Source organism: Bradyrhizobium manausense (assembly GCF_018130615.1).
GTDB lineage: Bacteria > Pseudomonadota > Alphaproteobacteria > Rhizobiales > Xanthobacteraceae > Bradyrhizobium > Bradyrhizobium manausense_A.
Window position 1 is genome coordinate 110,867 of the sequence record NZ_JAFCKB010000015.1, and the last position, 80,887, is coordinate 191,753.

Sequence of the window (80,887 nt, forward strand, 5' to 3'; positions counted from 1 at the left end):
CCCGATGCGAAGGCGCAAGCGGAGGTCATGCGCGCGATCCGCCTGGTGAAAGCAGGATGCACCGACGAGGCTGCCGTGATCCTAGGAAGAGAAGCAGAAGCGCTCGCGGCCAGGGGCTGTTCGCACATCGCCATGGCCTGCACGGAAATTCCCCTCGCACTCGCCGCGCTGGACCGCGACGTGAGCGCGGCATTGCTGGACCCCACCGACATCCTGGCCCAGGCCTGCGTCAGGTCATGCCTGGCCGTGCCGCAGGATTTGGTTCGGCAGGTGGCCTAGCAGGGCCGGTACCTGCCGCCATGCCTTCCCTCACGCCGCCGCCGGCGTCCGGATCTCGCGCGGCAGGATGATCGCGGCCGCGATCGCGAGCAGGCAGAGGCCGGCGAAGGCGTGCAGCATGGTGACGAAGCCGCCCTGCTCGTAGAGCCAAGCCACTAGGCCGACCGATGCGCCGGCTGCGGTGAAGCCGATGAAATAGCGCACGGCATAGGCGCGCGAGCGCCATTCCTCGCTGGTGTATTTGCCGACCATGGCATCGTTCACCGTGACCTGCCCGAACGCGCCCATGACGATGCCGATGGACACCAATATCAGCGGCAGATTGTTCAAGCTCGCGGCCAGATACAGAAACGGCGCCAGCATGAAGGACAGCGGCAGCGCCACCGTCTTCAGCGAATAGCGGTCGAGCAGCCGGCCGATCGTGTACTGCGTCATCGCGCCGAACACGTAGACGCAGGCCGCGATGACGCCGAGCAGCGCCGGGCTTTTCGTCAGGTCTGCGAGACGCTCCGCGAACAGCTTCGGCAGCGCGACGGTGACGGCGTTGAACGTGGTGGAGATGGCAATCACTACGATCAGCAGCGACAGCACGACGCGCCACATGTCCTGCTTCGCCACGCGCGCTTGCGCAGCCGCCTGCCTGGAGCCCTTGCGGTCCTCGTGCACGACCAGCATCGCGAAGGCGATGCCGGTCAGGATGGTGACGAGGCCGGGAATGATGAAGGCAAAGCGCCAGCCGAGATATTGCCCGATCACGCCGGTGACCAGCGCGGACGAGGCGACGCCGAGATTGCCCCAGACGCCGTTGATGCCCATCTCGCGGCCGAGCCGGGCGGCATAGGACACGATCATCGCGGTCCCAACAGGGTGATAGATCGAGGCGAACACGCCGATCGCGAGCAGCGCGGCACCGAGCTGGACCTGTGTCTGCACGAAGCCGACCGAGATCATGGAGGCGCCGATGCCGATGAAGAAGATCAGCATCATGTGGCGGCGGCTCCAGCGGTCCCCTAACCATCCGGTAAGCAGCGAGCCGGCGCCGAAGGCGATGAAACCGGGGGTCGCGTAAGGAAGCAGCTCCGAATAGGCCATCCCGAGCGCCGGTCCCATGATGATCACGGCGGCGGCGAAGATCAGCATCGCATAATGGTCGATGAAATGGCCGGCATTGACGAAACTGATGACCCGGCTGGGGCTGTTCATTCGGAATCCTCTCCTGCTCCGAAATGAGTTATATGTCGAGCGAATGACGGGATGTTGCCAATGACTGTCGTCGAAACGCCAATCCTGCGGGAAGTCCGGGGCAACCACCGCTCCACCGCGGGCGTGCACCTGGTGGCGCGCGACTATCCGAAGGGTCTGCGGATCGATCCGCACATGCACCGCGAGGCGCAGCTGATCTATGCCGCGAAAGGCACAATGCAGGTGACGACGCCGGAGGGGCGCTGGCTGGTGCCGCCGGATCGCGCGGTCTGGGTGCCGGCCGGGCTCGAACATGCCATCGACCTGCTCGCCGACATCGAGATGCGCACGCTGTATTTCGACCTCGCCTGGCTCAAGCGCGAGCAGCGACTAAAAGCGTTGACCAGGGAATTCGTCGTGCGGGTGTCGCCGCTGCTCAACCAGGCGATTCTCGCTCTGTTCGAGGCGCGCAACACCGAGGAGCGCACCGAGCTGTTGGTGCGCCTGGTAATGCTGGAACTGCATCAGGCCGAGGATTCCGCGACCTTCGTGCCGCTGCCGCACGAACCGCGCTGCCGCCGCGCCGCGATGATCGTGCTCGACGATCCCACCGGGCTCCACGACATCGACATATTGGCACGCGAGGTCGGAACCTCCGCACGCACGCTGTCGCGGCTGTTCTCCACCGAGACGCAGCTGAGCTTCAAGAGCTGGTGCCAGCGCGCCAGGATTGCAGCGGCGATCCAGCGGTTGTCGACGGATGCGAGCGTGTCGGTGAAGCAGCTCGCCACGCAACTCGGCTATGCCAGCGTGCCGGCGTTCTCGGCCGCGTTCCGCCAGGTGACGGGGCGGACGCCGACGGAGTTTGCAGGGAAGACATGAGGCGGCCGCAGCTGCCGCCTACCCCGCCCCATCCACGGGATCGTTGCCGTCGTCTCACATTCGGTGTCATCGCCCGCGGGGCGATCCAGTACTCCGAGACAGCAGTGATGGACCGAGACGCTGCGGAGCACTGGATGCCCCGCCTTCGCGGGCGCATGACAGCTTGCTTGGGGTGAGCACACCCCCGCTCCATCAACGCCCACGCGGCGCATGACAGCGTGCCGCGGGATGCATAGTACCCCTAAAGATACAAAATTCCCCTGCTTGATTGTGATCGGCATCCGCCTAAATCCCGTGTAAGCTTCCGCACCGCACAAACCCGAATTCGAAAAGCCCAGATGGCCAATGCCTTCTTCTCCGACCTGCTCGCCACAATTTCCGAGCGCGGCCGCACGCTGCTGCGCCGGGGGGACGGCCCCGACACCAAGCAGGATGCCGACGGACTGATCGAGCTGTGCGGCGCGCTGCTGTCGGGCCGAGGCGAGGCCTCCGGCACCGCGATGGCGCGCGAGGTGCTCGACATCTACCAGGAACTGGATGCGGCGGGACGCCGCGCCTTCTTCGAAGGACTGGTGCGCGATTTCGGCCCCGACCATGAGCGTCTGACCAGGGCGATCGAGAAATGGCGCGCCAATCCGAGTGATGAGGACGGAAGCTCGCTGCATTTCGCCTCGGAACCTCGGCGGCAGGAACTGATCCGCCGCCTCAACCGCGCGCCGGGCGGCACCGGCGATCTCGTCGCCATGCGGGCCGACCTGCTCGACATGATGAACGGACACACCGATCTCGCCGCGCTCGATCGCGACGTCTCGCATCTTCTCTCGTCGTGGTTCAACAGGGGGTTTCTCGTGCTGCGCCGGATTGACTGGTCGACCCCGGCCAACATCCTCGAAAAGATCATCCGCTATGAAGCCGTGCACGAGATCAGCGACTGGGACGATCTGCGTCGCCGCATCGATCCGGTCGACCGCCGCTGCTACGCCTTCTTCCACCCGGCGATGGTGGACGAGCCCTTGATCTTCGTCGAGGTGGCGTTGACCGAGACGATTCCAGGCGCGATCGCGCCGCTGCTGGCGGTCGATCGCCAGCACTTGTCGATCGAAAGGGCGCGCACCGCCGTGTTCTACTCGATCTCCAACACCCAGCGCGGTCTCGGCGGCATCTCCTTCGGCAGCTTCCTGATCAAGCAGGTGGTCGAAGAGCTGCGCCGCGAGACGCCGAAGCTCGACACCTTCGTGACGCTGTCGCCGGTGCCGGGCTTCATGCCATGGGTAAAGCAGGACAAGGATCTGTCGCTGTCGGACGAGGACCGTGAGATCCTGAAACGTCTCGACGATCCCAAATGGTTCGAGAACCCTGAAACGACGGCGCAGCTGCGCGGCGTGATCGAGCCGCTCGCCGCGCATTACTTCCTGAAGGCACGCACGTCGAAGGGCCGCCTGATCGATTCCGTCGCCCGCTTCCATCTCGGCAACGGCGCCCGCCTCGAGCGCATCAACTGGCTCGGCGACCTCTCGCCCAAGGGCGTGCGCGAGTCCGCCGGCGTGATGGTGAACTATCTCTACCGCCTCGACGACATCGAGAAGAACCACGAGGCCTACGCCAATGACGGCGAGGTCGTGGCGTCCAGCGCGGTGAAGAAGCTGCTCAAAGGCGAAGGACGCCGGTTGCTGGATATGCGGTTGTCGTAGGAGCGAGAATAGCCAGGGCGCTATTGGGACTCATATCGCAATGACTTCCGATCGCGCCGCGCCTCCCCATCCGACAAATCCCTCGGAGCGGATCGATGCCATCGACGTGCTGCGGGGGATCGCCCTGTTCGGCGTCATGGCCATCAACCTCGCGATGGAGTTTCGCGTCTCGATCTTCGACCAGTTTCTTGGTCCCAGAACGCTGGCCTCACCAATCGATCGTGCCATCGAAGCGATCCTGACAACTGCCGTCGAGCTCAAGGCGTTCGCGCTATTCTCGCTGCTGTTCGGCGTAGGCCTTGCCATTCAGTTCGACCGGCTTGCGAGCGCGCGCCGCACTGCCCTGCTCGTCCGCCGGCTTGCCGCGCTGCTGGGGTTCGGCGTCATTCACTTGTGCCTGATCTGGAACGGCGACATCCTCACCGAATACGCGCTTGCCGGGTTCATCGTGCTGCCGTTCCTGTCTGGCCCGCGCTGGTTGCTCGCTCTCGCCGTGCTGGTGTTTCTGGCGCTGTATCTGGCGATGCAGGCTTTTCCGCCGGTCGGGTTGTTTCCGAGCAGGACCGTGATCTGGCGGGACGTCATGGATGCCAATCGCATCTATGCGACGGGCGGCTTTCTCGACGTGCTTGCATTTCGTCTGCGCGAAATTCCGCTCATCGCCTCGCTTCACGCCTTCATCTTCCTGCGCACGATCGGGCTGTTCCTTCTGGGTGCGCTGGCCTGGCGCAGCGGCGTTATGCAAAATGCCCGCGCCCTGTTCATCATCGCGCTTGCCGCGATCGCCCTCGGCGCTGGCCTGCTTTATCGTGGCAGCGAGCCGCTCGGCACCGTCCTGCTGGCGCTGGGCTATGGCGCCGCCGTTCTCGGCATCGCCCATTTCGAGCGCGGCAAGAAGCTGCTCGGCTGGGCCGCGCCGCTGGGACGGATGGCCTTCACCAACTACGTCGCGCAATCCGTCATCTTCGGCTGGATCTTTTACGGTTACGGCCTCGGCCGGTTCGGGCAACTCGGCATCACCCAGGCCCTCGCTATCGGCATCGCTGTCTACGCCGCGCAGGTGCTGCTGAGCGCCTGGTGGCTGCGCCACTACCGATACGGCCCGCTCGAATGGCTGTGGCGGTCGCTGATGTATGGAGCGCGGCAGCCGATCGTGGTGGCACGGGTGGCGGCTGCGATGCGAACTCAACTGTCGTCCCGGACAAGCGAAGCGCAGATCCGGGACCCATAACCACAGGATTTGGTTTGGCGAAGACTCGGAGTGACCGGCGCGTCCCATAACTCCTCCCTGGGGTTATGGGTCCCGCGTTCGCGGGAACGACACCGAGTACGTGGCGCGGCCGTCGTGCATCAACGCGCACCCAGCCTACTCCGCCAGCGCCTTCATTTCCTTGTAGAGGTCGGACTTGCCTTCGAAGCCGATGCCGGCGAGATCGGGCATGGTGATGTGGCCGTTCTCGACGCGCACGCCGTCGGGGAAGCCGCCGTAGGGCTGGAATAGATCCGGGTAGCTTTCGTTGCCGCCGAGACCGAGGCCGGCGGCGATGTTCAGCGACATCTGGTGGCCGCCATGCGGGATGCAACGGCTCGGCGACCAGCCGTGGGTTTTCAGCACGTCGAGCGTGCGCTGATATTCGCACAGGCCGTAGGACAGTGCGCAGTCGAACTGCAGCCAGTCGCGGTCGGGGCGCATGCCGCCGTAGCGGATCAGGTTGCGAGCGTCCTGGTGGCTGAAGAGGTTTTCGCCTGTGGCCATCGGGCCGGGATAGAATTCGGCGAGCGCGGCCTGCAGCGCGTAGTCGAGGGGATCGCCGACCTCCTCGTACCAGAACAGCGGATAGTCGCGCAGCATCTTTGCGTAGGCGATACCGGTCTCCAGGTTGAAGCGGCCGTTGGCATCGACAGCGAGCTGCGCGTCCTTGCCGATCTCCTTCAGCACCGCCTCGATGCGGGTGCGGTCCTCTTCAATCGACGCGCCGCCGATCTTCATCTTCACGACATTGTAGCCGCGATCGAGATAGCCGCGCATCTCGCCGCGCAGCATCGAAAGATCCTTGCCGGGATAGTAGTAGCCGCCGGCGGCGTAGACGAACACACGCGGATTGGCTTTGACGCCGTGACGCTCGGCGAGCAGGCGGAACAGCGGTTTGCCGGCGATCTTCGCCACTGCGTCCCACACCGCCATGTCGATGGTGCCGACCGCAACCGAGCGCTCGCCATGGCCGCCCGGCTTCTCATTGGTCATCATCGCGCCCCAGACCTTGTCGGGGTCGAGATTGTCGCCGGAAGCGTTGAGCAGCGACTTCGGATCGGCCTCCGTGATGCGCGAGGCAAAGCGCTCGCGGATCAGGCCGCCTTGGCCGTAGCGGCCGTTGGAGTTGAAGCCGTAGCCGACGACGCGCTTGCCGTCGCGCACGACATCCGTGACGACGGCGACGAGGCTCGTCGTCATCTTGGTGAAGTCGATATAGGCGTTGCGGATCGGGGACGAGATCGGCTTGGTGATCTCACGGACGTCGACGATGCGGACGGACATGGGCGTGGCTTTCTCTTGTCGTCATTCCGGGGTGCGCGTTAGCGCGAACCCGCAATCTCGAGATTCCGGGTTCGATGCTTCGCATCGCCCCGGAATGACGAAGGCTTATTTCTTATCCCTGAAATACGGCTCGACCGGCCCGTGCACCTTGATGGTCAGCGGATTGCCGTAGCGGTCCTTGGCATTGCCGGCGGTGACGCGGACCCAGCCTTCGCTGATGCAGTACTCCTCGACATTGGTCTTCTCGATGCCCTTGAAGCGGATGCCGACGTCGCGCGCCAGGATGTCCGCGTTGTAATAGGGGCTGTTCGGATCGACCGACAGGCGGTCCGGAAATTCGTCGCTCATGATTGTCTCGCTCATAACAGGGTCTCGATTTGCTGCCGCAATCCTTCCGGCCTTGCGGTCGGCGCGTAGCGCGCGATCACCTTGCCGGCACGGTCCACCAGGAATTTGGTGAAATTCCATTTGATGGAGGCACCCAAGAGTCCGGATTGCTGCCGTTTCAGGTACTCATACAAGGGGTGCGCGTTGGCGCCGTTGACGTCGATCTTCTCGAACAGCGGAAAGGTGACGTCGTAATTGGTCGAGCAGAACGCCTGGATATCAGCCGCCTGCCCCGGCTCCTGCGCGCCGAACTGGTTACAGGGAAAGCCGAGCACGGAAAAGCCGCGCGGCGAGAGATCGCGATGCAGATCCTCGAGCCCGCGATATTGCGGCGTGAACCCGCACTTGCTCGCGGTGTTGACGATCAGCAGCACCTGCCCCTCGAAACGGCGCATCGGCACTTCTTCTCCGAGAAGCGAATTGGCCTTGAAGTCGTAAATCTCAGGCATCGCTAACCCACGGGATCGATCGGCGACGGCGGCACGCCGCCCGCCTCAATCGCCTCGCCTGCGAGCAGGCACAGATCCTCGCGATAGCGGCCCGAGACGATGTGCACGCCGACCGGCGTCTTGCCGACGAGGCCGGTCGAAACCACGAGGCCGGGGAGGCCCATGAAGGGCGTCGCGATCTGCGGCAGTTGCGCCTCCCAGACGCGCTCGAAGGAGGCGTCGTCCTTGCGGTCGAGATGATCGGGGAACGGCAACTCGCCGGAGACCGGCGTCAGCACGACGGCATATTTCTCGAAGAACAGCATCCAGTCACGCGTCAACGTGGCGCGGCGGGTCAGCGCCATCGCGTAATTCGCCTGGTCCATCGGCGTGACCTTGGCGCGGTTGCCGCGCAGGCACGCCAATGCGCCGGGATCGCCCTCGCGCTCGGCCATTGCGAGTTGCGCGTCATAGGCATCGCCGAGCCAGAGTTTACGCTGCCACTCGACGGCCTCGCGCATCGGCGGGGTGTTCTCGATTGTCTCGACGGTCCAGCCGGCGCGCTCAAGCCGCTTGCCGGCGTCGGTCACGGCGGCTTTCACCTCAGGCGTGGTCGCGAGGCCATCGGGGCTGAGGCAGAGCGCGGCGCGCTTCGGCCGCACGGGGCCTTCCAGCGGCACCGGCACATACCAGGGATCGCGCACGTCGCGCGCAGACATCGCGGCGAGCGAAATGCGCAGGTCATTCACGGTGCGGGCCAGCGGTCCCGAGACCGCCATGATCTGCGGCCCGATCGGACGCTCCGGCAGCGCCGGATTGAAGGCGGGGATGCGGCCGAGCGTCGGGCGCAGGCCATGCACGCCGCAGGCATAGGCGGGATAGCGGATCGAGCCCGCGATATCGGTGCCATGGGCGATATGGCCGATACCGGCCGCGACCGCCGAACCGGCGCCGCCGGACGAGCCGCCCGGCGTCAGCGACGCATCGCGCGGATTCTTGGTGTCGCCATGGACGAGGTTGGTGGTGAACCAGCGGTAGGAGAAAGCCGGGCAATTGGTGCGGCCAAGCAGGACGGCGCCGGCCTTGCGGAAATTGGCGACCACCGGATTGTCCTCGCGCGCGATCAGGTCGCGCTGGAGTTTCAGGCCGTTGGTGGTGGCAAAGCCCTCCTGGTCGACATTGGCCTTGATGGTGACGGGCACGCCGGCGAGCAAGCCGGGGTCCTCGCCCCTGGCGATCGCGGCATCGACGGCGTCGGCCTGCTTGAGCACGTCGTCGGGCCGGTGGTCGATCACGGCGTTGAGCTTGGGATTGACGGCGTCCAGGCGGTCCAGGCCGGCCTTGGCCGCCTCCCGGGCGGACACTTTCCTGGATTTGACGAGGGTCGCGAGGTCGGCGGCCGGCAGGCGCCAGAGATCTTGCATGACTTGCTCCGTGTGACCGGCGTCTTTTAGCGCCGGGAACGCGGCAAAGCCATGCGGATTTCGCAGGGATAACGCCCCTTCATTGCGAGCGAAGCGAAGCAATCCAGAATCTTTCCGCGGAAACAGTCTCGATTGCTTTCGTTCGCAAGGGCTCCCCGCCATGACGTGAAGGAGAGCCGAAGCTAATGCCGCGTCGCCGACTGGTCCGGCATGTCCAGCAGGGCCTCGCTGAAGGGAAACTCCAGCACGATCTCGCCGGCGACGTCGGTGACCTCGATGACCGCCTCGAGCAGGGCCGGCTGGGCGCCCTCGGACCTCACCACCTCCAGGATCATCTGGCGGGCGACCTCCCAGGCGCGATCGGGGTTGCGCAGATCCTCGCCGTCAGGATCCACGATCAGTTCGTCGCCGATACGGGTGTTGAAGAAATATCTGGGCATCTCTGATCCAATGGGGTCGCCTGCAGCCGATTGGAAGCGGTTCTCTACTCACAACTGGTTTATCCCGACAGGGATCACGACCTATCGGCGGTGTCGCGTCTTCCTTCGCGCAACTTTACGGCCGCAATACGCTCTCTTTGCAGTGCAGCAATTCCGCCGGCCTACTACCTATGTCCGGGAAAATTTCACTGGCGAACTTTTCCGCCCGCACTAATTTAGCGCGTGGGCGGATACGTCCGAATTCGCAAAAATGGAGAGCCGAAAATGGCATGGAAAGCCCCGAAGATCGTCGAAGTGCCCTGTGGCATGGAAATCAACATGTATGTGAGCGCCACCCGCAAGTAGGCGGTTGACGATCTTGCGTTCTGCGCCGGTGGATTTTTCGGTCACGACGCGTTTCCGAAAGATAGAATCTGTGTCGGCTTTCGCGTCGGCCTGAGATCCACCGCGCGTGTTCCTTCCAGGAGACGGATCATGCTTCGCGTCGTCGTCCTGGGCGCCGCAGCCGGCGGCGGAGTTCCCCAGTGGAATTGTGGCTGCGAGGGCTGCCGGGCGGCCCGCAGCGGCGGGCATGAGTTGCACCGGACGCAGGCCTCGGTTGCTTTCAGCGGCGATGGCGAGCACTGGTTCCTGATCAACGCCTCCCCCGACCTTCGCCAGCAACTGAATGCCACGCCGCAACTCCATCCCAAGGCAGGTGCGCTGCGCCATACGCCTGTTGCGGGCGTGATCCTGACCAACAGCGAAGTCGATGCGGTCGCAGGCCTGCTCACGATGCGCGAGGGCTCGCCCTTCACGGTCTATGCCCATGAGAAAGTGCTGGCGATCCTCGCCAGCAACAGCATCTTCAACGTGCTGAACGAGAAGAACGTCAAGCGCCAGCCGATCGGAATCAGCGAGCCCTTCGAGCCGCGATTACCCGATGGCGCGCGCTCAGGGCTGGAGGTGCTGCCCTTCGCGGTGCCGGGCAAGTCGGCCTGGTATCTGGAAGGCAAGGCGCATCCCGGCGGCGAGAGCGGCGACGGCGATACGCTGGGCCTGAAGATCACCGACAAATCGACCGGCAAATGCTTCTATTTCATCGCCGCCTGCGCCGAGGTGACCGATGCGCTCAAGACCGAGATCGACGGCGCCGCGCTGGTGTTCTTCGACGGCACGGTCTGGCAGGACGACGAGATGATCAGGTGCGGCCTCGGCCACAAAACCGGCAAGAGCATGGGGCATGTCGCGATGTCCGGCGACGACGGCGCGATCGCGCGGCTGGCCGATCTCAATCTCGACAGAAAGATATTTCTGCATATCAACAACTCGAACCCGGCGCTGCTGCCTGCCTCGGCTGAACGCAAGACTGCTGAACAAGCGGGGTGGCAGATTCCCGCCGACGGAACGGAGATCGTGCTGTGAATGCCGCGTCCATGACTGGAATGACTGCGCTCTCGATCGGCAAGGACATCAGGCTCAACTCGGCCGAAGAGCTCGAGGCGACGCTGCGCCACATCGGCGCCACGCGCTATCACAGCCTGCACCCGTTCCATAAGCTCTTGCACGGCGGCAAGCTGAACAAGGGCCAGGTGCAGGCCTGGGCGCTGAATCGCTACTATTACCAGAGCACCATCCCGATCAAGGACGCGGTGGTGATCTCGCGCTTTCGCGACCGCGCCACGCGCCTGGAATGGCGCCACCGCATCGAGGACCATGACGGCGATGTCGGCTCTGAGGGCGGCATCGAGCGCTGGATCAAGCTGACTGAAGGCCTCGGGCTCGACACGGCGTATGTCGAGTCGACCGAGGGCATCTTGCCGGCGACGCGCTTCGCGGTCGAGGCCTACGTCCACTACTGCCGCGAGAAGAGCCCGCTCGAGGCGATCGCCTCCTCGCTCACCGAGCTGTTCGCGCCGAGCATCCATGAAGAGCGCATCGCCGGCATGTTGCAGCATTACGACTTCGTCAATCCCGACATCATGAGCTATTTCAAGCGGCGGCTGACGCAGGCGCCGCGCGATGCCGGCTTCGCGCTCGACTACGTCAAGGCGCATGCGACGACGCCGGAGCAACGCGCGCAAGTGTGCAACGCCCTGATCTTCAAGACCAACGTGCTGTGGGTGCAGCTCGACGCACTCCAGCACGCCTATGTCGAGGGCAACATTCCGCCGGGTGCGTTCGTGCCCAAAGCGAGTTGAGGGATTAGAAGTATGGCCGGGCCGCGTAACATCAGCGTCAGCGAGGCGAGCCGCCCCGTGCTGCCGCGGCACGCCAAGCTCAAATATGACGAGACGCGCAAGGTCTGGGTGATCCTGGCGCCGGAGCGCGTGCTGGCACCGGACGAAATCGCGGTCGAGGTCTTGCAGCTCTGCGACGGCAAGCGCAATGTCGGCGACGTGTCCGATCAGCTCGCCGCGAAATACGCAGCCCCCCGCGAGGCGATCCTCGCCGACGTCATCGTCATGCTGCAGGATCTCGCCGACAAGGGCTTCCTGACCGAGGCCCGGGAGAAGACGTCATGAGCGATGTGCTCCCGACCATCCCGCCTGACGCCAGCGACAGCCTCGCGGTGCTCGAGAAGCAGCGCTCGACAGCGGAGACCTTTGGCATTCCGCTCGCCGTGCTGCTCGAGATCACCCATCGCTGCCCGCTGCAATGCCCCTATTGCTCCAATCCGGTGGAGCTCGACCGCTCCGGCAAGGAGCTGACGACCGAGGAGTGGAAAAAGGTCCTGAGCGAGCTCGCCGAGATCGGCGTGCTCCAGGTGCATTTCTCCGGCGGCGAGCCGACGGCGCGGAAGGACCTCGTCGAGCTGGTCAAGCATGCCAGCGACGTCGGCCTTTACACCAATCTGATCACGTCGGCCGTGCTGCTGACGCGCGAGCGGCTCAGCGATCTAGCCGATGCCGGGCTCTGCCATGTGCAGATCTCGTTCCAGGGCATCCAGGAAGGCCTCGCCGACCGCGTCGCCGGTTACAAGGGCGGCCATCGCAAGAAGCTCGAAGTCGCGAAATGGACGCGCGAGCTTGAGCTGCCGCTGACCGTCAATGCGGTGATGCACCGGCAGAACCTGCACCAGCTCCCCGACATCATCCAGATGTCCATCGATCTCGACGCCGACCGGCTCGAGGTCGCCAATGTGCAATATTACGGCTGGGCGCTGAAGAACCGCGCCGCGCTGATGCCGACGGTGGCGCAGCTCGACGAATGCACCCGCCTCGTCGAGGAAGCCCGCGAGCGGCTCAAGGGCACGCTCGCCATCGACTACGTCGTGCCAGACTATTATGCGCTGCGGCCGAAGAAATGCATGGGCGGCTGGGGCCGGCAGTTCTTCAACATTTCGCCGGCCGGCAAGGTGCTGCCCTGCCACGCCGCCGAGAGCATCACCGGGCTCGATTTCGAGTCGGTGCGCTCCAACCATTCGATCGCCTGGATCTGGCAGAACTCCGAGGCCTTCAACCGCTATCGCGGCACTGGCTGGATGAAGGAGCCGTGCAAAACTTGCGAATTCCGCGAGATCGATTTCGGCGGCTGTCGCTGCCAGGCCTTCGCGCTGACGGGCGATGCCGCCAACACCGATCCGGCCTGTGCGCTGTCGCCGCTGCACGAGACCATCTTCAAGCAGGCCGAGCGCGAGGCCGAGGGCGAGACTAACCGCTTCCTCTACCGCAACTTCGCCGGCGGCACCCTGGAATCCGAGAATGGTGCCTGACGCCGACGCCGCTGCATCCGCCAGACGCGCCGATCCCTTTGCGCCATTGACCTCCGACATGCTCGATGTCGGCGACGGCCACGAGCTCTATGTCGAGAGCGTCGGCCGTGCCGACGGCATCCCTGCGGTCTATCTGCATGGCGGACCGGGCTCCGGCTGCCAGCCCGATCATCGCCGGCTGTTCGATCCCGATCGCTTCTGCGCCGTGCTGTTCGATCAGCGCGGCTGCGGCCGCAGCCGTCCGAAGGGATCGCGCGAGCACAACACCACGGCGCATCTGATCGCGGACATGGAGAAGATCCGCGAAAAATTCGGCTTCGCGCGTTGGATGGTGGTCGGCGGCTCCTGGGGCGCGACGCTAGCGCTGGCGTATGCAGAGGCCCATCCCGAGCGCGTCTCCGGCATTGCGCTGCGCGCGACCTTTCTGGGCACGCAGGCCGAGGTCGAGACGGCCTTCACCTCGCGCCTGGCGCAATTCTATCCGGCGCTACAGGAGGACTTCCTGAGCGTGCTGCCGCCGGAGGAGCATGCGCAACCGGTGGCGGCCTATTATCGCCGCATCCTCGATGCCGATCCGGCCGTGCATGGTCCGGCCTCGCGTGCCTGGCATGACACCGAGCGCGCGCTGTCCGAGCACAAGCCAGCCAAGACGCGGCTGGACCTGGCCTCGCTCAACGTCTGGCGCACGCTGCCGGCGACGCCGTTCATGGAGGCGCATTATTTCGCCAACAATTCCTTCCTGAGCGAAGAGCAGTTGTTGCGAAATGCCGGGAAGCTCGCCGGCATTCCCGGCATTATCGTGCAAGGCCGCTACGACCTGTTGTGTCCTCCCGAGACATCGCAGGCGCTCGCGAAAGTTTGGCCGGGTTCCGAGGTCAGGATCGTGGAAGAAGCCGGCCATTCGCTTTATGATGCCGGTGTCCGGGACGCGGTCATGAAGTCGATCGCCGATCTCGCGTCGAAGGCCGCGCGCTAGAGGCGCGAAACAAGGACAACAAGAGAATGCCGCTTGCCGGGACAGGCATGCTGCTGACGTCGATGAACATCGACGCGGCGGATGAGGCCGATTTCAACCGCTGGTACGATCGCGAGCATCTGGAAGAGCGCGTCGCGATCGAGGGTTTTCTGGAAGCCCGGCGCTATGTCGCGCACGCCGCCACTCCCAAATATCTCTCGCTGTACTCGACCGCGACGTTAGAGGTGCTCGACAGTCCCGCCTACCGGGCGCGGCTCGCCAACCAGACCGAATGGTCGCGGCGGAGCATGGCGCATTTCAAGAACATGCTGCGCGTCGTCGCGCGCATCACCGTCAGTAAGGGCACCGGCCGCGGCGCCGCGCTCGGCCTGGTGCGGCTGCGCCCCACAGCCGACAATGCCGGCTCTTGGCGTGACGCGCTGCAGGAGAATCTTATGCCGGGCGATCGCGACGGCATCATCTCGATGCATTTGCTCGAGAGCGAGCCGGAATTGTCGGGCGCAACAGCGGACATTCCAGCGGTGCGCAACGAAGGCGCGCGCGACTGGTTCGTGCTGATCGACGGCACGCATGTCGGTGCGGTGTCGGCGGCCATCGCCGAGCGCTTCACCGGCCCGGCGGCAGCACCCTTCCCGCTGCCCGTCTCCGTCGGCACTTACAGCCTGATGTGGGACCTCGCGAAAAGCGACATCGCGCGAGGTTGATGCGTTCACATTCCCCGCGGATGCTGCACCGCACGCGCCGCATTAATGCTGTGCGCGCTTAGCTCCCATGAAAGAGGGGACGCGCGAAAATTTGCCGTTGTACTTGGGAACGGTTCTAATAAGCTAACCCAATGACGTCATTCAGAAACCAGATCGCTGCGCGTTAAGCGTTCGCCAAGCTCAAGAAGAGGCCGCCGGGTCTTTGAGCCTGCGCGGACAGGGTAGGAATGAAACCGACCGATATCGCGGCCCCCGACTACTTTCACAAAGTGGTCGATTGCCAGTGGGCCTGTCCTGCGCACACCCCGGTTCCCGAATACATCCGATTGATCGCACAAGGGCGCTACAGCGACGCCTACATGATCAATTGGAAATCGAACGTGTTTCCCGGAATTCTGGGACGCACCTGCGATCGTCCGTGCGAGCCGGCGTGCCGCCGCGGACGCGTCGAGGAGACGCCGGTGGCGATCTGCCGCCTCAAGCGCGTCGCCGCCGACTTCAAGGACGACATCAAGCAGCGCCTGCCGTACCCGACCGCGAAGAACGGCAAGCGCGTCGCGTTCGTCGGCGGCGGTCCGGCCTCGCTGACGGTGGCGCGCGATCTCGCGCCGCTCGGCTATCACTGCACCGTGTTCGACGGCGATCCCGAAGCCGGCGGCATGATGCGGACCCAGATCCCGAAATTCCGCTTGCCCAATTCCGTGATCGACGAGGAGACCGGCTACATCCTGGGTCTCGGCGTCGAGTTCAAAGGCGGGCACCGCATCGAGAGCATGAAGGCTCTGCTTGCGGAAAAATATGATGCGATCTTCGTCGGCTCCGGCGCACCGCGCGGCCGCGAACTCGACATTCCCGGCCGGAAGGAAGCCGCTGCCAATATCCACATCGGCATCGACTGGCTGTCCTCAGTCTCGTTCGGCCACACCGACAAGATCGGCAAGCGCGTGATCGTGCTCGGCGGCGGCAATACCGCGATGGATTGCTGCCGCACCGCGCGCCGCCTCGGCGGCGAGAAAGTCACTGTGGTGGTGCGTTCCGGCTTCGAGGAGATGAAGGCCTCGCCGTGGGAGAAGGAAGACGCGATCCACGAGGATATTCCGATCCTCAACTACATGGTGCCGGTGGAATTCAAGCATGTCGCCGGCAAGCTCATCGGCGTCACCTTCCAGCACGTCAAGGCCGAATACGACGCCAAAGGCCGCCGCAATCTGGTGCCTTCGGGTGATCCCGATCAGACCATTCCCTGCGACGACGTGCTGGTCGCGGTCGGCCAGGAGAACGCCTTCCCCTGGATCGAGCAGGATTGCGGCATCGAGTTCGACAAATGGCACATGCCCAAGGTCGATCCGAAAACCTTCGTCTCGACCAATCCAAAAGTGTTCTTCGGCGGCGACGCCGCGTTCGGCCCCAAGAACATCATCTGGGCGGTGGCGCAGGGTCACGACGCGGCGCTGTCGATCCACAAGATGCTCTCGGGCGAGGACATCACCGAGCGGCCGCTGCCGGAGGTGCACGTCTCCTCGCAGAAGATGGGCATCCACGAATGGAGCTATGACAACGACGTCTCCATCGACAAGCGCTTCAAGGTGCCGCATCGCGACAAGGTGGTCGCGCTGAAGGACATCCGCACCGAGGTCGAGCTCGGCTATGACGTCAAGCTCGCGCTCGGCGAAGCACATCGCTGCCTGAACTGCGACGTCCAGACCGTGTTCTCGACCTCGCTCTGCATCGAGTGCGATGCCTGCGCCGACATCTGCCCGATGGACTGCATCACCTTCACCAACAACGGTGAGGAAGACGATCTGCGCCATCGCCTGAAGGCGCCCTCGCCGCATCCGGACCAGGACCTCTACGTCTCGTCCGACCTCAAGACCGGGCGCGTGATGGTCAAGGACGAGGACGTCTGCCTGCATTGCGGGCTGTGCGCCGAGCGTTGTCCCACCGGGGCCTGGGACATGCAGAAATATTTCATCGAGATGACTCACGCAGGTTCGACATGTCCGACAAAAAGCCGCTCAGCAGCGTAAACGACTTCGTCGTCCGCTTCGCCAACGTCAACGGCTCGGGTTCGGCCAGCGCCAACGAGATGTTCGCGCGCGCGATCCTGCGCCACGGCGTTCCGGTGTCTCCGCGCAACATCTTCCCATCCAACATCCAGGGCCTGCCGACCTGGTATGAGGTGCGCGTCACCGAAGACGGCCATCTCGGCGCCCGCGGCGGCGTCGACATGATGGTGGCGATGAATCCGCAGACCTGGGACAAGGACGTCGCCGGTATCGAGCCGGGCGGCTATCTGTTCTACGATTCCACCAAGCCGATGCCGTCGACCAAATTCCGCGACGACATCACCGTGATCGGCGTGCCGCTCACCGCGATCACCAACTCGACCTACACCGATCCGCGCCAGCGCCAGCTGTTCAAGAACATCATCTATCTGGGTAGCCTCTCGGCGCTGCTCGAGATGGACCCGAAGGTGATCGAGCAACTGATCGGCGAGCAGTACAAGGGCAAGGAGAAGCTGCTCTCCTCCAACGTCCATGCGCTGCATCTGGGCCGCGACTGGGCGCTGCAGAATCTGAAATGCCCGATCGGGCTGCGGGTGAAGAAATCCGACAAGGTCGGCGACCGCATCTTCATCGAGGGCAACAGCGCTGCGGCGCTCGGTGCCGTCTATGGCGGCGCCACCGTGTGTGCGTGGTATCCGATCACGCCGTCCTCGTCGGTGGCGGAAGCCTTCACCGCGCATTGCAAGAAGTACCGGCACGATCCCGAAACCGGCAAGGCGAAATATGCGATCGTGCAGGGCGAGGACGAGCTCGCTTCGATCGGCATCGTGATCGGCGCATCCTGGAACGGCGCCCGCGCCTTCACCGCGACCTCGGGTCCCGGCATCTCCCTGATGACCGAGTTCATCGGCCTCTCCTACTTCGCCGAGATCCCGGCCGTGATCATGAACATCCAGCGTGCCGGGCCCTCCACGGGCATGCCGACCCGCACCCAGCAATGCGACATCATAGCCTGCGCCTATGCTTCGCATGGCGACACCAAGCATGTGCTATTGTTCCCCGAAGATCCGGCCGAAGCCTTCGAGTTCGCGGCAGCGGCCTTCGACCTCGCCGAGCGGCTGCAGACCACGATCTTCCTGATGCTCGACCTCGACATCGGCATGAACCACCGGCTCTGCCGGCCGCTGAAGTGGGACGATGCCAAGCAGTATGACCGCGGCAAGGTGATGACCGCGGAGATGCTGGAAGAAGGCCGCGACTTCGGCCGCTATCTCGACGTCGACGGCGACGGCATCCCCTACCGCACCTATCCCGGCACGCACCCGACCAAGGGCTCCTACTTCACCCGCGGCACCTCGCGTGATCGCTATGCGCGCTACTCCGAGGAGGGCTCGGTCTATGCCGACAACATGCAACGTCTCGTGCGCAAGTTCGAGACGGCGCAGGACCTCGTGCCGCGGCCGCTGCAGGCCAATGCGGAACGTCCGACCAAATATGGCGTGATCTATTTCGGCTCGACCTCGCCGGCAATGGACGAGGCGATCGGACTTTTAGAAGCGCGCGGCCATCAGCTCGACCGCTTGCGCATCCGCGCCTTCCCGTTCCACTCCAGCGTCGCGAGCTTCCTCGCCGAGCACGACTTCGTCTATGTTGTCGAGCAGAACCGCGACAGCCAGCTCCGCCAGCTCATCGTCAACGAGAACGGCATCGATCCCGTCCGCCTCGTGCCGATCGTGCATTATGACGGCACCCCCATCACCGCCCGCTTCATCGCAAAAGCCATTGGCGACCACCAGGATCACCTCAAGGTGACCCCGCTCCGCAAGGCCGTGTCATGACCTACATTGCAAAGCCGAAATTCCATCATCCGGGGCTCAAGAAGAACGAGCTCGGCTACACGCATCGCGACTATGAGGGCAAGATCTCGACGCTGTGCGCCGGCTGTGGCCATGACTCGATCACGGCCTCGATCATCGAGGCCTGCTACGAGCTCTCGATCGAGCCGCACCGCGTGGCAAAGATCTCCGGCATCGGCTGCTCGTCGAAGACACCGGACTATTTCCTCGGCAATTCGCACGGCTTCAACTCCGTGCATGGCCGCATGCCCAGCGTCTTGACCGGCGCCAATCTCGCCAATCGCGACCTGATCTATCTCGGCGTTTCCGGCGATGGCGATTCCGCCTCGATCGGCTTCGGCCAGTTCGCGCATTCGATCCGGCGCGGCGTCAACATGACCTATATCGTCGAGAACAACGGTGTCTACGGCCTGACCAAGGGCCAGTTCTCGGCGACCGCCGACCGCGGCTCGAAGTCGAAGAAGGGCGTCACCAACACCGACAACGCCATCGACCTCGTCGCGATCGCGCTGCAGCTGGGCGCAACCTTCGTCGCGCGCTCGTTCTCCGGCGACAAGACCCAACTGGTGCCGCTGATCGCGGCCGCAATCGGCCACAAGGGCGCGTCCTTCATCGACGTCATCAGCCCTTGCATTGCATTCAACAATCACGCCGGCTCGACCAAGAGTTTTGATTATGTCCGCGAGCACAATGACGCCGTGAACCGGCTCGACGTGCTGGTCGGCCGCGATCCCATCGCGGTCGATTATGCGCCGGGCACGGTACAGGTGGTCGAGCAGCATGACGGCAGCAAGATCGCGCTGCGCAAGATCGACGCCGATTACGATCCGCATGACCGGTTAGGGGCCCAGACCTTCCTCGCGAAGCACGCCGCCAAGGGCCAGATCGTCACCGGGCTGCTCTACGTCGACCCGGACGCGGAAGATCTGCACGCCCATCTCAACACGGTCGACGCGCCGCTCAATACGCTCGAAGCGGATACGCTGTGTCCGGGCTCATCGGTGCTGGACAAGATCAACGCCAGCCTGCGGTGATCGACCAGCCCAGGACACCGGAGGTGGTCGGCTAAGGCCTAGCGTGCTGCAACGGGCTGCCTGACACGTATCGTAATTTTCTCCGAGACGACAGGCGGGTCGAACGGATAGTGCTTTGCATCGCCCAGCACCAGTTGGAGCGTGTGGGCCCCCGGCGGAAGCTCGAGCTGGGTCTCGGTCTGCCCTGCCCCGAAATGCAGATGCGACTTGTCCTGCAGGATCGGCTCCTTGGGGTCGATGGGATCGTTGACGTCGACCAGCAGATGATGGTGACCGGCATTCTGATAGTCGTCGCCGGCATGGGTAACGCCCATGTTGCGCAGGCCAAACCGGACCAGGAAGGGACCGCGAACCCTCTGCCCGTCATGCGGGGTGATGAAATAGACCTTTGCGTCCTTGGGAGCGGTCTTGCCTTGCGAAAAGGCGGCGCCAGAAAGCGATACGAGCACCGCCGACAGCGCAATGCAGCGAAGAATTTGCATCAAACCTACTCCTCCACATTGAGGACTGCGCTCAAGGAGTGAGCGCGACGCGGAAGCCATGCGTCGGATAACGGACATTGGTATCGTAACCATCGCGATTGGCCGGCCGCACATATCTCGAATCGTTTTTCCAGGAGCCCGAGCGCAGAACGTGCGAGCTGCAATCTCCGCCGTTCCATGCCGAACCGTCAACGGGTGCGCCCTGATGGGTCCTGCGCCAGCAATCCTCGACCCACTGATCGACACCGCCACCCATATCGTAGAGCCCGAACGGATTCGGCTTGAAGCTGCCGACCTTCGCCGGCTGCTCGGCCGCAAGGTCTCCGCAATCCTTGCATCCGGCCATGCCCGGCTGGAGCTTGTCGCCCCACCAATATTTGGTCTGCGTTCCGCCGCGTGCGGCGTATTCCCACTCGGCTTCGCTCGGAAGTCGATAAGGCTTCTTGGTCGCCTGCGCGAGATACGCCACATATTGTTGTGCGTCGGTCCAGCTCACATTGCTGACCGGCGCATCGTCTTTTCCGGTGGCCGTGAATCCGCACGCCTTTGCAGCCGCGCATTCGTTCCACTCCTGCACCGTCACCGGATATTTTCCGATCGAGAACGGCTTGATCGTGACTTGGTGAACGGGCCGTTCGGTCGGATCGTCATTGCTTCCCATCGCAAAGCTGCCGCCGCGAATGGCGATCATCTCGGGTTCGCGGACTGGCGGTACCGATTGGCTTGGTGCTTGGCTCGGCGCTTGGCTTGATTCCTGACTGGGCGCTGGAGCGGGCGACGGAGGCGCGGGTGACGGAGGCGCCGACGCCACTGAGGGAGACGGCTGCGGCGTTTGCGTCGCGGCTTCGCGCGGCAGAGGTTGCGGGCTCGGCGATGCGACCGGAGCAGGAGTCGGCGCAGCGGCCTGCTCGCCCGTGCCACCCCGCGACTGCGTCAGCAGATACCACAGTACGCCGGAGGCAATCACGAGCAGCGTAATGCCCAGGAGAAAGATCAGGGTATTCTCGCGCCGGCCCCGCGTACGGCCGACCGCATCCGCGTCCGGCAGCACGCGATAGACGCGCACGGGATCGGTGATGTTCTTGACCTTGCGGTCTCCGAGCGATTCATAGCCGCACACCACCTTGTGCTTGATCTGCTCGTAGATCGCGCCGGAGATGTAAACCTGACCAGGCTCGGCAATGCCCTCGAGGCGCGTGGCAATATTGACGCCATCGCCATAGATGTCGTCGGGCTCGACGATGACGTCGCCGAGATTGACGCCAATACGGTATTCGATCCGGGAGTGTTTCGGAATCGAGGCATTGCGGCCGATGAGGTTCTGCTGGATGACGATGCTGCATCGAACGGCCTCGACGGGGCTGTCGAAAATGGCGATGAAACCATCGCCCGTGGTCTTCACCAAACTTCCATGATGCTCGACGATGCTGGGTTCGATGAGGTCCCGCTCGATCCGCTTGACGCGGACATGCGTACCTTCCTCGTCGGCCTGCATCAAGCGGCTGTAGGATGCAATGTCACCGACAATGATGGCTGCGAGACGACGAGGCATTCCGCCGTGCGGAGGCGGCTCGTTCTGATTCCCGGATCTGAAATTGCGAATTTCGCCCATTGCGGGGGACTCCACAAACCTACAAGAGGCGGCCCCAGCCTACGACTTCGAGAAACAATCGCGTGTGAACGCTATCACATTGACGAACTGGGACAACGTGGAAGGAATCGCCGACAGCGGGTTCCGGAGCGCAGGGGCCAATGAGTTGCCTGAACCTTCCTGGCCCAACCTGCGACTAAGGCAAGCCTGATCTTTAGCTGACCGGCTCCGCCGCGGGTTCGGGCACCGGCTTGGCGTCCACTTCATGGGCCGGCCGTCCGGCCCCCCAATATTGCCTGCAGGTCTCGAGCAATGTTTCGGTGTCCATGGTCAATCCGCCTGCATTGACGATGACGCTGTCCGTGCCAAGCGCCTTGTTCAACAGCGCCAAGGCCTGCGTCGCAAATCCCCCGGAGAACCGCTGGGCGATAAGGGGATCGACTTTGAGCACCACGAATTTCTGCCCGCGCTGCTCCCATGGAAAGATCTTCCGCACCGCGCTCCAGGCGATGGTTTCGTCGGCGAGCCTGGTGTCGCGAATGCCGACACGGGTGATGAAGACCAGCGGCCGCCTGGCGGTGACCAGCCGCCAGAGCATCCGCCAGGTGGCGAGGCCGAAGAATACCGCGCCGACATAGCAGACGGCGACCTGGAACGTGGTGACACCCCTGCCTTCCTGCCAGCTGAATGCAAGCCCGGCGCAGAGCAGCGTCAGCAGCAGGCTGCCGCCGAACAACATCAGGAGCCGGGCCCGGGAATAGCCGATCGCAAGATTGGGCAAGTTCTGACTTTCGGACATTTTCGATCGCCTTCAGCCATTGCAGCAGCCTGGGGGCTACCCTGCCCTCCAAGGGGGTAAGCCTGGAACCTTGCGCGAGGCTGCCCGCGGAACCGCGAGGCCTTCGCACTTGAACGCGCCGCGTGCGGCTTGCGACTAACCGCCAGTTGCCCTCACCGTCCCCGATGCGGACCGTCAATCGCTGATGTCTCCGGTGTGATCATGAAGCTTGCCCTCATTCTTCCGCTTGCCCTTGCGGCCTTCATCGGCGTCGCCCGGGCCGAAGAGGCCGACGACATCCGCGAGGCGAACAAGACGGAGACCGAGGCCTTCAATGCGCGCATGTATGCGGGGGCGCCCGGCAAGACGGCCTATGCCTGCTTCGTCCGCCGCTACGATGCCGATCACCTGGCGCGGCATCCGAAGCAGAAGGTCGCCGCGATGAAGCTGCTGGTCTCGGCGGAGACCGACCCGGAGGACAAGCAACTTCACAACTCCTTCCGCCTCGGCTTCAGATACCGCCACCGCAGCGACGATTTCGACTCCAGCGGCTCCTGCCACCACGTGGTCTTCACCAAGGATGGCGGCGAGGTGCGGCTCGGCTGCGGCGTCGACTGCGAGGGCGGCGGCATCGGCGTCGCGCTCTCGAAGGACGACAAATCGGCCATCGTGCGGCTCGCGAGCGTCAGGGTCTGGCTGCACAACAAGCCGGATGACGAGGCCGAGCGATCGCTGGTCGCCGGCAGCGATGACGGCATTTTCCGGCTCGACCGAGCCGACAGCAGCGAGTGCGCCGCGCTCGTGACCGACCGCAAGGAACTCGCAGCGCTGCGCCACAAATGATATGTCTCCGGCGAATTCAGGCTTAGCCGAGGAGAAATCGCCATGAACCGCCGGAACATCTTGTGGAGCGCCGCCTCCGCCCTCGGCGCCGCGTTCGGTGCCTCCCGTGCGAAAGCCGCGACCGAGGCTCCGCCGTCGAGCAAGCTGAAGGTCGTCTATCACCTCAGCGACGCCGACAAGGTCAATTTCGTGCTCGGCAACATCCAGAACCATATCGACGGCGTCGGCGGCCCCGACCATGTTACCATCGCGCTGGTGATCCACGGACCGGCGCTGAAGGCATTTCACTGGGCACAGGCCAATCCTGACGTCAGCAAGCGGATCGGCGATTTCTCCAAGGACGGCGTCGAACTCGCCGCCTGCGGCAACACGATGAAGGCGCAAAACATCACGCTGACGGATCTGCTGCCCGGGTTCGTGAGTGCGGAGAACGGCGGCGTGGTTCGTTTGGCCGAGTTGCAGTCGCAGGGGTATCTGTATTTGCGGCCGTAAGGCGCGGCGCGAATTCGTGCGCTCTCTCCCCCGCTTGCGGGAGGTAAGGCGGAGCCACCTCCAAACTCACTCGATCGCACTTGACTTATCCATAACCATGCGGTTATGAATTAATCCATAACCCATTAGTTATGGATTCTGAATGTCCGCCGCCCCTGATCTCCTGTTCCGGACGCTCGCCGACCCGACACGGCGGGCGATCTTCGAGCGGCTGTGCCGCGAGGGCGAGCAGACGGTGGGGGCACTGACGGCGCGGTCGGGCGTTTCCCAGCCGGCGGTCTCAAAACATCTCGGCGCGCTGAAGCAGGCGGGCCTCGTGCGCGACCGCCACGAGGGACGCCAGACCCATTACAGCGCGCAGCCCGCTGCGCTCAATCCGCTGATCGACTGGACCAGCCAGATGGCAGGCTTCTGGCAGAACCGGCTCGATGCGCTCGACGATTTGCTGAAGAGGATGGACCAATGACTGAAGCTGCGACCGAAACACGCTCCGTGGTGATCGAGCGCGAGTTTGCCTATCCACCCGAGCGGCTGTGGCGCGCGCTGACGCAGCCGCATCTGATCGAAGAATGGCTGATGAAGAACGACTTCAAGCCGACGGTCGGCCACCGCTTCAATCTGCGCGGCGAATGGGGTGGCGTACTGGATTGCGAGGTGCTCGCCATCGAGCCGCAGCGCACCCTCGCCTACACCTGGAATTTCACGCATGACGACGCGGCCTACGATCTCAAAAGCGTGGTGACGTTCACGCTCACCCCGCAAGGATCAGGCACGCATCTGCGCGTCGAACAGGCGGGCTTCCGCCCGAGCCAGAAGCAGGCCTATGGCGGCGCGCACGCCGGCTGGAAGCAGTTCTTCACCAAGCTGGACGAGCTGCTGGCGCGGTCGGAATAGCCCGGCCACCGGCGTCCAATCCCGATATTTTACAGGAGACCTGAATGAGCCCGAACATGCGGATTCGACAGATCCATCGCTGGCTGTCGATTGCTTTCACGCTCGCCGTCATCGCCAACATCGTTGCACTGACCATGCAGATTCAAGCGACGTGGATTGGACTGATGGCCTTCGTACCATTGATCCCGTTGCTCGCGACCGGGCTCTACCTGTTCGCGCTGCCTTATGTCGGCCGTCGCAACAACGACGTGAACGAGGTGAACGCATGAAGAAGGCCGTGACTGCCAAGAAGAGCAGAGCGAAGGACGCGGATGGGCCTTCGCCGTCCAACATGATCGACGGCAGGATCAAGGAGCTCGGCGACTGGCGCGGCGAGACGCTGAATCGGATCCGCGCGCTGATCAAGGAGGCCGATCCGCAGGTCGTCGAGGAATGGAAGTGGCGCGGCGTTCCCGTGTGGGAGCACGACGGCATCATCTGCACCGGCGAGACTTACCAGGCCGTGGTGAAGCTGACCTTTGCCAAGGGCGCGGCGCTGGACGATCCGGCCGGCCTGTTCAATTCCAGCCTCGATGGCAACGTGCGGCGTGCCATCGATATCCCCGAGGGCGTGAAGATCAACGAGAAGGCGCTGAAAGCGCTGATCCGCGCGGCCGTGGAGCTGAATGCGTCGAAGGCGAAGAAGAAGCGACCGGCGTAGCGCATCATGGACTCACCTTGATCGCCTTTGGCGGCCGCGGGTTCTGAAACCTCTCCCGCTTGCGGGAGAGGTCGGCGCGCCCCGGGCAATGCGAAGCATCGTCCCGCACGCGCCGGGTGAGGGTTCTTTCCTCTGGGGGAGTCCCACTGCGGAGACACCCTCTCCCCAGCCCTCCCCGCAAGCGAGGGAGGGAGCGCACCTTCATCGGAGCGCTCCTCGAGTCTCATCCATCAGTTATAGCCAGCCGCCCTCAGGCCACCGCTGCCGGGATCGGACGCGGGCTGACGACATATTCGCGCAGCACCTTGTCGTTGGCGTCGACCTCGATCAGCGCGACGTCGTAGGTCCAGAGATCGGCGAGATGCTGCAGCACACGCTTGGCATCGGTCTCGTTGAGCTGCGAGCCCTTGATGACGCGGTGGTGCAGGATCAACCGGCGGTCGCCGGAGAGATCGACGTCGACCACCTCGATATTGGCGTCGATGAAGCCGACATCGTGCTGCCGCGCCAGCTCGCGCCGTACGCGGCGGAAGCCGCGCTCGTCGTGGATGGCATCGACCCGAATGCCGGCGCGCTCCTCGGGATCGTCGTGGAGGTGGAACATGCGGAAGTGCCGCATCAATTTGGGACTCAGGAACTGGCCGATGAAGCTTTCGTCGCGGTAATTGGCCCAGACGTCGCGCAGCACGCCCATGACGTCGCCCTTGCCGGCGATATCAGGGAACCACTCGCGGTCCTCGTCCTCGGGATTGGTGACGATGCGCTCGATGTCCTGCATCACGGCGAAGCCGAGCGCATAGGGATTGAAGCCGGAGAAGCGCGGATCATCGAATTCGGGCTGGAACACCACATTGGTGTGCGATCCCAGGAATTCGAGGAAATTGCCGTCGGTGATGCGGCCCTGCTGATGCAGCTTGGTCATGATGCGATAGTGGACGTAGGTCGCCGTCCCCTCGTTCATCACCTTGGTCTGGCTCTGCGGATAGAAATATTGCGCGATGTGGCGGACGATGCGCAGCAGCTCGCGCTGCCAGGGCGCCAGCCGCGGCGCACTCTTCTCCAGGAAGTAGAGCAGATTTTCCTGCGGCAGGCCGAGCAGCTTGCGGCGCCGCTCAAGAGAGATCGCGGACCGGGTCTTCGATGCGCCCTTGGGCACGGTGCGCCAGAGATCGTTGAAGACTTCCTCTTCGTGCTGGCGGCGGCGCCCTGCCCGCTTCTCCTCCTCGCGCAGATCAAGCTTCTTCTTGCCGGGATAGCGGTCGATGCCGTGCGACATCAGCGCATGCGCGGCGTCGAGCGTGCGCTCGACCTCGGTGCGGCCGTAGCGCTCCTCGCACTGCATGACGTAGTTCTTGGCGAAATCCAGATAGTCCAGGATGCCCTCGGCATCGGTCCACTGCTTGAACAGATAATTGTTCTTGAAGAAGTGGTTGTGGCCGAAGGCGGCGTGCGCGATCACCAGCGTCTGCATCGTCGCCGTGTTCTCCTCCATCAGATAGGAGATGCAGGGCGAGGAGTTGATCACGATCTCATAGGCGAGGCCCATCAGGCCCTTGCGGTACGACGCCTCGTGATATGCGAAATGCTTGCCGAACGACCAGTGCTTGTAGAACAGCGGCATGCCGACGGACGAATAAGCGTCCAGCATCTGCTCGGCGGTAATCACCTCGATCTGGTTCGGGTAGACGTCGAGCCCGAGATTCTTCAACGCCACCTCCTCGCAGGCATCGGTGATGCGCTGCAAGGTGTGGAAATCCCAATCGGCGCCTTCGAACAAGCGTTCCGTCATGGAGCGGCTTTCTCCTGGGCAGTTTCGCGGCGCTGGAACAGATCGTGGAACACCGGAAAGATCTCGCTGCGCTCGCTGACCTTGCGCATCGAGAGCGGTGCGCCGCCGTTGCGGAGGCGCTCGTAGAGGGTCCAGAGCGAAGAATCGGAGAGATCGAAGGCGCTGCCGCCGGATTCACCGACCTCGAGATAGGCGAAGAACTGGCAGACCGGCAGGATCTTCTCGGTCAGCAGCAGGCCGGTGAGCTCGCCGTCGGAATAGGAATTGTCGCCATCGGAAGCTTGTGCGGCGTAGATGTTCCAGTCCGACGGATTGAAGCGCTCGCGCGCGATCTCGTGCATCGCCTGCAGCGCGCTGGAGACCAGCGTGCCGCCGGAGGCGGGGCCGTAGAAGAAGGTCTGCTCGTCGACCTCCTCGGCGCGGTCGGTATGGCGGATGAAGACGATCTCGACGTGCTTGTAGCGCCGCTTCAGGAACACGTAGAGCAGCATGTAGAAGCGCTTCGCCAGATCCTTCATGTGCTCGGACATCGAGCCGGAGACGTCCATCAGGCAGAACATCACCGCTTGCGCCACCGGCCGCGGCACTTTTTCGTAACGGCGGTAACGGATGTCGAGCGGATCGATGAAGGGGATGCGCTTGGTCTTCGCCTTCAGCTTCTCGAGCCGGGCTATGAGCTCCGCGCGCTCGTCCTCGTCGGTGCAGGCGGCAATCTCGGCTTCCAGCTCTTCGACTTCTTCCTTGCGGGGACGCTTGAGCGCGATGCGGCGGGCAAGCGCCAGCTTCACGGTTCGGCTGACGGAGATGTTGGCAGGCGAGCCCGACGTGGTGTAGCCGGCGCGCTGAATACCTTCGCTCTCGGTCTGCGCGATCTTGCGCTTGGCGAGATCCGGCAGTTCGAGATCGTCCAGGAAGAGGTCGACGAATTCGTCGCGGCTGAGCACGAAGCGGAAGGCGTCCTCGCTGTCGCCTTCGCCGGGACCGGAATCCTTGGCGCTGCCCTGGCCGGAGCGCTGCAGATAGTCGCCTTCGATGAACTTTTTGTTGCCGGGCAGCACCATGTCGCGCGTTCCGCCTTCACGGCGGAACCGCGGCTCGTGCATCCCGTCCAGCGGGATCGTGACCTCACCACCCTCCAGGACATCCTTGATGTCGCGTTCCTGCGAGGTCTTCTTGACGGCGCCCTGCACCAGGGATTTGGCCCGACGCAAGAACCGCTGGCGGTTCTCAAGACTCTTGCCGCCTGGATTCAGGCGCCTGTCAATAATGTGAATGGCCACTTTCTCATCCGCCTCAACCGGCTTGCTTCACGCGCATGTACCATTCGACCAGCCGGCGAACCTGACGCTCGGTGTAGCCGCGCTCCACCATGCGTGCCACGAACTCGCCGTGCTTCTTTTCCGTCTCGCCGTCCTTCTTCGAACCGAACGAGATGACCGGAAGCAGGTCCTCGACCTGAGAGAATATCCGCTTTTCGATCACATCGCGAATCTTCTCGTAGGAGGTCCAGGTCGGATTCTTGCCGCCGTTCTGGGCCCGTGAGCGTAACGAGAATTTGACCACCTCGTTGCGGAAATCCTTGGGGTTGGCAATGCCCGCCGGCTTCTCGATTTTCGTCAGCTCCTGGTTCAAAAGTTCGCGATCGAGCAGCTGGCCGGTGTCGGGATCCTTGAAGTCCTGATCCTCGATCCAGGCATCGGCGTAGTCGACGTAACGGTCGAACAGGTTCTGGCCGTAATCCGAGTAGGATTCCAGATAAGCTTTCTGGATCTCGTTGCCGATGAACTCGGCGTAACGCGGCGCAAGGTCGGCCTTGATGAATTCGAGATAGCGCTTCTCGACTTCCTCGGGCAACTGCTCGCGGCGGATCGACTGCTCCAGCGCGTACATCAGATGCACCGCGTCTGCGGCCACCTCCTGCGGATCGTGGTTGAAGGTCGCAGCCAGGATCTTGAAGGCGAAGCGGGTGGAGACGCCGTCCATGCCTTCGTCGACGCCGGCGGCATCACGATATTCCTGGACGCTGCGCGCCTTCGGATCGGATTCCTTCAGGCTCTCGCCGTCATAGACCCGCATCTTGCCGAACAGCGTCGAGTTCTCGTGCTTGCGCAGCCGCGACATCACCGAGAACCGCGCCAGCGTCTCCAAGGTCGAGGGCGCGCAAGGCGCGGCCGCGAGCTCGGAGCCCTGGATCAGCTTCTCGTAGATCTTCTGCTCTTCAGTGACCCGCAGGCAGTACGGCACCTTGATGACGCAGATGCGGTCGATGAAGGCTTCGTTGTTCTTGTTCGATTTGAAGCTCGCCCATTCCGCTTCGTTGGAGTGCGCGAGAATGACGCCGGTGAACGGGATCGCGCCGATATTCTCGGTGCCGATATAGTTGCCTTCCTGCGTTGCGGTCAGCAACGGGTGCAGCATCTTGATCGGCGCCTTGAACATTTCGACGAACTCGAGCACGCCCTGGTTGGCGCGGTTGAGGCCGCCGGAATAGCTGTAGGCGTCGGGATCGTTCTGCGCGTAGGTCTCGAGCTTGCGGATATCGACCTTGCCGACCAGCGAGGAGATGTCCTGGTTGTTCTCGTCACCCGGCTCGGTCTTGGCGATCGCGATCTGGCGCAGCCGCGACGGCTGGATCTTGGCGACGCGGAATTGCGAGATATCGCCGCCGAAAGCTTCCAGCCGCTTGTAACACCAGGGGCTCATCAAGCCGGTGAGACGCCGGCGCGGAATGCCGTATTTCTCTTCCAGCATCGGCCCCAGCTGATCGGGATCAAACAGGCTGAGCGGGCTCTCGAACACCGGCGAAAGTTCGTCGCCGGCCTTGAGCACGTAGATCGGATGCACCTCCATCAGCGACTTCAGCCGCTCGGCGAGCGAGGATTTGCCGCCGCCAACCGGTCCGAGCAGATAGAGGATCTGCTTGCGCTCTTCGAGGCCCTGCGCCGCATGGCGGAAGAAGCCGACGATGCGCTCGATGGTTTCTTCCATGCCGTAGAAGCCGGCAAAGGCCGGATAGGTACGGATCGTGCGGTTCAAAAAAATACGGCCAAGGCGTGGGTCCTTGGCCGTGTCAATCGTCTGGGGTTCGCCGATCGCCGCTAGTAATCGTTCGGCCGCATTCGCGTATTTCATGGGATCGCTTCGACACGATTCCAGATATTCTGCCATCGACATGTCGTGCTGGCTTCTCGCCTCAAACGACCGAGCGAAAGCGTTGAATAGAGAATCGTTGTACATGATCCCTCTCCGCGTGAGTTCCGCTACAAGCTGAAACGAAAGCAGTTACTAGACCGTTCCTCAGGCCGCTTCTCGAATCAGCGTGAGCACTTGACGATCATTGGACACCCGGGTGCCGACACGACGCAACGCACAAGGTAGGCACTCCGTGAATTACGAACAGGCACTTGCCTGTAATTTGTGCGAATCTCTATCTATCTTGGCTCATTTCTAGAAATTGTCACTGGCTCGCCACATCCGGGCAATACCGGGGACGAGTCTCCGGCACTGCAACATGACAATCTGCGAGCGGCAAACTTATGACGCTCGCGAGGCGATTGCTCGCGTGTCACGTTCATCTTCTGCTGCAATGCAGTGCCAACGATTCCTCGAGCCTGCATGCAGCATGGCTGTCGCGGCAAGCGCACAGCGCTGTGTCAAAATCGGTCGCCAAACCCTCCGAAAGGATAACGTCGTTCTGCGCGGCAGCTCGGATGCAGAAGAGCGACCGCAGTTGACTTGAAAGGAAGGCTTGCGCTCGTCGTCGCGAAGCGCGCCGCGGCCTGGAGCCGCATGACGGATTGAGCGATGTCGAGATCATGGGATGCGACGATGCAGACGACCGGCACCAGCGATGGCCGGCGGTCGGCGATGGCAACGCCATCAGGACGTGCGCGCATGCTCTCCCCCAGCATGGTCATTCGCGACCGGGCCAATGACGATCAGACGGGTCCGACTCCGCTGACGACGCTCCGCGACGCGACAGATGACCTCACGCAACAAGACCTCGGCCGAACCGTCCCGGCCAGATTTTTATTACGCAAAACCGCGACTGCCGCCTGGATCGCCATGATCGCGGCGGAGTTACCCTGGGGGGATGACGCCAACACCCTTGATTGGTTCCCTCCCGGGAGCATGTGGGTTAAAGGATAGCGCGTCAGGACCGGCGCGGAAACCCCCTCCGCCCGAAGGCTTGGAGATAAAAAGCATCATGAATCCCGTCAAAGAACTGGAAAAGCACGGACAAGCCGTCTGGCTGGACTTCCTCGCCCGCGGCTTCATCGCCAAGGGCGACCTGAAGCGGCTGATCGACACCGATGGTGTCAAGGGCGTTACCTCCAACCCCTCGATTTTCGAGAAGGCGATCGGGAGCTCGGACGAGTATGACGCTCCGATCGGCAAGGCGCTGAAGCGCGGCGACCGGACCGTGGCCGATTTGTTCGAGGCGGTTGCCGTCGAGGATATCCAGGCCGCCGCCGACGTCCTGCGCCCGGTCTATGACCGCCTCAAGGGCGGCGACGGTTATGTCAGCCTGGAAGTCTCGCCCTATCTGGCGATGGACACATCAGGCACGGTCGCCGAAGCGCGCCGGCTCTGGAAGGACGTTGGCCGCAAGAACCTGATGGTGAAGGTGCCGGCGACGCCGGAGGGCCTGCCCGCGATCGAAACGCTGATCGGCGACGGCATCAGCATCAACATCACGCTGCTGTTCTCGAAAGCGGTCTATCTGCAGGTCGCCGAGGCCTATATCGCCGGTCTCGAAAAATACGTCGCCGGTGGCGGCGATCCCTCGCATGTCGCCAGTGTGGCGAGCTTCTTCGTCAGCCGCATAGACAGCGTGGTCGACAAGCAGCTCGACGAGAAGATCGCCCGGGCCAACGATCCATCCGAGAAGGAGCGGCTCGCCGCGCTGAAGGGCAAGGTCGCGATCGCCAACGCCAAGGTCGCCTATCAGGACTACAAGCGGCTGTTCTCGGGCCCGCGCTGGGAGAAGCTCGCCGCCAAGGGCGCCAAGCCGCAGCGCATGCTGTGGGCCTCGACCGGCACCAAGAACAAGGACTACAGCGACGTCCTTTATGTGGAGGAGCTGATCGGCCCTGACACCATCAACACCGTACCGCCGGCAACGCTGGATGCCTTCCGCGACCACGGCAAGCCGCGCGACAGCCTGGAAGAGAATGTCGATGACGCCCGCCGCGTGCTGGAAGAGCTGGAGCGCTCCGGCGTCTCGCTCGATGCCATCACCGAGGAGCTCGTCAAGGACGGTGTGAAGCTGTTCGCGGACGCCGCCGACAAGCTCTACGGCGCCGTCGCCCACAAGCGGGCCACCGTGCTCGGGACGGCAATCGATCGCCAGCAGCTCTCGCTCGGCGACGGGCTCGGCAAGGCCGTAGCCAAGAGCACCGAGGAATGGCGCGCATCGGCCAAGATCCGCAGGCTCTGGCAGCGCGACAAATCGGTCTGGACCGGGACGGACGAGGACAAATGGCTCGGCTGGCTCGACAGCGCCGCCAAGGCCGACGTTGCCGACTATGAGGACTATGCCAACCGGGTGAAGGGCCAGAAGTTCTCCGACGCCGTCGTGCTCGGCATGGGCGGATCGAGCCTTGGGCCGGAGGTGCTGGCTGAGACCTTTGCCCGGAAGCCCGGCTTCCCGAAGCTGCATGTGCTGGATTCCACCGATCCGGCCGAGGTGCGGGCGATGGAGGCCAAGATCGACATCGCCAACACCGTGTTCATCGTCTCCAGCAAATCCGGCGGCACCACCGAGCCGAACGCGATGAAGGACTATTTTCACAAGCGCGTCGCGCAGGCCCTCGGCCCGAAGGCCAAGACCGGCTTCCGCTTCATCGCGGTGACCGATCCCGGCTCCTCGCTGGAGAAGGCGGCGAAGAAGCTGAACTACGCCCGCATCTTCCATGGCGAGCCGTCGATCGGCGGACGCTATTCCGTGCTGTCGCCGTTCGGCCTGGTGCCGGCGGCAACCGCCGGCATCGACGTCAAGACCTTCATCAAGCATACGCTGTCGATGGCCCGCTCCTGCGGACCGGACGTGCCGCCGGCCGAGAACCCCGGCGTTCAGCTCGGCCTTGCCATGGGGCTTGCCGGCCTTGAGGGCCGCGACAAGGTGACGATCCTGTCGTCGAAGAAGATCGCCGATTTCGGCGCCTGGGCCGAGCAGCTCATCGCGGAATCGACCGGCAAGGAAGGCAAGGGCCTGATCCCGATCGCAGGCGAACCGCTTGGCGAGTCCTCGCTCTATGGCAACGACCGCTTCTTCATCGACATCCGTACCGAAGGCGAGACGGACGCCGCGCACGACTCGGCACTCGCCGGGATCGAGGCGGCCGGCCATCCCGTGGTACGCATCGTCATGAAGTCGATCGACCATCTGGGGCAGGAGTTCTTCCGCTTCGAGATGGCGACGGCCGTGGCGGGCGCGGTCCTCGGCATCAACCCGTTCGACCAGCCCGACGTCGAAGCAGCCAAGATCAAGACCCGCGAGCTCACCGCGTCGTTCGAGAAGACCGGCTCGCTGCCGGCCGAAGAACCCGTGGTCAGCACCGATCAAGCCGATCTCTACACCGACGCGGCCAACGCCACGGCGCTTCGCGCCGCGGGCGCCAACGGCGACCTCACGTCCTGGCTGAAGGCGCATCTGTCGCGCTCGGGCCACGGCGACTATGTCGCGCTGCTCGGCTACATCGCCCGCGACAAGGCGACGATCGACGCGCTTCAAGCGATGCGCCTCGAAGTGCGCGAGAAGCGGCATGTCGCAACCTGCGCCGAGTTCGGACCGCGCTTCCTGCACTCCACGGGCCAGGCCTACAAGGGCGGGCCCGACAGCGGCGTGTTCCTCCAGATCACCGCCGACGACGCCAAGGATCTCGCGGTGCCCGGCCAGAAGGCGAGCTTCGGCGTGATCAAGGCGGCGCAGGCACGCGGCGACTTCGACGTGCTCACCGAGCGCGGCCGACGCGCGCTTCGGGTGCATCTCAAGGGCGGGCTCAAGAAGGGTCTCGCGGCGCTCAATGCCGCCCTCAACGACGCGCTGAATTAAGGGAATCTCTCACATGCAACTCGGCATGATCGGCCTCGGCCGGATGGGCGGCAACATCGTTCGCCGCCTGATGCGCCAGGGACATTCGACCGTGGTCTATGACAAGGACGCCAAGGCCGTCGCCGGTCTCGCTGCAGACGGCGCAGTCGGCTCGGCCACGCTGGAAGAGTTCATCTCGAAACTCGAGCGGCCGCGCACGGCCTGGGTGATGCTGCCTGCCGGCCGCATCACCGAGCAGACCATCGACACGATCGCGGGCGTGATGCAGGAGGGCGACGTCATCATCGACGGCGGCAACACCTTCTGGCAGGACGACGTCCGCCGCGGCAAGGCGCTGAAGGCGCGCGGCATCCACTATGTCGACGTCGGCACGTCCGGCGGCGTCTGGGGCCTCGACCGCGGCTATTGCATGATGATCGGCGGCGAGAAGCCGGTGGTCGATCGGCTCGACCCGATCTTCGCCGCGCTGGCGCCCGGTGCCGGCGACATTCCGCGCACCGAGGGACGCGAAGGACGCGATCCCCGCATCGAGCAGGGCTACATCCATGCCGGCCCCGTCGGCGCCGGCCATTTTGTCAAGATGATCCACAACGGCATCGAGTACGGCCTGATGCAGGCCTATGCCGAAGGGTTCGACATCCTCAAGAATGCCAATATCGATGCCTTGCCGGCTGATCATCGCTACGATTTCGACCTTGCCGACATCGCCGAGGTGTGGCGGCGCGGCAGCGTGATCCCGTCCTGGCTGCTCGACCTCACCTCGACCGCGCTCGCCGACAGCCCGCAGCTTGCGGAATACTCCGGCTTCGTGGAGGATTCCGGTGAGGGTCGCTGGACCGTGAATGCGGCGATCGACGAGGCCGTGCCGGCGGAAGTCTTGACCGCGGCCCTCTACACACGTTTCCGTTCCCGTCGGGAACACACCTTCGCCGAAAAAATTCTCTCCGCGATGCGCGCGGGTTTCGGCGGCCACAAGGAGCCGAAGCAGCCCGGCGCTTCGAAGCCAAAATAAGACCTGCAGCAAGCGAAGGCCAATCTTTCGTGACAAAAGACCCGCAAGCCAAGCGCAAGCCGGAAAATTGCGCCTTCGTGATCTTCGGCGTTACCGGCGACCTCACGCACCGCCTGGTGATGCCGTCGCTCTACAATCTCGCCGCCGAGAATCTGTTGCCGGAAAAATTCTGCGTCGTCGGCGTGGCCCGCAAGGGCCAGTCCGATGACGAGCTGCGCAACGGCCTGATGGACGGCTTGCGCAAGTTCGCGACGCGCCCGGTGGACGACGTCGTCGCCAAGCAGCTCCTGCAGTGCGTCACCTTTGTCGAGGCCGACCCGAAGGATCCGCCCTCCTTCGACCGCCTGCGCACGCATCTCGACGGCCTGGAATGCTCGCAAGGCACCGGCGGCAATCGGCTGTTCTATCTGGCGACCCCTCCGGCCGCGTTCGCGCCGACCGCACGCGAGCTCGGCCGCACCGGCATGATGAAGGAGAACGGCGCCTGGCGGCGGCTGGTGATCGAAAAGCCGTTCGGCACCGACCTCGCATCGGCCAAGGCATTGAATGCCGAGCTGCTAAAGATCATGGACGAGCACCAGATCTACCGGATCGATCATTATCTCGGCAAGGAGACGGTGCAGAACATCCTGGTGCTGCGCTTTGCCAACGGCATGTTCGAGCCGATCTGGAATCGCAACCATATCGACCACATCCAGATCACGGTCGAGGAGAAGCTCGGCGTCGGCCATCGCGGCGGTTTCTACGACGCCACCGGCGCGCTGCGCGACATGGTGCCGAATCATCTATTCCAGCTGATGTCGCTGGTCGCGATGGAGCCGCCGGCGCGTTTCGATGCGCACTCCGTGCGCTCCGAGAAGGCTGATGTGCTGACGTCGATCCAGCAGCCGAGCCGGGAAGAAGCGCTGAAGAACTCCGTTCGCGCGCAATATCTCGCCGGACGCATCGGCGACGACGAGATCACGGACTATCGCAAGACCGAGGACGTCAAGCCCGGGAGCACCACCGAGACCTTCGTCGCGCTGAAGCTGATGATCGACAATTGGCGGTGGGCCGGCGTGCCGTTCTACCTGCGGACCGGCAAGGCGCTGGGCCACAAGCGCACGGAAGTCGCAATCAAGTTCAAGCAGGCGCCGCTATCGATGTTTTCAGGCACCACCGTCGATCGTCTCTCGCAAAACTTCCTCACCATCGGCATTGCGCCGACCGAGACGATCGAGCTTCAGTTCAACGCCAAGATTCCGGGACCGAGCATCACGATCGACGGCGTCGAGATGAAATTCAAGTACGGCGACTATTTCCGGGCCGATCCCTCCACCGGCTACGAGACGCTGATCTACGACTGCATGATCGGTGACAACATCCTGTTCCAGCGCGCCGACGGCATCGAAGCCGGATGGCAGGCGGTGCAGCCGTTCCTCGACGCCTGGAAGACCGCGGGCACCAACGGCATCGAGACCTATGAAGCCGGCAGCGATGGCCCGGCCTGCGCCGACGAGCTGCTGCGGCGCGACGGCCGCAGCTGGCGGAAGTTTTCGTGATGGCCGCGGCCGAAGAGCCGAAGCTGATCGTCGTCGCCGACGCTGAGGCGCTGGCGCAGGCCGCAGCCCAGCGCGTGATGGCGCGGATTGCCGCCAATCCCGGACGCATCGCGATCTGCCTCACCGGCGGCTCCAGCCCGAAGAAGCTCTATGAGCTGCTGGGCAGCGCCCCCTGGCGCGGCAAGCTCCCTTGGGATCGCGTGCACTGGTTCATCGGCGACGAGCGTTTTGTCCCCGACAGCGATCCCCTCAACAACATGACGGTGGCGCGGGCGACCTTTCTCGACCGCGACGCGCCCGCCGGCCACATTCACCCGATTCCGACCGCGGTCGAAAATCCCGAGGCCGGCGCCGAAACCTACGCGCGCGAGCTGCAGGCCTTCTACGGCTCTGAAAGCCTCGATCCGGCCCGGCCTCTGTTCGATCTCGTCCTGATGGGCGCGGGCCCGGACGGCCACACCGCCTCGCTCTTTCCCGGCTACCCCGCCGTGGAGGAGACTGCGCGCTGGGTCGTGGGCGTCCCCAAGGCCAATGTCGCGCCCTTCGTGCCGCGGGTCTCGCTGACGCTCCCTGCGCTGGCCTCCTGCCGCGAAATGCTGTTCGAGATCGCTGGGCATGACAAGCGGCCGATCTTGACGCGCCTCCTCAATGGCGAGAATCTGCCGGCGTTGCGCGCGCGCTCGGAGGGGGAGACCGTCTGGCTGGTCGACAGGGCCGCGCTTCCGGAGGGAATTCGTGGCGGGCGTTAAAGCACCTTGTGCGTTGATCGTGATGGGCGTGTCGGGTTCAGGCAAGAGCACGGTTGCAGGGGCGCTTGGCGAGCGGCTTGGCTGGCGGTTCGAGGACGGCGACAGCTTTCACCCCGCAAGCAATGTCGAGAAGATGCGGGCCGGCCATCCGCTCACCGACGAGGACCGCTGGCCCTGGCTCAACGCCATCGCCGACGAGATTTCGCGGGTCTGCGACAAGGGCGAGCATGTCATCATCGCCTGCTCGGCGCTCAAGCACACCTATCGTGACGTGCTGCTGCGCGGCCGCGACGACGTGCGCTTCGTGTTCCTCAAAGGCACGCAGGAGCTGATCGCCGACCGGCTTGCGCACCGCAAGGGCCATTTCATGCCGCCCGGGCTGCTGACCAGCCAGTTCAACACGCTGGAGCCGCCGGAGGCGAGCGAACATGTCATCACGGCCTCGATCGACGAATCGGTCGAGGCGATCGTCGACGGCATCGTGCGGCAGCTGAAAATCGACGGCGGCAAGAGCAAAGCCGTGTAATCCCAAGATTCTGTCATAGAGATTCTGCCATCGAGGTTCTGCCATGACGAAAATCTCACTCGTGGTCTCCGACGTCGACGGCACGCTGCTGACCAAGGACAAGACGCTGACGGACCGCGCGCGGAGTGCGGTGCAGCGGCTGCACCAGGCCGGGATCGGCTTCACCATCACCTCCAGCCGCCCCGCGATCGGCATGCGATTCCTGATCGCGCCGCTGGCGCTTTGGCTGCCGGTCGGCCCGTTCAACGGTTCCTCGATCGTCGATCCCGAGATGAATCCGGTCGAGCAGCATCTGATCCCGAAAGGCGCCGCCGAGCGGTCAGTTCAGATCCTCCGCGAGTTCGGCGCCGACATTTGGCTATTCACCTACGACAAATGGCTGATCGACAACGCAAGCGGTAAATACGTCGCTCACGAGCAGCACACGATCCGCTCCGATCCCACCATCGTGACGGACTTTACGCCTTACCTCGCGAGCGCCTGCAAGATCGTCGGCGCCAGCGCCGATGCGGCAGGCCTGGAGCGTTGCGAAAAGGCGATGCAGGAGGCGCTCGGCAGCGAGGCCACCGCGGTCCGCTCGCAGACCTACTATCTCGACATCACCCCGCCCGGCTTCAACAAGGGTACCTTCGTGCAGGCCATGGCCAAGCGCCTCGGCATTTCCACCGACGCGGTCGCCACGATCGGCGACATGCAGAACGATCTCGCGATGTTCCGCGTCAGCGGCACCTCGATCGCCATGGGCAATGCTACCGACCACGTCAAGGACCAGGCCACCCACGTCACCGCGACCAACGAGCAGGACGGTTTTGCGGAGGCAATGGAGATGATTTTGAAGCGGAACGGGGTTGGTTGAGGCTTGACGACCTCAACTATCGCCTGCCGCTTGGTTTCCACCTCTCCCCAGCGGGGAGAGGTAAAGAACCTGCCGTGTCGGTCAACCACGCTCACTACTTCGACCGCTGCATTGCCGGCTTCTCGCTGCTCTGCCTTGCCGCCGAGAGGTTGTGGGCGGTGTTGATCAGTGCGATGTGGGTCAGCGCCTGTGGGAAGTTGCCGGTCTGGCGCCGCGCGACGGAATCATATTCCTCGGCCAACAGCCCGACATCGTTCGCGACACCGACCACGCGATCGAACAAGATTTGCGCCTTGTCGAGATCACCGGACAGGACATAGGCATCTGCGAGCCACAGGCTGCACGCCAGGAATGCTCCTTCCAGTGGCGGCTGGTCCGCGGGCAGCTCGCGCGGATCATGCCGCAGCACGAAGCCGTCGCGCATCACGTGCTTTTCGACGGCGGCGATCGTACCGCGGACGCGCGGGTCGTCCGCCGGCAGGAAGCCGACTCCCGGCAATAACAGCACGCTGGCATCGAGCAGCTTCGATCCATAGGACTCGACGAAGGCGCCCTCCTCCGCGTCAAAGCCCCGGTTACAGACGTCGCGGTGAATGGCTTCACGCAGGGCACGCCAGTGCAATAGCGGCGCCTTGAAGCCGAACGTCTCGGCACTCTTGATGGCACGGTCGAAGGCGACCCAGGTCATCACCTTGGAGAAGACGTAGTGCCGGGGCTCGCCGCGGCGCTCCCAGATACCATGATCGGGCTGGTCCCAGACCTCGGCGAGATGCTGGAGCACGGCGCATTCCAGCGCCCAGGTCGCTTCATCGTCGAGCTTGAGCTTGGCCATGCGCGACTGGTGGAAAGCATCGATCAACTCGCCATAGACGTCGAGCTGGAGCTGCGCGTGCGCCGCGTTGCCGACCCGCACGGGCTTGGCGCCTTCGTAGCCGTCGAGCCAGCCCGCTTCCCATTCCAGCAGCCGCCGCTGGCCCCAGATGCCGTACATGATCTGCATGTTGGATGGCGAGCCGGCCGCGGCGCGCAGCAGCCAATTGTGCCAGGCCAGGGCTTCCTCGGTATAGCCCGAGTTCATCAGCGCCAGCAGCGTGAAGGTGGCGTCGCGCAGCCAGCAGAAGCGGTAGTCCCAATTCCGGCTGCCGCCGAGCTTTTCCGGCAGCGAAGTCGTCGGTGCGGCGACGATACCGCCCGTGGGGCCGAAGGTCAGCGCCTTCAGCGTGATCAACGAGCGCACGATGAGATCGTGATAAGGGCCATCGCGGGTGCAGTGGCGGCACCAGCCGCTCCAGAATTTCTCGGTCTCCCGAAGGGCCATCTCGGGGTCGATCGGCTCGGGCGGATCAAGATGCGAGGGACCGTAGGTCAGCACGAACGGTATGGTCTCGCCGGCCTCGACCTCGAACTCGGCGACCGTGGTCAGATCCTCGCCGCGGGTCTCGACCGGCGTGCGCAGCACCGTCATGTCCTGACCGGCGACCGCCAGCAGCGAATGATCGATCCGCCGCACCCAAGGAATGTCGACGCCAAAGCCGAAGCGGATCACGAGCTCCATCCGCAGCTTCACGGCGCCCGTGAGGCCGCGCACCAGCCGCACGATATCGGAGGCCTTGCCGCGTGGCGGCATGAAATCGACCAGCGCAACGGTGCCGCTCCTGGTCTCGAAGCGTGTTTCGAGAATGAGGGTATTGCCGAGATAGCGGCGCGAAATCGTCGTCACTTCGTCGCTTGGCGTGATCAGCCAGCGGCCGTTCTTGTGGGTGCCAAGGATCGCGGCGAAGCAGGCGTCGGAATCAAAGGCCGGCCAGCACAGCCAGTCGATCGAGCCGTTGCGTCCGACCAGCGCCGCGGTCTCGCAGTCGCCGATCAGCGCATAGTCCTCGATCTTCTGTGACAATGTCTTGCGAGCCTTGGAAAACCCGAGCCTTGGAAAACCCTCGGCCCATCAACTCCCGCCGTACAACGAACGTTCCCGAGTCGCGGCCTTCAAAGCCGCGAGATCGACCTTGGACGCGATCTTGTCGAGGGCAACAGGCAGGCGCTGGCGCCAGTTCGGATGCTCGTCGATCGTGCCGGGAATGTTGGGCTGATCGATCACGCCGAGCAGATCTTCCATCGACACCGCGAGCAGCCGCGACGGCGTGCGCGACAGGAAATTGAGCACCGAATAGAGATCGTTGGCGCTGATGCCGTTCTGGCGCAGGATATCGTCGAGCCCGCCGAGCGCATTCCAGCGGGCCTGGTCGTCCTCGCCGGGATCGAGGCCGAGCGAGCGCTTCATCCTGAGATCGCTGAACGAGCGCCAGCCCGCATAGGTGCAGAGATCATGCGTGTTCAAGGTGACCAGCGCGTTCGGCCGGTAATGGTCGATGTTGCGGAAATGGCCGGCATCGTCGCGCTCGAACATCATGACGAGATAGGACCAGATGCCGAAATCCTGCATGGTCTCGCGAAAACCTTCCGGCACGGTGCCGAGGTCTTCGCCGATCACGATGCACTTGTGGGTAACGCTTTCGCGCACGACCGCGGCCAGCAGCGCCTCGAGCGGCATCTGCACATAGGCACCGTTGTCAGGCTTGAAGCCGCGTGGCACCAGATAGAGCCGCTTCAGTCCCAGCACGTGATCGAGCCGGATCGCGCCCGCATGCCGCATCGAGGCGGCCACCATGTCGGCGAACGGCACGAAGGATTGCGCCTCCAGGCCGCCCGCGTTGAAGCCGGCCAGCCCCCAATCCTGACCGACCGTGTTCAGCACATCAGGCGGTGCGCCGACCGCAAGGTGGCGGGAGATCGCAGTCTGCTCGTTCCAGGCATCGAAGCCGTTGGACTGCACGCCGACGGCGACGTCGAGATAGAGCCCGACGCGCATGCCGAGCTCGGCCGAGAGCTGCTTGGCCGCGCGCAATTGCGCGTCAGCGGTCCATTGCACGAATTCGACGAACTCGACCTCGTGCTTGTCGGGACCGTTGCGCAAACCGGCGCATTTGGCATCGTCCGGTTGCTGCCATTGCACCGGCCATTCCCACCAGGGCGCGGTAAAACGATGGCGCAGCACCTCGAAACAGGCAAAACGCGACAGCAGCGCGCCCCGGTCGGCACGGAAAGCATCGAACTGGTTACGACGGACACCGCTCGCAGTTTTCACGAAACTGTCAAAGGCGGCGCGCAGGCCCAGCCATTTTAGCGCCGCCATATCGGCATAGGGGACACGGTCACCTTCGCGCAGCCGCGCGGCCGTCGTAGCCGCGTCGGGGATCAGATCTGCGGAAAATTCCGGGATGGCCTCGACGTCGATGTAGAGCGGATTGAGAAACAGCCGGCTGTTCGGCGAATAGGGACTGCAATCGGCCGGATGATCGTCGAACAGGACATGCAACGGATTGAGGCCGACGCCATCGGCGCCCAATTGCTTGGCGAGCCTGACAAGGCCCGCCAGATCGGTGAAATCACCGATGCCCCAATTGCGGTCGGAGCGGACGCTGTAAAGCTGCACGGCGAGCAGCCAGCCGCGGTCGAAATCGCCGCCGAAGGCACGCTCGGGTGCCACGATCATCGGCACCTCTTCCGTCTCACCAGTGGCATCCGTCAACGTCAGCCGGTGATAACCAAGCGGCAACCCGGCGGGCCAGGCAATCACAGGCTCGCGGGTCTCGCCCTGCGCGATGGCATTGCGGCCGGCCTTGATTTTCCATTGCAGCGGCGCGGCACCAATGGCCGCGAGCTCGGTGCGCGGATTACCCAGCGCGCGCACCACGACCGGCCCGCTGACGAAGCGGTAGACCCGCTTCTCCGGCAGGGCGTCGAGGATGGATTTGAGCGCCTCGGGCGCGGTGACGCGCAGCTTTCCGAGGGCATCTGTGAATTCGGATTGAACGCCCTTGATCCGGGCTTGAGTTAAAAGGTCCATTCGGCACGCAGCTTGCAGGCCGTCAACCGGCCGGGGGGCATCGATTTTAACGTGGTCGCGGAAGAGGTTAGTCGCACTTAACTCACAAACCGCGGCTGCCGTTCCCAAGGGAACCAATGACACACAAGCGGCTTTCTATATAGGTATCAAGCGTAGGTTCCCGACAAGGGAAACGGGCCCCTGCTTTCTTGTCAATGGCATCACCGTGAACAAGACAATTCAAACTGTCGAGAGTGCCGCTGCCGGCAGCGCTTTCCTGATCGAAGACGTCTATCCCTTGATCGATGGCGGCCGCTTCGCCGTGAAGCGGATCGCGGGCGATCGGATCGAGGTGTGGGCCGACATCTATCGCGACGGCGACGCCACCATCCGCGCCGCGCTGGTCTGGCGCGGCGAGCAGGAGCGGGAATGGCGGCGCGAGAGCATGACCCGTCACGGCGACGACCGGTGGTCCGGCGCGTTCGTGCCGACCGAGCCCGGCCAATATGTCTATGCCATCGAAGCTTGGACCGACGAATTCGCAACCTGGCGCCACGGGGTCGAACGCAAGCAGCAGTCCGGCGGCGACGTCACGCTCGATGCCATCGAGGGCGCCGGCCTGCTGACCAAGGCGCATGGCGCGCGGCAGGACGCCGCGGCCGTCATTGTCAGGCAATGCGAGGACTATCTCGGCAGCGGCGACGTCGCGCCGCTGCTTGCGACCGAACTCGGCGAAGCCATGGCCGAGAGCCAGACGCGCCCCGACCTGACTCGCTCGCCGAACTTTCCGCTTGTTATCGACCGCGACAAGGCGCGCTTCGGTGCCTGGTATCAAATGATGCCGCGCAGCCAGGGCGCGGTTGCCGGCCAGCACGGCACGCTCCGCGACTGTATCGCCCGCGTGCCCGATATCGCGGCGATGGGTTTTGACGTCTTGTATTTCACGCCGATCCACCCGATCGGCCGCACCTGCCGCAAGGGCCGCAACAACTCGCCTGTCGCGACAGAAGGCGAGCCGGGCTCGCCTTACGCGATCGGCGCGGCCGAGGGCGGGCACGATGCGCTGCATCCCGAGCTCGGCACCATCGAGGATTTTCGCGCGCTGGTCGCGACCTGCCTGGAATATGGCCTCGAGCTCGCGCTGGACTTCGCCGTGCAATGCTCGCCGGATCATCCCTGGCTGACGCAGCATCCGGAATGGTTCAAATGGCGGCCGGACCGTTCGGTGCGGGCAGCGGATGATCCCTATTCGGACATCGTGATCCCCGATTTCGCCTCCGTCGACCGGATCGGGCTGTGGAACGCCTTCCGCGATGCCATGCTGTTCTGGATCGACCACGGCGTCACCATCTTCGCGATCGACAATCACGACACCGCGCCGCTGCCATTCTGGGAGTGGCTGATCCGCGACATCCGCTCGCGTCGTCCCGAGGTGATCCTGTTCTCCAAGACGTTTGCGCGGCCGAAGCTGATGAAGGGCCTCGCCAAGCTCGGCTTCGCGCAGTGCTTCAGCTATTTCCCCTGGCGCACCCAGAAGTGGGAGCTCGAGCAATATCTCGGCGAGCTCACGCGCTATCCCGAGCGGGACTTCTATCGTCCGAACCTGTTCGTCAACACGCCGGATCTGCTGCCCTATCATCTTCAGAGTGGCGAAGCCTGGTTGTTCAAATCGCGCATCGCGCTGGCCGCGACGCTGTCGGGCAATTACGGCCTTTACAGCGGTTTCGAGCTGCTCGAGCACGAGGCCGTCCCCGGCCACGAGGAATATCTGGATTCCGAGAAATATCAGATCAGGCAGCGCGACTGGGACAAGCCCGGCAACATCAAACCCTGGATCACAGCGCTCAACCGCATCCGCAACGGCAACGCGGCGCTGCAGCAGACCAGCAATTTGCGCTTCCTCAGCATCGAGGACGGCGAGACGATCGCTTTCGTGAAAGAAGCAGCCGAACCGGCCAACATTGTCGTTGTGGCCATCGCCCTCTCGCGCCATGTGCGCGAATTCTGGTTGCCGCTCGGCGACCTCACCATCGACGTCGGCGGCGAACGCCGCCACGTCACGACAATCGAAAATCTCATGACAGGCGAACAGTCCCGCATCGAATGGGGCGGGATCAGGTTGCGTATCGATCCCGACCGCGATCCGGCCCTGCTCTTCCGCTGCCTGGCGTAAGGATCGCGCCATGAATGTTCTGTCTTCCGTCGACACCAAGAAAGCCGAGGCTGCCGAGATCGTGGATGAACTCTGGTACAAGGACGCCATCATCTACCAGCTCCACGTCAAGGCCTTTGCCGACAGCAACAATGACGGCATCGGCGATTTTGCCGGGTTGACCGAGAAGCTGCCCTATCTGCAGGATCTCGGCGTCACCGCACTGTGGCTGCTGCCGTTCTACCCGTCGCCCGGCCGCGACGACGGCTACGACATCGCAGACTACGGCGCGGTCAATCCCGATTTCGGGACGATGAAGGACTTCAAGCGCTTCATCCAGGAAGCGCAAAAGCGAGGCCTGCGCGTCATCACCGAGCTGGTCATCAACCACACCTCGGATCAGCACAACTGGTTCAAGCGCGCGCGCCGCAGCCCGGCTGGCTCGAGCGCCCGCGATTGGTATGTCTGGAGCGACACCGACCAGAAATACCAGGGCACGCGGATCATCTTCACCGACACCGAGAAGTCGAACTGGACCTGGGATCCGGAAGCCGGCGCGTTCTACTGGCATCGCTTCTTCTCGCACCAGCCCGACCTCAATTTCGACAATCCGCGCGTCGTCAGCGCCATCATCCAGGTGATGAAGCGCTGGCTGGATGCCGGCGTCGACGGTTTCCGGCTGGACGCGATTCCCTATCTCTGCGAGCGCGAGGGCACCTCGAACGAGAACCTCCCTGAAACGCATGCCATCATCAAGCGCCTGCGCCAGGAGCTCGACGCCTACTCCAAGGGAAAGCTGCTGCTGGCCGAGGCCAATCAGTGGCCGGAGGACGTGCAGGAATATTTCGGCCGTGGCGACGAGTGCCACATGGCCTACCACTTCCCGCTGATGCCGCGCATCTACATGGCGATCGCGCAGGAAGACCGCTTCCCGATCACCGACATCCTGCGCCAGACGCCGGACATTCCGGCGAGCTGCCAATGGGCGCTGTTCCTGCGCAACCACGACGAGCTGACGCTGGAGATGGTCACCGACGTCGAGCGCGACTATCTCTGGACCACCTACGCCAACGATCCCCGTGCCCGCATCAATGTCGGCATCCGCAGGCGTCTCGCGCCGCTGATGGACAACGACCGCCGCAAGATCGAGCTGATGAACTCGCTGCTGCTGTCATTCCCGGGCACGCCGATCATCTATTACGGCGACGAGATCGGGATGGGCGACAACATCTATCTCGGCGACCGCAACGGCGTGCGTACGCCGATGCAGTGGAGCCCCGACCGCAACGGCGGCTTCTCCCGCGCCGATCCCGCCCGCCTCTACGCCCCTCCGATCATGGATCCGGTCTACGGCTACGATTCGGTCAACGTGGAAGCGCAGTCGCGCAGCCTGTCCTCGCAACTCAATGCGACCAAGCGCCTGATCTCGGTGCGCAAGTCGACGCTCGCCTTCGGCCGCGGCACCATGACCTTCATCCGCCCGGCCAACCGGTCCGTGCTCGCCTATGTCCGGCAATATCGCGACGAGGTGATCCTCTGTGTCGCCAATCTGTCGCGCGCGGCGCAGGCGACCGAGCTCGACCTGACGCCCTGGAAGGATCGCATCCCGCAGGAGATGCTCGGCCGCACCCGCTTCCCGGCGATCGGAGAGCTGCCCTACATGATCACGCTGGGGCCTTACGGCTTCTACTGGTTCCAGCTCCAGGAGCGCGACAAATCCGAGCCGGTGGTGCCGCGCGCGGTCCCGGAATTCGAGACGCTGGTGGTGCCGGTCAATTCGAACTGGGTGTCGCTGGCACGAGAGCGCAGCGTATTCGAGCGCGACGTGCTGCCGGGATTTTTGTCACGGACGCGCTGGTATCCCGAGCATAATTCCAAGCACATCCAGGCTACGCTGACGTCGGCGGTGCCGTTCAGCGACATCGGCGACAACCGGCCCTGGATTGCGTTCTTCGAGACGACGCAGGACGACGTCACGACGCGCTACGTGCTGCCGATGCAGATCGAGTGGGTCCGCTTCGACCGCGAGCGCTTCAACCCGAAGGCACTCGCTGCGGTGCGCCAGGGCGCACGCGAAGGCACGCTGCTCGACGTCGCGACTGACCAGATCTTCATAGGGCTTTTCCTGCGAGGTTTGTCGCAGAACCTGGTGGTGGACGAGAACAATCTGCGGCTCGAGTTCAGGCCGACGAGCCGGTTCGCCGATTACACCGCGAAGGAGCCCGCGCGCATCCGGACGGTCGAGCAGTCGAACAGCACCGCGCTGGTCGACAACCAATATGTCGCCAAGATCTATCGCCGGCTCGAAAGCGGCCCCAACCCGGAGATCGAGATCGGCCACTATCTCACCGAGGTCGCACGCTTCCCCAACACACCGGCGCTGCTCGGCAGCGTCGAGCTGGTCGAGGGCGACAGAGGCAGCGCGCTCGGCGTCCTGCATGCCTATGTCGAAAACCAGGGTGACGGTTGGGCCGTCACCGCGGGCTATCTCGACCGCTATGTCGACGAGCAACGAGTGCTACCGCCAGGCGAAATGCATCGCGAGACCCAGGAGCAGGCGCCCTATCTGCACTTCATGGCGCAAACCGGCCGGCGGCTAGCCGAGCTGCACATGGCGCTCGCCGCCGCAAAACCCACCGATCTTGCCCCTGAGCCGATCGCCCCCGCGCACGTCAAGCAATGGGCGTCCGACCTCAAGGGACGGGCAGAACGGGTCTTCGAGCGGCTTGCCGACAGCCGGGAGGGCCTGCGCGAGGGCGACCGGCCTCTGATCGACCAGCTCATCGCGGCGCGCGCGACCCTGGCGGACCGCGTCAACGCGCTCTTGCCATCCGACATCAGCGGGTTGAACATCCGTCATCATGGCGACTTCCGCCTCGGGCAGACTCTGATCGTGAAGGACGACATCTTCATCATCGACTTCGACGGCGATCCGCATCTCGCCCTGGCCGACAAGCGGCGCAGGCTGCCGGCGGCGCGCGACGTCGCGGGCCTGATCCGCTCGATTGATCTTTCGGTTAACGCGGCGCTTCACCGGGCCCTCTCAGGGGGGAGCGACGAGCTGAGCCGGCTGACGACCGCGCTTGACGAATGGCGTGACCGCGCCACCGCGACCTTCCTGTCCGCCTACCGCGAGGCCATGACCGACCGGCGGCTCTGGCCGAAAAAGGACCATTCGGCGGAAAGCATGTTAAGGTTTTTCCTGCTTGATCAAGCGTTCGACGAGGTAGAGTACGAGCTGTCCCACCGGCCGGAGGGGCTCCATGCGCCGCTGACCGGCCTGCTTCGCATTCTGTCCAGTGCCGAGAGCGAAGCCCATGCCTAAACTGCCAGCCGAAGCCTATGCCATTATCGAGGGCCGCCACTCCGACCCCTTCCATTATCTCGGGCTGCATCCCGAGGGCGGCAGGAGCGTGGTGCGCGCCTTCCTGCCCGACGCGTCCAATGTCGAGGCGGTGGGCGAGCATGGCGAGGTGGCGAAGCTCGACCGGGTCCACGCCTCGGGCCTGTTCATCGGCGCCCTGCCCAACGGCTCGAAGCACTATCAGCTCCGCGCCAAATTCGGCGACAATGTCGTCGAGTTCGAGGATACCTATCGCTTTCCGCCGATCCTGACCGATTTCGATCTCTATCTGCTCGGCGAAGGCACGCATCAGCGCATCTACGACAAGCTCGGCGCGCATCCGATGCGCCTCGAAGGTATCGACGGTATCGGCTTCGTCGTGCTGGCGCCGAATGCACGTCGCGTGTCCGTGGTCGGCGATTTCAATTTCTGGGACGGGCGGCGTCACCCGATGCGAGTACGCGGCGCCGGCTATTGGGAATTGTTCATCCCGAACGCCAGGGCCGGCGACCATTACAAATTCGAGATCATCGGGCCACACGGCCACCTGCTGCCGCTCAAGTCCGATCCCATGGCGTTCGCCAGCGAGCTGCGGCCGAAGACGGCTTCGATCGTGTTCGACGAGGCGCATCTGCCACGGCCGCGGCCCGCGCCCGACGGTATAAATGCGCTGTCGGCGCCGATGTCGATCTACGAGGTCCATCTCGGCTCGTGGCGGCGCAAGGACGGCAATGAGTGGCTGACCTATCGCGAGCTCGCCGAGCAGCTGCCGGCCTATGCCCGCGACATGGGCTTCACCCATCTCGAATTCCTGCCCGTGAGCGAGCATCCGTTCGACGGCTCCTGGGGCTATCAGCCGACCGGCCTCTATGCACCGACCAGCCGCTTCGGCTCACCAGAGGATTTTGCCGCGCTGATCGATGCCTGCCACCGAGAGGGCATCGGCGTGCTGCTCGACTGGGTGCCCGGTCATTTCCCGGACGATCCGCACGGGCTCGGCAGCTTCGACGGCACTTCACTCTACGAGCACGCCAACCCGCTGCAGGGCCGCCACCTCGACTGGGGCACGCTGATCTACAATTACGGCCGCACCGAAGTGACGAACTTCCTGGTGTCGAACGCGCTGTTCTGGCTGGAGCGCTACGCCATCGACGGACTGCGCGTCGATGCGGTCGCGTCCATGCTCTACCTCGACTACAGCCGCCCGCCCGGCGCCTGGATTCCGAACCAGTATGGCGGCCGCGAGAACATCGAGGCGATCAACTTCCTGCGCCGCTTCAACACCGAGCTGTTCGCGCGCTTCCCGCAGGCGACCACGGCGGCCGAAGAATCCACCGCATGGCCGCAGGTATCGCGCCCGGTCGAATTCGGCGGGCTCGGCTTCGGCTACAAGTGGAATATGGGCTGGATGCACGACACGCTGAACTACATCAGCAAGGATCCGATCCACCGCAAATATCACCACGACGAGATCCTGTTCGGCCTGCACTACGCCTTCTCGGAGAATTTCATCCTGCCGCTGTCGCATGACGAGGTCGTGCACGGCAAGCGCTCTATCTTCGGCCGCATGCCCGGCGACGAGTGGCAGCGCTTTGCGAATCTGCGCGCTTACTACAGCTTCATGTTCGGCCATCCCGGCAAGAAGCTGCTGTTCATGGGCGGCGAGATCGCGCAGAGCCGGGAATGGAATCACGACCAGTCGCTCGACTGGCACCTGCTCGAATACAAGTATCATTCCGGCGTCCAGGCGCTGATCCGCGACCTCAACCGGCTCTATCGCGCGGTGCCGGCGCTGCACCAGATGGATTGCGACCAGGCCGGCTTCGAATGGCTCATCACCGATGACGCCAACCGCAACGTGTTCGCCTGGCTGCGCAAGGGATTTGACGAGCACGCGCGGTGCCTGGTGATCGTCAACTTCTCGCCCAACGTCTACCGCAACTATCGCGTCCCCGTGCCCATTGCCGGCAAGTGGAAAGAAGTCTTCAATTCTGACTCCGCCCATTACGGCGGCACCAATGTCGGGAACATCGGCGAGGTCCAGACCGTTGACGGCAAGAGGCCGGAACTCCGTCTCACCATTCCGCCGCTTGCCGCGATCTTCCTCGTTCCGGAAAGCTGACCGATGCGCCTGACTGCTGGATCGCCCGCACGCCTCGGTGCAAGCTGGGACGGACGCGGCACCAATTTCGCGCTGTTTTCCGCTAACGCACAGAAGGTCGAGCTATGCCTGTTCGACACCCAGGGGCGGCGCGAGCTCGAGCGCATCGAGCTGCCGGAGCGGACCGAGGATGTCTGGCACGGCTATCTCAACGACGTCTCGCCGGGCCAGCTTTACGGCTATCGCGTGCACGGCCCCTACGAGCCCGAGCACGGTCACCGCTTCAACGCCAACAAGCTGCTGCTCGACCCCTACGCCAAGCGCCTTGCTGGACGTCTGGTCTGGAGCGACGCACATTTCGCCTACCGCACCGGCTCGGCGCGCGAGGACCTGTCGTTCGACCGGCGCGATAATGCGCGCGGCATGCCCAAGGCCGTCGTGGTCGACGAGACCTTCAACTGGGGCCGGCGCGAGATCCGCCCCAACATTCCCTGGGAAGACACCATCATCTACGAGGCCCACGTCAAGGGCCTGACGCAGAAGCGCGACGACGTGCCGCCGAATTTGCGCGGCACCTATGGCGGGCTGTCGTCGCCGGCGATGATCGAGCACCTGAAGAAACTCGGCGTCACGACCATCGAGCTGCTGCCGATCCACAGCTTCGTCGACGACCGCATCCTGGTCGAGAAGAAGCTCGCCAATTATTGGGGCTACAACACGCTGTCCTTCTTCGCACCCGAGCCGCGCTACGCCCAGGACAATGCGCTCGATTCCTTCCGCACCACGGTCGCACGCCTGCACGACGCCGGCATCGAAGTGATGCTCGACGTCGTCTACAATCACACCGCCGAAGGCAATCATCTCGGACCGACGCTGTGCTATCGCGGCATCGACAACGCCTCCTATTACTGGCTGAACCGCGAGAACCCGCGCTACTATGACGACTTCACCGGCTGCGGCTCGTCGGTGAACCTGACCCATCCGCGCGTGCTGCAGATGGTGATGGATTCGCTGCGCTACTGGGTCGAGGTCTGCCATGTCGACGGCTTCCGCTTCGACCTTGCCACCACGCTCGCGCGCAGCCCGAACGGATTTGACCGCGGCATCTCGTTCCTCACCGCGATCCGCCAGGACCCGGTGCTCGCCACCGTCAAGCTCGTCGCCGAGCCGTGGGACCTCGGGCTTGGCGGCTACCAGGTCGGCGCATTCCCTTCGCAATGGTCGGAGTGGAACGATCGCTATCGCAGCGCCATGCGCCGCTACTGGAGCGGCGAAGGCAGCCTGATCGGCGATATCTCCAGCCGCATGACGGCGTCGTCCGACCTGTTCAACCATGACGGACGGCGGCCGCGCGCCAGCATCAACCACATTACCGTGCACGACGGCTTCACGCTCGCGGACCTCTTCAGCTACAACGAAAAGCACAACGAAGCCAACGGCGAGGACAATCGCGACGGCTCCAACGACAACCACAGCAACAATTGCGGTGTCGAGGGCCCGACTGACGATCCCAACATCCTCGCGCTGCGACGGCAGCTGCGCAAGAATGCGCTGGCCTGTCTGATGCTGGCGCAGGGCATCCCCCTGATCCTCGCCGGCGACGAGATCGGCAACACGCAGTCCGGCAACAACAACGCGTATTGCCAGGACAACGAGGTCGGCTGGGTCGGCTGGGACAATCTTGGCAGGGACGACGACGACATGGTCGATTTCGTCTCAGGTCTCGCCGACATCCGCCGCCGCTTCTCGCAGCTTCGCAGCCATCGCTGGCTCGACGGCAGGCCTAAGGACGGCATCTCCTACGGTGCGCTGTGGCTGACGCCCGCCGGCGACGAGATGACGGAAAGCGACTGGACATTCCCGGATGGGCGGTTTCTCTCTTATGTGATGGGACCGATGGAACCGGGCAGCGCCGCGATCTTTATCGTATTGAACGCAGCCCCGGAAGAGATTGCATTCAAATTGCCCAAAATGCCCGAATACAAGAGCTGGCAGCAGATCCTGAACACGACGGATGCCAAGCTGAACAGCGTTGATTTCCTGGCCGGAAGCGACAGCAAGGCGCCGCCGCGCTCCGTGCTCGCCTTCGCGGGGGCGCTATGAGGCCATCATTCGGGGCGAGGCCGACCAAGGACGGCGTGTCGTTCCGATTGTGGGCGCCCGGTGCACGTCGGGTCGATCTGCTGCTCGACCGGCGGCACGCGATGCAGCGTCGCCAGGATGGCTGGTATGTCGCCGAGATCGGCGGCCTGTCTGTCGGCAGCCCCTACAAATTCAGGATCGACGACGAGATCGACGTGCCCGATCCGGCGTCGGCGTTCCAGCCCGAGGACGTGTTCGGCCCGAGCGAGGTGATCGATCACGACGCGTTTGCGTGGCGTGCAAAGGATTGGCGCGGCCGCCCCTGGGAAGAGACGGTGCTGATCGAGACCCATGTCGGCACCTTCACGCCGGACGGCACCTATCGCGCCATGATCGACAAGCTCGATCATCTCGTCGCGACCGGCATCACCGCGCTGGAGCTGATGCCGCTGGCCGACTTCGCCGGCCGCCGCGGCTGGGGCTATGACGGCGTGCTGTGGTACGCGCCCGACAGCGCCTATGGCCGCCCCGAGCAGCTGAAGGCGCTGATCGACGAAGCACATCTGCGCGGGCTGATGGTGTTTCTTGACGTCGTCTACAATCACTTTGGGCCCGAAGGAAATTACCTCGGCCGCTACGCGCCGAGCTTCTTCACCGATGCGCACACTCCCTGGGGCAGCGCGATCGATTATCGCGTGCCGCAGGTCCGGGCATTCGCGGTCGAGAATGCGTTGTCCTGGCTGACCGACTATCGCTTCGACGGCTTGAGGCTGGATGCCGCCAACCACATCATGGCGATCCCCGGCGAGCAATCGATGTTGCAGGACCTCAGCGTCACCGCGGGCGAGCTCGCCAAGGCCACGGGGCGGCACATTCATCTCGTGCTGGAAAACGGGGACAACCGCGCCGGCCTGCTCAATGCCGCGCAGGAGCCGCCGAGTGGCAAATATCGCGCACAGTGGAATGACGATTATCACCACGCCTGGCATGTCATCCTGACCGGCGAGCACGCCGGCTACTACGCCGACTATCAGACACCGCGCATGGATCTGGCGCGCGCGCTCGCTTCCGGCTTCGTCTATCAGGGCGAGATCTCGGAATTCTGGGGCAAGAAGCCGCGCGGCGAGGCGAGCGGTGAACTGCCGCCGGCGACCTTCGTCAATTTCCTGCAGAACCACGACCAGATCGGCAACCGGCCGCTCGGCGAACGGCTCGAGAGCCTGGCATCGCCTGAGCAGATCGAGGCGGCGCTTGCGGTGACCCTGCTCGCGCCGATGGTGCCGATGCTGTTTCAGGGTGAGGAGTGGGGCTCAAAAGCCCCCTTCCCGTTCTTCTGCGATTTCCAGGGCGGGCTTGCCGACGCCGTGCGCAAGGGGCGCAAACAGGAGTATGCCTGGGCCTACGAAAAGTATGGCGACGAGGTGCCGGACCCGCTCGCTCCCACGACGCCGCAATCGGCCTTGCTCGACTGGAGCGGCCGCACGCCGGAGCAGGACGGACGGCTTGCGCTGGTGCGCGATCTGCTCGCGCTTCGCCGCAAGGAAATCGCACCGCGGCTAAAGGGCGCGCGTTTCGGCGACGCCGAGGCGGCAGACGGTGGCCTGCTCACCGCGCATTGGCGCATGGGCGATGGCACGACGCTGCGGCTCACTGCCAATCTGTCGGACAAGGATATCGTCCATTCCAGCAATCATGCGGGCACGCCGATCTGGGGCAGCGCGGCCGGCGACCGGCTTCCGCCCTGGTCTGTGGCTTGGTATCTCGGAGGTTGATATGCCTTCCGCGATTCCTCTCGCGACTTACAGGCTTCAGCTCACCGCGGATTTCGACTTCGACAAGGCCGCCTCGGTGGTGCCTTATCTGAAGGCGCTCGGGATCACCCATCTCTATGCTTCTCCGGTGATGAAGGCCCGCAAGGGTTCGACTCACGGCTACGACACCGTCGATCACAGCCAGCTCAATCCGGAGCTCGGCGGCGAAGCCGGCTTCGCGCGGCTGAGCGAGACGCTCAAACGGCACGACCTCGGCCTCATCATCGACTTCGTGCCCAATCACGTCGGCGTACACTTCGCCGACAATCCCTGGTGGCTCGACGTGCTGGAATGGGGCCAGGCCTCGCCGCACGCGATCTCCTTCGATATCGACTGGGATCAACTGGCCTTCCGCGCCCGCGGCGGCGTGCTGCTGCCGATCCTCGGCGCGTCCTATGGCGAGGCGCTGGAGCGCGGCGAGATCGAGCTGCGCTACGATCCCGACGAGGGTAGCTTTTCCGCCTGGTATTTCGAGCATCGCCTGCCGATCGCGCCGGAGCGCTATGGCGAGATATTGCGAATGATCGTGAAGGAGTCGGACGCCGCCGATACCGTGGCCGGCAAGCGCCTGCTCTCGCTCGCCGCGCGCTACACGGGCTTGCGCCGGCCGAACCGCAAGGAAGCCCCCGCCTTCAAGGCCGAGCTGAAGGAGATCACAAGCAGCGCCGACATCATTATCCACGGCCTCGCCGCCTACCGCGCGGCCCAAGACCGCCCGGCGCAGACGCTGGCGCTGCATCATCTGCTGGAGCGCCAGCACTACAAGCTCGGGCACTGGCGGCTCGCCTCCAGCGACATCAACTATCGCCGCTTCTTCGACGTCAACGGGCTCGCCGGCCTGCGTGTCGAGGAGGCGAGCACATTCGCCGCGACGCACCGGCTGGTGAAGCAGCTCGTCGCCGACGGCAAGCTGCAAGGCATCCGCCTCGATCACATCGACGGCCTGCGCGATCCCGCGCAATATTGCCAGCGGCTGCGTCGCCTCGTGCGTGACGCGCAAGGCAACAAAAAGCCGTTCTACACCGTGATCGAAAAGATCCTCTGCGAGCACGAGAAGCTGCCGCACTTCGCCGGCGTTCAGGGCACCACCGGCTATGAGTGGATGAACGCCATCATCCAGGTGCTGGTCGAGCCTAACGGGCTGGAGGCGCTGGACGAGACCTGGCGGCAAATCAGCAACCGGCCGCCACGGCTCGCGCCTTACGTCAAGGACGCCAAAAGGCGCGTGCTGGAGACGCTGCTGACCAGCGAATTCACCGTGCTGACGCGCCTGCTCGCGCGCATCGCCAACGGGCACTATTCGACCCGGGACTTCTCCGCCGACAGCCTGCGGCAGGCGCTGGAATTGTATGTGCTGCACTTCCCGGTCTACCGCACCTACCTGACCCACAGTGGCCCAACGGCCCTTGATCGCAAGCTGATCGACGACACCATCGCGCGCGCGCGCGCCGAGTGGTTCGCCGCAGACGAGGGCATCTTCGACTTCCTGCGCGACGCCTTGACCATAGACCTGCTCAAGCCCGGCCGCCCGCCGCACAGCGCCCCGCGCGTGCGCCGCTTCGCGCTGAAGGTGCAGCAGTTCACCGGGCCGATGATGGCCAAGTCGCTGGAGGACACGGCGTTCTATCAATTCCACCGGCTGCTGGCGCTGAACGAGGTCGGCGGCGATCCCGCGAGCAAAGGCCTCACTATTCCCGCCTTCCACGAGGCCATGCGGGCCCGCGCCAGGGAATGGCCGCAAGGGATGACGGCGACCGCCACCCATGACACCAAGCGTGGCGAGGATGCCCGCACGCGGATCGCGGCGCTCAGCGAGATTCCCGGCGAATGGACCAGCGCAGTGGCGCGTTGGAAGGTACTCAACGCGCCGCACCTCTCCCTGCACGGCAATCTGCGCGCGCCGTCGGCCACGTTCGAGTACATGCTCTATCAAACCCTGCTCGGCGCCTGGCCGCTTCAAGGGCCGCTGGATGCCGACTTGGTCGAACGCATCCAGGCCTATGCGCTGAAAGCCGCGCGCGAGGGCAAGGAAGAGACGAGCTGGCTCAACCCGCATGAGGCGTATGAGAGCGGCATAAGGGACTTCATCGCGAAGATCCTCGATCCCACGCTGTCGGGCGAATTCCTGGCGGCGCTTCAGACGCTGGCCCGTCGCATCGCGTTGCTCGGCGCGCTGAACTCACTGAGTCAGCTCACACTGAAGGCAACACTGCCGGGCATACCCGATTTCTACCAAGGCACCGAACATTGGGACCTCTCGCTGGTCGATCCCGACAACCGCCGCTCGGTGGATTTTGCCGCGCGCAGCACGGCCCTGGGTGCCCTGGAGGCGCCGGATTGGACCAGCCTGATCAAGAGCTGGCCGGATGGCCAGCTCAAGCTCGCCTGGACCCGGCATCTGCTCAAGCTGCGCAACGCGCTCGCCGACGTCTTTGCACAGGGCGAATATCAACCGCTGGAGGTAAGCGGCACGCACGCGGACCACATCATCGCCTTTGCCCGCCGCCATGGTCGCGACGCGGCGATCGTCGTGACCGGGCGCCAGTTCGCGCCCTTCACACAAGCGGGCCGGGAATGGCCCACGCCGGAGGGTCTTGACGCGACAGTCGACATCTCCGGCTATACCGCTCCGGGCCTCGCGAGCAACGAGCTTCCAGTCACGCAGGCTTTTCGCGATTTTCCTGCTGCCGTCATCGAGGTCCGCACGGCAAGCGCCATCAGATCCGCGCAGCAACGCGTCCGCGCCTGACGCCTACTTGCCTTCGTCCTTGGTGAGCAGCAATTGCCCGCGCTTGCGGATCGCGGCCTGCGCCATCTCCGCGAAGCGCTGCAATAACCACGGCAGCACCACCTCGACCTTCACATGATCGTCGGCGACGTCGACCTGGCCGCTCGCGATCTGTCCGAGCGCGCGGATGCGGAAATTCATACTGTCGCCGCTCCAGCGCTCCTCCTCGACCTGCATCACGGGAATGCTCGCTGCAGCGCGGCCGAGCCCGGTCTTGAGCCGGCGCACCGCCTCCTCGCGGCCGAGACGATGCGGAATGGAAACGACAAGCGGTGCTGACATGGTCTCTGCCCGTGGTGACTGATCCTCACATAATCATGCCGTCGGGACGCGCAAAGGTTCCATGCAAGTTGGGACCTGCCGTCCCGTTTCGAATCCGGAACTTTAAAACATGCGGCAAGTTGCCTCCGCACAAAGGGACAGGTGCAAACGACCCTTTCAACAAAGGGCTGGAGGAGATTCGCATGTCTATCGGTACGATCATTCTGATCATTTTGGTCATCGCGCTGCTCGGCGGCTTCAGCGGCATCGGCGGCGGTCCGTTCTATGGCACCGGTTACTATGGCGGCGGCGGCCTCGGCCTCATCATCGTCATTCTGCTGATCCTGCTGCTGATGGGACGGATCTAGCGACACAACGAGGATCTCGTAGGGTGGGCAGAGGCGCCTTTGCGCCGTGCCCACCTTTCCTCTCCGCTACAAAAAGATGGTGGGCACGCTTCCGCCTTCGCTCTTCGAGCTACGGCGGACAAGTCGCTTTTCCTACCCTGCAAGAGCTACGCCCGTAGCACCGACCTACTTCATCTTCCCCGCAAGTTTCTTGATCGCCGCCTTGATCGGCGCGGCCGCATCGTCATAGCCATCCCACGCCTTCGATCGCGCCAACAGGCCGGGTACGGTGCGCACCGTGTAGCGCTTCGGATCGAGATCGCCCTTCACCTGCGCCCAGGTCAGCGGCATCGACACCGTGGCACCAGCGCGCGCACGCGGCGACAGCGGCGCCACCGCCGTCGACATACGATCATTGCGCAGATAGTCGAGGAAAATCTTCCCGTTGCGCAGCTTCTTCGACATGTTGAGCAGATAGCGTTCGGGATCATCGTTTGCCATCCATTGGCAGACGCCTTGCGCGAAGGCCTTGGCTTCCTTCCAGCTCACGCTATCGCCCGCGCCGTGGAGCAGCGGCACCACGACGTGCAGCCCCTTTCCGCCCGTGGTCTTGCAGAAGCTCTCCATGCCGACATCGGTGAGCCGCTGCCGCATCTCCTTCGCCGCTTCGACGACCTCGGCGAACCTGACGTCGGGGTCCGGATCAAGATCGAGCACCAGCCGGCCCGGCGTGTCATAAGCATCAGGCGCGCAATTCCATGGGTGCAACTCGACCCCGCCGATCTGCGCCACCGCGGCGAGCCCCTCGATGCGGTCGATCTGCAAATACGGCTTGCGGTCGCCGGACACCTTTGCAAGTTCGAGCAGGTTCGAGGTGCCCTGCATGGCATGCCGCTGAAAGAACTTCTCGCCGCCAATGCCGTCAGGCGCGCGCAGGATCGAACAGGGACGGCCCTTGATGTGCTCGATCATCCATGCGCCGACCGCCTCGAAGTATCGCGCGAGATCGAGCTTGGTGACGCCCCCGCCGTCTCCGCCATCCGGCCACAGCTCCTTCTCCGGCTTGGAGATGACGACGCCCATGACTTCGGCAGTGCCAACCTTCGATGGCTTGCTCGCCCTCGAGGCGGCACGCTTCCTGTCCGCAGGTTTTGCCAGTTCGACATCCGCCGGCGTCTCCGCCTCCACCTCCTCCGCCGGCTTGTCCTGGCGCAGGCCCTTGAAGGCGGCCTGACGAATGTTGCCGTCCGCGGTGAAGCCGGCAAACTCGATCTCGGCGACAAGTTCCGGCTTCAGCCAATGCACGTCCCGCGTCTTCTTCGGCGCATTCTTGCCGCCGAAGGGGCTTTCCTTGGCTTCCATGGCTTTCAGCGACGGCATGATGCGTTTGATCTTGTCGGCGCCAAACCCGGTCCCGACCATGCCGACGAAAGCGAGATGATCGTCGCGATGCACGCCCGCCATCAGCGAGCGGAATTTTCCATTGGTGGTCTTGTAGCCGCCGATCACGACCTCATGGCCAGCGCGACACTTCGCCTTTGTCCAGCTCTCGGTGCGGCCCGACCGGTAAGGGGCATCGAGCTTCTTCGACACCACCCCCTCAAGCTCCAGCTTGCAGGCCGATTGCAGCACGGCATCGCCACCGCTCTCGAAATGCTCGACATAGCGAATCTGGCCGGATTTGCGCTTGCGCGCCTCCAGCAACTTCTTCAGGCGCTCCTTGCGTTCGCCCAGCCGCAGGCGGCGATAATCGAGGCCATCGGCGAACAGCAGATCAAAAGCAAAAAAGATCAGCTCCTCGGTCTTGCCGTCCGACAGAGCGGCCTGGAGCGAGGAAAAATTCGGCGCGCCATTGTGATCGAGCGCGACGATCTCGCCGTCGATCATGCCATCGGGAAGCCCACCCGCCTCCTTCGCGATCGAAGCGAACTTATCGGTCCAATCGAGGCCCTTGCGCGTCTTCAGCGTCGCCTTGCCGTCCTCGATGCGGAGCTGCACGCGGTAGCCGTCGAACTTGATCTCGTGGCACCAGCCATCGGTCGCCGGCGGCCGCTCGACCGGCGTACAGAGTTGCGGCGCGATGAAGTCCGGCATCTCCGAGACCTTTTTGGCGGTCGTTGCGGTTGTAGTCTTCTTCGCCCGCTTGCCGACCTTCAGCGCCGTGCGAGGCGCGGGCTTGACCGTACGCCCCTTGGTCTCCTCGGCACGATTGGATTGCCAGACCGCATCGGCCTTGCCCGTGCCCTTCGCCAGCATGAACGGCTTTGGCGCGCGTCCCTTGCCTCCGGCGATCTGCGCCATGGCGCGGCCGGAGGCGACCGATTTGTCCTCCGCCAGAATGTCCTCGTCTTCGCTGGCATATTCGTCGCGGTGCTTGATCAGCAGCCAGTTGGTGCGCTTTTCGCCGCCGCGGTTGCGCATGCGCACCAGCACCCAGCTTCCATGCAGCTTGTCACCATGCAGGGTGAACTTGAGGTCACCTTTTTTGAAGCCGGCTTCGAGATCATCGGATTCCCAGGTGCCACGGTCCCACAGCATCACCGTGCCGCCGCCGTACTGGCCTTCGGGAATCGTGCCTTCGAAGTCGCCATAGTCGAGCGGATGGTCCTCGACTTCCACCGCCAGCCGCTTGTCGTGCGGATCGAGCGAAGGCCCTTTCGTCACCGCCCAGGACTTGAACACGCCGTCGAATTCGAGGCGCAAATCATAGTGCAGCCGGGTGGCATCATGCTTCTGGATCACGAAACGCCGCTGCTTCGATGGCGCCACTGCGGTCTTGCCCGACGGCTCAGGCGTCTTCTCGAAGTCACGCTTCTTTCGGTAAGTGGAGAGTTTTTGCAGCACGACCGGTCCCGCTTCTCTTTCGGCATTCAGCCTATCACGGCAAAAGTCCCACCCGGAACCAAAACCCGATCGCGCGGTTGGAGTTCCAAAACCTCTTGAAATCATCGGAGAACGGAATGGCTCCGCGCGCCTATTGGAAGGGAACGTTGAAACTGTCGCTGGTGAGCTGCCCGGTTGTACTCTACCCCGCGACCACGGCGGCCGAGAAGACGCGGTTTCACATGATCAACCGCGAGACCGGCAACCGGCTCAAACAGCAGATGGTGGATGCCGAGACCGGTGACGTCGTCGAAAGTGACCAGAAGGGCCGCGGCTACGAGCTGCGCAAGGGCAAATATGTCGAGATCGAGCCGGAGGAGCTCGAGGCCGTCCAGATCGAGAGCAACCACACCATCGATATCGAAAGCTTCGTGCCGAGCGATGAGATCGACCAGCGCTATCTCAACCATCCCTATTATATCGCGCCCGAAGGCAAGGCGGCGATCGACGCCTTTGCCGTGATCCGCGACGCCATGAAGGACCAGGAGCGTGTCGCGCTCGCAAAAATCGTGCTCACCAACCGCGAGCACATCATCGCGATCGAGCCGCTTGGCAAAGGCCTGCTTGGCACCACGCTGCGCTTCCCCTACGAGCTGCGCGGCGAAGACCAGTTTTTCGACGACATCAAGAGCCCGAAGATCACCAAGGACATGGTCGAGCTCGCGGGCCACATCCTGCACACCAAAGCGGCGCATTTCGATCCCGGAAAATTCAAGGACGAGTACGAGATTGCGTTGAAGGCACTGATGAAGCGCAAGGCGAGCGGCAAGACGATCGAGCTGCCGGAGCCGGAGGAGCGGCCAAGCAACGTCGTCAGCCTGATGGATGCGTTGAAGCAGAGCCTGAAGGGGCGCGGCGGAAATAAGACGGCAGCGAAGTCGCATGCGCGGCGCGCAACCGGCCGGCGGCAAGCTGCCAATAAGGCGCACCGCGCGAGGGCACGGCATCGGAAGGCGGGCTAACAAGCAACGTCATTCCGGGGCGCCTCGAAGAGGCGAACCCGGAATCTCGAGGTTCTCAGGTGCGCAATTGCGCACCATAGTTCGATGCTTCGCATCGCCCCGGAACGACGACCAACTCAATCCCCCGCCTTCAATCGATACCCGATTCCCGTCTCGGTCAGCACATATTGCGGGCGCTCCGGATCGGCCTCGATCTTCTGGCGGAGCTGGCGGACGTAGACGCGCAAGTATTGCGCATCAGTCAGCTCGTCCCAGAGCTCCTTGAGCAGGAAACGATGGGTCAACACCTTGCCCGCATGCTGGACCAGCACGCGCAGCAGGTCGTATTCCTTGGGCGACAGCTTTATCTCGCGCTCGCCGAGCTTGACGATGCGCCGCACGAGATCGACCGAGAGATCGCCGGTGCGAAAAATCGGGCGCTCGCCCTGCACCTGGAGCTGGTGGCGTAGCGCGGCGCGCAGGCGTGCCAAGAGCTCGTCCATGCCGAACGGCTTGGTCAGATAATCATCGGCGCCGAGATCCAGCGCTTGCACCTTGCCGGCCTCGTCGCCGCGGCTCGACAGCACGACGATCGGCACCGCCTCATTGCGGGCGCGGATGGTGCGCAGCAGCTCATGGCCCTGGATATCGGGCAAGCCGAGATCGAGAATGATCAAGGCCGGCCCATCTGTGAGCTTCTCCAAGGCGATCTTGCCGTTCGACGCCTCCAGGATTTCGTAGCCCTGCGTTGAGAGTCCCATCCGCAACAATTTGCGGATCGGCGGCTCGTCGTCGATCACCAGAACCTTGATCGCAGCTGCACTCATGCGGCGGTATCCAATGCGTGGGTCTGTGCCGGAACGGGCAGACGAATGGTGAGGATCGCCCCGCTCCGGTCGCTGCGGTTGGCGGCCGTGATCGTGCCGCGCATCGCCTCGACGAAGCCGCGCGAGATGGCAAGCCCAAGCCCGGTGCCCGGGCGAACATGGTCGCCCTTCTGCACGCGGTAGAACTTGTCGAACACGCTCTCGAGCTCGTCCGGCGGAATGCCGGCCCCCTCGTCGGCAACCTCCAGCACCACCTGATCACGCTCGCGCCGGCTCCTGATTGCGATCGCGGTGTCGGGCGGCGAGTATTTCGCGGCGTTATCGAGCAAATTGAACAGCACCTGCTCGAACAGCACGGCATCGAGCTCGAGCATGGGCAGATCTGCGGCCAGCACCAGCTCCACCTTATGGGCCGTGAGGATCTTGGAAGCCCGCCGCAGCGCGCTGCCGACGATCTCGCCGAGATCGTGCAGCGCCGTGTTGGGCACGATCGCGCCGGATTCGAGCTTGGTCATGTCGAGCAGATTGGCAATGAAGCGGTTGAGCCGCTCGGATTCATCGATCACGGTCGCCAGCAGATCGCGCTTCTCGGTGTCGGACAGCGCGCCGGCGAGATCGCGCATGGTCGAGGCTGCGCCCAGCACCGAAGCGAGCGGCGTCTTCAGATCGTGCGAGATCGAGGTCAGAAGCGCCGAACGCAACCGTTCGGACTCGACCGTGCGCTTGACCCGGTCCATGTCCTCGACCAGCAGCACGCGCTCGATTGCGAGCGCGCCCTGATCCACCAGCGCGTCCAGCAGCCGGCGCTGGTCCGGTGTCAGCAGCGGGCCGGTGCGGTCGTTGTCGATGCCGATGACGCCGATCGGACCACGCCCGGTGCGCATCGGCAGGAACAGCCGCTTTGCGCCTGGCAGCGTATCTGCACCGCGTCCGGCCGAGCGATCATTGCTCCAGGCCCAGTTTGCGGCGGCAAGGTCGGCCTGGTCGAGCTGGTCCTCCGGCGGATAGCCGGACTTCACCGTCAGTAGCCCGTCCTCCGGCAGCAGCAGCACCACGCGGACCTTCAGCATCAGCGCGATCTGATAGGCCGACGCCCATAGCACGTCGTCAAGCGTGGCGGTGCCGGCGAGCTTGCGGCTGAAGGCATAGAGCTGCTCGGTGGTCCTGATGCGGCCAATCGCGGTGTCCGCTTGCGTGCGCACGCGCGCGGCGACGTTCGACACCAGGATCGCGATCAGCATGAAGAAGAAGAACGCCGCGACGTTGGTCGGATCAGTGATGGTGAAGGTGTAGACCGGCGGCAAGAAGAAGAAATTATAAGCGAGCGAGGCTGCGATGCTCGCGAGCAGCGACGGCCACAATCCGTAGCGCACCGCAACGGCGACCACGGCGGTCAGCAGCACGAGATCCACGTTCTCGATACCGAACCGCGGCTGGAGCAACTCGGCGGCGCCGAGGCCGACCAGCACGATGCCGAGCGACTTCAGGTAAGGCAGCGGATCGAACGGCTCGGACCGCGCGGCGGTCTGCACCGCCGTCTTCGGTGCAGTCTCGTCCGGCAGCTCGTCGCCGGGAATGACGTGAACGCTGATATTTCCGGCGCGGCGCACCAGATCATGCACGACGGAGCCACGCGTCATCTCGAACCAGCGCGAGCGCGTCGACTTGCCGATCACGATCTGCGTGACGTTGTTGCCTTGCGCGAAGCTGATGACGTCGTCGGCAATACGGCGGCCGACGGCAGGAATCGTCATCGCCTCGCCGCCGAGCGATTCAGCCAGCCGTAGCGTATCGGCCAGCCGGTCGCGCTCTTCATCGGAAAGCTGAAGCGAGCGCCGCGTCTCGATCGAGATCGCGGTGAACGGCGCATGCAGCCGGTCGGCCAGCCGCTTGGTGTAGCGCACGAGCCCGGCGGCGCGCGGATCCTCACTGACACAGACGAGGATGCGCTCGCCCGCGGCCCAGGGACCCGCGATGGCGTTTGCCTGCATGTGATTGAGCAACTGCTCGTCAACCCGTTCCGCCGTGCGCCGCAGGGCGAGCTCGCGCAGCGCGGTCAGATTTCCAGGCGAGAAATAGTGCTCCAGCGCCCGCTCGGCCTGCTTGGGGACGTAGACCTTGCCCTCACGCAGGCGCTGAATGAGATCGTCGGGCGTGAGATCGATCAGCTCGATCGCATCGGCGCGGTCGAAGATCGAATCCGGAACGGTCTCACGCACCCGGACGTGGGTGATCTGGGCGACGACATCGTTCAGGCTTTCAATATGCTGGATGTTGACGGCGGTGTAGACGTCGATGCCGTGGGACAACAGCTCCTCGACGTCGAGATAGCGTTTGGGATGCCGGCTCCCGGCCGCGTTGGTATGGGCGAGCTCGTCGACCAATGCGATCTTCGGCCGTCGTGCGATCACGGCGTCGAGGTCCATTTCCTCGACGATCTGGCCACGATAATCGAGCCGCTTGCGCGGGACGACCTCCAGCCCCCGCACCAGCGCTTCGGTCTCGGCACGGCCATGGGTCTCGACGAAACCGACCACGACATCGATGCCGGCCTTGCGCCTGGCATGGGCGCTTTGCAGCATCTCGTAGGTCTTGCCGACGCCGGGGGCGGCGCCAACGAAAACCTTCAGCTTGCCGCTCGCGCTCTCCTCCCGGCGCGCGGCTTCCAGCAGCGCCTCGGGAGACGGTCGTTGTTCGGGATCGCGGCGCTGTTGAACCATCAGCCCAATATAATCATCCTGATATTCTCAGCCTAGAGCGCTACTTCGCGGCGGCACGATCCAGTGCGAGGTTCAGCGCAAGAACGTTAACCCTGGGTTCGCCCAGCAGGCCGAGCAGCCGGCCCTGGGTGTTCGAGGCAACGAGCTGATTGAGCTGGTCCTCCGACATATTCCGCGCCTTGGCCACCCGAGGCACCTGAAATTGCGCCGCTTCCGGCGAAACGTCGGGGTCGAGACCGCTGGCCGAGGTGGTGACCAGATCGACGGGCACCGCGGCGTTCGAATTCTCGGCTTTCAGCTTGTCCACATCCTCCTTCAGCCGGTCGGCCAGCGCCTTGCTGGTCGGGCCGAGGTTGGAGCCGCCCGAATTGACGGCGTTGTAGGGCGCCGCGACCGTCTTGGTCGAATCATTCGGGTCCGGCGCCAGCGTCGCCGAGGGGCGTCCGTGGAAATATTTGCTGTCCGTGAACTCCTGCCCGATCAGGGCGGAGCCGACCACCTTGCCGTCCTTGTCGATCAGACTGCCTTGCGCCTGGGCGGGAAACATCGCGCCGGCGATGCCGGTCATGGCGAGCGGATAGGCGAGGCCCGTGATGGCGGTGAGCACCAGCAAGAGGACGATGGCAGGGCGGATTTCTCTGAGCATGTTGGGTCTTCTCCTATTATTTCATCACGGCGAGCGAAGCTTCTCTCCCGTCGTTCCGGGGCGATGCGAAGCATCGAACTATGGTGCGCAATTGCGCACCTGAGAACCTCGAGATTCCGGGTTCGCCTCTCCGAGGCGCCCCGGAATGTGGAGGCTTGATTTTCGGCTCGTCACTCGCATCGATATTTCAAGCCAGGTGCAAGGCAACAACGACGAGGTCGATCGCCTTGATGCCGATGAAGGGAATGACGATGCCGCCGAGGCCGTAGATCAGCAGGTTGCGCCGAAGCAGCGCGCCGGCACCAACCGCGCGATAAGCGACACCCTTCAATGCGAGCGGAATCAATCCGATGATGATCAGCGCGTTGAAGATGATCGCCGACAGGATGGCGCTCTGCGGGCTCGACAGGTTCATGACGTTGAGCACGTTGAGCTGCGGGTAGAACGCCAGAAACATCGCCGGGATGATCGCAAAGTACTTTGCGACGTCGTTGGCGATCGAGAACGTCGTCAGCGCACCGCGCGTCATCAACAGCTGCTTGCCGATCTCGACCACTTCGATCAGCTTGGTCGGGTTGGAGTCGAGGTCGACCATGTTGCCGGCCTCGCGCGCGGCCTGGGTGCCGGTGTTCATGGCGACGCCGACATCGGCCTGCGCGAGCGCGGGCGCGTCGTTGGTGCCGTCGCCGCACATCGCCACCAGCTTGCCCTTGGCCTGCTCGTCGCGGATCAGCTTGAGCTTGTCCTCAGGCGTTGCCTGGGCCAGGAAATCGTCGACACCCGCTTCTGCGGCGATCGCGGCCGCCGTCATCGGGTTGTCGCCGGTGATCATGACGGTACGGATGCCCATGCGACGCAACTCGGCAAAGCGCTCGCGGATGCCGCCCTTGACGATATCCTTGAGCTGGATGACGCCGAGCAGCCTGCCGTCCTTGGCCACGGCCAGCGGCGTGCCGCCGGCTTTCGAGATGTCGTCCGCGATGGTCTGGATCTCGCGGCCAATCTCCGAAAGCGCTGCAGGCTGGATGGCCCGCGCGGTATTGCCCGAGGCCACGGCCATCGGCGCGCCGCCGCCGACATAGTTGAGCATGGCATCGACCGCGCCTTTGCGCACCGAGGATCCGCCGGCGTCGACGCCGCTCATGCGGGTCTGCGCCGTGAACGGAATGAAGGTGGCCCCTAGCTCGGCCATGTCGCGGCCGCGGATGCCGTACTTTTCCTTGGCAAGCACGACGATGGAACGACCTTCCGGTGTCTCGTCGGCGAGCGAGGCCAACTGGGCGGCGTCCGCCAGCTCCTGCTCGGTCACGCCGCGCACCGGGCGGAATGCCGTCGCCTGGCGGTTACCGAGCGTGATGGTGCCGGTCTTGTCCAGCAGCAGCGTGTCGACGTCGCCGGCTGCCTCGACCGCGCGGCCGGACATCGCCAGCACGTTGAAGCGCACCAGGCGATCCATGCCGGCGATGCCGATCGCCGACAGCAAAGCGCCGATGGTGGTCGGGATCAGCGTCACGAACAGCGCGACCAGAACGATCACCGAGATCGAACCACCGGCATAGGCCGCGTAGCTCGGAATGGTGACGGTGGCGAACACGAAGATGATGGTGAGACCGGCGAGCAGGATATTGAGCGCGATCTCGTTCGGCGTCTTTGCGCGCTCGGCCCCCTCGACCAGCTTGATCATGCGATCGATGAAGGTCGAGCCTTGGGCCGCCGTGATGCGGACGCGGATCCAGTCGGACAACACTTGGGTGCCACCGGTCACCGCCGAGCGGTCGCCGCCGGACTCGCGAATGACCGGCGCGGATTCGCCGGTGATGGCGGCCTCGTTGACCGACGCCACGCCCTCGATCACCTCGCCGTCGGATGGGATGGTGTCGCCCGCCTCGACCAGCACGATGTCGCCGACCTTCAGGCTGGTGCCCGGCACTAGCTTGAAATCCTGACCCGCGCCGGTCAGGAGCTTGGCCTGGCTCTCGGTACGGGTCTTGCGCAGCGAATCCGCCTGCGCCTTGCCGCGGCCCTCGGCCACCGCTTCGGCAAAATTGGCGAACAACACCGTGAACCAGAGCCAGACGATGATCTGGAAGGTGAAGCCGAGATTCGTTCCGCCCGTGACGAGATCGCGCAGGAAGATCACGGTGGTGAGCGCGGCGACGATCTCGACCACGAACATCACAGGATTCTTCACCATCAGCCGCGGGTCGAGCTTGGCGATGGAGGCGCGGATCGCAGGCACCACGATTTTGGGATCGAGCATCGCCGAGACGGACGCACGTTTTTGCAGTTTTGTCGTATCCATGGAGGTCGCTCCAGACAATCAGAAGAGGTTGCCGGCGTTCATCGCCAGATGCTCGACGATCGGGCCGAGCGCGAGTGCCGGGAAGAAGGTCAGGCCACCCATGATCAGGATGACGCCGACGACGAGGCCGACGAACAGACCTCCTGTGGTCGGAAACGTGCCCATGGAGGGCGGGATGGATTTCTTCTCCGCGAGCGACCCCGCGATTGCCATGGCCGGGATGATCATGAAGAAGCGGCCGACGAACATCGCGCTTGCCAGCGTGAGGTTGTAGAAGAAGGTATTGCCGGTGAGGCCCGCGAAGGCCGAGCCGTTGTTGCCGGTGCCCGAGGTATAGGCGTAGAGCACTTCGGTGAAGCCGTGCGGGCCGGCATTCGCCATGGAGGCGACCGCCGCGGGATAGACCACGCCGACGGCGGTCCAGCCCAGAATCATCAGCGGCAGCACCAGGATGGCCAGCATCGCCATCTTGACCTCGCGCGCCTCGATCTTCTTGCCGACATATTCGGGCGTGCGGCCGACCATCAGCCCGGCGACGAAGATCGCGAGGATGACGAACAGCAGCATGCCGTACATGCCGGCGCCGACGCCGCCAACGATGATTTCGCCGAGCTCGATGTTGATCAGCGGGATCATGCCGCCGAGTGCGGTAAAGCTGTCATGCATGGCATTGACCGCGCCGCAAGAGGCGGCCGTGGTGACCACGGCGAACAGCGAGGAGGCAACGATGCCGAAGCGGACCTCCTTGCCCTCCATGTTGCCGCCGTTGAGACCGAGCGCCTGCAGCATCGTGGTGCCATTGGCTTCCGCCCAATAGGTCACAGTGACGCCGGCGACGAACAGCACGCCCATCACGGCCAGGATCGCCCAGCCTTGGCGCTGGTTGCCGACCATGCGGCCGAACACGTTGGTCAGCGCCGCGCCCAGCACGAAGATCGACAGCATCTGCACGAAGTTCGACAGCGCGGTCGGATTCTCGAAGGGGTGCGCGGCGTTGGCATTGAAGAAGCCGCCGCCATTTGTGCCCAGCATCTTGATCGCAACCTGCGAAGCCACCGGACCGACGGCAATGGTCTGCTTGGCGCCTTCGAGAGTCGTCGCCTCGACATAGTCGCCGAGCGTCTGCGGCATGCCCTGCCAGACCAGGAACAGCGTATAGACGATGCAGATCGGCAGCAGCACGTAGAGCGTACAACGGGTCACGTCGACCCAGAAATTGCCGACGGTGCGCACCGAGGCGCGCGAGAAGCCGCGGATCAGCGCAACTGCGAGCGCAATGCCGGTGGCGGCCGACAGGAAGTTCTGGTGCGTCAGGCCCACCATCTGGACCAGATAGGAGATCGTGCTCTCACCGCCGTAGTTTTGCCAGTTGGTATTGGTGATGAAGGAGATCGCGGTGTTGAAGGACAGATCCTCGGCAACCGCCCCCTGCCCGGCCGGATTGAAGGGCAGCACGGCCTGCAGGCGCATCACGCCGTAGATGATGAGGAAGCCACCGACATGGAACAGCAGCATGGCGACCGTGTAGGTCAACCAATGCTGCTCGCGCTTCTCGTCGACGCCGGATACCCAGTAGATGCCGGCCTCGATCGGACGCAGCACCGGCGAGAGAAACGTCCGCTCGCCGTCGAACACGCGCGTCATGTACCAGCCGAGCGGCTTGGTCAGCGCGACAATGATGACGCAGAAGAGAATGATCTGGAGCCAACCGATCACAGTCATGGCATTAACCCTTCAGGCTTGGTGTCCGGCGCAACAGCGGCAGCAACACCGCAAGCAGGCAGCCGACGAGCGCGACGTCGGCCAGCAGCAATTCGACGAGCAGCAGCACGGCTCAAAACCGTTCCGGCCGCAGCAGCGCATAGGTGAGGTAGATCAGGAGGCCGAACGAGACGGCACCGGCGAGCGCATAATCGAAGATCATGATCCGCTCCGTCACAGCCGTTCGCAGGCGTAGGTGTAACCGATCGCAAGGGCGAAGAAGCCGAAGCCCAGCACCAGCATCAGAATGTCCATCATGGGGATGCTCCTCGTTGCGTCCCTATGTCGGGAGCAACACTTTCTCGGGGACCCGGCGAAGCTCGTGGAGAGATGCGCAACGCATTCTCATGGCTCCAAGCGGGCCTTTTGACCGTGCTGAAGTGCCACCACGCCCATAGGTTTTCGAGACGAGGGCTATGGCGAAGTTATAGGAATCTCATAAAGGACGGACGGGTAGGGCAATGTCCGCGAGACACCTCCACTGTCGTCCCGGACAAGCGAAGCGCAGATCCGGGACCCATAGCCACAGGGAGATATTTGGCGAAGTCTCGTGGTGAGAATTTCGCTCCACAACATCTCCCTGGGGTTATGGATCCCCCGGGTTCGCGGGGATGACAGCGGAGGGCGCTGGCAACGCATCGCGTCCATACGCGGGGCGCGCCCGCTTTTATGAGATTCCTATATCTCCCATCTCCTTCCCATCTCGTTTTCAAACGGCGTTCCCGCCACCCTGAAGAGGCCGGCCGACTGACCGACGCCCATTCCAGGAGGCTGACATGACCGCCGCTGCCCTGCATTACGATCCCTCCTCCCTCGGCGAGCGCCTGCACCATGCGCAGACAATGACCAGGCCATTGATGCTCGAGATCATCGACAAGGCCTGCCGCCGCTTTCCTTCGCTCGGGCAGTCCGAACGCACCGCTCGCGTCATGCGCCTGATCGACGCGGAGGCCTGGGCCGATGCGGCGCTGGTGCTGATGGAGCTCGAACTGCCGCTGTGGCACGTCCGCCGCATCGCCTACGACGAAGGCGAGTGGCATTGCGCACTGTCGCGTGAACGCGAGCTGCCGGATTGGCTCGACGCGTCAACGGAAGGATGCCACGGCGACCTCGCGATCGCGCTGCTGTCGGCTTTCGTGGAGGTGCAGGCGCGGGCCGCGGAAGGTTCGCGACCGAGCGTTCCCTCGGTCCGCCCTGCGCCGGATGCGCTCTATGAACCGGCGGCTTGCGAGAATTTCAGCTGAGTGGACGCCGGGCCTTATGGCGCTCCTATACGACGGTACCGCCACCCGTCTCGCATTCCTATGCTGCAATGCTCATCGTGAGAGCTGGTTGGGGCGGCTGTCTCGTCGTTCCACACACAGGGACTTCCGACATGTCGATGCTCACACAGGGCTTTGAACGGCCCCTCGCCTGGGCTGAACGCCCGAAGCGGATCTCCAGGGAGCGCAAGACCCAGCTCAAGCGCGTCGCGCTGCGGGCAGTTGCGGTGCTGACGATGGGCAGCGTGCTCACTGCGCTCATCGCCCTGAAGACCGCCATTTACGTCTGGCACCTTCACGCCTGACCGCATCGGATAGCTAGCATGCGGCTGTTTAGGGGAGATCTCGAACACGCGGTCACCACGACCATCCTGATCATGACGTTGAGCCTCGTCTGGGGTGCGGTCCTGACCATCGTGATCACGCTCGCAGCGCGCGGGCTCGGCGTCTAGATCCCTTACCTCGCCTCTTCAGCTTCGATCAGCCGGGCCAACTCCGCCGCGGTCATCTCGATCGGCCGGCCGCTGCGCTCGACACGAGCCTGCACCAGCGCGCCTTGAAGCGCCGAGGTGCAGAGCACGGCAAGTGTCTCCGCCCGTGGCCTGGCAAAGCCATCTGCAATCAGCTTGTCGCGAAGCAGCGCAATGCGTGCCGCATAAGCCTTGCGCCCGGCTTCCGCCACGGCGCGCTCGCGCGGCGCAAGCTCGAGCAGCACGGTCGTGATCGGGCAGCCGTTGCGAAAGCCGGAGCCCTGCATCCACCCCGCCAGCAATCTTGCGTGCGCCCGGAGCAGCTCAGCCGTCGAGCCACACTCGTCCGCGAGCTTGGCGATGGTCGCCACCACGCGGCGGCCCGCCTCCTCGACCGCAGCCACGGCAATCGAGGATTTGCCATCCGGAAAGTAGTGATAGAGCGAGCCCTTCGGTGCGCCGCTGACGTCGACGATATCGTTGAGGCCGGTGCGGGCAAATCCCTGGCGGCGGAATAGCGTCACCGCGGCGTTGATGATGGGCTGGCGGTGTCTTGGCACGGCCGGCATGGGCTCTCCTCCGGGGTAAGAATTATATTGATTGGTCTACATCAGCTCCCGACAGTCAAGCCCGTGGCAACGACAGGGAGATCAAGATGCCCATGGGCGTGAATTACGAACTGAAGGATGGCGTGGCGCGGATCGTGCTCGACGACGGCAAGGTGAATGTGATGTCGACGACGATGCTGGACGAGATTGGAGCCGCCTTCGACCGTGCCGAGAAGGAAGCCGAAATCGTGGTGCTGTGCTCGGCGCGGCCGGGCATCTTCTCCGCCGGTTTCGACCTGAAGGTGTTCGCCGCGGGCGATGCCGCAAAGAGCCTGGACATGGTCCGGGCCGGCGCCGAGCTGGCGCTGCAGCTGATGTCGTTTCCGCATCCCATCATCGGCGTGATGGAAGGCCACGCCTTTCCGATGGGGACCTTTCTGCTGCTCGCCTGCGACGTCAGGCTGGGCGCGCGCGGGCCGCACCGGATGGGGCTGAACGAGGTTGCGATCGGAATCGCGCCACCGAGTTTCGCCATCGAGCTCGCACGCAGCCGCCTGCATCCGGCCTGGCTCAGCCGCACCGCAGCGCTGGGCGAGATGTACGAGCCCGACGAGGCGCTGACGGCCGGCTTTCTCGATCGCGTGGTTGCGCCGGAGGCGATCGATCGCACACTCGAGGAGACCATCGCCGCGCTGCGCGCCATCCACAAACCGTCGCACGCGACCGCCAAGAGGCGGTTGCGTCAGCCGGCCATGGACGCCATCCGCGTGGCGATCGACCGCGAATTGACCATGGCTGCCTACGAGGCGAGCAACCGGGCACGAACCGCGGTTGCAATGCCGGGATAGGGCCCCCGCTCTCTGTGCGGAAAACGCCCGGCCGATCTGGCGCAGTTTCTCGGAACCGTGTTAGATCGGTTGTATGAGCACATGCAGCGTGAATGTCGTCGCCCACCCCCTGGTCCAGCACAAGCTTTCCCTGATGCGGGAGAAGGACCGCTCGACCAAGAGCTTTCGCGAGATCCTGAACGAGATCGGGATGCTGCTCGGCTACGAGGTGACGCGCGACCTGCCGCTAGAGCTGGTCGAGATCGAGACACCGATCTCGCCGATGCAGGCGCCGAAGATCGCCGGCAAGAAGCTCACGCTGGCGCCGATCCTGCGCGCCGGCGTTGGCTTCCTCGACGGCATGCTGGCACTGATGCCCTCGGCCCGTATCGCCCATATCGGGCTCTACCGCGACCCCGAGACATTGCAGGCCGTGGAATACTACTTCAAGGCGCCGCAGGACCTGTCCGACCGCACCGTCATCCTGATGGACCCGATGCTGGCGACCGGCAATTCGGCCTGCGCCGGAGCGTCGCTGCTCAAGGACCGCGGCGCCCGCGACATCCGCTTCGTCTGTCTCCTGGCCGCGCCGGAGGGCATCGCCCAATTCCAGAGCGAGCATCCCGACGTGCCGATCTGGACCGCCGCAATCGACGAGTGCCTGAACGATCACGGCTACATTGTGCCGGGTCTCGGCGATGCCGGCGACCGGATGTTCGGCACCAAGTAGACAGGTCTGCGCGATCGGGCTACTCCGGTTGTCATGGACGCCGACGATGTTTCACTGCAATCGTTGACCGGGACGGAGATCTCCGCCGATCCCGCCTTTGTGTTCGACGGCGTGCCCGTCTCGCGCGCGGAGTTTGTGGGGAAGGTCGAGCAGACCACGGCCTGGCTTGCCGCGCAGGATATCGGCAAGGGCGACGTTGTCGCGGTCTGGCTGGTCAATCGGATCGAATGGATCGCGCTCCTGTTTGCGGCGGCCCGGCTAGGTGCGATCGTTGCCGCCCTCAACACGCGCTATCGCAGCGCGGAAGTCGCGCACCTCCTGAGACTGTCTGGCGCGAAGCTGCTGGTGGTCGAGGCGGCGTTCCGCTCGATCGATTTCGCCGCCATTCTTGCTGACATCGCCAGGGACGAGGTGCCCGCGCTGAAGAAGCTCGCGGTGGTCGGCGCCGGTGCGATCCCGGCGCAATGGCCCTGCATACGCTTCGATGCGTTCGACAAGCCCTACCCGCCGGCTCCTTCTCAGGACGATATCGATCTGCCGCTGCTGCTCTACACCACGTCGGGCACGACCAACGGTCCGAAGCTGGTCGCGCATTCGCAGCGAACGCTGGCAACCCATGCCAACGCCGTTGCCAAGGCGCTCCGGCTTTCTCCACAGCGTCACGCGCTGCTGGCAATGCTGCCGTTCTGCGGCACCTTCGGCATGACGAGCCTGCTCGGCTTCATCGCCGCCGGCGCGGCCGTTCATGTGCTCGACGCCTTCGAGGCGGCGCCGGCCCTGAAGATCCTCAGCGCGCACAAGATCACGCACGCCTTCGGCTCCGACGAGATGTTCCGCCGCATCCTCGCGCTGACCGACGCGCCGCGGCCCTTTCCGCATCTCGAAATCTGCGGCTTCGCCGCATTCCAGCCCGGCTGGCGCGAACTGGCTGCGGAGGCCGAGGCGCGCGGCCTGCCGCTGTTCGGCCTCTACGGCTCGAGCGAGGTGCAGGCGCTGTTCTCGATCGCCCGCGCCAGCGACGCCTTTGCCGATCGCATCGAGGGCGGCGGCTGGCCGATGTCTCCCGAAGCGAAGGTCCGCGTGCGCGACACCGAGACCGGGGAGCTTGCGGCGCAAGGCACCTCCGGCGAGATCGAGATCAGCGCGCCGTCGCGCTTCCTCGGCTATTTCAATAATGCCGATGCGACGCGCGCTGCGATCACCGCGGACGGCTTCTTTCGCACCGGCGATATCGGCAGGCTGCGCGGCGGCGCCTTCGTCTATGAAACCCGCGCCGGCGACGCCATGCGGCTCGGTGGCTTCCTGGTCGCGCCCGGGGAGATCGAGGACGAACTCAAGGCTTATGCCGGCGTCGCCGATGCCCAGGTCGTCGCGGTCGATCTGAAGGGCCAGGCGCGCTGCGTCGCCTTTGTCATTCCGGCCGGGACTCCGCCGCGACAGGAGGTGCTGACGGCGCGCCTGCGCGAGCGGCTAGCCAGCTACAAGGTTCCCGCGAGGATCTATGTCGTGGACGCCTTCCCCGTCACCGACAGCGCCAATGGCGTCAAGATCCAGCGCGCAAAGCTCCGCGCCATGGCGATGGAACGGATCGCGGCCGAATAGGCCTCGGCTATTTCAGGTAGCTCGCGAGATTCATGCTGAGAATCTTGGACATCGCCGAATAGGAGGCCGTGAGCTGTGCCTGGTAGGTCGAGAGCTGCGCGGTGATGGCGGCGACATCGACGCCGGTGAGGTCGTTCGACAGGCTTTCGGCATAGCTCTTGTAGTCGGTCTGGCGTGCACTTGCCGCCTCGATCGAAGACGCGGAAGCTGAGAGTTTTGCCTGCACCGCCGCGGTATCGTCGAGCGCCGTGCCGGCGAGATCGAGCGCGCTGGAAATGTCCGAGGATGACAGCGAGGTGCTGTTGGCCACGAACTTCAGCACGCGCATCACTTCCTCGAACGCCGAATTATCCGCCGTGACGCCGTACGAAACGGTGTTGTCGGTGGCGACACGCACCGACGCAATCTCGTCATCGCCCTGGTAGTAGCTGGCATCCGCCGTGGTGGTCGAACCCGTGCCCGACGAAAAGCTGGTGAGGTCCACCGGCGCCGTGTCGGTCTTGCCGCCGGCAAAGACATACTGGCCGTCATATTGCGTGTTCATCAGCGAGCCCATTTCCTGGAGCATCTGCTGGGCTGAAGAGATCACCGAGGTTGTCTCGGTCGAGCTTCCGGTCGAGGCGGCGCTAAGCTGGGAGCGAAGCTGCGTGATGATGTCCGTCATCGACCCGACGGCCGAATACATCACCTGCAGCTTGCTGTCGGCGAGCGTGGCCGCATCGATATAGGACTGCGCGCGCATCACCGACACCTGGAGATTGACGACATGCTGCGCATTCGAGCCGTAGCCGCCGAAATCGGTCGAGACCACGCCGGAGGATTCCTGGACCTGCTCGTTGGCCATCACCGACTCCACGCGCATCGCATCGGCGATCATCTTGCTCGACTGGGCGAACGTGGCGATCCGCATCGCGACCATGGTTGTGCTCCCCGCGCCCTACGACGACTGCACGGCGGAGATGAGCGCCGAGTACATCGCGTTGATCGCCGAGATCAGCGCCGAGGCCGCCGAATACTGGTTCTGAAGCGTGCTCAGATTGGCTGATTCCTCGTCGAGGTTGACGCCCGACTGCGACGACAGCGAGCTCGCATAGGTCGATTGCGCCGTCTCCTTGGCGGTGTAGTTGGTGGACGCCTGCGAGGATTTGCTCGCGACGTCGGCCACGATGGTCGAAGCATAGTCGGCAAAGGAACCGGTGGTGGCGGCGAGCCCTCCGGTGGACGAGAATGTCCGGGAGGCCGTCAATGCGCTATAGAACGCATTGACCGTGGTCGCCGATCCCGATGTCAGAACACTGCTGCCGACCGTAAGGCTCGACGAGGAATCCAGCGTGGCGAGCTGGAGTTCGTTGGTGCCTGACAGGATGCTGCCGTTGACCGCGATATCCGACGCGCTCGTTCCGCTCACGAGGTCGTTGAGGCCGAAATAGTCCGAAAATCCCTCGCTCGAACTTCCCATCGAGCTCGTCATCTCGTTGATGGCGACGCCATTGCCCGAGCCGGTCGCGGTGATCGAGAGATGGCCGTTTGAATCGATCGATGCCGACATCCCTGAAATGCCGTTGATGGCGGTGACGAGATCCCCGACCGTGGAGTAGGACGACAGGTCGAGATCGCTGTAGGAAACCAGATTTCCGCTCTGGTCGGTGACAGCAAGGCGTACCGTGCCGGTGGCGGACAGCGCCGTGCCGCTGGTCACGCTGGTCGTGCCGGTCAGGGTGGTCGGCGCCGGCACCGAGGAGGCGCTGTTCGAGACGGTGTTGATCACAGAGGCAAGCTGGGTTGCGAGCTGGTCGAGCTGGGACTGTGCCGCCGGCAGAGTCTTGTCGCGGAGCGTGATCAGCGCGCCAATGCTGCCGCCGGTGATCTGGGAGGTGATATCGACGCCGTTCACCGTGATCGCGCTGAAGCCGCTCGATGAGGACCCCGCCGTGTAGGTCGTCGACGACGACACATTCGCTGCGGCGGTATAGCTGATCTTGTGGGCGGAAGAGTCGACCAGCGCCTGCCCGGTCGTCGTATAGACCTGGAGATCACCGTTCGACGCCGTGTAGTAGCTGATGTTCATCTTGGAGGCGACGTCCTGGAGCGCGGTATTGCGCTGGTCCTCCAGGTCGGCGGTCGACTGGCCGGCCGCCGCCGTCTGCTTGATCTCAGCGTTCAGGTCCGCGATGTTCTGCAGGTCCGTGTTGACGTCGTCGATCGCCGACGAGATGTCCTGGTCGGCATTGGCGCGAAGCTTCTGGATGCCGCTCGAGGTCTCGCGCAACTGGCTCGTGACGTCGTCGAGCGCGCTGACGACGTTGGACTGCAGCGAGGCGCTGCTCGGCGTGCTTGCCAGCGACGACAGCGCCGATTCCAGCGAGGCGATGCTGTTGGCCAGCGAGGTCCCGGTCGACGAGCTGTCGGTGCTGCTGGTCGAGCCGTAGAGCTTCTCCAGCGAGGTCAGATAGCTATTGGTCGTGTCGGCCGAACCGAGATCGGAGTCCGCACTGACCAGCGACTTCAGCAGCAGCTTGTCGACCGTCGAGGTGATGCCCGTCACCGTGACGCCGGTACCGACGCCGTTGGTGACGCTGCTCGACTGGTTCGCGGTCTTCTTCGTATAGCCCGTCGTGTCGGCGTTCGAAATGTTCGACGACGTCACGCTGATCTGCACCGTCGTGGACGACAGGCCGCTGAAGGCGATCGATCGTGCGATATCGAGCGACACGGCGGGCTCCCCTGCTCGTCAGACGCTGCGGCTGGTGCCGCTGGAGACGGCGTGCGCGGCCACCCGGCCGGAGGCGCCATAGGGCGACACCGCGGCGATCTGCTCGCGGATCGCCTGCATGACGGCCTCGATCCGGCGGCTGCTGGCCTCGATCGCGGCGCGCAGACGCACCAGGTTCTCGTCCATCGCCGCGCGCAGCTTGAAAATCCGATCCAGGAGCTGCTCGCGCAGGATCCGGTCGCGTACGTTCAGGGTGGCCGTACCGGCCGCGCACTCCGCGACCGTGCGCTCGAAGATCTCCGCCAGGCGGTTCTTCTCGTCGACCTGCTTCAGGCGCGAGGCCGGCAGGCCCTTGGCCAGCTCCGCATTTTCGTCGGCGACCAGCGCGATCAAGACGTCGATCAGCCCGATCAGCGACTTGATCCGGACGTCGCCATTTGCGGCGTTGGTCCGCGTGGCTTGGTGATTGGCTTGGGCTACACTCATGGTCAAGGCCTTCTTCTAACTATGCCGTTTGCCGCGATGGGCTTGCGAGTTGCGCAAGTAAGCGCCAATCGCAGTCGTCCTGACAGTCGCCTGTCTCATCTCGCTTTCGATCCCCGCGCATTCCTTCAACAGGCCGCGCCGCGTCATCTCGATATCGTCGAGCAGCGCGAGGAGCTGCTTGTGATCGGTTTCCTTGACGGTCGCCGCCCGCGCTACCAGCCGTCGCAGCCGGCGCAGCAGCGCTTCTCCGGCGGCGCTCGCCTTCTCACCGCGCATCGCTCACCTCATCGCCGAGATCAGGGTGTCGTACATCTTGTTGACCGTGGAGATGACCTGCGACGCGGCCGAATAAGCCTGCTGCGCCGAGATCATGCTGGAGAACTGGCTGGAAGTGTCGGTGGTGGATGATTCCAGCTCGCTGCCGTAGATCGTGCCTGCACCGTTCTCGCCGGAAGCCTGCAGCGCGGCATTCCCCGACGCCACGGTCGCGGAATAGAGACCATCGCTGGCGGCGGAAAGCCCGGTTGGATCGGCAAAGGTCGCAACTGCGATCTTGTAGATCGCGATGGTCTGGCCGTTGGAATAGGTGGCGTCGACGATGCCATTTTTGCCGATCGAGATGCTGGACAGCTTGCCGTAAGACAGGCCGTCCGACGAGATGCTGGTGACGTTGACCGTCGGCGTCGTCTCGCCCGAGGCGTATTGTGTCAGACCGTCGGTGCCTCCGGCGGTGCCGAGACTCATCGTGATCGTGCTGTCCGCGGCCCCGTCGGTCCAGCCCGTCACCGCGACGGTCGCCGGACTCGGGCTGGTGCTCGCCAGCGAGCCGTCGCTGTTGAAGGTGATGTCGATCGTGCCAGAGGCCGTGCCGGTCGCGGTCGTGGTATCTGATGTCGAGGTCGGGTTGGCGAAGCTCGCACTCCAGGTGTTGGTCCCGGTCTTGGTCCAGGTGACCTGCATGGAGTTCGCCGCACCGAGCGAATCGTAGACGGTCATCGAGCTGGTATAGGTGTCGCCGGTCGTCGCATCCGACGGCAGGTTCGCCGCAATCGTGGTCTTGGTCGTGGCGCTGCCGCTGGTCGAGGCGACCTGGGTGTTGATGGCCTCCAGATTGCTCGTCGATTCATTGCCGACGACGTTGCCGTCGGCGTCGGTGCGCCAACCCTCCAGGTAACTGCCGTTGTTCTCGAGATAGCCGGCATTGTCGGTCGAGAAGGCACCGTTGCGGGTATAGGAAACGGTGCCGCCCGACGTGGCGCTGGTCACGACGAAGAAGCCGGAGCCCTGGATCGCGACGTCGGTGGCGTTCGAGGTCGTGGCCAGCAGGCCCTGCTGCGTGATGTTGGCCCGGCCCGAGACGGTGACGCCGCCCGAGGCATAGGCCGTCGTGTTGCTCGACGCGGTGACGAGATCGTCGAACATCGCGGACGTCGTTTTGTATCCCGTCGTGCTGGAATTTGCGATGTTGTCGCTGATCATCGACAGGGACTGGCTCTGCGCGCTGAGCGCGGAGATCGCCGACGAGAGTGCACCGGTGAGACTCATGATGAAACTCCGAGAAAATCAGGACGCGCGATCAGGACGTGACGCCGATGATGTTGGAAGCGCTGACCGAGACGCCGTTCACGGTGAGCGAGGGCGTGGATGTCGAGGTATCGATGCCGGTCACCGTGCCGGTGACGGTCGTGTAATTGAGGACCGAGTTGCCGGCGGAATCCGTCGCCGTCACCGAGATGGTGTACTGGCCGCCGTCAGCGAGCTGGGTGCCGCTGGAGTTCTTGCCGTCCCAGGTGAAGGTGTTGGAGCCGGAATTTCCGGTCCCGGTGCCGGTGTAGACCGTGTTGCCGGAGGAGTCCTTGATGGTGATCGCGACGTCGGACGCGGCCGAGGACAGCGAGTAGCCGAACGTCGCCGAGCCGTTGCTCAAGGTCGCGGTGTCGGTCTTCGCCTCGACGGTGTGGCCGATATAGTTCACCGAGTTCAGCGTCACCAGGCTCGAGAACGAGCTCGCGAGCGAGGACAGATTGGTGTTGATCGACTGCTGCTGGCTGAAATTGGCGTAGGAGGTGAGCTGATTGATGAAGTCGGTGGTCGAGGTCGCGTTCAACGGATCCTGGTTCTGCAGCTCGCTGACGAGCAGGCTCAGGAAATCGCTGGAGGTGAGCGACGAACTGGACGACGTGCTCGACGATGACGATGTCGTCGTGGTCGCAGTCGTTGCAGAACTCGTTGCGGAAACTGTCATCAGGAACTCCGGCTTTCTCGCGCAGCCGGCGACAGCGATGCCGGTCGGTGCGCTTGAAATCTGTGTGCTGATGAAACGCGTGGCTGCGCGGATTCAGGCGCGGATTCACCCGCGAGGAATTCGCTTTCGATTAGGAAAAATCTGCCTCGTGGAAGCGCGTGAAACGCTTCCACAACGTCATGGCCGGGCTTGTCCCGGCCATCCACGCGACGCTCGCAATCTCAAGAACGTAGATGCCCGGGACAAGCCCACGGCTGTCCGGTTTAAATTTATTGGACGAAGCGCATGGCGTTGATTCTACTCGATCCTGGACGTCTGCAAGCG

The 80,887-nt window shown here is 64.0% G+C and carries 71 protein-coding genes (1 of these 71 only partly in view); 41 read left to right on the plus strand and 30 right to left on the minus strand.

What is annotated here, in order from left to right; all coding sequences use genetic code 11:
* On the plus strand, positions 1-279 hold the 3' portion of the coding sequence (cuyB, locus tag JQ587_RS25235) for a cysteate racemase (RefSeq protein ID WP_212427075.1). It extends 435 nt beyond the left edge of the window; only the last 279 of its 714 coding nucleotides appear in the window; its start codon lies off the left edge, out of view; it ends in the stop codon at positions 277-279.
* A gap of 30 nt (positions 280-309) precedes the next feature.
* Here the strand turns inward: cuyB and JQ587_RS25240 are convergent, their stop codons facing one another.
* Entirely contained in the window at positions 310-1,482 is a 1,173-nt protein-coding gene (locus tag JQ587_RS25240) for an MFS transporter (RefSeq protein WP_212427076.1), read from the minus strand.
* A 60-nt stretch (positions 1,483-1,542) separates the two neighbouring features.
* On the opposite strand from JQ587_RS25240, the gene JQ587_RS25245 reads away from it, so the two are divergent.
* The 3 genes from JQ587_RS25245 to JQ587_RS25255 all read left to right on the plus strand — a co-directional run bounded on the left by JQ587_RS25245 (position 1,543) and on the right by JQ587_RS25255 (position 5,265).
* Positions 1,543-2,343, plus strand: coding sequence for an AraC family transcriptional regulator (locus JQ587_RS25245; protein WP_212299034.1), 801 nt, complete (start codon positions 1,543-1,545; stop codon positions 2,341-2,343).
* 338 nt (positions 2,344-2,681) lie between these two features.
* Positions 2,682-4,034 carry a malonyl-CoA decarboxylase gene (locus JQ587_RS25250; RefSeq protein WP_212427077.1) on the plus strand — a complete coding sequence of 451 codons (1,353 nt, stop codon included), beginning with the start codon at positions 2,682-2,684 and terminating at the stop codon, positions 4,032-4,034.
* A gap of 40 nt (positions 4,035-4,074) precedes the next feature.
* A complete protein-coding gene (locus JQ587_RS25255) occupies positions 4,075-5,265 on the plus strand; it encodes a DUF418 domain-containing protein (protein WP_212427078.1) in 1,191 nt (396 codons plus the stop codon).
* Between the two features lie 135 nt (positions 5,266-5,400).
* Here the strand turns inward: JQ587_RS25255 and tarD are convergent, their stop codons facing one another.
* The 5 genes from tarD to JQ587_RS25280 form a co-directional block, all read right to left on the minus strand.
* The gene (gene tarD / locus JQ587_RS25260; RefSeq protein WP_212427079.1) at positions 5,401-6,570 is read right to left on the minus strand and encodes a D(-)-tartrate dehydratase; all 1,170 of its coding nucleotides are present in this window, start codon (positions 6,568-6,570) and stop codon (positions 5,401-5,403) included.
* Positions 6,571-6,675: 105 nt separating this feature from the next.
* Positions 6,676-6,933 carry a DUF3297 family protein gene (locus tag JQ587_RS25265; RefSeq protein WP_027548492.1) on the minus strand — a complete coding sequence of 86 codons (258 nt, stop codon included), beginning with the start codon at positions 6,931-6,933 and terminating at the stop codon, positions 6,676-6,678.
* Positions 6,930-7,406, minus strand: coding sequence for a glutathione peroxidase (locus JQ587_RS25270; RefSeq protein ID WP_212427080.1), 477 nt, complete (start codon positions 7,404-7,406; stop codon positions 6,930-6,932). Before JQ587_RS25270 ends, JQ587_RS25265 begins: the two co-directional genes overlap by 4 nt.
* A gap of 2 nt (positions 7,407-7,408) precedes the next feature.
* Positions 7,409-8,809 (minus strand): amidase family protein, encoded by a 1,401-nt coding sequence (locus JQ587_RS25275; protein ID WP_212427081.1) that lies wholly within the window; start codon positions 8,807-8,809, stop codon positions 7,409-7,411.
* A 182-nt stretch (positions 8,810-8,991) separates the two neighbouring features.
* Positions 8,992-9,249: a DUF6894 family protein gene (locus tag JQ587_RS25280; RefSeq protein ID WP_212299040.1), complete on the minus strand. Its 258-nt coding sequence runs from the start codon at positions 9,247-9,249 to the stop codon at positions 8,992-8,994.
* Positions 9,250-9,513: 264 nt separating this feature from the next.
* Here JQ587_RS25280 and pqqA point away from each other — a divergent pair, with 264 nt between their 5' ends.
* The 10 genes from pqqA (at position 9,514) to JQ587_RS25330 (ending at position 19,519) form a co-directional block, all read left to right on the plus strand.
* Positions 9,514-9,594, plus strand: a complete 81-nt coding sequence (pqqA, locus tag JQ587_RS25285) for a pyrroloquinoline quinone precursor peptide PqqA (protein WP_007595659.1) — start codon at positions 9,514-9,516, stop codon at positions 9,592-9,594.
* Between the two features lie 129 nt (positions 9,595-9,723).
* Entirely contained in the window at positions 9,724-10,653 is a 930-nt protein-coding gene (pqqB, locus tag JQ587_RS25290; protein ID WP_212299041.1) for a pyrroloquinoline quinone biosynthesis protein PqqB, read from the plus strand.
* Between the two features lie 20 nt (positions 10,654-10,673).
* Positions 10,674-11,429: a pyrroloquinoline-quinone synthase PqqC gene (pqqC, locus tag JQ587_RS25295; RefSeq protein WP_249149402.1), complete on the plus strand. Its 756-nt coding sequence runs from the start codon at positions 10,674-10,676 to the stop codon at positions 11,427-11,429.
* A 12-nt stretch (positions 11,430-11,441) separates the two neighbouring features.
* Positions 11,442-11,753: a pyrroloquinoline quinone biosynthesis peptide chaperone PqqD gene (gene pqqD, locus JQ587_RS25300; RefSeq protein WP_212299043.1), complete on the plus strand. Its 312-nt coding sequence runs from the start codon at positions 11,442-11,444 to the stop codon at positions 11,751-11,753.
* Positions 11,750-12,943, plus strand: coding sequence for a pyrroloquinoline quinone biosynthesis protein PqqE (pqqE, locus tag JQ587_RS25305; RefSeq protein WP_212427082.1), 1,194 nt, complete (start codon positions 11,750-11,752; stop codon positions 12,941-12,943). Before pqqD ends, pqqE begins: the two co-directional genes overlap by 4 nt.
* Positions 12,933-13,919: a prolyl aminopeptidase gene (gene pip / locus JQ587_RS25310; RefSeq protein WP_212427083.1), complete on the plus strand. Its 987-nt coding sequence runs from the start codon at positions 12,933-12,935 to the stop codon at positions 13,917-13,919. Before pqqE ends, pip begins: the two co-directional genes overlap by 11 nt.
* 26 nt (positions 13,920-13,945) lie before the next feature.
* Positions 13,946-14,623 (plus strand): DUF4286 family protein, encoded by a 678-nt coding sequence (locus JQ587_RS25315; protein WP_212427084.1) that lies wholly within the window; start codon positions 13,946-13,948, stop codon positions 14,621-14,623.
* Positions 14,624-14,850: 227 nt separating this feature from the next.
* On the plus strand, positions 14,851-16,650 hold the full coding sequence (locus tag JQ587_RS25320) for an FAD-dependent oxidoreductase (RefSeq protein WP_212427085.1): 1,800 nt from the start codon (positions 14,851-14,853) through the stop codon (positions 16,648-16,650).
* Positions 16,620-18,467: a 2-oxoacid:acceptor oxidoreductase subunit alpha gene (locus tag JQ587_RS25325; protein ID WP_212299048.1), complete on the plus strand. Its 1,848-nt coding sequence runs from the start codon at positions 16,620-16,622 to the stop codon at positions 18,465-18,467. The genes JQ587_RS25320 and JQ587_RS25325 overlap by 31 nt, the downstream gene beginning before the upstream one ends.
* Positions 18,464-19,519 (plus strand): 2-oxoacid:ferredoxin oxidoreductase subunit beta, encoded by a 1,056-nt coding sequence (locus JQ587_RS25330; RefSeq protein ID WP_212299049.1) that lies wholly within the window; start codon positions 18,464-18,466, stop codon positions 19,517-19,519. The genes JQ587_RS25325 and JQ587_RS25330 overlap by 4 nt, the downstream gene beginning before the upstream one ends.
* Before the next feature lie 38 nt (positions 19,520-19,557).
* Here the strand turns inward: JQ587_RS25330 and JQ587_RS25335 are convergent, their stop codons facing one another.
* From JQ587_RS25335 to JQ587_RS25345, 3 genes are all read right to left on the minus strand, one after another.
* Entirely contained in the window at positions 19,558-20,001 is a 444-nt protein-coding gene (locus tag JQ587_RS25335; protein WP_212427086.1) for a DUF4399 domain-containing protein, read from the minus strand.
* Between the two features lie 31 nt (positions 20,002-20,032).
* Complete coding sequence (locus JQ587_RS25340; protein ID WP_212427087.1) at positions 20,033-21,613, minus strand: SUMF1/EgtB/PvdO family nonheme iron enzyme; 1,581 nt, start codon at positions 21,611-21,613, stop codon at positions 20,033-20,035.
* 193 nt (positions 21,614-21,806) lie between these two features.
* Positions 21,807-22,391, minus strand: coding sequence for an STM3941 family protein (locus JQ587_RS25345; RefSeq protein ID WP_212427088.1), 585 nt, complete (start codon positions 22,389-22,391; stop codon positions 21,807-21,809).
* Between the two features lie 201 nt (positions 22,392-22,592).
* On the opposite strand from JQ587_RS25345, the gene JQ587_RS25350 reads away from it, so the two are divergent.
* The 6 genes from JQ587_RS25350 (at position 22,593) to JQ587_RS25375 (ending at position 25,299) form a co-directional block, all read left to right on the plus strand.
* The gene (locus JQ587_RS25350; protein ID WP_212427089.1) at positions 22,593-23,213 is read left to right on the plus strand and encodes a hypothetical protein; all 621 of its coding nucleotides are present in this window, start codon (positions 22,593-22,595) and stop codon (positions 23,211-23,213) included.
* A gap of 42 nt (positions 23,214-23,255) precedes the next feature.
* Complete coding sequence (locus tag JQ587_RS25355) at positions 23,256-23,705, plus strand: DsrE family protein (RefSeq protein ID WP_212427090.1); 450 nt, start codon at positions 23,256-23,258, stop codon at positions 23,703-23,705.
* A gap of 142 nt (positions 23,706-23,847) precedes the next feature.
* Positions 23,848-24,171: an ArsR/SmtB family transcription factor gene (locus tag JQ587_RS25360; RefSeq protein ID WP_212299055.1), complete on the plus strand. Its 324-nt coding sequence runs from the start codon at positions 23,848-23,850 to the stop codon at positions 24,169-24,171.
* On the plus strand, positions 24,168-24,599 hold the full coding sequence (locus tag JQ587_RS25365) for an SRPBCC family protein (RefSeq protein ID WP_212299056.1): 432 nt from the start codon (positions 24,168-24,170) through the stop codon (positions 24,597-24,599). The genes JQ587_RS25360 and JQ587_RS25365 overlap by 4 nt, the downstream gene beginning before the upstream one ends.
* Before the next feature lie 44 nt (positions 24,600-24,643).
* On the plus strand, positions 24,644-24,868 hold the full coding sequence (locus JQ587_RS25370; protein ID WP_212427091.1) for a hypothetical protein: 225 nt from the start codon (positions 24,644-24,646) through the stop codon (positions 24,866-24,868).
* Entirely contained in the window at positions 24,865-25,299 is a 435-nt protein-coding gene (locus tag JQ587_RS25375) for a DUF1801 domain-containing protein (RefSeq protein ID WP_212427092.1), read from the plus strand. The genes JQ587_RS25370 and JQ587_RS25375 overlap by 4 nt, the downstream gene beginning before the upstream one ends.
* 250 nt (positions 25,300-25,549) lie before the next feature.
* Here the strand turns inward: JQ587_RS25375 and JQ587_RS25380 are convergent, their stop codons facing one another.
* The 3 genes from JQ587_RS25380 to JQ587_RS25390 are packed head-to-tail and all read right to left on the minus strand — an operon-like array spanning position 25,550 to position 30,325.
* Positions 25,550-27,088 (minus strand): SpoVR family protein, encoded by a 1,539-nt coding sequence (locus tag JQ587_RS25380; protein ID WP_212299059.1) that lies wholly within the window; start codon positions 27,086-27,088, stop codon positions 25,550-25,552.
* Positions 27,085-28,362, minus strand: a complete 1,278-nt coding sequence (locus JQ587_RS25385; protein ID WP_212427127.1) for a YeaH/YhbH family protein — start codon at positions 28,360-28,362, stop codon at positions 27,085-27,087. Before JQ587_RS25385 ends, JQ587_RS25380 begins: the two co-directional genes overlap by 4 nt.
* Before the next feature lie 19 nt (positions 28,363-28,381).
* Positions 28,382-30,325, minus strand: a complete 1,944-nt coding sequence (locus JQ587_RS25390) for a PrkA family serine protein kinase (protein WP_128950138.1) — start codon at positions 30,323-30,325, stop codon at positions 28,382-28,384.
* A 591-nt stretch (positions 30,326-30,916) separates the two neighbouring features.
* Here JQ587_RS25390 and JQ587_RS25395 point away from each other — a divergent pair.
* Genes JQ587_RS25395 through JQ587_RS25425 form a run of 7 tightly spaced genes read left to right on the plus strand, consistent with a single transcriptional unit; the run spans position 30,917 to position 38,829 of the window.
* Entirely contained in the window at positions 30,917-31,237 is a 321-nt protein-coding gene (locus tag JQ587_RS25395; RefSeq protein WP_212427093.1) for a hypothetical protein, read from the plus strand.
* Between the two features lie 58 nt (positions 31,238-31,295).
* Positions 31,296-34,145 (plus strand): bifunctional transaldolase/phosoglucose isomerase, encoded by a 2,850-nt coding sequence (locus JQ587_RS25400; RefSeq protein ID WP_212427094.1) that lies wholly within the window; start codon positions 31,296-31,298, stop codon positions 34,143-34,145.
* A gap of 13 nt (positions 34,146-34,158) precedes the next feature.
* Positions 34,159-35,157 carry a phosphogluconate dehydrogenase (NAD(+)-dependent, decarboxylating) gene (gnd, locus tag JQ587_RS25405; RefSeq protein WP_212299062.1) on the plus strand — a complete coding sequence of 333 codons (999 nt, stop codon included), beginning with the start codon at positions 34,159-34,161 and terminating at the stop codon, positions 35,155-35,157.
* Between the two features lie 29 nt (positions 35,158-35,186).
* Entirely contained in the window at positions 35,187-36,698 is a 1,512-nt protein-coding gene (gene zwf / locus JQ587_RS25410; RefSeq protein ID WP_212299063.1) for a glucose-6-phosphate dehydrogenase, read from the plus strand.
* A complete protein-coding gene (gene pgl, locus JQ587_RS25415; protein WP_212427095.1) occupies positions 36,698-37,447 on the plus strand; it encodes a 6-phosphogluconolactonase in 750 nt (249 codons plus the stop codon). The genes zwf and pgl overlap by 1 nt, the downstream gene beginning before the upstream one ends.
* Entirely contained in the window at positions 37,434-37,973 is a 540-nt protein-coding gene (locus tag JQ587_RS25420) for a gluconokinase (protein WP_212299065.1), read from the plus strand. Before pgl ends, JQ587_RS25420 begins: the two co-directional genes overlap by 14 nt.
* 43 nt (positions 37,974-38,016) lie before the next feature.
* Entirely contained in the window at positions 38,017-38,829 is an 813-nt protein-coding gene (locus JQ587_RS25425; RefSeq protein ID WP_212427096.1) for an HAD family hydrolase, read from the plus strand.
* 94 nt (positions 38,830-38,923) lie between these two features.
* On the opposite strand, the gene JQ587_RS25430 is transcribed toward JQ587_RS25425, so the two are convergent.
* Positions 38,924-40,726 (minus strand): glycoside hydrolase family 15 protein, encoded by a 1,803-nt coding sequence (locus JQ587_RS25430; RefSeq protein ID WP_212427097.1) that lies wholly within the window; start codon positions 40,724-40,726, stop codon positions 38,924-38,926.
* Between the two features lie 48 nt (positions 40,727-40,774).
* Positions 40,775-42,736, minus strand: coding sequence for a 4-alpha-glucanotransferase (gene malQ / locus JQ587_RS25435; RefSeq protein WP_212427098.1), 1,962 nt, complete (start codon positions 42,734-42,736; stop codon positions 40,775-40,777).
* Positions 42,737-42,941: 205 nt separating this feature from the next.
* Between malQ and JQ587_RS25440 the strand changes: the two genes are divergently transcribed.
* Genes JQ587_RS25440 through treY form a run of 6 tightly spaced genes read left to right on the plus strand, consistent with a single transcriptional unit; the run spans position 42,942 to position 56,953 of the window.
* Positions 42,942-44,888: a maltotransferase domain-containing protein gene (locus JQ587_RS25440; RefSeq protein WP_212427099.1), complete on the plus strand. Its 1,947-nt coding sequence runs from the start codon at positions 42,942-42,944 to the stop codon at positions 44,886-44,888.
* Positions 44,889-44,898: 10 nt separating this feature from the next.
* Positions 44,899-48,192: a maltose alpha-D-glucosyltransferase gene (treS, locus tag JQ587_RS25445; RefSeq protein ID WP_212427100.1), complete on the plus strand. Its 3,294-nt coding sequence runs from the start codon at positions 44,899-44,901 to the stop codon at positions 48,190-48,192.
* A complete protein-coding gene (gene glgB, locus JQ587_RS25450) occupies positions 48,185-50,332 on the plus strand; it encodes a 1,4-alpha-glucan branching protein GlgB (protein WP_212427101.1) in 2,148 nt (715 codons plus the stop codon). Before treS ends, glgB begins: the two co-directional genes overlap by 8 nt.
* 3 nt (positions 50,333-50,335) lie before the next feature.
* A complete protein-coding gene (glgX, locus tag JQ587_RS25455; RefSeq protein WP_212299072.1) occupies positions 50,336-52,414 on the plus strand; it encodes a glycogen debranching protein GlgX in 2,079 nt (692 codons plus the stop codon).
* Entirely contained in the window at positions 52,411-54,165 is a 1,755-nt protein-coding gene (treZ, locus tag JQ587_RS25460) for a malto-oligosyltrehalose trehalohydrolase (RefSeq protein ID WP_212427102.1), read from the plus strand. Before glgX ends, treZ begins: the two co-directional genes overlap by 4 nt.
* A 1-nt stretch (position 54,166) precedes the next feature.
* Entirely contained in the window at positions 54,167-56,953 is a 2,787-nt protein-coding gene (treY, locus tag JQ587_RS25465; RefSeq protein ID WP_212427103.1) for a malto-oligosyltrehalose synthase, read from the plus strand.
* A gap of 3 nt (positions 56,954-56,956) precedes the next feature.
* Here the strand turns inward: treY and JQ587_RS25470 are convergent, their stop codons facing one another.
* Complete coding sequence (locus JQ587_RS25470; protein WP_212299075.1) at positions 56,957-57,274, minus strand: polyhydroxyalkanoic acid system family protein; 318 nt, start codon at positions 57,272-57,274, stop codon at positions 56,957-56,959.
* 182 nt (positions 57,275-57,456) lie between these two features.
* On the opposite strand from JQ587_RS25470, the gene JQ587_RS25475 reads away from it, so the two are divergent.
* Entirely contained in the window at positions 57,457-57,621 is a 165-nt protein-coding gene (locus JQ587_RS25475) for a DUF3309 family protein (RefSeq protein ID WP_211384334.1), read from the plus strand.
* 165 nt (positions 57,622-57,786) lie between these two features.
* Here JQ587_RS25475 and ligD read toward each other — a convergent pair whose 3' ends face one another.
* Positions 57,787-60,444, minus strand: coding sequence for a DNA ligase D (ligD, locus tag JQ587_RS25480; protein ID WP_212427104.1), 2,658 nt, complete (start codon positions 60,442-60,444; stop codon positions 57,787-57,789).
* A gap of 116 nt (positions 60,445-60,560) precedes the next feature.
* Between ligD and ku the strand changes: the two genes are divergently transcribed.
* Complete coding sequence (ku, locus tag JQ587_RS25485; protein ID WP_212427105.1) at positions 60,561-61,445, plus strand: non-homologous end joining protein Ku; 885 nt, start codon at positions 60,561-60,563, stop codon at positions 61,443-61,445.
* A 116-nt stretch (positions 61,446-61,561) separates the two neighbouring features.
* Here the strand turns inward: ku and JQ587_RS25490 are convergent, their stop codons facing one another.
* The 6 genes from JQ587_RS25490 to JQ587_RS25515 all read right to left on the minus strand — a co-directional run bounded on the left by JQ587_RS25490 (position 61,562) and on the right by JQ587_RS25515 (position 69,843).
* On the minus strand, positions 61,562-62,251 hold the full coding sequence (locus JQ587_RS25490) for a response regulator (protein ID WP_212427106.1): 690 nt from the start codon (positions 62,249-62,251) through the stop codon (positions 61,562-61,564).
* A complete protein-coding gene (locus JQ587_RS25495; protein WP_212427107.1) occupies positions 62,248-64,971 on the minus strand; it encodes a sensor histidine kinase in 2,724 nt (907 codons plus the stop codon). The genes JQ587_RS25490 and JQ587_RS25495 overlap by 4 nt, the downstream gene beginning before the upstream one ends.
* 40 nt (positions 64,972-65,011) lie before the next feature.
* Positions 65,012-65,617 carry a K(+)-transporting ATPase subunit C gene (locus JQ587_RS25500; RefSeq protein ID WP_212427108.1) on the minus strand — a complete coding sequence of 202 codons (606 nt, stop codon included), beginning with the start codon at positions 65,615-65,617 and terminating at the stop codon, positions 65,012-65,014.
* A 187-nt stretch (positions 65,618-65,804) separates the two neighbouring features.
* Complete coding sequence (kdpB, locus tag JQ587_RS25505) at positions 65,805-67,919, minus strand: potassium-transporting ATPase subunit KdpB (RefSeq protein WP_212427109.1); 2,115 nt, start codon at positions 67,917-67,919, stop codon at positions 65,805-65,807.
* Positions 67,920-67,937: 18 nt separating this feature from the next.
* Positions 67,938-69,641 carry a potassium-transporting ATPase subunit KdpA gene (kdpA, locus tag JQ587_RS25510; RefSeq protein ID WP_212299081.1) on the minus strand — a complete coding sequence of 568 codons (1,704 nt, stop codon included), beginning with the start codon at positions 69,639-69,641 and terminating at the stop codon, positions 67,938-67,940.
* Between the two features lie 112 nt (positions 69,642-69,753).
* Positions 69,754-69,843, minus strand: a complete 90-nt coding sequence (locus tag JQ587_RS25515) for a K(+)-transporting ATPase subunit F (RefSeq protein WP_035698142.1) — start codon at positions 69,841-69,843, stop codon at positions 69,754-69,756.
* A gap of 613 nt (positions 69,844-70,456) precedes the next feature.
* Here JQ587_RS25515 and JQ587_RS25520 point away from each other — a divergent pair.
* The 3 genes from JQ587_RS25520 to JQ587_RS36950 all read left to right on the plus strand — a co-directional run bounded on the left by JQ587_RS25520 (position 70,457) and on the right by JQ587_RS36950 (position 71,394).
* Positions 70,457-70,924 (plus strand): hypothetical protein, encoded by a 468-nt coding sequence (locus JQ587_RS25520; RefSeq protein ID WP_212427110.1) that lies wholly within the window; start codon positions 70,457-70,459, stop codon positions 70,922-70,924.
* A 131-nt stretch (positions 70,925-71,055) separates the two neighbouring features.
* The gene (locus tag JQ587_RS25525) at positions 71,056-71,247 is read left to right on the plus strand and encodes a hypothetical protein (RefSeq protein ID WP_212299084.1); all 192 of its coding nucleotides are present in this window, start codon (positions 71,056-71,058) and stop codon (positions 71,245-71,247) included.
* 18 nt (positions 71,248-71,265) lie between these two features.
* On the plus strand, positions 71,266-71,394 hold the full coding sequence (locus JQ587_RS36950; protein ID WP_283815672.1) for a hypothetical protein: 129 nt from the start codon (positions 71,266-71,268) through the stop codon (positions 71,392-71,394).
* A 5-nt stretch (positions 71,395-71,399) separates the two neighbouring features.
* On the opposite strand, the gene JQ587_RS25530 is transcribed toward JQ587_RS36950, so the two are convergent.
* Entirely contained in the window at positions 71,400-71,981 is a 582-nt protein-coding gene (locus JQ587_RS25530; RefSeq protein ID WP_212427111.1) for a TetR/AcrR family transcriptional regulator, read from the minus strand.
* Between the two features lie 86 nt (positions 71,982-72,067).
* On the opposite strand from JQ587_RS25530, the gene JQ587_RS25535 reads away from it, so the two are divergent.
* The 3 genes from JQ587_RS25535 to JQ587_RS25545 all read left to right on the plus strand — a co-directional run bounded on the left by JQ587_RS25535 (position 72,068) and on the right by JQ587_RS25545 (position 75,119).
* Positions 72,068-72,808, plus strand: coding sequence for a crotonase/enoyl-CoA hydratase family protein (locus JQ587_RS25535; RefSeq protein ID WP_212427112.1), 741 nt, complete (start codon positions 72,068-72,070; stop codon positions 72,806-72,808).
* 73 nt (positions 72,809-72,881) lie between these two features.
* On the plus strand, positions 72,882-73,517 hold the full coding sequence (upp, locus tag JQ587_RS25540) for a uracil phosphoribosyltransferase (RefSeq protein WP_212427113.1): 636 nt from the start codon (positions 72,882-72,884) through the stop codon (positions 73,515-73,517).
* A gap of 33 nt (positions 73,518-73,550) precedes the next feature.
* On the plus strand, positions 73,551-75,119 hold the full coding sequence (locus JQ587_RS25545) for an AMP-binding protein (RefSeq protein ID WP_212427114.1): 1,569 nt from the start codon (positions 73,551-73,553) through the stop codon (positions 75,117-75,119).
* A 7-nt stretch (positions 75,120-75,126) separates the two neighbouring features.
* Here JQ587_RS25545 and JQ587_RS25550 read toward each other — a convergent pair whose 3' ends face one another.
* The 7 genes from JQ587_RS25550 to JQ587_RS25580 form a co-directional block, all read right to left on the minus strand.
* Positions 75,127-76,038, minus strand: coding sequence for a flagellin (locus JQ587_RS25550; RefSeq protein ID WP_212427115.1), 912 nt, complete (start codon positions 76,036-76,038; stop codon positions 75,127-75,129).
* A gap of 18 nt (positions 76,039-76,056) precedes the next feature.
* Positions 76,057-77,832 carry a flagellar hook-associated protein FlgK gene (flgK, locus tag JQ587_RS25555; protein WP_212427116.1) on the minus strand — a complete coding sequence of 592 codons (1,776 nt, stop codon included), beginning with the start codon at positions 77,830-77,832 and terminating at the stop codon, positions 76,057-76,059.
* Between the two features lie 18 nt (positions 77,833-77,850).
* A complete protein-coding gene (locus JQ587_RS25560; protein WP_212427117.1) occupies positions 77,851-78,318 on the minus strand; it encodes a flagellar protein FlgN in 468 nt (155 codons plus the stop codon).
* Between the two features lie 15 nt (positions 78,319-78,333).
* A complete protein-coding gene (locus tag JQ587_RS25565) occupies positions 78,334-78,594 on the minus strand; it encodes a hypothetical protein (RefSeq protein ID WP_212299092.1) in 261 nt (86 codons plus the stop codon).
* A 3-nt stretch (positions 78,595-78,597) separates the two neighbouring features.
* On the minus strand, positions 78,598-79,863 hold the full coding sequence (gene flgE / locus JQ587_RS25570) for a flagellar hook protein FlgE (protein WP_212427118.1): 1,266 nt from the start codon (positions 79,861-79,863) through the stop codon (positions 78,598-78,600).
* A 31-nt stretch (positions 79,864-79,894) separates the two neighbouring features.
* Entirely contained in the window at positions 79,895-80,563 is a 669-nt protein-coding gene (locus JQ587_RS25575; protein WP_212427119.1) for a flagellar hook assembly protein FlgD, read from the minus strand.
* Positions 80,564-80,693: 130 nt separating this feature from the next.
* The coding region (locus JQ587_RS25580; protein ID WP_212427120.1) for a hypothetical protein at positions 80,694-80,887 on the minus strand (194 nt) is incomplete at its 5' end.

Coding starts and splice junctions, on each gene's coding strand:
- JQ587_RS25240 (WP_212427076.1), bottom strand. CDS start 1,482: ATGAACAGCCCCAGCCGGGTCATCAGTTTCGTCAATGCCGGCCATTTC.
- JQ587_RS25245 (WP_212299034.1), top strand. CDS start 1,543: ATGACTGTCGTCGAAACGCCAATCCTGCGGGAAGTCCGGGGCAACCAC.
- JQ587_RS25250 (WP_212427077.1), top strand. CDS start 2,682: ATGGCCAATGCCTTCTTCTCCGACCTGCTCGCCACAATTTCCGAGCGC.
- JQ587_RS25255 (WP_212427078.1), top strand. CDS start 4,075: ATGACTTCCGATCGCGCCGCGCCTCCCCATCCGACAAATCCCTCGGAG.
- tarD (WP_212427079.1), bottom strand. CDS start 6,570: ATGTCCGTCCGCATCGTCGACGTCCGTGAGATCACCAAGCCGATCTCG.
- JQ587_RS25265 (WP_027548492.1), bottom strand. CDS start 6,933: ATGAGCGAGACAATCATGAGCGACGAATTTCCGGACCGCCTGTCGGTC.
- JQ587_RS25270 (WP_212427080.1), bottom strand. CDS start 7,406: ATGCCTGAGATTTACGACTTCAAGGCCAATTCGCTTCTCGGAGAAGAA.
- JQ587_RS25275 (WP_212427081.1), bottom strand. CDS start 8,809: ATGCAAGATCTCTGGCGCCTGCCGGCCGCCGACCTCGCGACCCTCGTC.
- JQ587_RS25280 (WP_212299040.1), bottom strand. CDS start 9,249: ATGCCCAGATATTTCTTCAACACCCGTATCGGCGACGAACTGATCGTG.
- pqqA (WP_007595659.1), top strand. CDS start 9,514: ATGGCATGGAAAGCCCCGAAGATCGTCGAAGTGCCCTGTGGCATGGAA.
- pqqB (WP_212299041.1), top strand. CDS start 9,724: ATGCTTCGCGTCGTCGTCCTGGGCGCCGCAGCCGGCGGCGGAGTTCCC.
- pqqC (WP_249149402.1), top strand. CDS start 10,674: ATGACTGCGCTCTCGATCGGCAAGGACATCAGGCTCAACTCGGCCGAA.
- pqqD (WP_212299043.1), top strand. CDS start 11,442: ATGGCCGGGCCGCGTAACATCAGCGTCAGCGAGGCGAGCCGCCCCGTG.
- pqqE (WP_212427082.1), top strand. CDS start 11,750: ATGAGCGATGTGCTCCCGACCATCCCGCCTGACGCCAGCGACAGCCTC.
- pip (WP_212427083.1), top strand. CDS start 12,933: ATGGTGCCTGACGCCGACGCCGCTGCATCCGCCAGACGCGCCGATCCC.
- JQ587_RS25315 (WP_212427084.1), top strand. CDS start 13,946: ATGCCGCTTGCCGGGACAGGCATGCTGCTGACGTCGATGAACATCGAC.
- JQ587_RS25320 (WP_212427085.1), top strand. CDS start 14,851: ATGAAACCGACCGATATCGCGGCCCCCGACTACTTTCACAAAGTGGTC.
- JQ587_RS25325 (WP_212299048.1), top strand. CDS start 16,620: ATGTCCGACAAAAAGCCGCTCAGCAGCGTAAACGACTTCGTCGTCCGC.
- JQ587_RS25330 (WP_212299049.1), top strand. CDS start 18,464: ATGACCTACATTGCAAAGCCGAAATTCCATCATCCGGGGCTCAAGAAG.
- JQ587_RS25335 (WP_212427086.1), bottom strand. CDS start 20,001: ATGCAAATTCTTCGCTGCATTGCGCTGTCGGCGGTGCTCGTATCGCTT.
- JQ587_RS25340 (WP_212427087.1), bottom strand. CDS start 21,613: ATGGGCGAAATTCGCAATTTCAGATCCGGGAATCAGAACGAGCCGCCT.
- JQ587_RS25345 (WP_212427088.1), bottom strand. CDS start 22,391: ATGTCCGAAAGTCAGAACTTGCCCAATCTTGCGATCGGCTATTCCCGG.
- JQ587_RS25350 (WP_212427089.1), top strand. CDS start 22,593: ATGAAGCTTGCCCTCATTCTTCCGCTTGCCCTTGCGGCCTTCATCGGC.
- JQ587_RS25355 (WP_212427090.1), top strand. CDS start 23,256: ATGAACCGCCGGAACATCTTGTGGAGCGCCGCCTCCGCCCTCGGCGCC.
- JQ587_RS25360 (WP_212299055.1), top strand. CDS start 23,848: ATGTCCGCCGCCCCTGATCTCCTGTTCCGGACGCTCGCCGACCCGACA.
- JQ587_RS25365 (WP_212299056.1), top strand. CDS start 24,168: ATGACTGAAGCTGCGACCGAAACACGCTCCGTGGTGATCGAGCGCGAG.
- JQ587_RS25370 (WP_212427091.1), top strand. CDS start 24,644: ATGAGCCCGAACATGCGGATTCGACAGATCCATCGCTGGCTGTCGATT.
- JQ587_RS25375 (WP_212427092.1), top strand. CDS start 24,865: ATGAAGAAGGCCGTGACTGCCAAGAAGAGCAGAGCGAAGGACGCGGAT.
- JQ587_RS25380 (WP_212299059.1), bottom strand. CDS start 27,088: ATGACGGAACGCTTGTTCGAAGGCGCCGATTGGGATTTCCACACCTTG.
- JQ587_RS25390 (WP_128950138.1), bottom strand. CDS start 30,325: ATGTACAACGATTCTCTATTCAACGCTTTCGCTCGGTCGTTTGAGGCG.
- JQ587_RS25395 (WP_212427093.1), top strand. CDS start 30,917: ATGCAGACGACCGGCACCAGCGATGGCCGGCGGTCGGCGATGGCAACG.
- JQ587_RS25400 (WP_212427094.1), top strand. CDS start 31,296: ATGAATCCCGTCAAAGAACTGGAAAAGCACGGACAAGCCGTCTGGCTG.
- gnd (WP_212299062.1), top strand. CDS start 34,159: ATGCAACTCGGCATGATCGGCCTCGGCCGGATGGGCGGCAACATCGTT.
- pgl (WP_212427095.1), top strand. CDS start 36,698: ATGGCCGCGGCCGAAGAGCCGAAGCTGATCGTCGTCGCCGACGCTGAG.
- JQ587_RS25425 (WP_212427096.1), top strand. CDS start 38,017: ATGACGAAAATCTCACTCGTGGTCTCCGACGTCGACGGCACGCTGCTG.
- malQ (WP_212427098.1), bottom strand. CDS start 42,736: ATGGACCTTTTAACTCAAGCCCGGATCAAGGGCGTTCAATCCGAATTC.
- treS (WP_212427100.1), top strand. CDS start 44,899: ATGAATGTTCTGTCTTCCGTCGACACCAAGAAAGCCGAGGCTGCCGAG.
- glgB (WP_212427101.1), top strand. CDS start 48,185: ATGCCTAAACTGCCAGCCGAAGCCTATGCCATTATCGAGGGCCGCCAC.
- glgX (WP_212299072.1), top strand. CDS start 50,336: ATGCGCCTGACTGCTGGATCGCCCGCACGCCTCGGTGCAAGCTGGGAC.
- treZ (WP_212427102.1), top strand. CDS start 52,411: ATGAGGCCATCATTCGGGGCGAGGCCGACCAAGGACGGCGTGTCGTTC.
- treY (WP_212427103.1), top strand. CDS start 54,167: ATGCCTTCCGCGATTCCTCTCGCGACTTACAGGCTTCAGCTCACCGCG.
- JQ587_RS25470 (WP_212299075.1), bottom strand. CDS start 57,274: ATGTCAGCACCGCTTGTCGTTTCCATTCCGCATCGTCTCGGCCGCGAG.
- JQ587_RS25475 (WP_211384334.1), top strand. CDS start 57,457: ATGTCTATCGGTACGATCATTCTGATCATTTTGGTCATCGCGCTGCTC.
- ku (WP_212427105.1), top strand. CDS start 60,561: ATGGCTCCGCGCGCCTATTGGAAGGGAACGTTGAAACTGTCGCTGGTG.
- JQ587_RS25490 (WP_212427106.1), bottom strand. CDS start 62,251: ATGAGTGCAGCTGCGATCAAGGTTCTGGTGATCGACGACGAGCCGCCG.
- JQ587_RS25495 (WP_212427107.1), bottom strand. CDS start 64,971: ATGGTTCAACAGCGCCGCGATCCCGAACAACGACCGTCTCCCGAGGCG.
- JQ587_RS25500 (WP_212427108.1), bottom strand. CDS start 65,617: ATGCTCAGAGAAATCCGCCCTGCCATCGTCCTCTTGCTGGTGCTCACC.
- kdpB (WP_212427109.1), bottom strand. CDS start 67,919: ATGGATACGACAAAACTGCAAAAACGTGCGTCCGTCTCGGCGATGCTC.
- kdpA (WP_212299081.1), bottom strand. CDS start 69,641: ATGACTGTGATCGGTTGGCTCCAGATCATTCTCTTCTGCGTCATCATT.
- JQ587_RS25515 (WP_035698142.1), bottom strand. CDS start 69,843: ATGATCTTCGATTATGCGCTCGCCGGTGCCGTCTCGTTCGGCCTCCTG.
- JQ587_RS25520 (WP_212427110.1), top strand. CDS start 70,457: ATGACCGCCGCTGCCCTGCATTACGATCCCTCCTCCCTCGGCGAGCGC.
- JQ587_RS25525 (WP_212299084.1), top strand. CDS start 71,056: ATGTCGATGCTCACACAGGGCTTTGAACGGCCCCTCGCCTGGGCTGAA.
- JQ587_RS36950 (WP_283815672.1), top strand. CDS start 71,266: ATGCGGCTGTTTAGGGGAGATCTCGAACACGCGGTCACCACGACCATC.
- JQ587_RS25530 (WP_212427111.1), bottom strand. CDS start 71,981: ATGCCGGCCGTGCCAAGACACCGCCAGCCCATCATCAACGCCGCGGTG.
- JQ587_RS25535 (WP_212427112.1), top strand. CDS start 72,068: ATGCCCATGGGCGTGAATTACGAACTGAAGGATGGCGTGGCGCGGATC.
- upp (WP_212427113.1), top strand. CDS start 72,882: ATGAGCACATGCAGCGTGAATGTCGTCGCCCACCCCCTGGTCCAGCAC.
- JQ587_RS25545 (WP_212427114.1), top strand. CDS start 73,551: ATGGACGCCGACGATGTTTCACTGCAATCGTTGACCGGGACGGAGATC.
- JQ587_RS25550 (WP_212427115.1), bottom strand. CDS start 76,038: ATGGTCGCGATGCGGATCGCCACGTTCGCCCAGTCGAGCAAGATGATC.
- JQ587_RS25560 (WP_212427117.1), bottom strand. CDS start 78,318: ATGAGTGTAGCCCAAGCCAATCACCAAGCCACGCGGACCAACGCCGCA.
- JQ587_RS25565 (WP_212299092.1), bottom strand. CDS start 78,594: ATGCGCGGTGAGAAGGCGAGCGCCGCCGGAGAAGCGCTGCTGCGCCGG.
- flgE (WP_212427118.1), bottom strand. CDS start 79,863: ATGAGTCTCACCGGTGCACTCTCGTCGGCGATCTCCGCGCTCAGCGCG.
- JQ587_RS25575 (WP_212427119.1), bottom strand. CDS start 80,563: ATGACAGTTTCCGCAACGAGTTCTGCAACGACTGCGACCACGACGACA.